At 73.9% G+C, this 112,881-nt stretch carries 97 protein-coding genes, 2 pseudogenes and 1 riboswitch (2 of these 100 only partly in view); of the genes and pseudogenes, 43 read left to right on the top strand and 56 right to left on the bottom strand.

All coding sequences use genetic code 11. The annotated features are described in order from the left end of the window. Both NYF13_RS21250 and NYF13_RS21245 read right to left on the bottom strand, forming a co-directional pair. A protein-coding gene (locus NYF13_RS21250) for a DJ-1/PfpI family protein (RefSeq protein WP_315659085.1) crosses the window boundary here: on the bottom strand, window positions 1-545 show its 5' portion. The gene continues 94 nt to the left of window position 1, outside the view; only the first 545 of its 639 coding nucleotides appear in the window; it begins with the start codon at window positions 543-545; its stop codon lies beyond the left edge, outside the window. Window positions 546-557: 12 nt separating this feature from the next. Beyond that, entirely contained in the window at window positions 558-1,526 is a 969-nt protein-coding gene (locus tag NYF13_RS21245; protein ID WP_315659084.1) for a GlxA family transcriptional regulator, read from the bottom strand. Between the two features lie 128 nt (window positions 1,527-1,654). On the opposite strand from NYF13_RS21245, the gene NYF13_RS21240 reads away from it, so the two are divergent. Beyond that, complete coding sequence (locus tag NYF13_RS21240; protein ID WP_315659083.1) at window positions 1,655-2,620, top strand: hypothetical protein; 966 nt, start codon at window positions 1,655-1,657, stop codon at window positions 2,618-2,620. A 96-nt stretch (window positions 2,621-2,716) separates the two neighbouring features. Further along, window positions 2,717-3,457, top strand: coding sequence for an SDR family NAD(P)-dependent oxidoreductase (locus NYF13_RS21235; RefSeq protein ID WP_315659082.1), 741 nt, complete (start codon window positions 2,717-2,719; stop codon window positions 3,455-3,457). A 215-nt stretch (window positions 3,458-3,672) separates the two neighbouring features. Here the strand turns inward: NYF13_RS21235 and NYF13_RS21230 are convergent, their stop codons facing one another. Then, window positions 3,673-4,134, bottom strand: a complete 462-nt coding sequence (locus tag NYF13_RS21230) for a hypothetical protein (protein WP_315659081.1) — start codon at window positions 4,132-4,134, stop codon at window positions 3,673-3,675. A 115-nt stretch (window positions 4,135-4,249) separates the two neighbouring features. On the opposite strand from NYF13_RS21230, the gene NYF13_RS21225 reads away from it, so the two are divergent. Beyond that, a complete protein-coding gene (locus NYF13_RS21225; RefSeq protein WP_315659080.1) occupies window positions 4,250-5,059 on the top strand; it encodes a TetR family transcriptional regulator in 810 nt (269 codons plus the stop codon). A 194-nt stretch (window positions 5,060-5,253) separates the two neighbouring features. Here the strand turns inward: NYF13_RS21225 and NYF13_RS21220 are convergent, their stop codons facing one another. Further along, window positions 5,254-5,400 carry a beta-1,3-glucanase family protein gene (locus NYF13_RS21220; RefSeq protein ID WP_315660381.1) on the bottom strand — a complete coding sequence of 49 codons (147 nt, stop codon included), beginning with the start codon at window positions 5,398-5,400 and terminating at the stop codon, window positions 5,254-5,256. A 238-nt stretch (window positions 5,401-5,638) separates the two neighbouring features. Between NYF13_RS21220 and NYF13_RS21215 the strand changes: the two genes are divergently transcribed. The 6 genes from NYF13_RS21215 (at window position 5,639) to NYF13_RS21190 (ending at window position 13,116) form a co-directional block, all read left to right on the top strand. Next, window positions 5,639-6,643: a LacI family DNA-binding transcriptional regulator gene (locus tag NYF13_RS21215; RefSeq protein ID WP_315659078.1), complete on the top strand. Its 1,005-nt coding sequence runs from the start codon at window positions 5,639-5,641 to the stop codon at window positions 6,641-6,643. 90 nt (window positions 6,644-6,733) lie between these two features. Continuing rightward, window positions 6,734-8,356, top strand: coding sequence for an FAD-dependent oxidoreductase (locus NYF13_RS21210; RefSeq protein WP_315659077.1), 1,623 nt, complete (start codon window positions 6,734-6,736; stop codon window positions 8,354-8,356). A gap of 26 nt (window positions 8,357-8,382) precedes the next feature. Next, a complete protein-coding gene (locus NYF13_RS21205) occupies window positions 8,383-10,521 on the top strand; it encodes a hydantoinase/oxoprolinase family protein (RefSeq protein WP_315659075.1) in 2,139 nt (712 codons plus the stop codon). Further along, window positions 10,518-11,090, top strand: coding sequence for a hypothetical protein (locus NYF13_RS21200; RefSeq protein ID WP_315659073.1), 573 nt, complete (start codon window positions 10,518-10,520; stop codon window positions 11,088-11,090). Before NYF13_RS21205 ends, NYF13_RS21200 begins: the two co-directional genes overlap by 4 nt. Next, entirely contained in the window at window positions 11,090-12,364 is a 1,275-nt protein-coding gene (locus tag NYF13_RS21195; RefSeq protein WP_315659071.1) for a transporter, read from the top strand. Before NYF13_RS21200 ends, NYF13_RS21195 begins: the two co-directional genes overlap by 1 nt. Continuing rightward, a complete protein-coding gene (locus NYF13_RS21190) occupies window positions 12,361-13,116 on the top strand; it encodes an alpha/beta fold hydrolase (protein WP_315659069.1) in 756 nt (251 codons plus the stop codon). The genes NYF13_RS21195 and NYF13_RS21190 overlap by 4 nt, the downstream gene beginning before the upstream one ends. A 15-nt stretch (window positions 13,117-13,131) precedes the next feature. On the opposite strand, the gene NYF13_RS21185 is transcribed toward NYF13_RS21190, so the two are convergent. Then, window positions 13,132-13,650, bottom strand: a complete 519-nt coding sequence (locus tag NYF13_RS21185) for a lytic polysaccharide monooxygenase auxiliary activity family 9 protein (RefSeq protein ID WP_315659067.1) — start codon at window positions 13,648-13,650, stop codon at window positions 13,132-13,134. A 213-nt stretch (window positions 13,651-13,863) separates the two neighbouring features. Next, on the bottom strand, window positions 13,864-14,301 hold the full coding sequence (locus NYF13_RS21180) for a MarR family transcriptional regulator (RefSeq protein WP_315659066.1): 438 nt from the start codon (window positions 14,299-14,301) through the stop codon (window positions 13,864-13,866). A gap of 72 nt (window positions 14,302-14,373) precedes the next feature. Here NYF13_RS21180 and NYF13_RS21175 point away from each other — a divergent pair, with 72 nt between their 5' ends. Then, window positions 14,374-15,321, top strand: coding sequence for an NAD(P)-dependent oxidoreductase (locus tag NYF13_RS21175; protein ID WP_315659065.1), 948 nt, complete (start codon window positions 14,374-14,376; stop codon window positions 15,319-15,321). 4 nt (window positions 15,322-15,325) lie between these two features. Here the strand turns inward: NYF13_RS21175 and NYF13_RS21170 are convergent, their stop codons facing one another. Together NYF13_RS21170 and NYF13_RS21165 are read right to left on the bottom strand one after the other, a co-directional pair. Further along, the gene (locus NYF13_RS21170) at window positions 15,326-19,174 is read right to left on the bottom strand and encodes an ABC transporter ATP-binding protein (protein ID WP_315659064.1); all 3,849 of its coding nucleotides are present in this window, start codon (window positions 19,172-19,174) and stop codon (window positions 15,326-15,328) included. Next, complete coding sequence (locus NYF13_RS21165; protein WP_315659063.1) at window positions 19,171-19,638, bottom strand: MarR family winged helix-turn-helix transcriptional regulator; 468 nt, start codon at window positions 19,636-19,638, stop codon at window positions 19,171-19,173. Before NYF13_RS21165 ends, NYF13_RS21170 begins: the two co-directional genes overlap by 4 nt. Before the next feature lie 132 nt (window positions 19,639-19,770). On the opposite strand from NYF13_RS21165, the gene NYF13_RS21160 reads away from it, so the two are divergent. Both NYF13_RS21160 and NYF13_RS21155 read left to right on the top strand, forming a co-directional pair. After that, on the top strand, window positions 19,771-21,303 hold the full coding sequence (locus NYF13_RS21160) for a long-chain fatty acid--CoA ligase (RefSeq protein ID WP_315659061.1): 1,533 nt from the start codon (window positions 19,771-19,773) through the stop codon (window positions 21,301-21,303). 38 nt (window positions 21,304-21,341) lie between these two features. Then, the gene (locus NYF13_RS21155) at window positions 21,342-22,202 is read left to right on the top strand and encodes an alpha/beta hydrolase (RefSeq protein ID WP_315659060.1); all 861 of its coding nucleotides are present in this window, start codon (window positions 21,342-21,344) and stop codon (window positions 22,200-22,202) included. Window positions 22,203-22,280: 78 nt separating this feature from the next. Here NYF13_RS21155 and NYF13_RS21150 read toward each other — a convergent pair whose 3' ends face one another. The 4 genes from NYF13_RS21150 to NYF13_RS21135 all read right to left on the bottom strand — a co-directional run bounded on the left by NYF13_RS21150 (window position 22,281) and on the right by NYF13_RS21135 (window position 26,368). Then, complete coding sequence (locus tag NYF13_RS21150; protein ID WP_315659059.1) at window positions 22,281-23,747, bottom strand: SulP family inorganic anion transporter; 1,467 nt, start codon at window positions 23,745-23,747, stop codon at window positions 22,281-22,283. Window positions 23,748-23,923: 176 nt separating this feature from the next. After that, entirely contained in the window at window positions 23,924-24,691 is a 768-nt protein-coding gene (locus NYF13_RS21145; RefSeq protein WP_315659058.1) for a DUF427 domain-containing protein, read from the bottom strand. A 60-nt stretch (window positions 24,692-24,751) separates the two neighbouring features. Beyond that, window positions 24,752-25,258, bottom strand: a complete 507-nt coding sequence (msrA, locus tag NYF13_RS21140) for a peptide-methionine (S)-S-oxide reductase MsrA (protein ID WP_315659057.1) — start codon at window positions 25,256-25,258, stop codon at window positions 24,752-24,754. A gap of 159 nt (window positions 25,259-25,417) precedes the next feature. Next, window positions 25,418-26,368, bottom strand: coding sequence for a LysR family transcriptional regulator (locus tag NYF13_RS21135; RefSeq protein WP_315659056.1), 951 nt, complete (start codon window positions 26,366-26,368; stop codon window positions 25,418-25,420). Window positions 26,369-26,474: 106 nt separating this feature from the next. Here NYF13_RS21135 and NYF13_RS21130 point away from each other — a divergent pair, with 106 nt between their 5' ends. From NYF13_RS21130 to NYF13_RS21120, 3 genes are all read left to right on the top strand, one after another. After that, window positions 26,475-27,710, top strand: coding sequence for an MFS transporter (locus tag NYF13_RS21130; RefSeq protein ID WP_315659054.1), 1,236 nt, complete (start codon window positions 26,475-26,477; stop codon window positions 27,708-27,710). A 229-nt stretch (window positions 27,711-27,939) separates the two neighbouring features. Beyond that, window positions 27,940-29,313 carry a PLP-dependent aminotransferase family protein gene (locus tag NYF13_RS21125; protein ID WP_315659052.1) on the top strand — a complete coding sequence of 458 codons (1,374 nt, stop codon included), beginning with the start codon at window positions 27,940-27,942 and terminating at the stop codon, window positions 29,311-29,313. Window positions 29,314-29,677: 364 nt separating this feature from the next. After that, on the top strand, window positions 29,678-30,679 hold the full coding sequence (locus tag NYF13_RS21120; RefSeq protein WP_315659051.1) for an NAD-dependent epimerase/dehydratase family protein: 1,002 nt from the start codon (window positions 29,678-29,680) through the stop codon (window positions 30,677-30,679). Between the two features lie 342 nt (window positions 30,680-31,021). Here NYF13_RS21120 and NYF13_RS21115 read toward each other — a convergent pair whose 3' ends face one another. The 5 genes from NYF13_RS21115 to NYF13_RS21095 form a co-directional block, all read right to left on the bottom strand. Further along, complete coding sequence (locus tag NYF13_RS21115; protein ID WP_315659050.1) at window positions 31,022-31,390, bottom strand: hypothetical protein; 369 nt, start codon at window positions 31,388-31,390, stop codon at window positions 31,022-31,024. A gap of 227 nt (window positions 31,391-31,617) precedes the next feature. Continuing rightward, window positions 31,618-33,459 carry a hypothetical protein gene (locus NYF13_RS21110; RefSeq protein WP_315659049.1) on the bottom strand — a complete coding sequence of 614 codons (1,842 nt, stop codon included), beginning with the start codon at window positions 33,457-33,459 and terminating at the stop codon, window positions 31,618-31,620. An 84-nt stretch (window positions 33,460-33,543) separates the two neighbouring features. After that, the gene (locus NYF13_RS21105; protein WP_315659047.1) at window positions 33,544-34,770 is read right to left on the bottom strand and encodes a hypothetical protein; all 1,227 of its coding nucleotides are present in this window, start codon (window positions 34,768-34,770) and stop codon (window positions 33,544-33,546) included. Continuing rightward, on the bottom strand, window positions 34,767-37,709 hold the full coding sequence (locus NYF13_RS21100; protein ID WP_315659046.1) for an AAA domain-containing protein: 2,943 nt from the start codon (window positions 37,707-37,709) through the stop codon (window positions 34,767-34,769). Before NYF13_RS21100 ends, NYF13_RS21105 begins: the two co-directional genes overlap by 4 nt. 11 nt (window positions 37,710-37,720) lie before the next feature. Beyond that, window positions 37,721-39,160, bottom strand: a complete 1,440-nt coding sequence (locus NYF13_RS21095; protein ID WP_315659045.1) for an SEFIR domain-containing protein — start codon at window positions 39,158-39,160, stop codon at window positions 37,721-37,723. On the opposite strand from NYF13_RS21095, the gene NYF13_RS21090 reads away from it, so the two are divergent. Then, a complete protein-coding gene (locus NYF13_RS21090; RefSeq protein WP_315659044.1) occupies window positions 39,159-40,577 on the top strand; it encodes a toll/interleukin-1 receptor domain-containing protein in 1,419 nt (472 codons plus the stop codon). The two genes, NYF13_RS21095 and NYF13_RS21090, sit on opposite strands and share 2 nt — an antisense overlap. Before the next feature lie 39 nt (window positions 40,578-40,616). Here NYF13_RS21090 and NYF13_RS21085 read toward each other — a convergent pair whose 3' ends face one another. Next, complete coding sequence (locus NYF13_RS21085) at window positions 40,617-41,549, bottom strand: amidohydrolase family protein (protein ID WP_315659043.1); 933 nt, start codon at window positions 41,547-41,549, stop codon at window positions 40,617-40,619. Window positions 41,550-41,605: 56 nt separating this feature from the next. Here NYF13_RS21085 and NYF13_RS21080 point away from each other — a divergent pair, with 56 nt between their 5' ends. Next, a complete protein-coding gene (locus NYF13_RS21080) occupies window positions 41,606-42,070 on the top strand; it encodes a MarR family winged helix-turn-helix transcriptional regulator (RefSeq protein ID WP_315659042.1) in 465 nt (154 codons plus the stop codon). 173 nt (window positions 42,071-42,243) lie between these two features. On the opposite strand, the gene NYF13_RS21075 is transcribed toward NYF13_RS21080, so the two are convergent. Together NYF13_RS21075 and NYF13_RS21070 are read right to left on the bottom strand one after the other, a co-directional pair. Further along, window positions 42,244-42,864, bottom strand: a complete 621-nt coding sequence (locus tag NYF13_RS21075; protein WP_315659041.1) for an NAD(P)H-binding protein — start codon at window positions 42,862-42,864, stop codon at window positions 42,244-42,246. Between the two features lie 5 nt (window positions 42,865-42,869). Beyond that, complete coding sequence (locus NYF13_RS21070; protein WP_315659039.1) at window positions 42,870-43,649, bottom strand: inositol monophosphatase family protein; 780 nt, start codon at window positions 43,647-43,649, stop codon at window positions 42,870-42,872. A gap of 95 nt (window positions 43,650-43,744) precedes the next feature. On the opposite strand from NYF13_RS21070, the gene NYF13_RS21065 reads away from it, so the two are divergent. The 3 genes from NYF13_RS21065 to NYF13_RS21055 all read left to right on the top strand — a co-directional run bounded on the left by NYF13_RS21065 (window position 43,745) and on the right by NYF13_RS21055 (window position 46,780). Next, the gene (locus NYF13_RS21065) at window positions 43,745-44,716 is read left to right on the top strand and encodes a LysR family transcriptional regulator (RefSeq protein ID WP_315659037.1); all 972 of its coding nucleotides are present in this window, start codon (window positions 43,745-43,747) and stop codon (window positions 44,714-44,716) included. A 236-nt stretch (window positions 44,717-44,952) separates the two neighbouring features. Next, on the top strand, window positions 44,953-45,762 hold the full coding sequence (locus tag NYF13_RS21060) for a glycoside hydrolase family protein (protein WP_315659036.1): 810 nt from the start codon (window positions 44,953-44,955) through the stop codon (window positions 45,760-45,762). Between the two features lie 211 nt (window positions 45,763-45,973). Further along, window positions 45,974-46,780: a thioesterase family protein gene (locus NYF13_RS21055; RefSeq protein WP_315659035.1), complete on the top strand. Its 807-nt coding sequence runs from the start codon at window positions 45,974-45,976 to the stop codon at window positions 46,778-46,780. 389 nt (window positions 46,781-47,169) lie between these two features. On the opposite strand, the gene NYF13_RS21050 is transcribed toward NYF13_RS21055, so the two are convergent. Continuing rightward, complete coding sequence (locus tag NYF13_RS21050; RefSeq protein ID WP_315659034.1) at window positions 47,170-48,552, bottom strand: pyridoxal-phosphate dependent enzyme; 1,383 nt, start codon at window positions 48,550-48,552, stop codon at window positions 47,170-47,172. Between the two features lie 210 nt (window positions 48,553-48,762). Here NYF13_RS21050 and NYF13_RS21045 point away from each other — a divergent pair, with 210 nt between their 5' ends. Together NYF13_RS21045 and phoU are read left to right on the top strand one after the other, a co-directional pair. Beyond that, entirely contained in the window at window positions 48,763-49,116 is a 354-nt protein-coding gene (locus tag NYF13_RS21045; protein WP_315659033.1) for a hypothetical protein, read from the top strand. 11 nt (window positions 49,117-49,127) lie between these two features. Next, window positions 49,128-49,772, top strand: a complete 645-nt coding sequence (gene phoU, locus NYF13_RS21040) for a phosphate signaling complex protein PhoU (RefSeq protein ID WP_315659032.1) — start codon at window positions 49,128-49,130, stop codon at window positions 49,770-49,772. A gap of 13 nt (window positions 49,773-49,785) precedes the next feature. Here phoU and NYF13_RS21035 read toward each other — a convergent pair whose 3' ends face one another. The 3 genes from NYF13_RS21035 to NYF13_RS21025 form a co-directional block, all read right to left on the bottom strand. Then, window positions 49,786-50,907 carry a phosphatase PAP2 family protein gene (locus NYF13_RS21035; protein WP_315659030.1) on the bottom strand — a complete coding sequence of 374 codons (1,122 nt, stop codon included), beginning with the start codon at window positions 50,905-50,907 and terminating at the stop codon, window positions 49,786-49,788. Window positions 50,908-51,105: 198 nt separating this feature from the next. Beyond that, window positions 51,106-51,531, bottom strand: a complete 426-nt coding sequence (locus tag NYF13_RS21030) for a DoxX family protein (RefSeq protein ID WP_315659029.1) — start codon at window positions 51,529-51,531, stop codon at window positions 51,106-51,108. A 230-nt stretch (window positions 51,532-51,761) separates the two neighbouring features. Then, entirely contained in the window at window positions 51,762-52,529 is a 768-nt protein-coding gene (locus NYF13_RS21025; RefSeq protein ID WP_315659028.1) for a GntR family transcriptional regulator, read from the bottom strand. Between the two features lie 153 nt (window positions 52,530-52,682). Here NYF13_RS21025 and NYF13_RS21020 point away from each other — a divergent pair, with 153 nt between their 5' ends. The 3 genes from NYF13_RS21020 (at window position 52,683) to NYF13_RS21010 (ending at window position 55,666) form a co-directional block, all read left to right on the top strand. Next, window positions 52,683-53,765 carry a putative sulfate exporter family transporter gene (locus NYF13_RS21020; protein ID WP_315659027.1) on the top strand — a complete coding sequence of 361 codons (1,083 nt, stop codon included), beginning with the start codon at window positions 52,683-52,685 and terminating at the stop codon, window positions 53,763-53,765. 96 nt (window positions 53,766-53,861) lie between these two features. Then, window positions 53,862-55,217 (top strand): MFS transporter, encoded by a 1,356-nt coding sequence (locus tag NYF13_RS21015; RefSeq protein ID WP_315659026.1) that lies wholly within the window; start codon window positions 53,862-53,864, stop codon window positions 55,215-55,217. After that, on the top strand, window positions 55,214-55,666 hold the full coding sequence (locus tag NYF13_RS21010) for a MarR family transcriptional regulator (protein ID WP_315659025.1): 453 nt from the start codon (window positions 55,214-55,216) through the stop codon (window positions 55,664-55,666). The genes NYF13_RS21015 and NYF13_RS21010 overlap by 4 nt, the downstream gene beginning before the upstream one ends. An 82-nt stretch (window positions 55,667-55,748) precedes the next feature. Here NYF13_RS21010 and NYF13_RS21005 read toward each other — a convergent pair whose 3' ends face one another. Genes NYF13_RS21005 through NYF13_RS20995 form a run of 3 tightly spaced genes read right to left on the bottom strand, consistent with a single transcriptional unit; the run spans window position 55,749 to window position 57,530 of the window. Further along, window positions 55,749-56,444: a (2Fe-2S)-binding protein gene (locus NYF13_RS21005; RefSeq protein ID WP_315659023.1), complete on the bottom strand. Its 696-nt coding sequence runs from the start codon at window positions 56,442-56,444 to the stop codon at window positions 55,749-55,751. Beyond that, on the bottom strand, window positions 56,441-57,286 hold the full coding sequence (locus tag NYF13_RS21000; RefSeq protein WP_315659021.1) for a CbtA family protein: 846 nt from the start codon (window positions 57,284-57,286) through the stop codon (window positions 56,441-56,443). The genes NYF13_RS21005 and NYF13_RS21000 overlap by 4 nt, the downstream gene beginning before the upstream one ends. Window positions 57,287-57,329: 43 nt before the next feature. Then, complete coding sequence (locus NYF13_RS20995) at window positions 57,330-57,530, bottom strand: CbtB-domain containing protein (RefSeq protein WP_396287694.1); 201 nt, start codon at window positions 57,528-57,530, stop codon at window positions 57,330-57,332. A gap of 72 nt (window positions 57,531-57,602) precedes the next feature. After that, a riboswitch (cobalamin riboswitch) is annotated at window positions 57,603-57,668 on the bottom strand. Window positions 57,669-57,823: 155 nt separating this feature from the next. On the opposite strand from NYF13_RS20995, the gene NYF13_RS20990 reads away from it, so the two are divergent. After that, a complete protein-coding gene (locus NYF13_RS20990) occupies window positions 57,824-58,600 on the top strand; it encodes an enoyl-CoA hydratase (RefSeq protein ID WP_315659017.1) in 777 nt (258 codons plus the stop codon). Between the two features lie 15 nt (window positions 58,601-58,615). Here the strand turns inward: NYF13_RS20990 and NYF13_RS20985 are convergent, their stop codons facing one another. From NYF13_RS20985 to NYF13_RS20960, 6 genes are all read right to left on the bottom strand, one after another. Then, complete coding sequence (locus NYF13_RS20985) at window positions 58,616-59,356, bottom strand: siderophore-interacting protein (protein WP_315659016.1); 741 nt, start codon at window positions 59,354-59,356, stop codon at window positions 58,616-58,618. 68 nt (window positions 59,357-59,424) lie between these two features. Then, window positions 59,425-61,212: an HtaA domain-containing protein gene (locus NYF13_RS20980; RefSeq protein ID WP_315659015.1), complete on the bottom strand. Its 1,788-nt coding sequence runs from the start codon at window positions 61,210-61,212 to the stop codon at window positions 59,425-59,427. Beyond that, complete coding sequence (locus NYF13_RS20975; protein WP_315659013.1) at window positions 61,209-62,123, bottom strand: hypothetical protein; 915 nt, start codon at window positions 62,121-62,123, stop codon at window positions 61,209-61,211. The genes NYF13_RS20980 and NYF13_RS20975 overlap by 4 nt, the downstream gene beginning before the upstream one ends. Beyond that, window positions 62,123-63,190, bottom strand: a complete 1,068-nt coding sequence (locus tag NYF13_RS20970; protein ID WP_315659012.1) for a heme ABC transporter ATP-binding protein — start codon at window positions 63,188-63,190, stop codon at window positions 62,123-62,125. The genes NYF13_RS20975 and NYF13_RS20970 overlap by 1 nt, the downstream gene beginning before the upstream one ends. Beyond that, window positions 63,187-64,221: an iron ABC transporter permease gene (locus NYF13_RS20965; protein WP_315659010.1), complete on the bottom strand. Its 1,035-nt coding sequence runs from the start codon at window positions 64,219-64,221 to the stop codon at window positions 63,187-63,189. Before NYF13_RS20965 ends, NYF13_RS20970 begins: the two co-directional genes overlap by 4 nt. Then, window positions 64,218-65,303, bottom strand: coding sequence for an ABC transporter substrate-binding protein (locus NYF13_RS20960; protein WP_315659008.1), 1,086 nt, complete (start codon window positions 65,301-65,303; stop codon window positions 64,218-64,220). The genes NYF13_RS20965 and NYF13_RS20960 overlap by 4 nt, the downstream gene beginning before the upstream one ends. Before the next feature lie 83 nt (window positions 65,304-65,386). Between NYF13_RS20960 and NYF13_RS20955 the strand changes: the two genes are divergently transcribed. Beyond that, window positions 65,387-65,899, top strand: coding sequence for a hypothetical protein (locus NYF13_RS20955; protein ID WP_315659007.1), 513 nt, complete (start codon window positions 65,387-65,389; stop codon window positions 65,897-65,899). Window positions 65,900-66,051: 152 nt separating this feature from the next. Next, window positions 66,052-67,038: an ABC transporter substrate-binding protein gene (locus NYF13_RS20950; protein WP_315659006.1), complete on the top strand. Its 987-nt coding sequence runs from the start codon at window positions 66,052-66,054 to the stop codon at window positions 67,036-67,038. Between the two features lie 256 nt (window positions 67,039-67,294). Here NYF13_RS20950 and NYF13_RS20945 read toward each other — a convergent pair whose 3' ends face one another. Then, a complete protein-coding gene (locus tag NYF13_RS20945; protein WP_315659005.1) occupies window positions 67,295-67,768 on the bottom strand; it encodes an Lrp/AsnC family transcriptional regulator in 474 nt (157 codons plus the stop codon). Between the two features lie 179 nt (window positions 67,769-67,947). On the opposite strand from NYF13_RS20945, the gene NYF13_RS20940 reads away from it, so the two are divergent. After that, on the top strand, window positions 67,948-68,877 hold the full coding sequence (locus NYF13_RS20940) for a PLP-dependent lyase/thiolase (RefSeq protein ID WP_315660380.1): 930 nt from the start codon (window positions 67,948-67,950) through the stop codon (window positions 68,875-68,877). Window positions 68,878-68,936: 59 nt separating this feature from the next. Here NYF13_RS20940 and NYF13_RS20935 read toward each other — a convergent pair whose 3' ends face one another. Together NYF13_RS20935 and NYF13_RS20930 are read right to left on the bottom strand one after the other, a co-directional pair. Further along, the gene (locus NYF13_RS20935) at window positions 68,937-70,277 is read right to left on the bottom strand and encodes an MFS transporter (RefSeq protein ID WP_315659003.1); all 1,341 of its coding nucleotides are present in this window, start codon (window positions 70,275-70,277) and stop codon (window positions 68,937-68,939) included. After that, window positions 70,243-71,067, bottom strand: a complete 825-nt coding sequence (locus NYF13_RS20930; protein WP_315659002.1) for a MurR/RpiR family transcriptional regulator — start codon at window positions 71,065-71,067, stop codon at window positions 70,243-70,245. Before NYF13_RS20930 ends, NYF13_RS20935 begins: the two co-directional genes overlap by 35 nt. Before the next feature lie 98 nt (window positions 71,068-71,165). Between NYF13_RS20930 and NYF13_RS20925 the strand changes: the two genes are divergently transcribed. Then, entirely contained in the window at window positions 71,166-72,617 is a 1,452-nt protein-coding gene (locus tag NYF13_RS20925; protein WP_315659001.1) for an aromatic amino acid ammonia-lyase, read from the top strand. A gap of 130 nt (window positions 72,618-72,747) precedes the next feature. Here the strand turns inward: NYF13_RS20925 and NYF13_RS20920 are convergent, their stop codons facing one another. Next, the gene (locus tag NYF13_RS20920) at window positions 72,748-73,617 is read right to left on the bottom strand and encodes an SAM-dependent methyltransferase (protein ID WP_315659000.1); all 870 of its coding nucleotides are present in this window, start codon (window positions 73,615-73,617) and stop codon (window positions 72,748-72,750) included. 183 nt (window positions 73,618-73,800) lie between these two features. Here NYF13_RS20920 and NYF13_RS20915 point away from each other — a divergent pair, with 183 nt between their 5' ends. From NYF13_RS20915 to NYF13_RS20905, 3 genes are all read left to right on the top strand, one after another. After that, window positions 73,801-74,916: a hypothetical protein gene (locus NYF13_RS20915; RefSeq protein ID WP_315658999.1), complete on the top strand. Its 1,116-nt coding sequence runs from the start codon at window positions 73,801-73,803 to the stop codon at window positions 74,914-74,916. Beyond that, window positions 74,913-75,824: an ABC transporter ATP-binding protein gene (locus NYF13_RS20910; RefSeq protein ID WP_315658998.1), complete on the top strand. Its 912-nt coding sequence runs from the start codon at window positions 74,913-74,915 to the stop codon at window positions 75,822-75,824. The genes NYF13_RS20915 and NYF13_RS20910 overlap by 4 nt, the downstream gene beginning before the upstream one ends. A gap of 821 nt (window positions 75,825-76,645) precedes the next feature. Further along, window positions 76,646-77,482 carry an ABC transporter permease gene (locus tag NYF13_RS20905; protein ID WP_315658996.1) on the top strand — a complete coding sequence of 279 codons (837 nt, stop codon included), beginning with the start codon at window positions 76,646-76,648 and terminating at the stop codon, window positions 77,480-77,482. Here the strand turns inward: NYF13_RS20905 and NYF13_RS20900 are convergent. Further along, window positions 77,472-78,266 carry a lipase gene (locus NYF13_RS20900; protein WP_315658995.1) on the bottom strand — a complete coding sequence of 265 codons (795 nt, stop codon included), beginning with the start codon at window positions 78,264-78,266 and terminating at the stop codon, window positions 77,472-77,474. The two genes, NYF13_RS20905 and NYF13_RS20900, sit on opposite strands and share 11 nt — an antisense overlap. 154 nt (window positions 78,267-78,420) lie before the next feature. Beyond that, window positions 78,421-78,813 carry a nuclear transport factor 2 family protein gene (locus NYF13_RS20895; RefSeq protein WP_315658993.1) on the bottom strand — a complete coding sequence of 131 codons (393 nt, stop codon included), beginning with the start codon at window positions 78,811-78,813 and terminating at the stop codon, window positions 78,421-78,423. Window positions 78,814-78,925: 112 nt separating this feature from the next. Here NYF13_RS20895 and NYF13_RS20890 point away from each other — a divergent pair, with 112 nt between their 5' ends. Beyond that, a complete protein-coding gene (locus NYF13_RS20890) occupies window positions 78,926-79,777 on the top strand; it encodes an LLM class flavin-dependent oxidoreductase (RefSeq protein ID WP_315658991.1) in 852 nt (283 codons plus the stop codon). A 294-nt stretch (window positions 79,778-80,071) separates the two neighbouring features. Here NYF13_RS20890 and NYF13_RS20885 read toward each other — a convergent pair whose 3' ends face one another. The 4 genes and pseudogenes from NYF13_RS20885 to NYF13_RS20870 all read right to left on the bottom strand — a co-directional run. Then, on the bottom strand, window positions 80,072-81,682 hold the full coding sequence (locus NYF13_RS20885; RefSeq protein WP_315658989.1) for a DUF885 domain-containing protein: 1,611 nt from the start codon (window positions 81,680-81,682) through the stop codon (window positions 80,072-80,074). Window positions 81,683-81,763: 81 nt separating this feature from the next. Then, entirely contained in the window at window positions 81,764-82,597 is an 834-nt protein-coding gene (locus tag NYF13_RS20880) for a M55 family metallopeptidase (protein WP_315658988.1), read from the bottom strand. A 50-nt stretch (window positions 82,598-82,647) separates the two neighbouring features. Continuing rightward, on the bottom strand, window positions 82,648-83,136 hold the full coding sequence (locus NYF13_RS20875; protein ID WP_315660379.1) for a carbonic anhydrase: 489 nt from the start codon (window positions 83,134-83,136) through the stop codon (window positions 82,648-82,650). A gap of 120 nt (window positions 83,137-83,256) precedes the next feature. Next, window positions 83,257-83,412 (bottom strand): annotated as a pseudogene (locus tag NYF13_RS20870) (cupin); the annotation flags it as partial. 172 nt (window positions 83,413-83,584) lie between these two features. Between NYF13_RS20870 and NYF13_RS20865 the strand changes: the two are divergent. Beyond that, the gene (locus NYF13_RS20865; protein WP_315658987.1) at window positions 83,585-84,424 is read left to right on the top strand and encodes an ESX secretion-associated protein EspG; all 840 of its coding nucleotides are present in this window, start codon (window positions 83,585-83,587) and stop codon (window positions 84,422-84,424) included. Window positions 84,425-85,307: 883 nt separating this feature from the next. Further along, window positions 85,308-86,210: a helix-turn-helix domain-containing protein gene (locus NYF13_RS20860; protein WP_315658986.1), complete on the top strand. Its 903-nt coding sequence runs from the start codon at window positions 85,308-85,310 to the stop codon at window positions 86,208-86,210. 419 nt (window positions 86,211-86,629) lie between these two features. On the opposite strand, the gene NYF13_RS20855 is transcribed toward NYF13_RS20860, so the two are convergent. Continuing rightward, window positions 86,630-87,580, bottom strand: a complete 951-nt coding sequence (locus NYF13_RS20855; protein ID WP_315658985.1) for an alpha/beta hydrolase — start codon at window positions 87,578-87,580, stop codon at window positions 86,630-86,632. Window positions 87,581-87,710: 130 nt separating this feature from the next. Between NYF13_RS20855 and NYF13_RS20850 the strand changes: the two genes are divergently transcribed. Beyond that, on the top strand, window positions 87,711-89,642 hold the full coding sequence (locus NYF13_RS20850; protein ID WP_315658983.1) for a prolyl oligopeptidase family serine peptidase: 1,932 nt from the start codon (window positions 87,711-87,713) through the stop codon (window positions 89,640-89,642). Between the two features lie 46 nt (window positions 89,643-89,688). Here NYF13_RS20850 and NYF13_RS20845 read toward each other — a convergent pair whose 3' ends face one another. Further along, a complete protein-coding gene (locus tag NYF13_RS20845; RefSeq protein ID WP_315658982.1) occupies window positions 89,689-90,168 on the bottom strand; it encodes an STAS domain-containing protein in 480 nt (159 codons plus the stop codon). A gap of 230 nt (window positions 90,169-90,398) precedes the next feature. Here NYF13_RS20845 and NYF13_RS20840 point away from each other — a divergent pair, with 230 nt between their 5' ends. Together NYF13_RS20840 and NYF13_RS20835 are read left to right on the top strand one after the other, a co-directional pair. Then, entirely contained in the window at window positions 90,399-90,626 is a 228-nt protein-coding gene (locus NYF13_RS20840) for a hypothetical protein (protein ID WP_315658980.1), read from the top strand. Window positions 90,627-90,642: 16 nt separating this feature from the next. Then, window positions 90,643-91,818, top strand: coding sequence for an SPFH domain-containing protein (locus NYF13_RS20835; RefSeq protein WP_315658978.1), 1,176 nt, complete (start codon window positions 90,643-90,645; stop codon window positions 91,816-91,818). A gap of 50 nt (window positions 91,819-91,868) precedes the next feature. On the opposite strand, the gene NYF13_RS20830 is transcribed toward NYF13_RS20835, so the two are convergent. The 3 genes from NYF13_RS20830 to NYF13_RS20820 form a co-directional block, all read right to left on the bottom strand. Continuing rightward, window positions 91,869-93,056, bottom strand: coding sequence for a Cmx/CmrA family chloramphenicol efflux MFS transporter (locus NYF13_RS20830; RefSeq protein WP_315658976.1), 1,188 nt, complete (start codon window positions 93,054-93,056; stop codon window positions 91,869-91,871). A gap of 287 nt (window positions 93,057-93,343) precedes the next feature. Then, window positions 93,344-93,700, bottom strand: a complete 357-nt coding sequence (locus NYF13_RS20825; RefSeq protein ID WP_315658975.1) for an anti-sigma factor antagonist — start codon at window positions 93,698-93,700, stop codon at window positions 93,344-93,346. Window positions 93,701-93,810: 110 nt separating this feature from the next. Then, window positions 93,811-95,394, bottom strand: a complete 1,584-nt coding sequence (locus NYF13_RS20820; protein WP_315658974.1) for a glycoside hydrolase family 76 protein — start codon at window positions 95,392-95,394, stop codon at window positions 93,811-93,813. Between the two features lie 381 nt (window positions 95,395-95,775). Here NYF13_RS20820 and NYF13_RS20815 point away from each other — a divergent pair, with 381 nt between their 5' ends. Continuing rightward, the gene (locus NYF13_RS20815; protein WP_315658973.1) at window positions 95,776-98,934 is read left to right on the top strand and encodes a GH92 family glycosyl hydrolase; all 3,159 of its coding nucleotides are present in this window, start codon (window positions 95,776-95,778) and stop codon (window positions 98,932-98,934) included. A gap of 28 nt (window positions 98,935-98,962) precedes the next feature. Here NYF13_RS20815 and NYF13_RS20810 read toward each other — a convergent pair whose 3' ends face one another. Genes NYF13_RS20810 through NYF13_RS20800 form a run of 3 tightly spaced genes read right to left on the bottom strand, consistent with a single transcriptional unit; the run spans window position 98,963 to window position 102,478 of the window. Next, entirely contained in the window at window positions 98,963-100,582 is a 1,620-nt protein-coding gene (locus NYF13_RS20810) for an ATP-binding cassette domain-containing protein (protein ID WP_315658972.1), read from the bottom strand. A gap of 43 nt (window positions 100,583-100,625) precedes the next feature. Then, a complete protein-coding gene (locus NYF13_RS20805; protein WP_315658970.1) occupies window positions 100,626-101,873 on the bottom strand; it encodes a GDSL-type esterase/lipase family protein in 1,248 nt (415 codons plus the stop codon). Window positions 101,874-101,884: 11 nt separating this feature from the next. After that, window positions 101,885-102,478, bottom strand: a complete 594-nt coding sequence (locus NYF13_RS20800) for a TetR/AcrR family transcriptional regulator (protein WP_315658969.1) — start codon at window positions 102,476-102,478, stop codon at window positions 101,885-101,887. Between the two features lie 97 nt (window positions 102,479-102,575). On the opposite strand from NYF13_RS20800, the gene NYF13_RS20795 reads away from it, so the two are divergent. After that, a complete protein-coding gene (locus NYF13_RS20795; protein ID WP_315658968.1) occupies window positions 102,576-103,688 on the top strand; it encodes an NAD(P)/FAD-dependent oxidoreductase in 1,113 nt (370 codons plus the stop codon). 5 nt (window positions 103,689-103,693) lie between these two features. On the opposite strand, the gene NYF13_RS20790 is transcribed toward NYF13_RS20795, so the two are convergent. The 3 genes from NYF13_RS20790 to NYF13_RS20780 all read right to left on the bottom strand — a co-directional run bounded on the left by NYF13_RS20790 (window position 103,694) and on the right by NYF13_RS20780 (window position 107,163). Further along, complete coding sequence (locus NYF13_RS20790) at window positions 103,694-105,313, bottom strand: MGH1-like glycoside hydrolase domain-containing protein (RefSeq protein WP_315658966.1); 1,620 nt, start codon at window positions 105,311-105,313, stop codon at window positions 103,694-103,696. A 147-nt stretch (window positions 105,314-105,460) separates the two neighbouring features. Beyond that, entirely contained in the window at window positions 105,461-106,279 is an 819-nt protein-coding gene (locus NYF13_RS20785; protein ID WP_315658964.1) for a GH25 family lysozyme, read from the bottom strand. Window positions 106,280-106,590: 311 nt separating this feature from the next. Then, window positions 106,591-107,163: a TetR/AcrR family transcriptional regulator gene (locus NYF13_RS20780; protein ID WP_315658963.1), complete on the bottom strand. Its 573-nt coding sequence runs from the start codon at window positions 107,161-107,163 to the stop codon at window positions 106,591-106,593. Window positions 107,164-107,240: 77 nt separating this feature from the next. Between NYF13_RS20780 and NYF13_RS20775 the strand changes: the two genes are divergently transcribed. Together NYF13_RS20775 and NYF13_RS20770 are read left to right on the top strand one after the other, a co-directional pair. Beyond that, the gene (locus NYF13_RS20775; RefSeq protein WP_315658962.1) at window positions 107,241-108,653 is read left to right on the top strand and encodes a cytochrome P450; all 1,413 of its coding nucleotides are present in this window, start codon (window positions 107,241-107,243) and stop codon (window positions 108,651-108,653) included. A gap of 182 nt (window positions 108,654-108,835) precedes the next feature. Next, window positions 108,836-109,846 (top strand): GNAT family N-acetyltransferase, encoded by a 1,011-nt coding sequence (locus NYF13_RS20770; protein WP_315658961.1) that lies wholly within the window; start codon window positions 108,836-108,838, stop codon window positions 109,844-109,846. A gap of 490 nt (window positions 109,847-110,336) precedes the next feature. Here NYF13_RS20770 and NYF13_RS20765 read toward each other — a convergent pair. Both NYF13_RS20765 and NYF13_RS20760 read right to left on the bottom strand, forming a co-directional pair. Beyond that, a pseudogene (locus NYF13_RS20765) lies at window positions 110,337-111,836 on the bottom strand (beta-N-acetylglucosaminidase domain-containing protein); the annotation flags it as partial. 17 nt (window positions 111,837-111,853) lie between these two features. Continuing rightward, window positions 111,854-112,881 carry the 3' portion of an alpha-L-fucosidase gene (locus NYF13_RS20760; protein ID WP_315658958.1) on the bottom strand. The gene runs 838 nt beyond the window's last position, so only the last 1,028 of its 1,866 coding nucleotides appear in the window; its start codon lies beyond the right edge, outside the window; its stop codon occupies window positions 111,854-111,856.

The following is a 112,881-nucleotide window of genomic DNA, read 5'->3' as shown; positions in this document are numbered from 1 at the left end:
TACTCGATCAGGGTCTGGGCGGCCTTCGCGGCGGTCGTGTCCACCAGCAGCTCGGCCAGGCGCAGGGCCATGTCGATGCCGGCGGAGACCCCGGCGGCGACGACCAGGCGCCGGCCGGGGTGCTCGACCACCCGCCGGGTCACGGGTTTCGCGCCCAGTTCGGCCAGGGTGTCCACGGCGCTCCAGTGGGTGGTGGCCTCCAGGCCGTCCAGCAGGCCCGCGGCGGCGAGGATCAGCGAGCCGGTGCAGACCGAGGTGGTGAAGCGGGTGCCGGCGTAGGTCTCGCGGGTCCAGTCCAGCAGCGCGCCGCCGTCCAGTTGCGCGCGGGTGCCGACGCCGCCCGGTACGACGACCACGTCGGGGGCGGGCACTTCGGCGTAGGTGGCGTCGACGGTGAGCCCGAGGAAGCCGTTCTCGGTGCGGACCTCGCCGCGCCGTTCGCCGACGAAGACCACTTCCAGCGCAGGGAGCCGCTGGAGCACCTCGTACGGGCCGACCGCGTCGAGCGCGGTCATCCGGGGGAACGCGGCGATCGCGACCAGCATGGTTGGGTCCTTTCAGGACGGATCGGCGGCGAAGTGCCGCCGGTAGTGGGCGGGAGGCACGCCGAGGCGCCGCAGGAACGCCCGGCGCATGGTCTCGGCGGTGCCGAAGCCGGTGCGGCCGGCGATCACGGTGACCGGCGCGGGCCCGGCCTCCAGCAGGCGGCGCGCGGCGTCGACGCGCACCTGCTCCACGTAGTCGCCCGGCGGGCAGCCCAGCGCCCGGGCGAACTCGCGGCTGAAGTGCCGCTCGCTCATGCCCGCGTGCGCGGCCAGCGCGGGCACCCGCAGGTCGGCCTCGGGGCTGCCGTGGATCAGGTCCTGGGCCGCGCGGATCGCGGGCTTGCGCGCGGGCTCCGTCCACACCGGACCGGCGTACTGGCTCTGCCCGCCCGGGCGGCGCAGGGACACCACCAGGGCCCGGGCCACGTGCTGCGCCAGGTCCACGCCGTGGTCGGCCTCGACCAGGGCCAGCGCGAGGTCGATGCCGGCGGTGACGCCCGCGGAGGTCCAGATCCGCCCGTCGCGCACGAAGAGCGGGTCGGCCCGCACCTCGACCTCGGGGTAGCCGGCCGCGAGCTGCCCGGCGTAGAGCCAGTGGGTGGCGGCGGACCGGCCGGCCAGCACCCCGGCCGCGGCCAGCGGGAACGCGCCGGTGCACACCGATACGACCCGCCGGGCCCGCCCGGCCGCCCCGCGCAGCCAGCCGACCAGCTCGTCGGCCGCGGTCATCGCCCGGGCGCCGGCGCCGCCGGGCACGAGCAGGGTGCCGATCTCGCCGTCCGGGGGCAGCGGGCCGTCCGGGACCAGCTTCATCCCGCTGTCGGTGGTCACCGGCTCCGGCGTGGCCGCGACCAGGCGCACGGTGTAACCCCGGGGGGCGCCGAGCCGGCTGGTGGCGTGGGCCAGCACCTCGTGCGGGCCGGTGACGTCGAGCACCTGCACTCCGTCGAAGACCGGGACCAGGACCAGGTGTTCTCGCACCCCACCAGCGTCGCACCGGAGCCGTCCGGCAGCAATGACGGGTATCCCACCGATTCGGCCATCGGCGTGTCCCCTGCGGGCGGCCCGGAGCGGGGCCGTACCGTCGGGGCCTCGGAGAGGAGGTGCCGGTGGTTCGGATCCCGGACCAGGCGTGGCCGTCGACGGTGGTGCCGGGCGACGGGCACGAGCGCGCCCAGGCCACCGGCGTGCTGTTCCGCCGCATGGGCTGGGTGACCGAGCGGCTCACCCGCGACGAGCGCGAGGCCGTCGAGCGCCAGCTGGAGTTCTGGTACGGCAACGGCTACTGCCCGGACGCGTTGCTGCTCGCGCTGAGCGCCCTCCCGGACGGCACGCGGCAGCGGCCCCGCGGGGCGCGGGAGCGGCCCGGGGACTTCCTGCGCTCGCGGCTGAACGGCTGGTTCAGCGACGAGGCCCAGGCCTCGATGACCGACGTGCGGGAGCCGCCGCGGCCGGGGCAGACGTTCGAGGCCTGGTTCGCCGCGAGCCGCCGCCGGGCGCGGGACGAGGGCGGCGACCGGCCCCGCCCGCAGCTGTCCGAGACCGGGGTGAAGGCCCGCGAGGAGGTCCGCGAGTTCGCCGCCTCGCGCCGGCGCGACCCGCTCGCCCGGCTGCGCGAGAGCGAGCGCCGCCGGGCGGAAGCGTTGGAGAGCCTGAAGGTCCGGGGCGGGGAGCCCGCGCGTGACGCCGTGGTCCCGGTCGCGCCGCGCGAGGCGCGGGCCACGCCGAGGATGGTCGCGGGGTTCGCCGGGCGCCAGTCCTTCGCCGCCCGCTCGCCCCAGGTCGTGCGGATCGTGGACCGGCTGCGCGCGGAGAAGCGCGGCCCGTCGAAAGCCGAGCTGGCCGTGCTCCGCAACGCGGTCCGCGACGCCCACCACACCGCCGGCCTCGGCACCCTGCAGGCGGCCAGCGCCGAGGTGAGCGACGAGGGCGGCGCGCTGACCCCCGAGGGCGCCCGGATCCGCGCCTTCCTGGACCGCGCCGACGGCTCTTCGCTGCCGCTGGACGCGATGGTCGCGATCCTCACCCTCGCCGTCGACTCGCCGCCCGAGGAGCCCTTCCCACCCCGTGACTGAGAACGGGGCCGAGCGGAGCCACGGATCGCCAGACCATGGTTGCGCCGCCCGGAACCCGTCAGGCTCGGGGGAGACCGGACGGGAAGGACCATGGAGATGAAGCAGAGCGGGAACACCGTTTTCCTGACCGGCGCGACCTCGGGCATCGGCCTGGGGCTGGCGCTGCGGCTGCACGAGGCCGGCAACCGGGTGATCGTCAGCGGCCGCCGCCGGGACCACCTCGACCGCATCGCCGCCGAGCACCCGGGCATCTCGGCCGTGCCGCTCGACGTGGCGGACCCGGCGCAGGTCGCCCGGGTGGCCGGGGAGGTGACCGGCGCCCACCCGGGCCTGAACGTGGTGGCCACCGTGGCCGGGATCATGCACCCGGAGGACCTGCTCGACCCGGCGCACCTGCCCACGGCCGAGGCCACCGTGACCACCAACCTGCTCGGCCCGATCCGGGTGCTGAGCGCGTTCCTGCCGTTCCTGGTGGAGCAGCCGGACGCCACGGTGCTGACGGTGAGCTCGGGCCTGGCCTTCGTGCCCCTGCCGCTGACGCCGACCTACGCCGCCACGAAGGCCGCGGTCCACTCGTACACGGAATCACTGCGCGTGCAGCTGGCCGAAACCCCGGTGCGGGTGCTGGAGCTGGTCCCGCCCGCGGTGCGGACCGCACTGATGGACCAGGAGCAGGACGAGCGCGCGATGCCCCTGGAACCGTTCCTCGACGAGGTGATGGCCCTGCTCCGGACCCGGGACCAGGGGGAGATCCTGGTCGAAACGGTGAAACCGCTGCGGTTCGCGGAGCGGGACGGGTCCTACGCCGGGGTGCTGGGGATGTTGAGCGGACTCTGAGCGGTGGGGCGGGCGGATGGGCCGGGAGCGGGGTGGTTCCGCGGGCCGGGCTGTCGGGCCGGTGGGTTTTCGGCGCATCGGGCTTCGTGGTGCGGGGTTGACCTCGGCCCCGGGTCGCCGAACCAACCCGGGGTGAGCTGAGTTGGGTCGGGGTGGAGTCGGGCCGGAGTGGGCAGACGGCGCTGGGCGGGGCGGGTCCGAAGCCGTGGGCCGGCTCAGCGGCGCGGGCGCAGGGCGGCCAGCACGGCGCCCAAGCTCGGCAGCCAGCGTTGGCGCGGGTCGGGAGCGGTGAGCCACTCCACCGGCAGCCCCGGGGAGGCCGCGCCGATCGGGAGGGGGAGCAGGGCGCCGCAGTCCAGGAGGTCCACGTCCTTCGGCAGGGTGCCGCGCGGGGGGACCAGTCCGTCGGTTTCGGCCAGCACGGCGGCTCGCGCGCCGTGCTGGGTGGGCAGGGTCAGGGCCGGGCCCGGGCCGCCGGTCGCGGCCAGGCGTTGCAGGACCGGGGTGGCCGTGAGCTTCGGCAGGGTGACCGCGCAGAGGCCGTTCTCCAGCACCAGGAACAGCCCCGGCCCCTGCCACCGGACCGACCAGCCGAACAGGCGCCCGTAGTAGGCGTCCCAGCGCTCGGACCCGGCGGCGCCGGGACCGGCCGGCTGGAGCTGCTGGTCGAGGGTCATCGTCGACGCCTTCCGTTCGGTGGGGCGGGCGGGGGCGCACGAAGGGCCCGGAACCCGTCGGCAGCATAACGGCACTCAGTGCCACGAGCAAGGCGGGCTGCTACCGTGACCGACCATGACGGAAACGCCGCGCCGCGCCCCGGCCACGCGGGCCGGGGCCACCGCCGCGGGACGCCGGGAGCTGCGCCGGGCGCTGGCCTCGGCCGCGATCGACCTGTTCGTGGCCCAGGGCTACGAGGCGACCACGGTGGACGAGATCGCGGCGGCGGCGGGGGTCGGGCGGCGCACGTTCTTCCGCTACTTCGACGCCAAGGACGACGTGATCTTCGCAAACCACGACGAGATCGTGGCGGAGATGGAGCGGGTGTTCGAGACCGCCGGCCCGGACGGCGATCCCGTCGGCACCGCCTGCGCGGCGGTCGGGCTGGTGCTCGACTACTACGCCGCCGACCTCGACGTCTCGGTCAAGCGGTTCGCGCTCACCCGCACCGTGCCCTCCTTGCGGGACAAGGAGGTCGCGACCGTCGACCGGTACCAGCGCGTGCTCGCGGGCTACCTCCGCCGCCGGTTCGCCGAGCAGGGCGACGACGCGCCGGGCCTGCGCGCGGCCGTCGCCGCCGCGGCGATCGCGGCGGCCAACAACCACGTGCTCCGCAGTTGGCTGCGCAGTGGCGGCGAGGACGACATCGCGGCCAGCGCCGCGCACGCGTTCGCCCTCGTCGCCGACGCCTTCCGCGACCGCCCCGGATCCAGCCACCCTGCGACCGGCCACCCTGAGCCCGGCCACCCCGAGCCCGGCCACTCTGCGCCCGGCGACCGCCCCGCGAACGAAGCCACCGTGGTCGCGGTGATGAGCACCGCGGCCCCGTTGCACGAGGTGGTCGCCCGGGTCGGCGCGGCCCTGCGCGCCGCCGGTCCCGCTTAACTGCACTCAGTGCCACGGCGAGGCTCGGGTCAGATGCCCGCCCGCCGGTGCAACGAGCGCTCCACCGGCTCCGACAGTGATGGCCGAAGCGGGCAGTTCCCCGAGCTGACCAGTGCGGTGGAGCACGGAGGGGTGGTGGCGTCCCCAAGGATCGTGAGTGTCCACAAGAGACACCGGTGACCCGGGGAATCGTTTCAGCGCAGAGTGTTCACCGTGACCGTCAACGGGTCCGGGTCGACGGCCTGAACTGCCCCGCTGAAGTCGGGGCCGGGGGAGACGTCGTCGTAGGGGAAGGCGTAGCCCGGTCGTCCGGCAGCCGGGCGTGCACGATGCGGGCGCAGTGGCTGGTCTCGGCCGCTTGGTAGAACTTCGCCGGGTCACGGCGGCGCCGGACCGGTCGTCGAAGGCCAGTTCGAAGGAGTTCCGGGCAGGTCACTGCGAACGCTTTGTCAACCTGCTAATGCGTATTAGTCCCGCGTCTCACCGGAATCGGACAGGATTGGCCGCCGAGGTTGACCAGGGCTCGCGGGGGGCAGAGCCTTCCCTGATCCGCATTGGCGACGAGGAGGTGCGGCGAAGGTGGCAGCGCGAGGCCGGACTCCGCGGCAGGCGGACATCGCCCGGATCGCCGGGGTTTCCCAGGCGACGGTGTCGGTGGTGCTGGCCGGCAACCGCGGGGTGCGGATGGCCGAGGCCACCCGGCACCGGGTGCTGGAGGTCGCCGAACGGCTCGGCTACGTGCCGCACCCGGTCGCCACGCGGCTGGCCTCGGCGCGGTCGAACCTGCTGGGGCTCTACACCTTCCGCACCACGTTCCCGACCGACGCGGCCGACTCCTACCACCCGATCCTGGCCGGGGTCGAGGAGGAGGCGGCGGCGCTCGGGCAGGACCTGATCCTGTTCACCGGCACCGCCGGGCCCGGCGCGCTGCGCGAGGCGGCCATCCGCCGCACCCGGATGGCCGACGGCTGCCTGTTCTTCGGCCGGCACGTGCCGGAGGAGCCGGTGGCGCGGCTGGTCGACTCGGGCTTCCCGTTCGTCTACATCGGACGGAGACCGGAGCTGGGCGGGCGGCTCCCGTACGTCGGGGCCGACTACGTCACCGCGTCGGCCGAGGTGCTGCGGCGGCTGACCGCGCTGGGGCACCGCCGGATCCGGTACGTCCGGGAGCTGGACGAGGCCCCCTCTTCCAGCGACCGGCAGCGCGGGGTGCTCGAAGCGGCGCCGCACACCGACATCGTGCGGGTCGCCGGGAGCGTGATGCACCCGGACACGGTGCGGGGCTGGGTCCGCGACGGGGTCACCGCCGTGGTGGTCGAGGGCACCGACACCGGCGCCGCGCACACCGCGGTGCGCACCGCCGTGGCCGCCGCCGGACTGTCCACTCCGGACGATCTTTCGCTGGCCGTGCTCGGCGGCCCGCCCGGGGTGAGCGGGTTCGAAGCGCCGATGCGGGAGATGGGCCGGCGCGCGGTGCGCCTGCTCGTCGGCCTGGTCACCGAGCAGGAGACGGCGCCGCAGCAACTGCTGTGGTGCCCCCCGGTGGCCGGCACCTCGGTCGGCCCGCCACGGTCCCGGTGCTGATCCGCCGGGACCGGCCGCCGACCGACAGCGACCGACACCGAACGACACCGAACGACGCCGACCGACAGCGAACGACAGCGAAGGACGGACATGGCAGAACTCGGCACCGAGATCCTCGTGACGGGCGGCGGGACCGGCGGCGTGGCCGCCGCGCTGGCCGCGGCCGGGGCAGGGCACCGGGTCGTGCTGACCGAGGAGACCGACTGGGTCGGCGGGCAGTTCACCGCCCAGGCGGTGCCCCCGGACGAGAACCCCTGGATCGAGCGCTTCGGCGGCACGGCCTCGTACCGGCAGTTCCGCGAAGGCATCCGCGACTACTACCGGCGGCACTACCCGCTGCGCGCCGAAGCCGCGGCGCTGGCCGACCTCAACCCGGGCGCGGGACGCGTCAGCAAGCTCTGCCACGAGCCGCGGGTCGCGCTCGCGGTGCTGGAAGCCCTGCTGGCCCCGCACCGCGCCGCCGGGCGGCTCACCGTGCTCACCGGGCACCGGCCGGTCTCGGCCGAGGTGACCGGCGACCGGGTCGAGGCCGTCACCTTCGAGGGACCGGACGGCGAGCCCACCACGGTGCGCGCCGGGTACGTGCTCGACGCGACCGAGCACGGCGACCTGCTGCCGATGGCGGGGGTCGAGTTCTCGGTCGGCGCCGAATCGCGCGACGAACACGGCGAACCGCACGCCCCGGAGCGGGCCGATCCGGGGAACCTGCAGGGCTTCACCTACTGCTTCGCGGTTTCGCACCACGCCGGGCAGAACCACGTGATCGACCGGCCGTCGATGTACGGCTTCTGGCGCGACTACCGGCCGGAGTTCTGGCCCGGACCGCTGCTGGGCTTCCTGGCGCCCGATCCGCGCTCGCTGGAACCGGTGCCGCGGACCTTCGACCCGAACCCGGACGCCGACCCGCTGGCCGTCAGCGCGGACCAGAGCGCCGACGCCGGGGACAAGGAGCTGTGGGGCTTCCGCCGCATCCTGGCCCGGGGCCTGCACCGGCCCGGCGCGTTCGACTCCGACCTGACCCTGGTCAACTGGCCGCTCAACGACTACTGGCTGCGGCCCGGTCTGGAGATCGACGGGGTCAGCACGGCCGAGGACGTCGAACGCGCCCACTTCGAGGCCAAGCAGCTTTCGCTTTCGGTGCTGTACTGGCTCCAGACCGAAGCCCCGCGGCTCGACGGCGGCACCGGCTTCCCCGGCCTCGAACTGCGGCCCGACGTCGTCGGCACGCGGGACGGGCTCGCGAAGTCCGCCTACGTCCGGGAGGGCCGGCGCATCCGCGCGGTCACCACCGTGGTCGAGCAGGACGTGTCGCTCGAACTGCTCGGCCCGTCCGGGCGGAAGTCGCACCCGGATCCGGTCGGTGTCGGCAGCTACCGGCTCGACCTGCACCCCTCGACCGCGGGCGACAACTACGTCGACGTGCCGAGCGTGCCGTTCGAAATCCCGCTCGGCGCGCTGCTGCCGCGGCGGGTGCGGAACCTGCTGCCCGCGGGCAAGAACATCGGCACCACCCACATCACCAACGGCTGCCACCGGCTGCACCCGGTGGAGTGGAACGTCGGCGAGGTCGCCGGCCACCTCGCGGGCTTCGCCCGGCGCAGCGGGGCCGAGCCCCACCAGGTCCGCGAGGACCCGAAGCGGTTCGACGAGTTCGCCCGCCTGCTCGACCGCGCCGGCGTCGAGCGGCGCTGGCCCGAAGTCCGCGGCTACTGAGCCCTGTTCCCCTGGAGGCCCCGACCATGACCGTCCATCCCGGTTCCGTGCGGATCGGCATCGACGTGGGTGGCACGTTCACCGACGCGGTGGCCGTGGACGCGCACTCGTTCGCCCTGCTCGGCCAGGTGAAGGTGGCGACCAGCCACGACCACGCCGACGGGGTCGCCCACGGCATCCTGGAGGCGCTGGAGAAACTGCGGGCCGAGGCCGGGATCGGCGCCGATGACGTGTCGTTCCTCGCGCACGGCACCACGCAGGCCACCAACGCGCTGCTGGAAGGCGACGTCGCCGTGGTGGGCGTCGCCGGGATCGGCGCGGGCTTCGACGGGTTCGCCACCCGCCGGCTCGAGGCGCTGGGCCGGATGGAGCTGGCCCCCGGCCGCCCGCTGCCGCTGCGGTACGCCGCGGTGCGCGAGCCGGCCGAGGCCGGCGCGGCCGTCACCGCCCTGCGGGAGCGGGGGGCCGAGGTGGTGGTGGCCGTGGAGCCGTTCAGCGTCGACGACCCCGAAGGCGAGCTCGCGGTGGTCGCCGAGGCCCGTGCGCGCGGACTGCTCGCGACCGCGACGCACGAGATCACCAGCCTGTACGGGCTCACCAAGCGGACCCGCACGGCGGTGCTGAACGCGGGCATCATGCCGCGCATGGTGTCCACGGCCGACCTGGTCGAGGCCAGTGTGCAGCGGGCGGGCATCACCGCCCCGCTGATGGTGGTGCGCGGGGACGGCGGCGTGATGTCGCTGCCGGAGATGCGCCGCCGGCCGCTGCTGACGGCGCTGTCCGGGCCGGCCGCGGGCGTGGCCGGCGCGTTGCTGGGCGAAAAGCTCAGCGAGGGGGTGTTCCTGGAGACCGGCGGGACCTCGACCGACATCAGCGTGGTCCGCCGCGGCCGGGTGCCGGTGCGGCACGCGCGGCTCGGTGGCCGGGAGACCTACCTGCCCGCGCTGGACGTCCGCACGGTCGGCGTCGGCGGCGGCTCGCTCGTGCGGTTCTCCGGCCGCGCGGTCACCGAGGTCGGGCCGCGCAGCGCGCACATCGCGGGACTGCCGTACGCCTGCTTCGCGCCCGCCTCGGTGCTCGCCGGCGCGAAGCTGGTGACGGTCTCGCCGCGTCCGGGCGACCCGGGCGACTACGTGGCCCTCGAAGCGGCGGACGGCCGTCGGTACGCGCTCACGCTCACCTGCGCGGCCAACGCGCTCGGGGTCGTCCCGGCCGGCTCCTACGCCCGCGCCGAGCCGGAAGCCTCGCGTCTCGCGGTGGCCCCGCTGGCGGAGGCTCTTGGCCGGTCGGTGGAGGAGGCCGCGCGCACGGTGGTGCGCCAGGCCGTGAAGCCGGTGCGAGCGGTGGTCGAAGCGCTGGTGCGCGAGTACCGCCTCGACCACCCCGCGCTGGTCGGCGGGGGTGGCGGCGCGGCGGCGGTGACGCCGTTCCTCGGCGAGGAGACCGGGCACGAGTGGCGGATCGCGGCGCACAGCGAGGTGATCAGCCCGCTCGGCGCGGCGCTGGCGCTGGTGCGCGAATCGGTCGAGCGGATCGTACCGAGCCCGTCCGAAGCCGACATCCTGGCCGCCCGCGCGCAGGCCGAGGCGGCGGTGGTCGCGCAGGGCGCGGACCCGGCCGGGGTCGAGGTGGACGTGACCGTGGACCCGACCCGCAACCTGATCCGCGCCGTCGCCACCGGGGCCACCGAACTGCGCACCCGGGACCGGGCGTCCACTGTGGACGAGACGGCGATGCGGCAGGAGGTGGCGCGCAGCCTCGGCGTGCCGGTCGCCGAGGTCGGCGAGCTGGCCGCGACGGCGCAGCACCGCGTGTTCGGCGCCCGCGCCCGGCGCCCGGGCCGGCTCGGCCGGTTCGCCGCCCCGGTCCAGCACGTGCGGGTGGTCGACGCCGAAGGGGTGGTGCGGCTGCACAGCGTCGGCGCGCTGGTCGAGAAGACCGACGTCGGCGCCGCTCCCGGCCGGCTCGCGGAACTGGTCGGCCGGGTCACGCGCTACGGCGACGGCGGCTCGCGCGCGCCCGCCGTGTGGCTGCTGGTCGGGCCCAGGATCGCCGATCTGTCCGGGGTGCTCGACCGCGATCAGCTGGTGGCCCTGATCGGCGCCGAGCTGAAGACCCGGGCGGCCGGCGAGCCGGTCGTCGCGATCCTGGAGGAACGGCGATGACAGCCACCGGCACCAGCACCAGCACCAGCACCGGCACCGACACCGACACCAGCACCGACACCGACCTGGCCGTCGCCCTGCTGCGGGCGACGCCGACCCACGAGAACCGGCCCGAGGCGCAGTTGCGCGGCTGGGCCGAGATCGCGCTGGCCTACGGCGACGAGCTGGCGGCCGGGCCCGACGAGCACTCCGGCGTGCGGGTGGTCGAGCGGGAAGGCGGGCTTCGCGACGGTGAGCTGCTGCTCGCCGAATACCGCCGCTCGACCGTGACGCTGTACCGGGATGCCCTGGCCCGCGCGGTGGAGCTCGCCGTCCGGCGCGGCTGGGACGTGACCCCCGGCGGCCTGCGCCGGGCCGCGGTGGCGCACGAACTGGTGCACCACCGGCTCGACCTGCGGGAGCTGAACCGGCGGCTGGGGCACACCGCCGCGCGGTTCGGCCCGTTCCGCGTCCGCGGGCACGTGGCCGGCGCGGACGAGATCGTCGCGCACCGCTTCGCCCACCTGCGCAGCGGCCTGGGTGTCAGCCCGCTGCGGCTCACCGCCGCGCTCGCCGAAGGGAACCGCTGATGGGTATCGCGATCCTGGCCCTGATGGCCGTCGGGGTGGTGCTGATGCTCACCCGGGTGCTGCCCACCGCGTTCGCGCTGGTGCTGCTGGCGCTCGGCATCGCCCTGCTCGCCGGGGCGCCGCTGTCCGGCGGCAAGAACGACATCCTCACCGGGGTGCTGCAGACCGGCTCGGCCGCGCTGGCCTCGACGATGATCGCCGTGCTGCTGGGCTCCTGGCTCGGCACGCTGATGGACGACACCGGCATCGCGGCCACGCTGGTGCGCAAGATCGTCGAGTTCGGCGGCGAGCGGCCTTCGGTGGTGGCGCTGGGGGTGTTCGCCGTTTCGATCCTGTGCGGCAGCATCACCGGCTCCGCCCCGGCCGCGATGCTGGCCGGGGTGGTCGGCATCCCGGCGATGATCGCCGTCGGCGTCACCCCCGTGGCCGCGGGCGGCACGGTGCTGATGGGCATCTCCGCCGGCTCGCCGCTGGAGCTGCCGGTGTGGCAGTTCCTCTCCGACGCGCTCGGCGCGCCGGTCGGCGACGTCAGGGCGATCATGATCAAGCTGTTCCCGATCGCGCTGGTCGTCGGCATCGCCTACGTGCTCATCGAGACCCGCCGCCGCGGCGCCCGGCACGCCTGGGCCGTGCGCCTGCAGCGGCCGAAGGCGCGGGTCCGCCGGGGCGACGCGCCGTGGTACGCGCTGCTCACCCCGCTGGTGCCGATCGTGCTGGCGCTGGGCTTCGCCGTGCCGATCGTGCCCTCGCTGCTCGTCGGGATCGTGTACGCACTGGTGACGACCACGAAGTGGGGCGAGCTGAACGGGCGCGCGCTGCGCTCGCTGTACCGAGCCTTCCCCGTGGCCGCTCCGCCGATCGTGCTGTTCCTGGCGATCGGGATGCTCCTGGCGGCGGTGAAGCTGCCCGGGGCCAAGAGCGCGCTGACGCCGATCGTGTCCGCGATCAGCCCGGCCTCGGCCGGGTGGTTCGTGGTGGTGTTCGCGGTGCTGGTGCCGCTGTGCCTGTTCCGCGGGCCGCTCAACGTGTTCGGCCTCGGGGCCGGGGTCGCGGGGGTGCTGGTGACCGGCGGGATCTACCCGCTGCCCGCGGTGGTCGGGCTGATGGCCTCCTACAACCAGGTCTTCGGCGTGTCCGACCCGACCAGCACGCAGACGGTGTGGGCCGCGCAGTACGCCGGCGTGCGCCCGGAGCGGGCGATGACCTCGACCCTGCCCTACACCTGGGTCGTGGCGCTGGGCGGGATGGTGCTCACGGCGGTGCTGTACCTGTGATCACCACCGAAGACGGGGTGCGGCTCGACTCCGTTTGGCACCGGGGCGGGCCGTCCGCGGTGGTGCTGGCGCACGGCATCACCGGCGACCGGCACGAGCAGGGCCTGTTCGGGGCCCTGGCGGAAAGCCTGGTCTCGTCGGGGTTTTCGGTGCTGCGGTTCTCGTTCCGCGGGCACGGCGAGAGCGAGGGGCAGCCCCGGGACCTGACCGTGGCGGGCCAGGTGCGGGACCTGCGCGCCGCGGTGCGGGCCGCCGGGGCGGCCGGGCCGGTTTCGGTGGTCGCTTCGAGCTTCGGCGCGGTCAGCACCACGCTGGCCCTGGCCGACCCGCCGTCCGCGACGCCGCCGGTGCGCTCGGTGGTGCTGTGGCAGCCGGTGCTGGACCTGCGGCGGACCTTCCTGGAACCGGAGCTGCCGCGCGGGATCGAGCTGTACTCGGACCGTTCTTCGTTGGCGGAGAAGGGTTTCCTCGACATCGAGGGCCGGTTCGAGCTGGGCGCGCCGCTGTTCGAGGAGTTCACCCGGCTGGACCCGCGGGCGGCGTTCCTGGCCGCGAAGGGGCCCGCGTTCGTGATCCACGGGGACGCCGACGAGCACGTTTCGCACGAGCTCGCCCGGGCCACCGCGGCCGCCCGGCCCGGGACCGACTGGTGGTCGGTCCCGGGGGACGGGCACGGGTTTCGCCGTCGCGGCCCGGAGGTGGTGGCGGCGACGGCCCGCTGGCTGGCCGCGAAAGCGGGTCAGCCGGGGTAGCCGGTTCGGCCGGGGTCAGCCGACCTGGAGGTCGATGCAGGAGTAGAACGCGTTCGCCGTGTCCGCGATGTTCCACACGGCCAGCACGGTCTGGCGCCCGGGGTGGCCGCTGAGGTCCACCTGGTGCGAGACGGTTTGCGGCGGCTGCTGGTTGTGCCCGTCGAAGCTGGCGACCAGGTCGTCGCCGATGTAGTACTGGTAGCTGGCGGTGCTGTGCCGGGCGGTGAACGTCCAGGCGAACGTGGCCGTCGAGCCCACCGGGGTGGCGTGCCAGCCCTTGCTGTCGTCGTTGAGGTCGGCGAACTGGGCCAGCCCGCCGTTGCAGCTGTGCAGGCCCTTCGGGCCTTCGACGCTCTGGGGCTCGTAGGTGATCTCGCCGCACGAGACCGTGTGCTGGGCGCACTGCGCCTGCCGGCTCGCGGGGGAGTTGACGTAACCGTGTGCGCTCGCGATGCCGGCCGGAGCGGCCAGGACGAGCACGGGCGCGAGTACCGCGCCCGCCAGTGCGGCGACGAGTTTCCGGTTCGCTTTCATACCAGCTCCTTCGGTGAAGGTGCTCGGGGGAAGGTGACCTTGTGGTCTAGACCATAAGGCGCGCCGCGCGAAAGGTCAACCGGTGGCGAAGTACCCCCTCCGGTGGTGAGAAGTCAACCGGGGTGGACCGGGCGGGCATAGTCGTGTCCACAAAGGACGGCGAGTTCTCCTGGCGGGGCCGCCCATCCGTTGCGCCGGGCGCAACGGGCCGGGTCAGCTCTCCAGCAGGGTGCGCAGGGTGCGGCGGAACCGGGCCGGACCACCGGGGCTGAGCGCGGCGAGGAACGCGTCCTCGGTCTTCCGGTAGGCGGCCTCGGCGGCGGCGTAGGTCTTCGCTCCCGTTTCGGTCAGTTCGACGACGTTCCGGCGCCGGTCGGCCGGGTCCGGCTGCCGCCGGACGACGCCCTTGCGCTCCAGCGCGTCCAGCAGCGCGACCATCGTCGTGCGGTCGATGCCGAGCGTCTGCGCCACCTGCAACTGCGACGAAGGCTCGCGGTGGGCCAGCACCCGCAGGGCGCCGAAGTCCTTGCTGTCGATCCCGAACGGGGCGAGCGCGGTGTCGGTCAGCGCCGTGAACTTCAGGTGGGCGTGCTTGAGGAGGTAGCCCAGCACGTCGTGCGGTTCGGCTCCGGGGCTCGCGGTGGTGGACACGGGTCCAGCTTAGCCGTAAACTGATCGTCAGTAATGCTGACGATCAGCGATAACACTCAAGAAGGGCATCGGATGATCCTCGTCACCGGAGGGCTCGGCTTCATCGGCTCCCACACTGTCCGCGCACTCGCCGAAGCCGGGCAGGAGTGCGTGCTGCTGCAACGCCGGAGCCCGCAGGTCCCACCGCACCTGGCCGACCTGCCGGTGCACGCCGTGCAGGGCGATGTCGCCGATCTCGGTGCCCTGCACGCCGCCGGGCGGCAGTACCCGATCACCGGGATCGTGCACCTGGCCGTCGCCCTGCCGTGGCGGACCGCGGAGCCGGACCCGATCACCGACACCGGCCGGTCGCTCGAAGCGTTCCTCAACATCGTCCGCGCGGCGCGGGACCTGGGGGTGCGCCGCGTGGTCACCGCGAGCACCATCGGCGTCTACGGCGGCGCCGCGGCCGAAGGGGCGCTCACCGAGGACCAGCCGCTCTCGCTGGAGCACACCCACGTCATCCCGACGTTCAAGAAGATCACCGAGCTGCTGGCCGGACACCTGTCGAACGTGACCGAGGTCGAGCTCGTGAACGCCCGGATCTCCGGCACCTGGGGTCCCGGGGGACACCTGCCCGACCCGTTCTTCGCCGCCCCGTCGCTGGCGCACGCCGCCGCCCGGCGCACCGAGCCCGACCTGTCCGGGCTCATGGCGCCACCGCACGCCGAAGACTCGCTCGACCTGCTCTACGTCACCGACACCGGCCGGGCGCTCGCGCTGCTCCAGCTCGCGGACGAGCTGCACCACCCGACGTACAACATCGCCTCCGGTAGGCCGACCAGCAACGCCGACGTCATCGAGGCGATCGAATCGGTCGAGCCCGGCTTCCGCTTCGAGCTGCCCTCGGCCGGACCTCGCCCGGTGAGCTGGCTCGACATCACCCGGCTGCGCGAGGACACCGGGTTCCGGCCGCGCTACGACACCGCCGCCGCGGCCGCGGAGTACATCGCCTGGCTCCGCGCCGGGAACGAGCGCTAGAACCTCAGGCCCGGCGCCCGGACAGCACGGCGAACGCCTGCCACATCCCGGCGTAGCGGCCTTCACGGGCCAGCAGCTCGTCGTGGGTGCCCACCTCGGCGACGCGGCCGCGGTCGAGCACCACGATCCGGTCGGCGGTGCGGGCGGTCTGCAGGCGGTGGGCGATGACGATCGTGGTGCGGCCGTGGGCCAGGCTCCGCATGGCGTCGGCCACCCGGGCCTCCGCAGCCAGGTCGAGGTTCGACGTGGCCTCGTCCAGCAGCAGGATCGCCGGGTCGACGAGCTGGGCCCGGGCCAGCGCGAGCAGCTGCCGCTGCCCGGCTGAGAGCGAGCGGCCGCGTTCGGCGATCTCGTGCCGGTAGCCCCCGGGCAGCGAGGCGACGAAGTCGTGCGCGCCGACCGACCGGGCGGCCGCCTCCACCTGCGCGTCGGTGGCTTCGGCCCGGCCGTAGGCGATGTTGTCGCGGACGGTACCGGTGAACAGGAACGCCTCCTGCGGCACGTAACCGAGCCGGCCGCGGTAGCCGGCCAGCTCGAGGGAGCGCAGATCGTGGCCGTCCACCCGCACGGAGCCGGAATCCGGGTCGTAGAACCGCGCGAGCAGCTTGATCACGGTGGACTTGCCCGCCCCGGTCTCACCCACCAGCGCCACCGTCTCGCCCGCGGCGACGGACAGGTCGATCTCGCGCAGCGCCTCGGGCGGCTTGGCCCCGGGCGCGAGCGAACCCGCCACCAGCCGCGGGTCGGCCGGGCCGCGGCGCTGCGCGGCCGGGTGCGCGGGCGCTGCGGGGTAGGAGAACCGGACGCCGCTGAAGGTGATCTCGCCGCGCAGCCGGCCCGGGTCGACCGGATCGGCGGCGGGCGGGGTGAGCGTCTCCAGCCGCATCAGCTCGGCGATCCGGCTGACCGAGATGCGCGTCTGCAGCCACGAGTCGAACACCTGCGAGAGCTGCTGGATCGGGGAGAAGAACAGGTCGATGTAGAGGATGAACGCGATCAGCGCGCCCGCGCTCAGGTGCCCGGAGCGGATCATCCCCGCGCCCACGCCGAGCACGATCGCGTCGGCGCCCGCGGAGAGGAACTGCACGAACGGGAAGTAGCTGGCCGCGAGGCGCTGGGCGGCGAACCTCGAATCCAGGTAGTCGCGGCCGAGCCGGCGGAACCGGCGCACCGTCTCGTCCTCGTGGGCGAAGGCCTGCGACTCGCGCACGCCGGAAAGGCTCTCCTGGAAGTCGGCGTTGACGATCGCGATCCGGTCGCGGGCCGCGTCGTACAGCTTGCCCGCGCGGCGGCGGAAGCCGGCCGTCGCCAGGGCCAGCGGCACCACCACGGCCAGCGTGCACAGGCCCAGCTCCGGGTTCACCACCACCAGCGTCACCCCGACCCCGGCGAAGGTGACCAGCGCGACCAGCGCCGAGAGCAGCCCGTTCTGGATCAGCGACTCGAACTGGTCGACGTCGGTGGTCATCCGGGTCATGATCCGGCCGGCCATCTCACGCTCGTAGTAGTCCAGCGAAAGGCGCTGCAGCTGGGCCCAGATCCGGATCCGCAGCGACAGCATCACCCGCTGCGCGGTCCGCCCGGTCACGAACGTCTCGGCCACCTCGTCCAGCAGCGAGGCCAGGGTGATCACCAGGAACAGCCCGGACGCGGTGAACAGCACCACCTGCGAGCCCCGCAGCACGCCGTGGTCGATGCCGGTCTTGACGAACACCGGGCCGATCACCGACGCGGCCGCGTCCAGGACCACCAGCAGCAGGCCCAGCAGCAGCGGCCGGCGGAACTCGCGCAGGACGGTGCCGAGGGAGAACCCGCGCTGCTGCCGGGCTTCGGCGGCCAGGTCGACCTCGGCGAAGTCGCGGACCGGTTTCAGCTCACCGACGCGGTCGAGCAGCTCCGGTGTCGGCGCCAGGGCGCTGCGCCAGCTACCGCCCGCCGAACCGCCGAGCCCGCTGCCGAGGCTCGGCGCGCGGGTGCCGGTGGTGGCGGGGCGCCGGTCTTTGCCTTGCGGCGCCGGAGTCTTCCACGCGGATTCGGTGATCGCACCGGGGGTTTCCACACCGAGGGCCTCGATGCGGTCGCCGGTCTGCTCCGCGGCGGCCTCGTCGAGCCCGCTGAGCAGGCCGCGGTAGCGGGCGCTGCGCGCCAGCAGCTCCTCGTGCGTGCCCTGGTCGGCGACCACGCCGCCGTCCAGCACCACCACGCGGTCGGCCAGGTGCAGCGTCGAGCGGCGGTGCGCGACGAGCAGGGTGGTGCGCCCGGCCAGCACGGTGCGCAGGGCGGCGTTGATCGACTCCTCGGTGTTCGCGTCGACCGCGCTGGTGGCGTCGTCGAGCACCAGGATCCGCGGATCGGTGAGGATGGCGCGGGCCAGCGCGATCCGTTGCCGCTGCCCGCCCGACAGCGACAGGCCGCGTTCGCCGACCACGGTGTGGTAACCCTGGGGCAGGGCGGTGATGAAGCCGTGGGCCTGGGCCACCTCCGCGGCGGCGGCCACCTCCTCGTCGGTGGCGCCGGGACGGCCGTAGGCGATGTTGGCGCGGATGCTTTCGGAGAACAGGAAACTCTCTTCGAACACCACGCCGACCTGCGAGCGCAGCGATTCCAGCCGCAGCGTGCGCACGTCGTGGCCGTCCACCAGCACCGCGCCGGAGTCCGGGTCGCGGAAGCGGGAGACGAGCATGGTGGCGGTGGTCTTGCCGCTGCCGCTCGGGCCGAGCAGCGCCACGCGCTCACCGGCGCCGATGTGGAGGTCGAAGCCGCGCAGCACCGGCGCGCCGCCGGAGTATCCGAAGTGGACGTCGTCGAAGCGGAGCTCACCGCGGGCCGGCGGCAGCTCCACCGCGTCCGGCGGGTCGGCGATGGCGGGCGGCAGGTCGAGGAGCTGGAAGATCCGCTCGACGCCGGCGCGGGCCTGCTGCCCGATCGAGAGCACCGCGGCGAGCTGCCGCGCGGGCGCCATCATCTGCCCCACGTAGGTGGAGAAGGCCAGGAACGTGCCGAGGCTCAGCTCGTGGCGCAGCGCCAGCCCGCCGCCGAGCACCAGGATCGCCACCTGCCCGAGCGTCGGGATCGCCTGCAGCAGCGGCTGGAACCGGGCCTGGAGCCGGACCGCGCGCAGTTGCGTGCCGTAGAGCTCGGCCGCGGTGCCGGCGACCCGCTTCAGCTCGCGGTCCTCCTGGCCGAACGCCTTGACCACGCGCACGCCGTTCACGTCCTCGTCGACGATCTGCAGCAGATCACCCTCACGCTGCTCCGCGGCCCAGGTCGCCGGGAAGATCCGCCGCCGCATCCGGTAGGACACCACCAGCAGCAGCGGCACCACGACCAGGCTGACCAGCGCCAGCAGCGGCGAGAGGACCAGCATCACCCCGAGGGAGAGCAGGAGCAGCAGGAGGTTCCCGCTCAGGATCGGCAGCAGCCCGAGCAGGCCCTGCACCAGGGTGGAGTCCGAGGTGGCACGGGCGATGAGCTGCCCGGTCGGCATCCGGTCCAGGGTGGTGAAGTCCATCCGCTGCAGGTGCGCGTGCATTTCGTTGCGCAGGTCGTACTGCACGGCCAGGGCCACCCGCCCGCCGCGGTAGCGCCGCTGGTAGGCGAATCCGAAGGCGGCCGCGGCGACCACGAGCAGCGAGACCAGCCACGGCCACAGCTCGGCCCGGCCGCCCAGGATCACCTCGTCGACGATCTGGCGCTCCAGCAGCGGCACCACGGTCTGGCAGGCGCTGCCGAGCACGGCGGCGCCGAGCGCGATCACCAGCTCACGGCGGTGGCGCAGCACGTAACCGCCGAGGCGGCGCAGCCAGCGCGACTTCTCCGCGGAGTCCTCGGCCGGTGGGGGCTCGGCGCTCACCGGGGCGGGGTCATCGTCTGGGACCGGGATTTTTCGCTCCCGGCCTTTTCGGCCATGGCCTCGTCGATCGCCGGGCCGAGCCAGGCCAGGGTCTCCAGCAGCCGTTCGCCGTCCGGGGTGCGCGCGGCCAGCCCGGTGAGGCGCCGGGCCATCTCGGCCTCGGTCCGGGCCAGCAGGGCCTCGCCCGCGCCGGTCAGCGAGAGCGCGGTGGCCCGCTGGTCGCCGTCGACCTCGCCGCGCACGAGCAGACCGCGTTTGCTCAGCGCGTCCACGGCCGAGCTGATCGCCGGGCGCCCGAGCGCGAGCCGTTGCGCCACACGGGAAGCGCGCTCGTCCCCGGAGGCGATGGCCGACAGCACGCGGTAGTGGGCCAGGTTCAGTTCCGCGGAGGAGCGCTCCAGCACCCGCGAGGCGCGGGCGAGGGCGCGGACGGCCCGCGCGGCCGGGTCCGGAGTACTCGACATGCCTCCGACCGTACTCCAGGATGGTTCGATCGTCGAACAAGTTCGCCGGGCGGCGGTCGGACCGAACCGGATTCGGTAGCCTGGCCCCGGCCCGGGTGCCGGGTGCCACGGGGTTTGCGGAAGGCGGGGACGATGAGCTTCAACCTGGCCACCATGCTGAGGGAGACCGCCTCGGCCGCACCGGACCAGGACTTCCTGCGGTTCCCGGACGGGGCGCTGACCTACGCCGAGGTGGACGAAGCGTCCGGCCGGGTCGCGTCGGCGCTGCGGGCGCGTGGCCTGCGCCCGGGTGAGAAGGTGGCGCTGCACCTGCCGAACGGGCCGGAGTTCGTCTCCGCCTACTTCGGCATCCTCAAGGCCGGGCTGGTCCTGGTCCCGCTGAACCCGCTGCTCAAGGCCGGGGAGATCGCCTACCACCTGGCCGACTCCGACGCCCGGCTGCTGATCACCAGCGCGTCCGGGGCCGAAGCCGCGACGGCCGCGCTCGCCGAGGTGCCGGGGGTGGCCGTGGTGCTGGTGGGCACAGACGGCACAGACGGCACAGACGGCCGGCCCGAGGGCGCCGGCGCGTTCACCGAACTGCTCACGGCCGAGCCGGACGACGAGATCCACCCGGGCGCGGCCGAGGACACCGCGGTGCTGCTCTACACCAGCGGCACCACCGGTCGCCCGAAAGGCGCCGAGCTGTCGCACTTCTCGTTGTACATGACCTGCACCATCGGCGGCCGGACGTTCGGCATCGAGTCCGGTGACGTGGTGCTCGCCGTGCTGCCGTTCTTCCACGTCTACGGCCTGTCCAGCATCCTCAACGGCGCGGTGCGCCACGGCCGGACCGTCTCGGTGGTGCCGCGGTTCGAGCCGGCGGCGGTGCTGGCCGCGATCGAGCGCGACCGGGTGACCATCATGGCCGGCGTGCCCACGATGTACCACGCGCTGGCCGCGGCCGACAGCTCCGGCTACGACACCTCCAGCCTGCGGATCGGCAGCTCCGGCGGGGCGGCGATCCCGGAGCGGGTGCTGCGCTCGTTCGAGGCGAAGTACGGCATCCCGGTGCTGGAGGGCTACGGGCTTTCGGAGTCCTCCTCGACCGCGACCGTCAACCCGGGGGCGGACCAGCGCAAGCTGCGCTCCATCGGCAAGCCGATCTGGGGCGTCGAACTGCGGATCGTCGACGACCAGGACCGGCCGCTGCCGGCGGGGGAGGAGCACGTCGGCGAGATCGTGCTGCGCGGCCACAACCTCACCAAGGGCTACTACAAGCGGCCCGAGGAGACGGCGAAGGCGTTCCGCGGCGGCTGGTTCCACACCGGCGACCTCGGCTACGTCGACTCCGACGGTTTCGCCTTCGTCGTCGACCGCAAGAAGGACCTGGTCATCCGCGGCGGTTACAACGTCTACCCGCGCGAGGTCGAGGAGCTGCTCTACACCCACCCGGCCGTCGCGGAGGCCGCGGTGCTCGGCGAGCCGGACGACCGGCTGGGCGAGGAGGTCGTCGCGGTGGTCTCGCTGAAGCCGGGCGCAGTGGCGGAACCGGAGGAGATCGTGGCCTGGGCTAAGGAGCGCATCGCGGCGTACAAGTACCCGCGCCGCGTGCGGATCATCGACGTGCTGCCGAAGGGGCCGACCGGGAAGATCGCGAAGCTGCTGCTGCGCCGGGACTCGTGAGGCGCCGAGCCCGGCTCGGATGCCGTTACGGTGGGCGGATGCGCCGTGAACCGGAAACCCGGTCCGTCCCGGTCCAGGGCGGTGCCCTCGCCGTCGAGGTGACGGAGTCCGAATCCGCGCCGGTGCTGGCGGTCCACGGTGTGACGAGCAACTGCCGGCTGTGGAACTGGCTGCGGGCCGCGGAGCCCGGTCTGTCGCTGGTGATGCCGGACCTGCGCGGCCGAGCGGGCAGCTTCGCCGTGCGCGGGCGCTCCTCGCTGCGGCAGCACGCCGAAGACCTGGTGCGGGTGCTCGACGCGCTGGGCTTGGACACGGTGGACGTCTGCGGGATGTCGATGGGCGGCTTCGTGGCGGTGGAGCTGGCGACGGGCCGGCCGGACCGGGTGCGGAGCGTGGTGCTGGTCGACGGCGGACTGCCGATGGCCCCGCCGCCGGGGTTGACGCCGGACCGGCTGCCGGGCGCCTTCGCCCCGCAGCTCAGCCGGCTGGCGCGGCCGTTCGACGGGGTCGAGGACTACCTCGCCCACTTCACGCGCGACAGCCCGTTGCTGGACGCGGCCGATCCGCTGCTGCGCGACACCCTGGCGCACGACCTCGGCGCGGACGGTCGCGTGCGGCTCAGCCCCGAGGTGGTCCTCGCGGACGCCGAGGACGTCTTCTTCGGCGAGTCCGGCTGGCTGCGGCTGACCGTTCCGGTGGAGCTGGTGTGCGCCGAGTGGAGCGTCGGGCCGGGCACCGCGCCGGCCTACCCGGACGAGGCGCTGGCCCGGTTCCGCGCGCGGCTGCCGACCCTGCGCGAACCCCGCCGGGTCCCGGGCGCGGACCACGCGGCGACGATCATGACCCACGCGGGGGCCGCGGTGGTCGCCGACGCCGTGCACGCCGTCCTGTCCGGCTGAGGACGTCCGACGACGGCCGTAGCGCCCGCGATGCGGCCTTCTCCGCGTCGCCCCCGAGGGGGCAGCATGCGGGCTCGCTCAGGAACTGCCCGCCAGCTCCCCGCTGAGCCGGCCGTGCATCTTCGCGCTCGGCTGGTTCAGCCCGGTGATCTCGACGGCCTTCCCCCGCGCCGCGTACTTCGCCGTCACCGCGTCCAGCGCGGCCACGGTCGAAGCGTCCCAGATGTGCGCCGCGGACAGGTCGATCACCACCCGGGCCGGGTCGCCCGCGTAGTCGAAGCGGGTCACCAGATCGTTGCTGGAGGCGAAGAAGAGCTGGCCGCTCACCGCGTACACCACCCGGCCTCGGTCCGGGCCGGCCACGACGGTGACCTCGGCGTTGCGGGCGACGCGGCGGGCGAAGACCACCATCGCGACCACGCTGCCGGTCACCACGCCGATCGCGAGGTTGCCGGTCGCGACCACCACGGCGACGGTCAGCACCATCACGCCGACCTCGCCGGGCGGCAGGCGCCGGAGGGTGGCGGGGGCGATCGAGTGCCAGTCGAAGGTGCCGAAGGCGACCAGCACCATCACCGCGACCAGGGCGGCCATCGGGATCTTCGACACCAGCGGGCCGAAGACCAGGCAGAGCACCAGGAGGAACGCCCCGGCCAGGAAGGTCGACAGGCGCGTGCGCCCGCCCGCGGTGCGCACGTTGATCATGGTCTGGCCGATCATCGCGCAGCCGCCCATGCCGCCGAAGAACCCGGTGACGACGTTGGCGAGGCCCTGGCCGATCGATTCGCGGGTCTTGTTCGACCGGGTGTCGGTGAGCTCGTCCACCAGCTTCGCCGTCATCAGCGATTCCATCAGCCCCACCAGGGCGAAGGCCAGCGCGTAGGGCGCGATGGTGGTCAGCGTGCCCAGGGTGAACGGCACGTCCGGCAGCCCCGGCACCGGCAGCGAGGACGGCAGCGCGCCCCGGTCGCCGACCGTGGGCACGGCGATGCCGGCGCCGAGGGTGAGCGCGGTCAGCACCACGATCGACACCAGCGGCGCCGGGACCACCTTGGTCAGCCGCGGGAAGCCGACCATGATCAGCAGCCCGCCGGCCAGCAGCGGGTAGACCGGCCACGGCACGCCGACCAGGTTCGGCAGCTGCGCCAGGAAGATCAAGATGGCCAGCGCGTTCACGAACGCGACGGTGACGCTGCGCGGCACGAAGCGCATCAGCCTCGCCACCCCCAGCGCGCCCAGCACGATCTGCAGCAGCCCGCCGAGGATCACCGTCGCGACCAGGAAACCGAGCCCGTGCTCCCGCGAAAGCGGCGCGACCACCAGCGCGATGGCGCCGGTCGCCGCGGAGATCATCGCCGGGCGGCCGCCGACCACCGAGATCACCACGGCCATGGTGAACGAGGCGAACAGCCCGACGCTCGGGTCCACCCCGGCGATGACCGAGAACGAGATGGCCTCGGGGATGAGCGCGAGCGCGACCACCAGGCCCGCGAGCACTTCGGTGCGCGCGACCTTCGGTGACAGCCACGCGGGGCGTCGTGACACGGATTCGGGCAAGGACCAGCCAACCTGTTCGGGACGCGCGGCGGCGCGCGGGGGATTCGGGGACACCGCCGCCTCAGGGGAGTGGGGTGGGCGTGCGGGCGCGGCCAGGTTAGCCGGGCGCCCCGGCCCGGTCGCGGCCGAGCGGCCCGGGGGAGGCCCAGATCACAAGCCCCGGATCACCCGAAGAAGTGCGTCGCAGGCCGCGGAACCTCTTCCCCGTCCACGAAGATGTCGAGCACCTCGTTGTAGAACGAGACCAGTCCGGCGATCGGGGCCGTCGCGGCGGCCGGGAAGTCGTAGGTCCAGGCCAGGTCCGCGTGCACCGTGTCGCCGGTGCGCACCGACCAGTAGCCCGTGGTGCGGCCCTTGTACGGGCAGGCCGTCACCGTGGCGCTCGGCACGAGGTGGGTGAAATCCACTTCGGTGCGGCTGAAGTAGTAGCGCGTCGGCAGGCCGGTTTCGAACAGCAGGACCGGCGAAGAGGACTCCGCGAGCGTCACGCCCTCCAGCGCGACACGGACGTGGCGCGTCGAGCGCAGCGCGTCCACTCGCGTGTACGGGTTGCGCGGGTGCACGAAGATCTCTTCGTCCTCTTCGAACCAAGCGTCGAGTGCGGACCATTCGAAGCGCACGTGACTGGCCAGACCGGAGACGGCGTCTTCGCCGTACAGGCGGGCCGCGGCGGGCTTCGTGATGTCGCCGCTACGCAGGGCGTGCCGCCGGGCCGTGCCGTGCTGGAGCCGTTGTGGATGGCCCTCGTCGACCAGCAGGCCGGGGATGACGTCCGCGAGCGGGATGGCGAACTGCGGGTAGTTCGGCCATTCCCAGACGTAGAGCGCGTTCGTGGTGTCGAGCACCACCCGGCCGCCGAGCCGGGCGCGCACGCGGCGGGGCACCGGCTCCACGTGGCCGGTCTCGGTGATCATCGCCGGGTAACCGGGCACGGCTCGCTCCTCGGGACGGACGGCGGCGCGCGGACACCGGGTCCGCGCGCCGCCGGGTGATCAGGCCGTGGCCCGCTTGGGCAGCTTCCAGCCCGGGCGGGGGAAGTGGCAGGTGTAGCCGTTCGGGTACTTCTGCAGGTAGTCCTGGTGCTCGGGCTCGGCCTCCCAGAAGTCACCGGCCGGGCTCACCTCGGTCACGACCCGGCCGGGCCACAGGCCGGAGGCCTCGACGTCGGCGATCGTGTCCGCCGCGACCCGCTTCTGCTCGTCGTCGGTGTAGTAGATCGCCGAGCGGTAGCTGGCGCCGAGGTCGTTGCCCTGGCGGTCCTTCGTGGTCGGGTCGTGGACCTGGAAGAAGAACTCCAGGAGGGCGCGGAAGTCGGTCACCGCCGGGTCGTAGCCGACCTCGATCGCCTCGGCGTGGTCGCCGTGGTTGCGGTAGGTGGCGTGGGGCACGTGGCCGCCGCTGTAGCCGACCCGGGTCGAGACGACACCGGGCTGGTGGCGGAACAGCTCTTCCATACCCCAGAAACAGCCGCCCGCGAGAATGGCCTTGTTCGTCGTCATGGGTATCTCCTTACCCGCTTTCGGCGGTGGTGAACAGCGCCCAGGCCGAAGTCCTTCTCCTGCGCTCGGTGCCGGGGCACAGCGGTCCGTTCACGGCCTCTCGGCGCGAACCGGGGAACCAGGCGGAACGCGCCTGGACGGTCAGTGGACAACGACAATCTACGGCCGTGCGCTATTCCTTCGCCGCTGCGCGCGCGGAGGTGTCCGGGTTTCGTAAGGTCCGGGCCCCAGCCCGCCTTCGTCGAGCAGGTCGAGCAGGGTGCGCAGGGCCCGGCTGGGCGGCCGTCCGGCGTGGGAGACGGCGGTGAGCGGCCAGGCGAAGCCCGCCTCGGTGAGCGGCACCACACTGGTGCCGGGCACGGCCAGCGGGACGACGTCGGGGACCACCGCGATCCCCAGGCCGGCGGCGACGAAGCCGGGCACCGCGCGCAGGTCGGCCACCTCGACCGTGACGCGGCGCGGCGAGCCGATCGTGGCGAACGCCCGGTCGACGGCGATCCGGTTGCCGAACCCGCGCGGGGTGTCGACGAAGCGCTCGCCCGCGAGGTCGGCCAGCCCCACCCCGGCCCGGCCGGCCAGCTCGTGGTCCTCGGGCACCAATGCGTGGTAGGGCACGTCGAGCAGCGACCGCGTGGCCAGCCCGGCCAGCTCGGCCTCGGGCAGGCCCAGCAGCGCCAGGTCGAGCCGGCCGTGGCGGACGTCCTCGGCCAGCCCGGTGGACCCGGTCATGGACACCGTGACGTGCAGGTCGACCAGCGGGTGCCGGCGGTGGAAGGCGCCCAGCAGCGCGGGCAGGTCGAGCGCGCCGATGCTGCTCATGGTGCCGATCCGCAGGCTGCCGCGCAGTCCGGCCGAGGTCTCCTGCACCACCGCGCGGGCCCGGTCGACGGCCTCCAGCGCGGCCTTGGCCTCCGGCAGGAACGCCAGCCCCGGAGCCGAAAGCGCGACCCGGCGCGTCGACCGGTCGAACAGGGCCGAGCCCAGTTCGGTCTCGAGCGCGCGGATGGTCGCGGACACGGTCGACTGCACGGTGAACAGCCGCTGGGCGGCGCGAGTGAAGCTGAGCTCCTCGGCGACCGCAACAAAATGCTCGAGCTGACGGGTTTCCACCGGTCGATTATCTCCGATCCCGATAGCTCTGACCATCATTTTTCGTTGGACCAGATGAGTCGGCCCGGGCACGCTGGAGGGCACCAGCTCCTCCCGGAAGGTCGTCATGCTCGCCATCACTGCCCGCACCCCGTCCTCGCCGCCGGTCGGGCGCGTCAGCCACGGCTGGGGGTTCCGCGTGATCGCCCTCGCCTTCACCGTGTCCCTCTCCTTCTCGACCTTGCCCACGCCGCTGTACTCGCTGTACCAGCAGCGAGACGGCTTCCCGACCTTCGTCATCACGGTCGTCTTCGCCGCGTACGCGGTGGGCGTGATGGTGAGCCTGTACCTCGCCGGGCACGTCAGCGACTGGCTCGGCCGCCGCCGCGTGATCCTCGCCGCGACCCTCACCCAGGCGCTGTCGGCGGTGATCTTCCTGGTCTGGCCGGAGGTGCCGGGCCTGGTCCTGGCCCGGCTGGTCTGCGGGGCCGGTATCGGCGCGCTGACCGCCACCGCCACCGCGCACCTTTCGGAGCTGCGCGCGGTCGCGAAGCCGCAGGAGGACCCGGGCCGGGCGGCGCTGGTCTCCACCGTGGTCAACATGGGCGGGCTCGCGCTCGGCCCGCTGGCCGGCGGCCTGTTCGCCCAGTTCGTCGCGGGCCCGCTGACCACGCCGTACCTGGTGTTCCTGGTCCTGCTGCTGCTCAGCGCCCTCGCGGTGAGCCTGGTGCCGGAGACGGTGGAGCGGCGCGAGGAGCGCCCGGCCTACCGGCCGCAGCGGGTCGCGCTGCCGGCCGGGGCCCGGCCCGCGTTCGTCGGCGCCGCCCTCGGCGTGTTCGCCGCGTTCGCCATCACCGGGCTGTTCAGTGCGCTCGCCCCGACGCTGCTGGCCCAGGGCCTGCACCAGCCGGGGCGGCTCCTGGCCGGGGTCGCGGCGTTCGTCATGGTCGGCTCGGCGGCGCTCGCGCAGTTGCTCTTCGCGCCGATCGCCACCCGCGCACAGCTGAAGATCGGCTACACGCTGATGGTGGCCGGGCTGGTCGTGCTGCCGATCTCCGTCCTGGTGCCCACGCTCTGGCTGTTCTTCGCCGGCAGCGTGCTGGCCGGAGCCGGGCTGGGACTGGGGTTCCGCGCCTCGGTCGGCACCGTGGCCGCGCTGGCCGACCCGCGCGCCCGCGGCGAGGTGCTGGCCGCGCTGTTCCTGGCCGCCTACGCCGGGCTCGTGGTGCCGGTGCTGGCCATCGGGCTCGCGCTGGTGTGGGTGCCGAGCCCGGTGGCGCTGCTGGGGTTCTCGGTGGCGGAGCTGGTTCTGCTGGGCTTCTCCGCCCGCCGGGCGTTCGGCGGGGCAGCCGCCCGGCCGTGAGCCGGACGGTGCACCCGTCCCCGTCCGAGCCCGCCGGTGACCATTCCGGCCCACCCCGGAAGAAAAGATTTCCGGTACCGGGAAATGTCCGGACAAAGCGCGCCGAACATTTCCCGGGAATTGTCCGAACCGACCAGGATGTGAAACCGGTTGGCGCACCTCGGTTTCCGGCTTAACTTCCCGGTGCGGCGGAGCTCGACCGCCGGACCGCGACGAGGGGAGCCGGGGCGTGGCGACGGGTGAGATCACGGCGATGGCGCCGGTGGGGCTCGGCTGGCTCACCGCGCGGATCGGTGAACGGACCGGGCGCGGTATCGCCGGCGCGGTTTCCGGGCTGATCCGCGACGGCGAGGTACTGCCCGGTGCCCGGCTGCCGACCGTCCGGGCGCTGGCCGCGGAGCTTTCGGTCAGCCCGACGACGATCGCCGAGGCCTGGGCCCAGCTGCGCGCGGCCGGGCTGATCGGCACCGGCCGCCGCCGCGGCACGACCGTGCTGGCGCCCCCGCCCGGGCCGGCGGCGGCGCGCTCGTTCGAAGGCTGGCGCACGATCGACCTCGAGCACGGAAGGCCCGACCCGGCGCTGCTGCCGCCGCTGGAAGAGGCCGTCGCCGCCGGGGTGCGCATGGAGCGGTCGAACAGCTCCGCCAAGGACTTCATCACCCCGAGGCTGCGCGCCGCGGTCGACCCGGCCTGGCCGTTCCCGGCCGAGGACTGGACGGTCGCGGCGGGCGGGCACGAAGGCGTCACGCTGGCCTGCCAGGCCCTCGCCCGCCCGGGCGACGTGATCGCGGTGGAGGAGCCGACCGCGCCCTGGCTGCTGGAGGTGCTGCGCCGGTCCCGGATCCACGTCGTGCCGGTGCGGTGCGACGAGCACGGCCCGCAGCCGGAATCGCTCACGGACGCGCTGACGCACCGGCCCGCCGCGTTCGTCTACCAGCCGCGGGCGCACGTGCCGCTGGGCCATTCCGTGCCGGCCGAACGGATCGCCGCGCTCGCCGCGGTGCTGGACTCGGCCCGGTCCGCTCCGGTGGTGATCGAGCACGACGACCTCGGGCCGCTGGCGTCGGGACCCGCGCTGAGCCTCGGCACGCACCGGCCCGACCGGGTGCTGCTGGTGCGCTCGTACTGCACGGCGTTCGGGCCGGAGCTGCGCAGTTGCGTGCTGGCGGGCGCGGCGCCGGTGGTGGCGCGGGTCCGCGAGCTGCGCGCGTCCGGCCCGATCTGGTCGAGCCGCATCCTGCAGGACGCCCAGGCGTTCCTGCTCACCGACGCGGCCACCGGCGTGCTGCTGCGCCGCGCGCGCGGGCGGTACGCCGAACGCCGGGCCGCACTCGCCGACGCGTTGGCCGGCCACGGGATCCGGGCGCGCACGGACGACGGGCTGGCCCTGTGGGTCCCGGTGCCGGACGAGACCCGGACCCTGGTCACCCTGGCCGCGAACGGCGTCTCGGCCGGGCCGGGCCGGCGCTGTCACGCGCGCCCGACGTCCGCGTCGCACATCCGGGTCGCGATCGGCCAGCTGCCGGACGACCCCGGACTGGTGACCGACCTCGCCACGATGATCGCCACCGCCGCCGGCCGGCGGCCGCAGCGGTCGGCCTGATCCCCTTCGCCGCACGGGAGGAAGCTGCGGATGAGCGGGCCCGCACGCGCGTTCCGCCGAACGGAGGGGCCAGGTGCAGCGCTACCCCGTGGACGTCACGCCCTTCCTCGCGGTGCCAGCCCGGCCCGGCGCCACCGCGCGGCTGGCCAGTCCGGGCGCGGTGGGGTCACCGGGCGGGCGGTAGCCACCTTCGCCCGAGCGTCCCCGGCCCTTCCCCAGGCCGAGCCGACGCCACTATCCACAGTGGACCACAGGTGCGGATCCTGTCCCGTTCGCACCATTCGGCGCGGTCCGGTGCGCCGGGTTTGTTCGCCCTCGGCGAGAGTGGTGGTGCCCGTGCCCCGGCGGCGTCAGGGTGGGGGACATGAGACTTCTGGTGCTGGGTGGAACGGTTTTCCTCGGCCGGGCGGTCGCCGCAGAGGCACTGCGGCGCGGCCACGAGGTGGTGTGCGCGGCGCGCGGGGAGTCCGGCGCGGTGCCGGACGGCGCGAAGCTGGTGCGCGTGGACCGTGATGCCGAAGCTGGGCTCGCGCCGCTCGAAGGTGAGCAGTTCGACGCGGTGGTGGACGTGGCGCGGCTCTCCCACCCGTGGGTGACGCGGGCGCTGGAAGCGCTCGGGGCCCGGGCCCGGCACTGGACGTTCGTCTCCACGGTGAGCGCCTACGCCGACCACGCCACCCCCGGGCAGACCCCGGCCACCGGCCGCGTGCGCGAGCCGCTGGAAGAGCACGCCACCGACGAGCAGCTGCGCGCCGAGGGCGGCCCCGAGCTGTACGGGGCGATCAAGGTGGCGTCGGAGAACGCGGTGCGCGCGGCGGTGGGGGACCGCGCGTTCGTGGTGCGCCCCGGCCTGATCACCGGCCCCGGCGACGGCAGCGACCGGTTCGGCTACTGGCCGGCCCGCCTCGCCCGCGGCGGCCGGGTGCTGGTGCCGGCGGCCGACCGGCCCGTGCAGCACCTCGACGTGCGCGATCTGGCCGGGTGGATCACCACCGCCGCGGAGACGGGCCTGACCGGCACCTTCGACGGGGTCGGCCCGGTCCAGGGGCTGCCCACCCTGCTCCGCGAGATCGCCGCGGCCTCCGGTGGCCGGGCCGAACTGGTGCCCGCCCCCGACGACCGGCTCACCGCGGCCGGGGTCACCCCGTGGAGCGGCCCGCGCTCGCTGCCCCTGTGGCTGCCGGAAGACCTCCAGGGCATGACCGCGCACGATCCGGCGCCGTCCCTCGCCGCGGGGCTGCGGATCCGGCCGCTGGCCGAGACCGTGGCCGCCGCCCTGGAGACGGAGCAGGAGCTCGGTGCCGACCGCGAGCGGCGCGCGGGTCTGTCGCCGGCGGATGAGGCGGAGGTACTGGCGGGACTGTGAACGGGACTGTCTTCAATGGACGGTCACTCCCGGCGGCCCAGCGGGGTCGGCGGCCCGGCGGCCCGGCGGCCCGGTGGGGTCGGCGGGGTCGGCGGGGCTGTCGGAGCGGGCGAGGCACCACCCGGCTGCCCGAATCCACTATGGACGCTTCAGCAGTCGGCGAGCCACTGTGGACACTTCGGCAGGAGGCAAGCACAGTGGACTTTTCAGCGCACGGCGAGCGCGGTAGACGTTTCAGCGGGCGCGAGCACCGTGAACGCTTCAGCAGACGCGAGCGCTGTGGAAGCTTCAGCGGACGCGAGCACCGTGAACGCTTCAGCGGACGCGGGCACTGTGGACGCTTCAGCAGGTGGCGAGCCACTTCGCCCGCCCACCGCGCCCCGGCACCCAGCAGCCACCGGACCGGGCGGCGGGACCGGCCGTTTCCTCGGGCAGGGCGAGCAGCGCGGGGAGCACCTCGGCGGCGGGACCGTCCAGGCGCCACCGCCAGGTCCGCGGCGCGAGCACCTGCTCCTCGGTCTCGGGCAGGCGCATCGCCACGACGTCGTCTTCGGCGTTGAGGCGGATCACGTCCACCCCGCAGCCGTGCGCGCGCACGCCGACCACCGCGAGTATCTCCCCGTGCTCGTCGGACGGGTGCACGAACTGGTAGCCCCGGGCGATCAGCGCCCGCAGCCCGGCTTCGACGTCGAACGGAGCTTGGCTGGTCATGGCCCCCGCCTCCCGGTCCGAGGTGGGCCGTCATGGCTACGACGTTCGGTTCCGGCCTCGATGGCCCGGACGCTAGCACGCTCGCCCATTCGAGTGAGGCACCCGCCGGAGGATCCGAGCCCAGCGGAGATCTTTCCGACGAAAGTCGCACCGGTTCCCCCCAAAGTGCACCGCACTCAGGGGTGACACCGCCCCTCGGAGTGGCACAGCCACGAAGATCAGCCGGGTCAGGCGCAGCCGATCACGGTCAGGTCGTTCCACAGCGCGGTCACCGTCCTTCGAGTGCTGTGCAGAAGCGTGTCCAGCAAGGCCAGCTTGAAGGTGTCGCCCGTGGTGGCGCCGGCCGCCGCGTCGGCCCTGGCCCGGTCGTAGCGGGCTTGCAGGAGGTGAGGCTGGACCACGACCACCTCGGTCGGCCCGGTGGCGGGCCGGGACCGCAGCCGGTCGGTGAAATCCGCGACGTCCACCCGCTCACCGTCGTGCCAGGCGGCGTGTCCGGCCGCGCGCGGCCTCGAAAGGTGGTCCAGCAGCACTTCCTGGTGCAGGGCGCGGATGTTTTTCTCGGCTTGGCTGACGACGACCTCGAACGGGGTGACGGCGATCCGCCGGGCCGATGTCGGGTGGTCGGCGGCCTTGACGTGGATGGCGGTGAGCGTGTCGCCTTCGAAGTGCAGGAAGTCGGCTACCTCCCCGGCGCCGTCGTCGCAGAGGAGCCAGCCGGAGGAGAACCGGTCGACCACCCAGGCGAACAGCGATCGGTCCCCTCGCCGTCCGATCGCCTGGTGGATCGTCTCGCCCTGGGCGGTGGCCGGCTTCTCCTCCGTGATGTCGTAACCGGTGAAGTCCTCGAACCGGTAGTGGGGGAACGGGGTGGCCGACAACCGGTGCCGGTAGATCCGGCCGCCGGAGAACGTGTGACCGGACAGGTAGTAGATGGTGAGCAGGTCGCCTTCCCCGATCGCCTCCCGGATCTGCCGGGCCGGGCCCTCGGCCGGGGGCGCCCCGGAATAACGCACCTTGAGGCCGAAGCCGTCCCCTTCTTCGGACGGATCGGCCACGAGGGTGCCCGCGATCGCTTCTTCGAATCCCACGTCCACGAACGCCCGGGCCGAGCCGGCCTCGCCCCGGACCTCGATCACGGCCGAGCGCAGGAGTTCGGCGCGCTCCACCAGGTCTTCGTCCGCGCCCGGCTCCCCCCGCACCTGGTCGGGGTCCGGTACGCGCAGGTCGAACGCACCCCGCACCCGGCTCAGATCGGTTTCCACGACCGAATACCGGGGGAACGGGGTCTCCGGGGCTTCCTCCGCCACCAGCGACTTCTCCAACCGGTCCAGCACCTCGTACGTCGCGCCCAGGAACATGGGGAAGTGCGAGGTCTGCTTCCAGGAGAGCCGCGACTTGACCGGGGAGACGGTCAGCATCTCCCGGAGCAGGGAGGTCTCGTCGTCCGGCAGGTATCGGACCTTCGCCGCGCTCAGGGCGTAGGTGCTGTCCTCGAGGTCGTCGCCGGCGTCCTGCAGCCGAAGGCCGGCCAGGGTCATGCTGTCCGCCTTGGTCGTCCGGGGCCGGTGAACCCCGCGGACCCAGAGCATCCGGCCGTCTCCGTGGAACGTGCCGACGAGGATCTCCGAGGGCAGGAACCGGAAGCCCGCCCCGCCGGTCCGCACCCATCTGGTGAGCTTCTCGTTGCTCGTGATCCCGGTGTGCACGGCCACCAGCCGGTTTCGCCGCAGGGTCAGGGTGAGCTGGTTGAGCACGTCGGCGACCGCCGATTCCTTGGCCGCCCACCCCGGCGGCCGGATCACCTCCCGCGAGATCCCGTAGACCTCGTCGAAGCCCAGATCCGTCAGAGCGGCCTGTTCTTCACCGGCGGCCGTTTCACCGGTTACCCGAACCGCGTCGGAGTGGCCTTTTTCCTGAGCCGATCGCTTCAGGAAATCGCACAACGAGCGGAAGGCTGCAGCGGGATCGTCTTCCGGGCACTCCAGGATGGTGATCGACAGGTAGGGGTTCAGTTCGTTCAAGCGCAAGGGCCGCAGCGGTTCGGCGGCCGGTGAGGGCGAGGTCATGCTGGGAAAGCTAGCCGCGCGAAGCGGCCCGGTCCCCTCGGCGGAGCCGGTTGGCGAGAGGCTGACTCGCAACTGTCCACTGTGTCATTCTTTTGTCCGCTGGTATTCGGCGAGCTGGGTGGCCAGCCGCTCCCTGCCCCGTTCCGACGCGAGGTTCTGCGTAGCCGGGACGGTGTCCTGCTTCACCTGGAGCTGGCGGGCGAGCCGGGAGATCCGTGATTCGATTTCGCCGCCCGGAAGACGGCCGCGATTGCCGAAGCAGCCACCCACTCGTTCGAGATGCGCCAGTTCGCGGGTGCTCTCGTCTTCGCACCAGATGTGCAGCAGGTCGGTCTTCAGCACCGTGAACGAGCCCAGCTTGTCCAAGGCCACCGGACCGTTCGGCGCGAAGGCTTCCGGGGGCAGCCGCACCCGCCAGGTGCCGTCGGCGAGCAGTTGCGCGCGGTGGCCTTCCAGGTCCTGCCGCCGAAGCCACTCCGACGCTCGTTCTGCCCGCCAGTCCGCGGAATCGTCCTGGATCTCGTTCTCGATCACGCCGGCGATCTCCGCCCGCCGCTGGCACAACGCGCTCAGCTCGGGGTCGTGCTCGTCCGAGGCCTGGCTGTAGGCCAGGTACCGGATCCGGTTTCCCCTCTCCGACGCGCGCACCACGTAGAGCGGCAGGTGCACGCATTCCTCGCCCAGGCTCTCCGGGTTGTCGATCCGGATGGGCAGGTTGAAGCGGTCCCGGTCGGTCCGGCGCACCAGCTCCGTCAAGGCCTCGCGCCGGAAGCCGTGCGTGCTGGAAAGAAGGACGAAGTTCTCGCCGGACCGTCCGGCCGGCCTCGCGCCGAGGTCGCCGTGCTTCAGGAAGGAGACGGTGCCGGCGTCGTAGTAGCCGCGGGTGAAAGGAGCCGACTCGAACGCGTCGAAGTACATCTTCCGGCGGTCCTGCCGGGGGCGGCGGTAGGACACTCGGTCCCGGTGGGATGCCCGGCCCAGTTCGGTGAGCGCCAGCCGGCCGTCCCGGCCCTCGACCACGTGGCCGATGGCGTACAGGAACCGGATCGCTCCCAGCACCAGCGGCTCGTCGAGGGCGAAGAACCGCGAGAGCTCGGCAGCCGTGCCGAGACCGGCTTCGGCGATACCACGCTCGAGGTAGCGGTCGATCAGCTCGTAGGGCTCACCGTCGGTGATCGTCGCCTGCACGTCCACCTGCCAGACGGGGAGCAGGAGCCGGAAGATCCGGTTCGGGGCCAGCCCTTCCCCGAACGCGGCGTCTTCCAGCGACCGGGCCGGGGGGTAGGGCATCAGCCATTTCCGGGAGGTCATGCGCGGTCCTCCTGTCCCACGGCCACGTCGATCCGGGCCAGTACCTCGTGGTAGCCACGAAGATCGCCCTCGGCGGCGACCCGGTCTCGCAGGGAGCGGGCCAATGTCCGGAAACCGGGTTCGCGGGTGTTGGTCAGGGTTTCCAGGTCGCCGACCAGGACCAATTGGTGCTTGGCCCGGGTGAAGGCGACGTTCGCCCGGCGCAGCTCATCGAGGAAGCCCACGCTGCCCTGGCCGTTGCTCCGGGTGAAGCCGTAGAGGATCACGTCGCGTTCTCCGCCTTGGAACGAGTCGACGGTGCCGACGTTCGTATCGATGATGTCGGTGTCCGTGATCTCTTCGCCCAGCAGTCGCGAGATCAGCGCGATCTGCGCCGTGTAGGGAACGATCAACGCCCATTCTTCGCCTCGGCGGTGGTAGAAGGTCGCGAGCCGGACCAGCAGGTGAGCTTCGGCGTCGTTGACGTATCCACCGCTGCCGCGGGGGCCTTTCGGCTGCGCGGCTGTCTCCCAGCGTTGCCGCTCCGGCAGCTCCGAGGTGTCGACGAACGCCAGCGGCTGGGCGAAGAGGACGTCGTGGTGCGCGCGTTCGACCATCGTCTTGAGGGCGCCGCCGTAGAAGGCGTCGGAGACGAAGTCCGCGATGATCCTCGGCATCCGCCGCTGCTGGGTCAGGCTCACGACGTTGCTCGGCGGGAGCCTGTCCACGAGCATTTCGAGGGTGCTCGTCGTGACCAGCTCGCGGACCGCCTCGTCCTGCGCCCGGATGTCCGAGTCGACCACCGGCGGCAGCTGGCGGTGGTCTCCCACGAGGACCGCGCGTTTCGCCCGGACGAGCGGCACCAGGAGCGTCGCGGTGTCGATCTGCCCCGACTCGTCGACGATCGCCAGGTCGAACTCGGTTCCGGCGATGTCGCGGCTCGTCGCGGCACCGATGCAGGTGGCGCCGATCACGTCGGCATACCTGATCAGCTCGGGGTAGAGCTGGTCCGAGTCACCGGCTGCTTCCTCGCGCCACTCCCGCAGGAGCCTGGCGCGGGCGTGCAGCACCGGGATGAGCCGGGCCAGCCCGGCGTGCCAACCGCTCAGCTCGCGGAGCACTTGAGTGGCGTCGTCCGGACCGGGCGCCGGGGGCAGCACGGCCGCCGGGCCGATGGCCCTCCTGACCGCGGTCGCGGCGTGCAGGGCCGCGCCCTGGAACCCGTGCCGGTGCCTCAGCGCCTCGGTGACCCGCGCCTGGGCCGCCTGGACCGCGGGGACCTGGCGGGTCACGGCATCCAGCGTCGCGGCCGCTTCGGCCGCCCGGGCGCGGAGACCGGTCGCGCTTTCGACCAGGCGGGCCAACTCGGCGCGGTAGCGATCGGCCTTGCGGGCGCGGGAGCGCGCCGGCCACCTGTCCCAGCCGATCAGGCGCCACCAAGGGGGCCGGGCGCGAGCGCGGGCCTCCCGCCGCTGCAGCTTCCCCAGCAGTTCGTGCCTCCGGGCCGCTTGGCCCTCCTGCTCCCTCAACCACGACACGATCTGGTCCAGTTCGGCCTGGGCGGCCCCACCGTGCACCCGGCGGATCGAGGTCAGGTCGGCCCAGGCCCGGTCGACGGCCGCACCGGCCTGGCCGAGCGCGGACAGGCAGCGCCCGAGCTCGGCGGCCCACTGCTCGGCGACGGGGAGCCCGGCGTAGCCGGACAGGACTGTCTGCGTCGTGGAGAGGATCTCTCCGCGCAACTCGGTCGCCAGGGTCTCGAGCAGGTAGGGGCGGCCCTCCGCGTCGACCCTGCTCTCGCTGCCGACCCGGATCACGACGAGAGTGGCCGGCAGTTTGCCGAGCACGTTGTCGACCGCGCGGTTGGTGTGCGAGGTCACCAGCACCGGACCGTGATCCGGACGCTGCGCGTGCGCGTGCGCGATCTGGCTGATGGTGCGGGTCTTGCCCGTCCCGGGCGGCCCCAGCACCAGCAGCACGTCCGGCACGGCCAGCGCCTTGCGGAAAGCTTCGAGCTGGTCCTCGTCGAGGGCCTCCGACGGGAGCGCGGTCACCGGGACGAGCGGTCCGGTCCGGTGGTCGACCAGCACGGGCAGCAGCATGGGGTTCGCGGCTCGACCGGTCCGAAGTCGGTCGACGGCCGCTCGTTGCCTGGCGGAGATCGCGTTGCCGGTGACCGCTTCCAGCTCGCCCTGCCGGCCGAGCCGATCCCAGGAGACCGGATTGTCGAACCTGATGGTGACCTGGTTCCCGTCCACCCTGATCACGTGCCCGCGCTGATCGGGCTCCCCGTGCAGCTGAACCGATTCCTTCCGGCGGGGAACGCGGTCGCCGACCACCTGGAAGAGGTAGACGGGCGCCCCGCTGTACCGCCGTTCCCCCGCCGGCTCGACCGAGCGGTACGGGTAGCCCGGCGCCGACGCCTCGCGCATCGCCTGCTGGTACTTCAGATCGATGACCTGGTCGACGAGATCGAGGAGCCGGTTGTGCGCGGGTGACAGCCCGGGTGCCTGGTTCCGGGCGCCGAGATCCGCGAGCAGCCTTCGCCAGTGAGCTTCGACCTGCTCCCACTGCGTGGAGCTGCCCGGCGGAACCGCGCGAAGTTCGTGCGCGCCCATCCACCGGGCGCGCAGGAGCAGGAAGCCCTGCCCGAGGCGACGGTGGTCCTGCAGCTTGAGCGGTCCGATCCAGACGACGGTGTACGCGTCGTCCCGTCCGGACCGCCGCAACCGCGCGACGTAGGTCGCGGTGACGAGAACCAGGCTGTCGCCGGTGTACCCGGGCCGGGGCGGTTCGACGACCGCCGGCACGCCGTCCGGCCGGGCCGCCAGGTCGGACAGCAGGTCGTTCAGTCCCGTGGGCAGCTGCGGATGGTCGCGGCGCAACCGGCGGAGGCGGTCGGCCAGGTTGCCCGAGGGCACCAGGACGACGGGCGAGACCAGGTTCACGGTGTAGCTCAAGGGTGACTCCCTCAGTTCCGCGCCGGCGGCCGGCCGCGGAAAGCCGCGGCCAGCGCATCGAGTGAGGGGCGCCGGCCCGGCTCGGGCCGCAGGGCTGCGTCGAGGTGTTCCGCCGCGAGGGGCGGGAGATCCGGCGCCAGCGCGTGGACGGGCAGCGGCCCCGTCGGCTGCGGCCGATGACCGGTCACGAGGTGGTAGGCCACAGCGGCGAGCTGGTGGACGTCGGTCCACGGCCCGGCCCGGCCGCCGCCGCGGGGCCGTTGCTCCGGGGCCCGATACTCGGCCGGCCCCTCTCCGGGACGGAAGGCCGTGGTGGCGAGCCCGAGGTCACGGAGCAGAAGCTCGCCTCCGTCCCGGCGGATGATGCCCTCCGGAGTCAGCGCCCGGTGGCTGAGCCCGCGCAGGTGCAGCGCGGCCAGCGGCCGGCACAGCCCGGCGATGGCGGCGAGCGACCGCCGTGCTTCCCAGGGGTCGGTTGCCTCGCCTTGTCCGGGAACGAAGGCGGCGAGCGCGGGGCAGGGGCCGCCGTGCTGCTCGGACGCCGGCCAGTCGGTGACCAGGGTGCTCACCGGCCCGTCGTGGAAGAGCCCGGGCGAACCCGGCAGCCCAGGGCACGCCCCGGCCGCGGACCTGAGCAGTTCGTACTCGTCCTTCAGCGCGGAAACAGCGGCCTTCGCGCCCGGCGTCTCGTGCCTCATCTCGACCTGGCGCAGCCAGACCTGGCGGTGTGGCGAGCCGATCCGGAGCGCCCGGCCGTGGCGTTGCAGGGCCGAGTGGTCGTCGATCGGCCGCTCCTGCAAGGTTTCCCGGTGCACCACGTACTGGGTCGACCCGATCACCACCTCGGCTTCGGCCGACAGGACGGCCGTCGCAGCCGGTGGCTTCGGGGCGGCGACGACGATCGCGCCGGGAAGCCGGGGCGGTACCAGTGGCCGGCCGAGTCTCGGTTCGGCGTGGCGGGGAACGCCGGTGAGCACCGCGAGCAAGCCGCGGACCCCTTCGAGGCTGAGCTCGGTGATCTCGTAGCTCGTGGTCGAAGAGCCGCACAGCAGGTCCGGGATGTCGTCGGCCGATCGGCCCGGAAGGATCACCGGAAGCACCCGCATGGTCTCCCCGGACAGGTCGCGACTCAGGCTGTTGCGCATCAGGGCGGCCCCCAGCCCGATCGACGGCCGGCCGGCGAAGCGCTCCCCGGAATCCACCACCCGCTTGTACTGGGGTGAAGCGATCGCGAGGACGAACTTCGCCTCCCGGAGCCTTTCCGCCACCCAGAGGGCCCAGTCCCGCCGGCTGTCGTCGGCCCAGGCGTCCAGTTGGACGTTCACCCCGGTGTATTCCCGGAGATACGCCGAAAACTCGCGCACCGAACTCGCATGCGCCGGCGAATCCTCGGCGTAGGAGACGAACACCTCGGGACGAGGCGCCGCCCCCGCGTCGTCGGGGCCCGACATGCCTGCCCTCCCGTGCTCGGCTTGCCGCATGATCAACTGCGCTGAGCATGGTCTCACGGGGCATCGGCCCGGCGCAGGAAAAGAAGAAATCTGTCCGCGATTTGTCGTCGTTCCGTCGTGGGCGGGACGCCGCCCGCCCGGCCGGTTTCACCCTGCTATGGTCTTCCGCCGGAACGGCCGCGTCGGCGGCGGTCGGGCAGGGAGAACAACGATGCGGCCACCAGGGCGCTCCGGGGTGGGAACGCCCACCGTCTTCATCTCCTACACCCACGATGACGACGATGCGCATCGCGAAAGCGTCCGGGAATTCGCAACGCTTTTGAGGAAATGCGGTGTCCGGGCCATTCTCGACCAGTGGGCCGTCTCGGGTCGACAGGATTGGCAAGCCTGGGCGACCAGGTGCATCACCGAGGCCGACTTCGTCCTGGTGGTGGCTTCCCGCGGCTACCGGCGCATGGGCGACGGCAACGGGCCGCACGAGGAGAACCTGGGCGGCCGCGCGGAAGCGGCACTGCTTCGTGATCTCCTGCAGGGCGATCGGCGGACGTGGACGAAGAAGATCCTGCCGGTGATCCTGCCCGGGCACCGGGTCGACGAGATCCCGCTGTTCCTCCAGCCCTACGCCGCCGATCACTACCGCGTCGAACTGACCGAGCCGGGGATCGAGGGGATCCTGCGGGTCCTGACGCAACAGCCGCGGCACGTCCCGCCGCCGCTCGGACCACCGCGGGCGCTGGCCCCGCTCTCCGGACCGGGCTCACCGAGCCCGCGCCGGGGTGGGCTTCGGTGGCGGGACCTGCCCGCGCCGGTACCCGTCATCGGCCGTTCGGAGTTGCCGGACTTCCACCGCGGCCAGGGGGCCGTGGTGGAAGTCCACCTCGTCCCGGCCGACCCACCCGCCCGGCTGGGCGTGCGCCACCTCAGGGACGCTCCGCACGAGGTCGCGCGCCTGGGCCGGGAGCGGGGCCTGTTCACCCCGGACGAGGCGCTGAAAACCGGCTCTTCGGCGGAGGCCGCGTGGGCGTGCCCGGCGGACGGGCGCCGGGGCGACGCCGGTCTCGCGATCCACCGGAACGGGCAGCGGAGCTGCTGGTTCGCCTTGCCGAGAGCGACCATCGGATCGGTCCTCGACGGGCCGGACCTGGTGACGAAGGTCGCCGACCGGCTGGGCCTGCTCGCCGACCTGCTCCGGCCGTTGCCGGCCTCGATCGTCCCGGCGATCGGGATGGACCCGGTCGCCATGGTCCGGCTGGCTCCGTCGAGTGAGCTGTCCGCTTCGAGCGCACGCTTCCCCCACCTGCCGCCCCGGATCCGCCCGGTGGCCGATGACGCGGTTTCGTCCGAGGACTTGGGCCGGTTCGCTCGCGAGGTCGCGGACGAACTCGTCGCGCGGCTCGTCGCCGTGTTTCCGCGCTAGGGTGCGAAGTTCGTGGTGCGTCGTCCCGCTGTGCCGCGGCTACCGAGCCAATCGGGGGAACAGTGCCTCGGCCGAAGTGCGGTGCACTGCGGCCAGGTCGGTCTCCGACAGGCCCTCGTAGGTGTCGAGCCAGCCGTCGAAGCGCAGGCGGGAGGGGGGTGGGTTGAAGGGGGAGTCGCTGCCGTACAGGATGTGGCCCGGGGCGGCGAAGGCGAGCAGCGAGGGCAGGGACGTCGGGGTGGAAGCCAGGGCCGTGTCGAAGTAGAAGCGGCGCAGGCCCGCGTAGATGCTTTCTTCGGTGGTGCCCGGGTTGAACATCGACGCGAACTCGAACCGGTGCGCGGCGTAGGGCAGGAACCCGCCGCCGTGCGAAAGGATCACGCGCAGGCGGGGGTGGCGGTCGAAGACTCCGTGCGCCACCAGGTCCAGGGCGGAGCGCGTGGTGTCGGCCGGGAAGTCCAGCACCGGGCTCGGCAGGCCGGCCAGGCGTGGCATCGGCGGCTCCGCGGGGTGCACGAACACCACGGCCGAACGCGCGTCCAGCTCCGTCCACAGCGGCTCGTAGGCCGGGTCGCCCAGGTAGCGTCCGTTCACATTGGACAGCAGCGCGATGCCGTCGGCGTGCAGTTCGTCCAAGGCGCGCACGGCTTCGGCGGTTGCGGCCTCGACGTCCGGCAGGGGCAGCACGGCGAACTGGCCGAAGCGTCCGGGCCGGTCCTTGACCAGTTCGGCGTGGTAATCGTTCGTCTCGCGGGCCAGCTCGCGGGCCGCGACGTCGTCGCCGAAGTGGACGCCCGGAGAGCTGATCGACAGCACTCCGGTGGCGATCCCGGCCTCGTCCATCATCGCGAGCGCGCCCTCGGGGGTCCAGTCCGGGACGGGCCAGCCGCCCGGCGTGCGGCTCCCCGTCTCCAGCGCGCGCCGGTACGCGGGCGGCACCAGGTGCTGGTGGACGTCGATCTTTCCGGTCATCATCACTAGCCTCCTAATAGATAGGTTGCTAACTATTGTGCTGCTAGGCTACACCCGTGCCGCACTCCGGGTTGTCCGAGGCCGAGGCCGAGGCCGGCGAACTCGCCCAGGCCGCCGACGAGTTGTTCTTCGCCATGCGCAAGGCGCGTTCGGCCGGCGCGGGGGAGGACGGCGGCCTCTCGTTGCCGCAGCTCACGCTGCTGGAGCCGCTGGCCGGAGGGGAGGATCGGCCGGTGGGCCAGCTCGCCGCCGCCGCGGACGTGACGATCCCCACCGCCACCCGGATGTTGCAGCAACTGGAGGCCGCCGGGGTCGTCACCCGGCGGCGGGCCCCGGACGACGAGCGGAAGGTGCTGGTCGGCCTGACCGCCGACGGGCTGGCCCGGCTGACCCGCCTGCTCGAACGCCGTCGCGAGCGTCAGGCCCTGGCGTTCGCCCGCTTCGACGCGGCGGAGCGCCGCCAGCTGATCTCACTGCTCGGACGGCTGACCGGGGTGATGAAGGAATTCCGGGACGGGTGAGCAGTCCGTCGTCGTGCTGGAAGGACTTGTTGCGAGGAAGGGATTCTGGGGTTTCTTCGGGCAAGGAGCGCGTGGCGGCCAAGAATGACGCCCGGGTCGCGCGGCGCCCCGGGGGTGCCGGCCGGGGGTGCCCGTCGACCGGCACCGCCCGGCCCGGGGACGACGGCCTCGGCCTAGCTTCCGAGCGGGACCGCCGTCGAGGCCGCGAACCGGGGCGACTCCGCCTCGTCGAGCATGGCGGCGGCGACGGTCGCGCGGCTGATCCGGGCCGGGAAGAGCCGTTTCGGGACGTCGTCCAGGCCCACGGTGCGGCGGCCGGCGCTCAGCGGCCCCGTGGACAGCGGACCGGCGTGGAACACCGTGCCGCCCGCCGCCAGCACCGCCGCGTCCGCGGCCACCTTGTCCGGAATCTCCTGGCGCAGCGCCAATCGGAGCAGTGTCCGGGTGAAGGCCCCCGCCGCCCCGGCCGACGGGCCGGTGCCGAACGCCCCGAGCCACAGCACCCGGCCGGGACCGGCGTCCAGCACCGCCCGCGCGCCCGCCACCAGCGTTCCCGGCGGGTCCCCGGCCTTGGCGCCGAGGCCGGACAGCACCACCGGGGCGTGGCGCACCGCCCGGGCGATGGAGGCGGGATCGTGCACGTCGGCCGCGACCCGGCGCAGCCGGGCACTGTCCTCCAGTTCGATCCGCCCGGGCCGCCGGGCCACGGCCGTCACGGTGTGGCCCCGGGCCAGTGCCTGGCGGGTCAGCTCCAGCCCGGTCGCGCCCGAAGCAGCGAGAATCGTCAGCTCCACGGCGATCAGCCCACGCTCGACAGGGCGGCCACCGCGGCCTCGTGCAGTGCGGGCACCGTGATCAGCACGTCCGGGCTGCCCGGACGCCACGGCGAGCCGTCGATCCGGGTCGCCGTGGCGCCCGCCTCGGTGGCCAGCAGCAGCCCCGCGGCGAGGCCGGACAGCACCGGTTCGTACTGCCAGAACCCGTCGTTCTGCCCGTTCGCCAGCAGCAGCAACGGAAAGGTCGAGGGCACCGAGACCCGCACCAGCAGCGCGCGGCCCAGCATCGCCGTCACCGAATCGCCGATCCGGCGGTAGGTGGCGGTCTGCCCGGACTCGGCCTGGCCGGTGGTGACGATGGCCGCGCCGAGGTCCCGTTTGGCCGACACCCGTAGCCGCGTCCCGTCGAGCCACGCGCCTTCGCCGGCCACGGCGGTGTAGGTGTGGTCGCCGATCGGCTGGTGCACCACGGCCAGCACGGGCACCCCGTCGCGCAGCAGCGTCACGGTCACCGCCCACTCGGCCAGCCCGTGCACGTGGTTGACGTTGCCCTCCACCGCGTCGACCGCCCACCATTCGCCGGGTGGCAGTTCGGTCGTCTCCTGCTCGTCTTCGAGCCAGCCGGCGCCGGGTCGGGCCACCGCCAGCTCGGCCCGCAAGCCATCGAGGGCCACGGCGTCGTTGCGGCTGACCGCGGCGAACAGGTCGGCGCGGTCGGACGGGCGGGCGCTGGGGGAGTGGACGGTCAACAGTCGGGCGCCGGCCTTCCGGGCGGCTTCGGTCACGGCGGTGAGCAGGGTCATGGCGTTCCTCCTGGGGTCTGGTGCCTCCGACGCTAGGCCGGTCCACCCATGACTTCCAGTGCAATCTTGGCAACTCAACAGTTACCCTGGTGCAGGTGGACCTCAACCTGCTCGTCGCCCTCGACGCCCTGCTCGAAGAAAACAGCGTCGCCGCGGCGGCCGACCGGCTCCGGCTCTCCGCCCCGGCGATGAGCCGCACCCTGGCCCGGATCCGGCGGGCGACCGGAGACGACATCCTGGTCCGGACCGGTCGCACGATGAGCCCGACACCGCGCGCCCTCGAACTGCGCGACGAGGCGCACGAGCTGGTCCGCCGCGCCGCCGCCGTGCTCACCCCCGCGCGGGAGCTGGACCTGGACGGGCTCGAGCGCGAGTTCACCGTCCGCGGGCACGACGCGCTGGTCGACGCCTTGGCCCCGCTGCTGGTCGGGGCCCTCGCCGACCAGGCGCCGCGGGCCGGGCTGCGGCTGCTGGCCGAAACCTCGGCCGACAGCACCGATCTCACGCGCGGTCACGTCGACCTGGAGGTGGGCGCGACCCGCCCGCAGCGGCCGGAGATCGCGGCCGAGGTGATCGGGGCGGACCGGGTGGTGGCCGTGGTGCGCCGGGGTCACCCGCTCGCCCGAGGCGAACTCACGCCGGAGCGGTTCGCCGCCGCCGTGCACGTTTCGGTCTCGCGCCGGGGCCGCCGCCACGGCGCGATCGACGAGGCGCTGGCCGCGCTCGGCCTGAGCCGCAAGGTGATCGCCTCCCTGCCCACCAGTGCGGCCGCGCTGGACCTCGCCACGGGCCGCGACGTGGTGACCGTGGTGGCGGACCGGGTCTGCCGTCCTCTGTGGACGAAGCGGGACCTGGTGGCGCGGGCGCTGCCGTTCGAGCTGCCGCCGGTGCCGGTGGTGCTGGCCTGGCACCACCGGCACGACAGCGATCCGGCCCACGCCTGGCTGCGCGGCCAGGTCCGGCGGGCGCTGGAGACCGTGGTCGGGGGCGAAGCCGCGATGAGCCCGTCCGCGCAACGCCGGTCGGACCGCGGTGCGGCCACCTCGATCACCGACGGGATCGGGTGAGCCGGACGCTCCGCTGAAGCCCAGTGCCGCCGATGCGCGACACCGCGTTGCACGAGCGCTGGAGGAAGCGAACTGCCGAAGCTCAACCGCTGGTCAAGGCCGTGACCTGGCGGATCGTCATCCGGCGAGGCGGTGAATCCGGCGACTGGCGCTCCGGTGAAACTTTTCGGGCCGACTACGGGTACATCGGACCGTCGAGCGGTCAAACTGGTAGGCCCGGCGAAAGGACATCGCTCATGCGCTCGGCGAAGAAGCTCCTCGTGGTGGTCGCGGCTGTGCTCGTGGCCTTCGGTTCGGCGACCGGTCCGGCTGGCGCCGCGAGTGTGAAGAAGGGTGTCAGCGCGGCTGATTTCAGCGGCGTGACGGCGGCGCTCTCGGACGTGCGCGCGGGCTGGTTCTACACCTGGGCCTCGGACCCGCAGGGCATCAAGGCGCCGCCGGGGGCGGAGTTCGTCCCGATGATCTGGGGCCAGGGCTCGGTGACCGCGGCCCAGCTCGCCGCGGCCAAGGCGAACGGCAAGACCCTGCTCGGCTTCAACGAGCCGGACCTCGACGGGCAGGCTCAGATGTCCGTGGACACCGCCCTCGGCCTGTGGCCGCGACTGCAGGACACCGGGCTGCGGCTGGGCGCGCCCGCCGTGGCGTTCGGCGGCGACGTCGCGGGCGGCTGGCTCGACCGGTTCATGAGCGGGGCCAGGGCGCGCGGCTACCGCGTCGACTTCATCCCCCTGCACTGGTACGGCGGGGACTTCTCCAGCTCGGCGACGGGGGAACTGCGGTCGTACCTCGAGGCCGTGCACAACCGTTACCAGCTCCCGATCTGGGTCACCGAATACGCGCTGACCGACTTCTCCACCGCACCCCCGCGGTACCCCTCCTCGGCCCAGCAGGCCGATTTCGCCGGCCGGTCCGCGGCCATGCTGCAGAGCCTGTCCTATGTGGAGCGATACGCCTGGTTCTCCCTGTCCACCGCCACCACCCCGACCGGGCTGTACTCCGGCAGCACGCCGAACGCCACCGGGGTGGCCTACCGCGCCGCGGGGTAGCCGCGAGTCCGCGGGTGCGGTAGGTGAGGCGGCTGACCCGGGGATGGCTGTGTGGGGGAGGGTGAAGCAGCCTCCCGTGGGTCGCCGCCTGGCCGGAGCGCTGCGGTCGAATCTGAAACGCGGTGTTGTCAGTCTCAGTTCTCGGGACAGACCGGGTGCCGGCGGCTAAGTTGCGTGGTGCAACCCACTCAGGGAGAAGCCGGGAGGTTTCGTGAGCACCACCACGTTCGCCGCGGTGTCCGCCGTGAAGCAGCGGGCCGAGCGCGCCTTCGACGTTGATCTGAGCCCGTCGTGGACGATCGGCGGCCGTCCGAACGGCGGTTACCTGCTGGCCGCGATCGGGCGCGCCGCGGGGGTGGCCGGCCCGCATCCCGACGTGCTGGCGGCCAGCGCCCACTACCTGCGTTCGCCCGAGCCGGGACCGGCGGAGGTGGAGATCGAGCCGCTGCGGGCCGGTCGCGGCGCGAGCCAGGTGCGCGGGCGGCTGCTGAAGGACGGGGTGGTGTGCGTCGAGGCATTGCTGACCCTTGGGACCCTGCCGGACGAGGGCTCGGTGCGCTGGGACGGCGGCCTGCCCGATCCGCGGCTGACCGACCCGGCCGGGGGCGTCCGCATCCCGTCCGGCGCCTCGGACGGCTTCACCGCCGCGATCTTCGGCGAAATCGACGCCCGGCTCGACCCGGACAGCGCCCGCGCGTTCACCCAAGGCCCCCGCGGCCTCGGCGAACTGCGCGGCTGGCTGGCCCTGCCGGGTGACGAGCCGTTCGACCCGGTCTCGCTGCTGTTCGCCGTGGACAGCTTCCCGCCGGCCACCTTCGACATCGCCCCCAGCGGCTGGGTCCCGACCCTGGAGCTGACCGCCTACCTCCGCGCCCGCCCGGCCCCCGGCCCGGTCCGCGTGCTGCACCGCGCCCACCTCATCGCGGACGACCGGGTGGACGAATCGTGCTTCATCTGGGACCGGACCGGACGGCTGGTGGCGCAGTCGACGCAGCTGGCGGGCATCCGGATGAGGTGAGAGGGGCGACCGGAGCCGGTGGGGTGACAGCAGGCGGGCACCGCGGCCGGTCGGGGATGCACGGTCGTCGGCATCGTTCCGGCCCGACGGTGCCGAGCATCGCCGATCCGCGCACCGAAGTCAGCCCTCGTCAGATCCGCACCCTGAAATCGGCCCGCCCGCCGAGGTTGGTTCGGCTTGCCCAGCTCGGCCCCGCACACTGAGGTCAACCTGCCCACTGTGCCCGGCCTGCCCACTGCGCCCGGCCATGCCTGCCGGGGTCGGCCTGCCCACTGAGGTCGGCCCTGCCTATCGGGGTCAACCTGGCCACTGCGCCCAGCCATGCCTACCGGGGTCGGCCTGCCCATTGCGCCTAGCCACGCCTGCCGAAGGCGGCCCGCTTGCCGAGGTCAGCTCGGTGCAGCCGGATCCGCGGCCTCGAACACGCCGGTCACCCGCCCGTCGGTCAGCACCCATGCGGCCGGGGCCTGGCCCAGCTTCGCCGTGGCCGCCCGGCGGGTCTCGCCGAGGCCGGTCGTCGGCAGGGCCGGCCCGACGTAGTCGGTGATCGGGTCCGACCGGCGGGCCCGGTGCTGCGCCGCGGCCGCGCGGAGGCGGGGGACGTCGAGCGTGCCCGTCACCTCCGCGGCGGCCGGGGGACCCGCGGCGCCCGGGCGCGGCACCGTCACCGCCCAGCGGTCGCCCGGTCCGTCGTGGTCCAGGGCGTCGCCGATCGAAGCCGTCGAGGGCAGCCAGGAGCAGGCCCGCGCGGTTGCGGCGACGGTCGGCTCGTCGTGCTCGTCCTCCAGGAAACCGAAGCCGCGCAGCCATTCGTCGTCGTAGTACTTCGACAGGTACGAGCGGCCGGAGTCCGGTACGACGACCACCACCAGGTCGTCCGGCGGGAGGGTGGCGGCCAGCCGCAGCGCGCCGGCCACGGCGGTGCCCGCGGAAGCGCCGAGCAGCAGGCCCTCCTCGCGGGCCAGCCGGCGGGCGGTGAGGATCGATTCGCGATCGCCGATCGGCTCGACCACGTCGACCACGTCGCGGTGGTACGACTGCGGCCACAGATCTTCGGCGGTGCCCGGGTGCCGGTAGTGCCCGATGCTTTCGACGAAGTACGGGCTGCCGTCGCCGCCGGAGTACACGGAGTGGTCCGGGTCGGTGCCGATCACCCGGATCCGCCCTTCGCTCACTTCCTTCAGGTAAGCGCCGGTCCCGCTGATCGTGCCGCCGGTGCCGATGCCGGCCACGAAGTGGGTGACGCGGCCGCGGGTCTGCCGCCAGATCTCCGGGCCGGTTCCCCCGTGGTGGGCCGCGGGATTGGCCGGGTTGTCGTACTGGTTGGCCAGCCAGCCGCCGCTCTCCTCGGCGATGCGCCGCGCCAGCTGCGAGACGTGGGCGGGATCTTCACGCGGCACGGCGCCGGGCGTGACCACCACTTCGGCCCCGTAGGCCTGGAGGATCAACGTCTTCTCGCGGCTGCTCTTGTCCGGCACCACCACGGTCAGCCGGTAACCGCGCTGCGCGGCGACGATCGCGAGGCCGATGCCGGTGTTGCCGGACGTCCCCTCGACGATGTGCCCGCCCGGCTTCAGCTCCCCGCTGCGCTCCGCCGCGAGCACCATCGACAGCGCGGCGCGGTCCTTCACGCTGCCGCCCGGGTTCAGGAACTCGGCCTTCACGTACACCGGCGGCCCCGCCGCGGGCGCGACCCGCGCGAGGCGGATCAGCGGCGTGCCCCCGATCGCTTCGAGCACCGAATCGAAGGCCTCCACGTTGGTCCCGTCCACCGCGCCAGCCTAGCCGGTTCCGCCGCCCGCGCCCGGCGAGTCCATTGTGGTCACCGGCGGACCGGCCGCGTGAACACGACGTGGCGATCCGTGACGAAATCGCCGCTGCCGGGAGAGCAAAGGCGCTCTCCCAGGGGTCTCGGCCCGGTGCTCCCCGGAAAACCCGGGTCCGGGACGCGACCCTCGGTGGCGGCGCCTAGGGTGGCGGCCATGGCCGATCGTGCGCTGTGCCTGGAGCCGGTGGAGCTTTCCGGGCGGGAGCGGTCCGTGCTGCGGGGCTTCGCCGCCCGCGGCCCGGGATCGTCGCTGACCTGCGAGCTGGAGGCCGGGCACGGCCACGAGCACGTGGTGTCCGTCGAGGACGGGTGGTGGTTGCGCTGGTGGCCGGGCCGCCGCGTGCTGGAGAGCCGGGCCGCCTGCGCGTTCGCCGGCGACGGGGGTGAGCGCTGCCGGGTGCCGGACGGGCACGAGGGCGGGCACACGTTCGACCTCCCGGTCCGCCCGGACGGCGACGGGGCCGGCCGGTTCGTGGCCGACGCCGGGTGGCTCGGGGGCCGCCGGTAAAGTCGCCCTCCATGCGCGAAGGCTTCCAGGACGACCTCGGCCGGCTCCACGAGCGGCTGGCCGCGATGGCCGAAGGCGCGGCGGAGGCGATGCGACGCTCCACCCGGGCCCTGCTCACGGCGGACCTGCAGCTCGCCGAAGCGGTGATCGGCGCCGACCGCGAGCTCGACGAGATGCGCTCCCGCTGCGAGGAGGAGTCGTACTCGCTGCTCGCCCTGCAGTCCCCGGTCGCGGGTGACCTGCGGATGGTGCTCGCGGTGGTCTACTGCGCCGAGAAGATCGAGCGGATGGGCGACCTCGCCGCGCACGTGGCGAGCACGGCCCGCCGCACCCACCCGGAGGCGGCGGTGCCGCCCGAGCTCGAACCGGTCTTCCGCGAACTGGGCGAGGCCACCTCGCGCATGGCCGACCGCGTCGCCGAGCTGGTCCGCACCGGGGCCCGGGGCGGCCACGCCGAGCTGAGCCACGCGGACGAGACCGTCGACGCCCTGCACGCGCGGGTCCTCGCCACGATCACCGCCGAAGGCTGGGCGCACGACCAGCGCACGGCCGTCGCGCTGACCCTGGTGACGCGGTTCTACGAGCGGTTCGCCGACCAGACCGTCTCGGTCGCCAAGCGCCTGGACTTCGCCGCCACCGGCGACCTACCCGGCTGAGCTCCGCCGCGGTTCAGCGGGGCCGCTCCGGGCGTTGCCGGGGTCGCTGCGGCGGGCCCGCCGGCGGCTCGGTCCCCGGACGGACCGGCCGGTGCACCGGCGGCGGCTGCTGCCGGACCGGCGCCGGGCGAGGGGAGTAGCTGCCCGGCGGGGGAGACTGGCCCGGCGGCGCGGTCCGGCGAGGATCCGGGGTTTCGCGCGGCGAAGCCGGTCGCGGAGCCGAGGTCTGCCTGGGCGGCGCCGGAGCCTCCGGACGCACTCCCGGGCGGGGCGCCGGAGCCTGCGGCGGCACGGCCTGGCGCGGAGCCGGTCCCTGGGGCCTCGCCGGTCGCGGACCCGGGGGCAGCCGCCGTGCGGGCGGTTGCGGGGCCGGTTCCGGCAGGGGGCGCGTCCGGCCGGGGTGGCGGACGGCCGGCGGGCGCTCACCGGCGCGGCCCGGCTCGGCCGGTACGCGGCCGATCAGCTCGGTGCGGTCTTCGTCGGGAGAATGCGGTTCGTCGAGGGGATACGGTTCGTCCGCTTCGGCGGGGGTGCCCAGCAGCCGCCACGGCACCCGGCCGGCGAAGCGGTCGACCAGGGCGTCCACCCGGTCCAGGGCGAAGCGGTGCGCCAGCCACGCGACGGCCGCGCCGAGCAGGAGGCCGATCAGCACGTCGTGCGGGTAGTGCGCCCCGACGAACACCCGGGAGAACGCCATCAGGGCGGCCAGCGAGACCAGCCACGGCAAGGCCTTCCGCCAGGCGTACACGGCGCCGAGGGCCGCGGAGGCGGCGATCACCGAGTGGTTGCTGGGGAACGACCAGTCGCCGGGCGCCGGGCACTCGCCGATGATCGAGGTCACGGGCAGTCCCCGGCAGGGCCGCTCCTCGTGGACCATGGTCTTGAGGATTTCGCTGACCAGGTACGCGACCAGCGTCCCGGCCGGGGCGAGCAGGGCCAGCGCCATCGGCCGGGAGGACCCGTCCGCCCGCGCCCGCCACCAGATCCAGGCGAACAGCGGGACCACCAGCACCAGCCCGTACCGGGTGTAGGCCAGCACCAGCTCCTGCAGGAAGCCGGGGCTGTGCACGCCGAGACTGGTGATAGCGTCGTACACCCCGCTGCCGGAACTCGACGCGTGGTTCAACGCAGTCACCGTTCAGCTCTCCTTCGCCGTCTGTTCGCCTGCCGGTCATCCTGTGTTCAGCTCCGGCTCACGAGATTACGACGTCGGGGGAAAGTCCCGTCCAGCGCCTCCTGGTACCGCCCCGGGCCCAGCGGAAACGGCCGGGACCCCGGACGGTCCACTGTGGATGGTGCGGAGCGGGGGCGGGTGCAGCGGCGGGGTGGCGGCTCAGGAGCCGATCGCGGACGGGGCCGTCCGGGTGCCGGCCGGGCGGCCGGCCAGGGCCCGGCCGAGGGCGAACCGGCCGGGCCCGGTGAAGACCAGGACCAGCAGCGCCCAGCAGAACAGCGCGGCCGGCTCACCGCCGTTCTGGATCGGCAGCGGGCCGTGGGCCAGGTGCACGGTGAAGTAGGCGAAGGCCATCGAGCCGGAGCCGATCAGCGCGGCCGCCCGGGTGCCGAGGCCGAGGGCGACCAGGGTGCCGCCGGCCAGCTGGATCACCGCCGCCCACCAGCCGGGCCAGGCGCCGACCGGGGCGGCGTGCGCGCCGAGCACGCCGAAGATGGTCTTCACCCCGTGGCAGGCGAACAGGAAGCCGACGACGATGCGGAAGAGCCCGATCGCGTGCTCGCGGGTGGCGTCCAGCCGGTGCATTCGTTCCTCCACAAAGGACGGAAAAGCGGGTGTACCGGTCGCCGGGAACCCGGCGGCCGGTGGTGGCCAAATGGTCCAGACCAGTGGTCCGGTCAGCGCTGAACAGGCTCGGTTGTGGTGGGGACATCCAGGTATACGGCCGGGTGGAGCGGATCGATACCTGCGAAAGTCCTGTATCGGCGGGAAACGGCCCGCGGGCCCGGTGTCCCGCTCGGACGGAAGGGCCGGCCTCAGGCCGGGGTGGCCGGGCCGAGCAGCCGGTAGCCGGTGTTCGCGGAGAATTCGGCGGTGAGCGCGTACCGGTCGCCGCGGACCAGGGTGTGCCGCCACTCGGCCGGGCGGCCCTTGGTGTGGCTGAGCCGGTTGATGGAGAACGCGGCGACGTCGTGGGCGCAGTGCAGCTGGTTGCGCTCGGCCGCGGCCGGGATGACCGCGCGGACCTCTTCCCGGCCGTGGTCCAGCCGGACGCCGGTGCGCCGCGACAGCTCGGCGTACAGGCCGGTGTGGGTGAAGTCGGCCTCGAGCAGCGGGGCGGCCAGGTCGGCGGGCAGCCAGACCCGGTCCAGCGCCAGCGGCTCGTCGCCGGCCAGCCGCAGCCGCTCCAGGTAGACGAGCGGGGTGGACGCCTCCAGTTCGAGGCGCTCGGCGACCAGGGCGTCGGCGCGGGTGTCGAAGGCGCGCACGACGCTGTGCTGGGTGAGCCCGGCGGCCTCGACCGACGCGAACAGGCTGTACAGCGCGCCCATCGGCACGGTGATCTCCGGCGGGGGCGCGACGCGGGGCTGACGGCCGCGCTCGGCCACCACCGTGCCGTCGGCCCGCAGTTGCCTCAGGGCCTGGCGCACGGTGTGCCGGCTCACGCCGTATTCGTCGACCAGGGCCAGTTCCCCGGGGAAGCCACCGCTGAACTCGCCGGCTTCGAGCCGGGTCATCAGCTCGTGCTGGAGCTGGCGCCACAACGGCTCCGGGCCGACGCGGTCGAGCGAGCGTGCCGCCATGTCGCCTCCCCGTCGCCGTGTGCTGTGCCGGAGGGAACTCTACCGGTGGCCTTATGTCCGGACATGCGATAACGTAAATGTCCGGACATTTAATCGGTCAGGGTCCGGTAGATGAGGTCCGGCAGACGAGAATCAGCAGACGAGGAGCGTGCGATGACGGCGACCCGGGACGCGCGGCCGGCGGCGGTCGCGGAGCGGCCGGTCCGAGGGGTCGCCGGGCTCGCCGGGCTCGTGGTCGCTCTGCTCGTCGCCGGAATCGCGACGGGGCTGGGCACGCTGGTGCCGATCGTCGGCGGCCCGGTGTTCGGGATCCTGCTGGGCACGCTCGCCGCGGCCGTCGGGCCGGGCCTGCGCGCGCCGCGGTTCGCCCCGGGGTACGCGGTGGCGGCGAAACCGGTGCTGCAACTGTCCATTGTGGTCCTGGGCACGGGTCTTTCGCTGCCGCAGGTGGTCCGGGTGGGCGGCCAGTCGCTGCCGGTCATGCTGGGCACGCTCGCCGTGGCGCTCGGCGGGGCCTGGCTGCTCGGCCGGTGGCTCGGCGTGCGCGGCGACGCGCAGATCCTGATCGGGGTGGGCACGGGCATCTGCGGCGCCTCGGCCATCGCCGCCACCACCGCCGTGATCAAGGCGAAGCAGGCCCAGGTCGCGTACGCCATCGGCACGATCTTCACCTTCAACATCGCGGCGGTGCTGCTGTTCCCGCCGATCGGGCACCTGCTGGGGCTGGGCCCGCGCGCGTTCGGGCTGTGGGCGGGCACCGCCATCAACGACACCTCGTCGGTGGTGGCCGCGTCCTTCGCCTACGGCGGCGAGGCCGGCTCGTACGGGCTGGTCGTGAAGCTCACCCGGACGCTGATGCTGATCCCGATCGTGGTCTTCCTGGCGATCCGCACGGCGCGGCGCGACGCGCGGCGGTCGGCGGCGGAGCGCGGTGAGCCCGTGGCCGGGTTCAGCCTGCGCGCCATGCCGTGGCGCAAGATCGTGCCGCTGTTCCTGGTCGGTTTCCTCGCCGCCGCGACGCTGGAGAGCCTCGGCTTGATCCCCGGGTCCTGGCACCCCGCGCTGTCGGCGCTGGGCGCGTTCCTGATCACCACGGCGCTGGCCGGTATCGGCCTGTCGCTGCGCCTGGCCGACTTGCGCCGCGCCGGGAGCCGCCCGCTGCTGCTCGGCGCGCTGCTGTGGGCCGCGGTCGCGCTGAGCAGCCTCGGATTGCAGGCGCTCACCGGCACGCTTTGAGGTTGTTCACTCGGTCACCGAGTTACTTCGCCGGATTGATGTGGAGTTATGGTGGCCAAGTAGTTCTGTTGGAGAACGATTTGGAGGTGTTCCGGCGTGCTGCTGGTGGAGTGGCCCCGGCCGCGCGGGGTGCGGGAGCACCGGAACGCGGGCTGGTTCGCGGTGGGCGCGGTCTGCTTCGGCGCGTTCATGGGTCAGCTCGACGCCAGCATCGTCACGCTGACCTTCCCGGCGCTCCAGGCGGAGTTCGCCGAGCCGCTGGCCGCGGTGCAGTGGGTGTCGCTGTCCTACCTGCTGAGCCTGGTCGGGCTGCTCGCGGCGGTCGGGCGAATCGCCGACGCGGCCGGGCGCAAGCTCACCTACGTCTACGGCTTCGGGGTGTTCACCGCGGCGTCGATCGCCTGCGGGCTGGCCCCCGGGCTGGGCTGGCTGATCGCGTTCCGGGTGCTGCAGGCGGTCGGCGCGGCGATGCTGCAGGCCAACAGCGTCGCGCTGGTCGTCACGAGCGTCCCGGCGGCGCGGCGGCGCGCGGCGCTCGGGGTGCAGGCGGCGGCGCAGGCGCTCGGGCTGGCGCTGGGGCCCGCGGCCGGCGGGCTGCTGGTGGACACGGCCGGGTGGCGCTGGGTCTTCCTGGTCAACGTGCCGGTCGGGGTGCTCGGCCTGATCGCCGGGCGGCTGCTGCTGCCGCGCACCCGGGAGCGGACGCCGCTGGGCCGGTTCGACGGGGCCGGGGTCGCGCTGCTGGCGACCGCGACGACGGCGACGCTGCTCGCCCTGTCCGGGCTTTCGGGACTGGACTTGCCGGTGCCGCTGCTGGTGGCCGTCGCGCTGCTCGCCGCGGGCGGCTTCGCCTGGCGGGAAGCGCGCGCGAGCAGCCCGGTGGTGCGGCTTTCGGTGCTGCGGCCGCGCGCGGTCTCCCTCGGCCTGGTGGGGGCGATGTGCGGGTACCTGGTGCTGTTCGGGCCGTTGACGCTGCTGCCGCAGCTCGGCGGGGCGCAGGGCTCGGCCGGGCTGGTGCTGACCGCGCTGCCCGCCGGGTTCGCCGTCGCCGCGCTGGCCGCCGACCGGGTGCTGCCGCCGGCGGTGGGCACCCGGGCGCGCTCGGTGCTCGGCGCGGCCGTCGCCGTCGCCGGCTGTCTCGCGCTGCTCGGCGCGACCGGGCCGTGGACCGGGGTGTCGCTGGCAATCGCGGGCCTGGGTCTGGGACTGTTCATCCCGGCCAACAACGCGTCCATCATGGGCGCGGTCCCGGAACGGATGTCGGCGACCGGAGGGGGACTGGTGAACATGGCCCGGGGACTGGGTACGGCGCTGGGCGTCGCGCTCGTGACGCTGTGCCTGCACTGGAGCCCGTCGGCCGGCGGCGGGGCGGCGCTCGCGCTGGGCGTGCTGGCGGCGGCGGGGGTGCTCGCCGGCGTGACCGGCGCGCTGGTGCGGGGAACGGCCCGGTGACCGGCGAAGCGGCGCTGGCCGAGGTCATCGCCCGGCTGCGGCGGGCCATGCGCCGCGCGGCCCGCAGCGCGGACCCGGGCAACCCGCTTTCGGTCGCGCAGCTCGAGCTGCTCTCGGGCATCGGGGAGAACCCGGGCGCGCGGCCGAGCCGGCTGGCGCACCTGCTGAAGCTCGCGCCCAATTCCGTGACCACCATGGCGAACGGGCTGCGCGCCCGCGAGCTGGTGACCCGCACCGGCGGCGGCGAGGACCGGCGCACGGTCGCGCTCGCGCTGACGCCCGCGGGCGAGGAAGCCGTGCGGCAGTGGCAGGCGCACAACGCGGAGATCCTGCGGGCGGCGATCGGCCGTCTCCACCCGGCCTGGCAGCACCTGCTCACGGCTTCGCTGCCGGCCCTGGGCGAACTGGTGGCGGCGATCGACGACCTCGTGGACGAGCCGGAGGATTAGCGGAGGAGGGGAGACCGCGAAGGCCGGTGCGCCGCCCCGCGCCTCGCCGTGCCGGTAACCGCGGCCCGAGCCGCCGAGCGGTTCAGGATCCGGTCAGCACGCAGTCGCCGCAGACCCCGCCGCGGCCCGAGGGCGCCGCGCGGTAGATGAGGCAGCAACTGCGCCGCCGGAACCGGCCGTCGACGCGGGTGCTGGTGCTCCGCAGGGGGGTGCGGCCGAGCAGGGCGGCGGCGAGGCCCTGGGCCCGGTCCGTCCATTCCGGACGATCGGTGCCCAGCATGGTCGCCGCCCCGTTCACCGCGGAGGCGACGTTGCCCCACCCCACGGTGCCGGGCACCGGGAACAGCCCGGTGAGCAGCCGGATCGGCCCGTCGAGCACCTGTTCGGCCAGGGCGTCCACGAGCGCGCCGTCCGGCTCCGGCGGACCGGGCGGCGGCCGGACCGACAGCGGGACCGCCCCGCCGGGCACCGGCTCCCACCAGGTCGTGGCCGGGTCGAGGCCGAGCACGGTCGCGTCGCGGACGGCGAACGCGAGCGCGGGGGAGAGCAGCCGGGCCACCAGGCCGAGGTGGGTCACCGACGCCGCGACCCGCCACTCGACGGCGTCGTCCGGGCGGCCGCCGGCCAGCGCCGTGCGGACCGAGGCGATGCGCGAGCCGAGCACGTCCTCGTCGGACACGAGTTCGTCGAGCGGATGCCAGGGCGGCGTCGGACCGGCGTCCGAAGCGTGGGTGTGGACCGCGAAGAACGGCCCGAGTCCGGTCAGGTCCCCGGTCACACGGCCGTCGCGTCGGCGGTCCGGCGTTCGCGGGTGAGCAGCCGTTCGGCGAGCGGGCCGAAGCTCAGCCCGAGCGCACCCCAGAGGATCACCTGCGCGAGCACGGAGTGGAAGCGGAAGTCGAACAGCGTGTCGGCCGGGAAGCCGGGGTAGACGATCGCGCCGGCCGGGTTCTTCAGCGGCAGCGGGGTTTCGGTGGACTGGACGCCGTACTCCGCGACGTTCGCCGACAGGTGCCCGAGCGGCGGCAGCACGGCCATCAGGATCCCGATCACCACTACGAAGGCGGCGCCGGCGATCAGCGAGGCGTTCCAGTTCCCCAGGCGCGGGGCGAGCCGGCGGCCGAGCCAGGCCGCGGCGGCGAGGAACACCAGGGAGCCCACGACCATGACCAGGTACAGCCCGCCGCGGTCGCCGATGGTGTCCGGGTGCCCGATGGACGGCGGGTTGGCCGGGTACTTCAGGAACGGCACCAGGTACAGGCCCAGGAACCCGGCCCCGGCCACCAGCAGCGCCAGGGTGCGCGGCCGCACCCGGCCGACCCGGCCGAGGCACACCGTGTAGACGACGGTGAACAGCAGCCCCATGGCCAGTCCGAAGAGGATCATCCCGGCGCCGATGCCCAGGTTGGCCTGCACCGCGCGGCTGAACAACTCGGGGCCCTCGGACTCGGCGGGCATCCCGGCCGCTTGGTCCAGCGTGGCCTGCGCGGCGTCGCGGCCGCTCTCGTAGTCGATCGCCGCCTGGATCTGCGGCTCGGCGAAGATCCGCGCGAAGACGAACGCCAGCAGCCCGGCGAAGGCGCCGGCCAGCGCGCCGCGCAGGAGGAGTTTCTTCTCCATGTCCGGTGTGTTCCCGATTCCTCGTTCAGCGGTGTCAGGTGAATCAGTGACAGGGGAAACCGAGGAAGTGGCGCGAGTCGTGCACGAACTCGTGGACGTGCATGTCGCTGCCGAACACCGAGGTGGCGCCCTGGTCGATACCGATGAAGTAGTACAGCGCCAGCGCCAGCAGGGTCGCGCCGGCGAGCCAGAGGACGGCCTGGGCGACGGGCAGGACGACCGGCGTCGAGGATTCGGCGGGCATGGTGGTCAAGGGGGCCTCCTTCTGGGGATAACGCGTCCCACTTCGGCTGGAGCACACCCGGCGGTTCCTCGACCTGACTCGCCCACGGCTTCCGGCCGCGGGCACACAGTGGCGCGACCGTGCCGGATTCTCACCGGCTTCGGGAAACCGCCGCGCCGGACGACAGTACGTCGCGGCGCGCGAGGGCGTCAATCGCCATCCCGGGCCCGGCGGTGTGCGGGCGGTCACCGTCGCGGGATCGGCGGCCTCGATATAGTCGGACGTCCTAGTGTTCGGTCGAAGGGTTGTCCCAGATGAGCTACGAGACCATCACCGTCGAGCGCCCGGAGCCGCGCGTCGCGCTGATCACGCTCAACCGGCCCAAGGCGCTCAACGCGCTCAACCTCCAGGTCATGGGCGAGGTCACGAGCGCGGCGGGCGAGCTGGACCGGGACCCGGAGATCGGCGCGATCGTGCTCACCGGCTCGGAGCGGGCGTTCGCGGCCGGCGCCGACATCAAGGAGATGGCCCCGCGGTCGTTCGCCGAGGTCTACGCGGCCGACTGGTTCGCGGGCTGGGACGCGCTCACCCGCCTCCGCAAGCCCCTGGTCGCCGCGGTCGCCGGGTACGCGCTGGGCGGCGGCTGCGAGCTGGCGATGATGTGCGACCTGCTCATCGCGGCCGACACGGCGAAGTTCGGCCAGCCCGAGATCACCCTGGGCGTCATCCCGGGCATGGGCGGCTCCCAGCGGCTGACCCGCGCGGTCGGCAAGGCCAAGGCGATGGACCTGTGCCTGACCGGACGCACGATGGGCGCCGAGGAGGCCGAACGCTCCGGGCTGGTCTCGCGGATCGTGCCGGCGGCCGATCTGCTGACCGAGGCGGTGGCCGTCGCCGCGAAGATCGCCGGCATGTCCGCGCCCGCGACGATGATGGCCAAGGAGGCGGTCAACCGCGCGTTCGAGACCGGGCTGTCCGACGGGCTGCTGTTCGAGCGCCGGGTCTTCCACTCGACGTTCGCCACGCACGACCAGAAGGAGGGAATGGCCGCCTTCACCGGGAAGCGCCCGCCCGAGTTCCGCCACGCCTGAGCCGCCTGGGCCGGCTCAGCCCGCCGCCCGGCCCGCGATCCAGTACGACTGGGTGAAGCGGTGCGCCCGGTCCAGCCCGAGGTGCTCGCGCAGCACTGGGCGCAGCGCCTTGACCAGTGACCGCTCCCCGGCCGCCCACGCGTAGCGGCCGGGGCCGGGGCTCTCGGCGGCGATGACGGCGGCGGCGAGCGCGGCCCCCGGCCCGCCTTCGGGCGGGACCCAGGTGAACTCGGTGCCGGCGCGCGAGCCCAGCGGCAGCGCGTGGTGGTCTTCGTGGCCGTCCTCCAGGTACACGCGGACGGTGAGCTCGTCCGGCACCTGCGCCAGCCAGCCGGTGATCGCGGGCAGGGCGGTGGCGTCGCCGGCCAGGAGCAGGGTGGTGGTGCCGGCGGGCACCGAGATCTTCGCCGGGGTGAGCGCGGCCTCCGGCCGTTCGCCGGGTTCCGCGCGGCGGGCCCAGTCACCGGCCGGGCCCGCGGTGTCGTGGAGGACGAATTCGAGCGCGAAGGTGCCTTCGGCGGGCCGGACGTCGACGAAGGTGTAGCCCCGCTGGCTCACCCCGCCTTCGCCGCGCGCCGGGTTCGGCACCCACAGGCGCAGCCACAGCGTGGGGACCACCTCCAGCGCGCGCACGAACTCCGGCGAGCTGAACACGATCCGCCGGTACCACGGCGTGAAGTCCTCGACCGACACCACTTCGACCGGGTGGTTGCGCACCCCCATGAGGCGCAGCACGCCGCGTTGCCAGTTGGCCATCTTCGGTTTCCTCCTGCCGAGCGGGCGCCTGGTGCCCCCGGCGGTCGCGGGGGGCACCAGGCGCGGGGTCACGAAGCCCTGCGGCCGCGGCGGGCGGACAGCACCAGCGCGCCGCCGGCCAGCAGCAGGGCCGCTCCCCACCACAGCGGGCCGAGGGCGGTGCCGGTGTTGGCCAGCTCGCCGGGCCGGAACGCGACGTCGGGGACCAGGTCGGCGGCCCCGCCGGGGCCGGTGCCGGTGCCTGCGGGACCGTTCCCGCCCGCGGCGGGCAGCCGCGCGCAGTCCGCGGCCAGCGTCACCGAGGGTTCGTCCAGGACCTCACCACCCTGGTAGAACTCGGCGAACACGTCGGTCCGGTTGAGCACGGCGCCGATCCCGGAGACGGTGAGCAGCCCGGTGCCGGTCTCGCGGTGGGCGGCCGACAGGTCGAGGGTCGCCAGTGCCGCACCGGGCCGGCTGACCGGCAGGGACGGCGCGCCCGCGGTGGTGGCCAGCTCGGCGTCCGCGTACAGCGTGCCTTTCCCTTGAGCCACCTGGATTTTCGGGTTGGCCAGGGAGAGGGTGAAGAAGTGCGCCGGGTAGGCGAAGGTGACCTTGCCGGCGAACTGCGCGGTGAACTCGGTCGCCGAGGTGTACTGCCCCGACTTCAGCGTGAACCGGTAGGCACCGGACGGGACGGCCGAGTTCGCCACCGCGTCGGCCGTGGTGATCTCCGCGCCGTCGGAGGCGGTGATCCGGTTGCCGCGGCCGGCGCTGACGTACTGGCGGAAGCTCTTCTTGAAGCCCCACACCAGATCCCCTTGCGCGAGCGCTCCGGGCGGCAGCACGCAGGACTGCGGCGGGGTGCTCGTGGACGGCGTCCCGGCCTGTCCGGGGAAGACGAGCTGCCCGGTGTCGAGCGGATCACCGGCCCGGTGGAAGCCCGCGAACGCCGCGGCGCCCGAGCCGGTCAGCGTGGCCGAGGCGAGGTCGGCGACCACGGTGTCCCCCTGCTGCCGCGGTGCCCCGGCGAACTTCAGCTCCGCGAACACCACCGGCGCGGCTTCGCGGACCTGCTCCGGCGCGTCCTGCGTGCCGTGGAGGGAGTAGTTGACGGTGCCGCTGAGCGTGCCGGTGCCGTCGCCGCGGAAGGTGACCTCCGGCTCGGCGAAGCCGAAGTCCCAGATCTGATGCGATCGGAGCGCGAACGCGACCCGGCCGCCGAAGGAGACGGTGCCCTTCCCGCTCGCCGGGTCGTAACCGGACTTCACGAACGGCCAGGTGTAGGACCCGGGCTCGGCGGCGAGCACGCCGTTCGAGGGGGTGGTGGTCCCGGCGGACCGGCTGAGGTAGCCGCGCCAGGACTGGTCCAGGCCCCAGCGCAGGCCGGGCGTGCCGGGGGCGGGGGCGGCACCGCCGGTGAAGCTCAGCGGGGTCACGCTGTCCCAGGTCAGGTCCGGGGTGTCCCAGCCGAAGACGTGGACGTCGAACGGCTGGGCCTTCGCGTTGTAGGTGGTCTTGCCGCTGGTGTACTCGGCTTTGACCGTGACCTGCAGGGTCCAGCTCCCGTCCGCGCCCAGGGGCAGCTGGGTGCCGACCGGGGTCCTGGTGATCAGCTTCGCCACCTGGAACCCGGTGCCGAGCCGGTCGCGCACGTCGGCCTTGGGCGGGCCGATGCGCACACCGTAACCCTTGCCGCCGTTGGCATCCGGGTCGAAGCCGGTGCCCTTGACGGTGATCGACGTGCCCGCCGGGTCGAGACCGGTGGCCGGGGCGACGGTCACCTTCGGGCCTTCGGCGGCCACCGCGGGGGCGGTGGACAGCCCGCCGAGCAGGGCGGCGGCGAGCAGGACGCCCGCCCATCTGCGTACGGTCACGGGATATCGTTGCCTTCCTGATCGGCTCCGGGCCGGCGGCGGCGCCGCAGCAGGAGCGGGGTGAGGACCGCGGCCAGCACGACCACGGCCCCGATGCCGGCGTAGATCCACCAGGTGCGGTCCGAGGACCCGGCCGCGGCCGGTCGCACGGCGGGCGGTGTGGTGTCCACAGTGGACGAGACCGGCGCGGCCGACGGGCTCGGCGGCGCACTGGAGGCGGGCGGCGGCGCGGTACTGCTGCTCGGCGGCGTCGGCGTGGGCGCGCTGCTCGTGACGGGTTTCCGGGCTTGCGGCGCCGCGAAGGAAACGGGGGTGAACGTCTCGTTGTTCGCGTTCGCCACCCCGTGCGCGCCGACCGTGATCAGCCCGCAGCGGGTCTCGAGGCAGTCGACGTCCACGACGTGGCCGTCGCGGTCGGTCGCCTTGAACCGCGCCCCGGGCACGACGAGCCGAGTGCTCCACGAGCCGTCGGCGGTCATCTCACCGCCGTTGGCCGAGGCCGCGGTCTCCCCGCCGGGGAAGGAGATGAACCGCTGGAAGCCGCGGTTGTCCTTGGCCTCCTCGTCCGGCACGTACCGGTAGGTGGCGCCCGACGCCCCGCCCTGGCTGGGCGGCCACGCGCCACCGGCCACCCAGCCGAACAGCAGGTAGACGCCACCGAACCCCCGGGGCACGGACTGGAACCCGGAACCGCGGACCTCGAGCACGGTCGCGTAGTCGGGATCGGCCGTGGCGGGCGTGACCCGGACCGCGGCGGCCGGGGGCGCAGCAGCCGGGACCGCAGCAGCCGGGACCGCGGCGGGCTGGACCGCAGCCGCCGGAGCCGCGACGGCCACCGCGGCGAGGGGGCCACCGGCGAGCAGCGCCGCCAGGGACACGGCCGCCAGCGCGGTGAAGGGGGGTTTGCGCATCAGCTCTCCTCGGCTGGTTGACGGGATTCGGAAGGTGGGACCGGCCGGTCCGGCCGGTGGACCGGGTCCGGCTGGGCGGACTGGTGGGGCCGGGCTGGTTGGTGAGGCTGGGCTGGCTGGTGGGGTTGGGCTGGCTGGTAGGGCTGGGTCGGTTGGTGGGACTGAATCGGTTGCCCAGGCTGGGCTGGCCGGTGGACCCCGACGGCCCGGTGCGGCATCCCCGGCGGATGGGCTGCCGGGGGTGCCGCACCGGACGGCCGGTAGGGCAGGACCACCGGACGACCGGTGCGCGGGTGGGGGAAGACCTCCACCGGGTGGCGGTAGACCTCGCTCAGCCGGTCTTCGGTCAGCACCTGCGCGGGCGGGCCGAGGGCGGCCAGCCGTCCGGCGGAGAGCAGGGCCACGCGGTCGGCGTGGGCGGCGGCCAGGCCGAGGTCGTGCAGGACCACCAGTACGGCGTCGCCGGCGGCTGCGCGGGTGGTGGCGATCGCGAGCACCTGTTCGGTGTGGCGGAGGTCCAGGGCGGCGGTCGGCTCGTCGAGCAGCAGCACGCCGGTGTCCTGGGCCAGCACCCGCGAAAGGGCCGCTCGCGCCTGCTCGCCGCCGGAGAGCGTGGTGAACCGGCGGCCGGCGAACCCGGTCAGGTCGGTGGCGGCCAGCGCGCGGGCGACGGCCTGGTCGTCGCCCGCCTCGGCCGGCGTGCCCGCCCACGGCGTGCGGCCCATCCGCACGACTTCCGCCACGGTGAAGGGAAAAGTCACCGCGTGCTGCTGCGGCAGCACCGAACGGCGGCGAGCCAGGTCCATTGTGGACCACGAGTCCACGGCGGCACCCTGCACGCGCACCGTGCCCCGGTCCGGGGTCAGGTCGCCGGACAGCAGGGCCAGCGCGGTGGACTTGCCCGCGCCGTTCGGGCCGGCCAGGGCCAGCACCTCGCCCGCCCACAGATCCAGGGAAACGTCCTGCAGCAAGGATTTCCCGTCCACCGCATAGGAGACCCCGGACAGCTCGGCGGCTGTCGCGCCCGGTTCGGGGCGCTCGGGCAGCGCGGCGGTGCGGCGGCTCATGCCCACCCGCCCGCCCGGCGCCGCGTGCGCAGCAGCAGCCAGAAGAAGAACGGGCCGCCCACCAGCGCGGTGAGGATGCCCAGGGGCAGGTCGGCGTAGTCGAACAGGGTGCGCGCGGCCAGGTCCGCCCCGCTCAGCAGCAGCGCGCCCGCCAGCAGCGAAGCCGGGATCAGCACCCGGTGCCCGGGGCCGGTCAGCATCCGGACCGCGTGCGGCACGATCAGCCCGACGAACCCGATGACGCCCGAGTACGAAACCGCCGCCGACACCATCAGCGCCACGGCCACGATCGCGGTCAGCCGCAGGGCTTCGACGTTCACGCCGAGGTGCCGCGCGGGCCGTTCCCCGAGGGCGAGCAGGTCGAGCCGCCGCGAAAGCGTGGTGGCCACGGCGGTGCCGGCGACCGCGAACGGCAGCAGCGTCACCACGTACGGCCAGCGCGCCGAGGACAGCGAACCGAGCTGCCAGAACACGATCTGCTCCCGCGCGGCCTGGTCCCCGGCGAACAGGGTGAACGAGATGACCGCGCTCGCCACCGCGTTCACCGCCACTCCGGTGAGGATCAGCGTGACCACTTCGGACCGTCCGCGGGAACGAGCCAGGGCGTAGACGCCGAGCGTGGTCACCAGCCCGCCGGTGAAACCGAGCGCGGGCGTGGTGAACGCGCCGAGGAAGGTCGCCCCGGACACGATGGACACGCTCGCCCCGACCGCGGCGCCCGAGGACACGCCGACCACCGCGGGCTCGGCCAGCGGGTTGCCGAACACCCCCTGCATCACCGCGCCGGACACCCCGAGCACCGCGCCGACCAGCAGCGCGAGCACCACCCGCGGGAACCGGACCTGCCACAGCGTGCCTTCGGCGAACGGGTCGGCCAGGCCCGGTCCGAGGCCGGCGCGGTGGGCGAGCGAGGCGGCGACATCGCCCAGCGGCACCGCGAACTGGCCGGAGCCCGCGGAGACCAGGGAAACCGCCACGGTGGCGGCGGCGAGCACCACGAACAGCGTTGTGACCCGGACCTTCCGGCTCATCCGGCGGCACCGGGGGAGTAGAGGGTGCGGGCGAGGGCGTCCAGTACGTCGGCGGTGTGCGGGCCGAAGCTCAGGATCTGCGCGTCGTCCATGTCCACGAACCGGTGGTGCAGCCCGGCCGGGGTCTGCGCGACTCCGGGCACGCGCAACGCGCCGCCGACCCCGCCGACGCTCTGGAGGCCCTTGGTCATCACCAGGATCACGTCGGGCCCGGCCTTCACCAGCGCCTCGGGGTTGACCGGCCGCATGCCCTCCACCCCGGCCTCGGTGGCCACGTCCCGGCCGCCGAGCGCGTCGATCAGCGAATCGGCCCCCGAGCCGCCGCCGAACAGGTAGTAGACGCCGGCCTGCCCGCGCAGGTAGAGGAAGACGATCCGCAGCCGGCGCGCCGGGTCGGCCGGGACGAGCTTCGCGATCTCGGCCTTTTTCGCGGTGATCTCGCCGTTCAGCCGGTTCGCGAGCTGGTCCCCGGCGGCCGGGGCGCCGAGCGCGTCCGCGACTTCGCGCACGAGGCGGCCGACGGTGTCGATCGTCCTCTTCGGATCCAGCACGACCACCGGCACGTGCGCGTCGCGTAGCTGCAACACCGCGTCCCACGGGCCGATCGTCGTGTCGGTCAGCACCACCGTCGGGCGCAGCGCGAGGATCGCCTCCGCGTTGAGCTGGTGCCCGTTGTGCGTGACCAGCGGGAGGTTCCGCGCGGACGGGAACGCGGTCGAAACGTCGCGGCCCACCACCCGGCCGCCGAGGCCGAGGCCGAACACCGTCGCCGCCAGCGTGCCGGCCAGGTCGAAGGCGAGGATCCGGCTGGTGTCGGTGACCGTGACGCGGGTGCCCTGGTGGTCGGTGACCGTGACCGGCAGGTGCTGGACCGGTGCCGGCGGCGCGACGATGTCCGGCTGCCCGAGCGCGGCCGTGGCCGGTCCGGTGAACGACCTCGGGTCCGGCGGCGGTCGCAGGTCCGTGAGCGGTGGGCGCGGTCCGGCGGCCGGTCCGGCCGGGCTCGCGGCCGGCGCCGCGCATCCGGACAGCAGCACCGACGTGAGCAGGACCGCAGCGGGCAGCAACCCCCTTGACAACATTAGGCAAGCCTAACCATATTGCTAATGCGTAGGTAAGCCTTACCTAATGCTGTTACTTCGTTGTGATGGAAGGACTTCCTGACATGTCGAAGAGATCCGTGCTGCTGCGTGCTGCCCTGGTTACCGCGGTCGCGGCAACGGCGGCGGGACTGGCCGTCTCGCCCGCGTCCGCTGCCTCCGGCAACGCCACGCACAACGGTCTGACCCTCTCGGCCTCCAACGCCACCGGCCTCGCCGCCGCGGGTGAGACGATCACCGTCACCGGCAGCGCTTACGACGCGGCGAAGGGCTACTACGTCGCGCTGTGCGCGGTGCCCGCGGACTACAGCTACGGCGCCAAGCCGGGCCCGTGCGCCGGGGGCGACGGGCAGGGCGGTACCGGGGTCGGGCCGTCGGCCTGGGTGAGCAACTCGCCCGGCGCCACCTCACCGATCGCCGCGAACGGCTCGTTCACCACCAAGATCCGCATCGCCCGGGCGAACAGCGGGCTCGACTGCGGTGACGAGGCCGTCACCTGCGCGATCGTCACGCGCCGGGACCACGTGGCGGCGAACGACCGCACCGCCGACGTGTTCATCCCGGTCAGCTTCGGCTGATTCCTCGCTCTCGCAATCCGGCCGGGCCTCCTTGCTCGCGGTCGTCGCGGGTAAGGGGGGCCCGGCCGGGCTGGGATGGGCCGAGGCCGGTCGGTGATTGGTTAGGCTAAGTTAACTTCGGCGTTCGCCGATCCACCCGGAGGAGGGTCCCCATGAGCCTGTCCCGTCGCGGTCTTCTGCTCGGCTCCGCCGGAGCGGCGCTGGTGCTGGCGGGCTGCGGCTCCGGGACGCGCGACTCCGCGGTCCCCGCCGAGGCGGCCGGGTTCCCGGTCACCCTGCCCGGACGGCTCGGCCCGACGACGCTGAAGGCGCCGCCGAAGCGGGTCGTCGCCTGCGGCTACCTGCGCGACACCGATCTCGCCCTCGCCCTCGGCGCGGGCCCGGTGCTGTCGGTGCGCAACCCCGTCTTCGCCAAGGGCCTGGCGTCCTGGGCGAAACCCGGCGCGGGGGTCGAAGACGTCTTCGCCCAGACCGGGCTTCCGTTGGAGAAGATCGCCGCCGCGCGGCCGGACCTGATCCTGGCCGCCGACGACTACGACCTCACCGGCGACTACCCGAAGCTGACCGAGATCGCGCCGACGCTGGGGTACCTCAACGGCCCCGGCAAGGACGGCTGGCAGGAAATGGCGCAGCGCACCGGCGACGCGCTCGGCCGGCGCCCGCGGGCCGACGAGCTGGTCCGGCAGGTCGCGGCGAAAATCGCGGCGGCCCAGGCGGGGCACCCGGAGTTCGCCGGGAAGACCTTCACCTTCGGGCCGGCGTCCTCGGGCGGGATCTACACGATCAGCAGCGAGGCCGACGCCGGGGCGAGGTTCTTTTCGCAGCTTGGGCTCGAGCTTTCGCCGAAGGTGCGGAACCTGCCGGCCTCGGCCACCCCCGGCCGTTCGCAGATCTCCCCCGAGCGGCTCGACCTGCTCGACGCCGACGTGCTGATCCTCAGCTTCAGCAGTGCGAAGGGCCGCGCGGACCTCGAGGCCAACCCGCTCTTCCAGGCCCTGCCCGCGGTCAAACGCGGTTCGTACGTGGGGCTGGATCAGGGCACCGCGATCGCGATGGCCTTCCCGTCGGTGCTGAGCATCCCGTTCGCGCTCGACGCGGTGGTGCCCGAGCTGGCCGCGGCGGTCGAGCGCGGGGCCTGATCGCCGGTGGGCGAAGCCTGGGCGGGATCCGCCGCCAGGGTCGCCGCGGCGGCGGGTGAGCTCACCGTCTTCGCCCGAGGGCATGCGCTGGGGTCGGCATCGGCGGGTGCCTGTTCCGGTGACCCGGCCTCGACGGCCCGTCAGCGCGGGCCCAATCCGACCTGGTCGCGCTGGGCGAAGAGGTTGCCGGCTTCAGGCGGGAGCGGCGAGAAACCGTTACCTCTGCTGGCGGCACCGGGCCTCGGCCGCCTCGCCGCTACGGCTTGGGCAGCGGGACGGCCAGGCTGGTCTTGATGGGGTCGAGCACCGGCAGGGTGTCGTAGCGGCGCACGTTCCGGTCGTCCATGAACAGCCGGTCCGACAGCGTGCGGCATTCGGCGAGGTTTCCGGTGACCAGCACGACGAGGTAGTCCCATGGACCGGCCAGGTCGTAGCACTGCTGGACCTGGGGCTCGGCCAGCATGCGCGCGCGGAACCCGGCGTGGTGCTCCGCGGACTCGCGGTCGAGCGTCACCAGGACGACGGCGAGGGTGGCGGGGCCGAGGGCGGCCGGGTCGAGCACGGCGACCTCGCGGGCGATGACGCCGGCCGCGCGGTAGCCGCGGATTCGCCGGTGGACCGCGCTGGGTGACAGGCCGACCTGGTCGCCGAACTCGCGCAGCGTGCGTCCGGAGTCCTCCTGCATGAGCCGCAGCAGGTGGTGATCGAGGGAATCCGGCCGAAAGGTCATGCAACAATTTTGCGCAGCAGCGGTAAAACTTTCAATCGCGGTCACTGCCCGTCACTCTACTGTCGGCTTGGCCGGCGGTCGTCGTCAACGCGGCTCGCGGAACGTCCAGCGTTCCCACCGTGGTCATGGGGACTCCGGCCCGAAGATCCATCGACCCGGAAGGCCCGCACATGCACGGTATGGACCTCGACCTCACCCGGATCGCGGAAGCCCCGAGCCTGATCGATCCGGTGTTCCTCACCACGCCGCAGTTCGTCGACGAGCAGCTCTGTGCCGCGCTCGGCAGGCGGGTGCTGGTCAAGATCGAAACCCTGAACCCGTTACGCAGCTTCAAGGGCCGGGGGGCCGACCTGCTGGCCCGCGAGTTCGAGCCGGGCACCCGCCTGGTGTGCGGGTCGACCGGGAACTTCGGCCAGGCCATCGGCTACGCGGCGGCCAGGCACGGGCTGAGCGCGGAGGTGTTCGTTCCCGCGGGCATCAGTCCGGTGAAGCTGACCAGGATGGCCTCCTACGGCGTGCGCGTGCACGAGGCCGGCGACGGCCGGGCCAAGGAAGCCGCTCGTGAGTACGCCGCCGCGCATGAGGGCAGCGTCTTCGTCGAGGACGGCCGGCACCCGCGCATCTCGGAGGGCGCGGGCACCATCGGGGTGGAGCTTCTCGCCGCCGGCGAGATCGACACGGTCGTGCTGCCGGTCGGTGACGGCGCTCTGATCACCGGCGTCGCCCGGTGGATCAAGGAGCACGCCCCGCGCACCCGCATCGTCGGGGTGTGCGCGAAGGGCGCGGTGAGCATGATCAACAGCTGGCGAGCCGGCCGAGTGATGCCGACCGGACGTGCGGACACCTTCGCGGAGGGCATCGCGGTCAGTTCACCGGTCCCGGAATCGGTGAACCGCATGCGCCCGCTGGTCGACGACATGGTGGTCGTGGACGACGCGGCCATGCTCGCAGCGATGCGCACCGCGCTGGCCACCCTCGGCGTGCTGCCGGAACCCGCGGGCGCGGCCGGGCTCGCCGCCATCGCCGTGCACGACCTGCCGGGCGAGGTGCTGGCCACCGTCGTCACCGGGGCGAACACGACACCGGCCGCGATGGCCGCGGCCTCGTAGGCGGGGAGGTCGCCGGGGTCGATCCGACCTACCGCGGCTGTTTCCGCCGCCCGACCCGCTCAGTCCAGTGCGGAGTTCTTCGTCTCCGGCGCCCACTTCACCGACACCACCAGCCCGATTCCCAGTACCACGGTGAGGATCAGCATGGTGGGGGAGAAGCCGATCCCGTCCAGGCTGAGCGGCAGCAGGAACGTGCCGATGGCCGAGCCGATCCGGCTCAGGCCGTTGAGCAGGCCGACGCCGGAGCTGCGCAGGTCGGTCGGGAACAGCTCCGGCGGGTAGACCTGGTCGAGGTTCACCGCCGCCGACATGGTGAAGGTGAAGACCAGGAACAGCGGGAACAGCAGCGCGGTCGGGGCGTCCGGCCAGACCGCCATCGGTGCCATGGACGCGATCAGCACCACGAACGACCAGATGGTCAGCCCGCGCCGGCTCGACTTGGCCACCAGCCACAGTCCGCCGAGGCTGCCCGCGAGCAGGAACAGGTTCAGCAGCCCGTCGCTGGTGGTGTCCTCCTCGCCGATGCCGATCTTCAGCAGCACCAGCGGCAGGAAGGTGTAGATGGCGAAGTACGGCACCACCTGCGCGTTGTAGAAGATCGCGCCGAACGCGGTGGCGCGGCGGTACTTCGGGCCGAACAGCTCCCGGTAGGACACCCGCCGCACCGCGCGGTGACCACGGACCAGCGATTCGAACGCGCCGGTGTCGCCGCCGAGGCGGCGCACCACGGCCCGCGCCTGCTCGACCCGGCCCTGGGTGAGCAGCCACCGCGGCGACTCCGGCACGCCGATGCGCAGCAGCACCACGGCGATCGCGGGCACGCTGCTCGAGGCCAGCAGCCAGCGCCACGAGTCGCCGCCGAAGGAGATCAGGTAGTTGCCGAAGAAGAACGCCGCCACGTAGCCCACGGTCCACAGCACGGTGAGCGAGGCCAGCAGCCCGCCCCGGTACCGGCGCGGCACGAACTCGGCCACCAGGGTGGGGCCGAGCGCGTAGTCCGCGCCGATCCCGATGCCGATCAGCAGCCTCAGCACGAACAGCTCCGCCGGGCTGTGCACGAAGAACTCCGCGGCCGAGGCCAGGGCGATCAGCAGGAAGTCCACTGTGTACAGCCGCTGCCGGCCGACCTTGTCGGCGGCCCAGCCCACCACGATGCTGCCGAGGAAGATCCCGATCAGCGCGGACGCGCCGAGCAGCCCCTCCCACACCGGGCCGAAGCCGAGCTGGGCCGCGATCACCGGCAGGGCGATGCTGATGATGCCCAGCTCGTAGCCGTCGGAGTAGTTCGCGCAGAAGGTCAGGGCCGTGATGCGGAGGTGGAAGCGGTTGAGCGGGACGTCGTCGAACGCCGTCGCCTCGTCCCCCTCACTCGGGGAGGAAGAGGTCTTGCTCTGCGGCATAGTCTTCGAAACCTTCCAGTCGTTGCCGGGCCAGGGCGCCGGCCGCGTCGGCCATCGCCTCGACCAGCGCCACGGTGAGGGAGACGACCGCGGCGTGGGAGTCGAACACGAACTCGGAGGCGACCGCCGCGCTCAGCACGTCGTCGGCCCGCGGGGTGAGGGCCGAGACGGGCCGGTCCGTGATCAACAGGGTGTGCAGGCCCAGCGCGCGGGCCTGTTCGAGAGCGGCGGCGCTCTCCCGCGGGTACCGGGGGAGCGCGACCACGACCAGGGTCCGCGCGCCACACCGGTCGGCGTGGCGCAGGGAGTCGCCGAAGACGCTGCCGGAGTCGGTGAGCAGCCGGACGTCCGGGTGGATCTTGGTGGCCAGGTAGGCGAAGGACGCGGCCAGCGCGGCCGAGACCCGGTAGCCCGCCACGACCAGCGGGCGGGATTCCATCAGGGCGGCGGCGATCCCGCGCAGCCGGGTGTCGTCGGCCAGCTGCGCCCGCAGCGCGGTGAGGTTGCGCAAGTCGGCGTCGATGGCGTCCTGGAACTTGGTGCCGCCCGCCGCGGGCCCGGGCGCGGCCGAGGCGTCGCGGAGGTAGCGGCGGAACCCGGCGTAGCCGTCGAACCCGAGCAGCGCGACGAACCGGGTCACCGACGGCTGGCTGACCTGGGCGTATTCCGCCAGCTCGCCGCTGGTGAGCGCGGCGGCGTCGGCCGCGTGGTCGGCCAGGTAGCTGGCGATGCGCCGCTGCGCCGGGGTCAGCCGGTGGGCGGTGAGCAGTTCGTGCAGCGACCGGGACACCCCGACCTCCGTCCTGGACCTCGTGCCTTGCCATCGAGGAGAATGAATAGTTTCATGTCACAATAAGAATGAATGAAAACTTGTCAAGAGGGATGGCCATGACCGACACCAGCCGGATCGAGATCAGCGGGGCCGGGCTCCGGTGCGCCGATGTGGTCCGTGTGGCGCGGCGCAGCGCGTGGATCGAGCTGGCGCCGGAGGCCCTGGCGCGGGCCGGGCAGGGGTACGAGCTGGCGGTCGAGCTCGGGGCCAAGCGCGCCGTGTACGGCCGCACCACCGGCGTCGGCGCGAACCGGCACACCGTGGTCGACCCGGAGTCGGCCGACCACCACGGCCTGCGCCTGCTGCGCAGCCACGCCAGCGGCACCGGCGAGCCGCTGCCCGACGACGCGGTGCGCGCGGTGATGGCGATCCGCCTCAACCAGCTCGCGGCCGGTGGCAGCGGGGTGCACCCGCGGCTGCTGGAGGCGCTGGCCACGGCCTTGCGGGTCGGTGCGCTGCCGCTGGTGCACTCCCGCGGCGCGATCGGCACCGGCGACCTCACCGCGCTGGCCGAGATCGCGCTGACCCTGGCCGGCGAGCTGCCGTGGGCGGCGGGCGAGCTCGACCCGCTCGCGATCAGCCCCGGCGACGCGCTCGCGTTCATCTCCAGCAACGCCGCCACCCTGGCCGAGGCCGTGCTCGCCTGGCACGACCTGACCCGCCTGCTCGCCGCGAGCCACGTGGTCACCGCCCTGACCTTCTGCGCCCTCGGCGGTTCGGCCGAGGCGTACTCCGAACGCGTGCACGCCGCCCGCCCGCACCCCGGCGCCGTCCGCTGCGCCGCCGAACTGCGCCGCCTGATCACCGCCGCCGGCGACCCGCCCGAGGGCCGTCGGCTGCAGGACCCCTTCGGACTGCGGGCCTTCCCGCAGGTCCAGGGCCCGGCGCTGGACGCCGCGGCCGCCGTGGAGCGGGTGCTCGGCATCGACCTCAACGCCGCCGCGGAGAACCCGCTGATCGACATCGAGACCCAGCAGGCCTACCACCACGGCCAGTTCTCCACCGCCCACGTCGCCCTCGCGTTCGACCACCTCCGCGCGGCGCTGCACCACGTCGCCGAGCTGTCCACCGCCCGCCTCGGCGACCTGGTGGAGCCGGACCTCAGCGGACTGCCGCCGTTCCTCAGCGAAGGCCCTCCGGGCAGCTCGGGCATCATGATCCTCGAGTACGTCGCCCACGACGCCCTGGGCACGCTGCGCCACGCGGCCTCCCCGGTCACCCTCGGCACCGCGGTCATCTCCCGTGGGCTGGAGGACCACGCGAGCTTCTCGACCCACGCCGTGCGCAGCACCGTGGCCGCCACCGCCGCCTACCGCACGGTGCTGGCGTGCGAGCTGCTCGCCGCGGTCCGCGCCCTGCGCCTGGCCGGAACCGACCTCCCGGACACCCCGCTGCGCGAAGCCTTCCGCCTGGCCGTGGGCAGCCTGCCCCACATCGCCGAGGACCACCCGCTGAGCCCGGAGATCGGCCAGGCCGAACGACTGCTGGACCGGCTCGCCGTGCTCTGAGCCGCTCCCGCGGCCGGACCGTTCGGGCCCGGCCATCGGCTGACCGGCGCTGCCTGACACAGACCGGCGCTGGCACCGACCGGCGCTGAGCGCGGGCGGCCACGGCGACCGCTCGTCGTGCAGCGGACCGCTACCGGGGCAGGTCGGCGGTGGTCAGGCCGGGGCGGGGGATGATGTGGCCGAGGCCGGCGGGCAGGGTCCGGCCGTGGCCGGCGGCCGCCTCGTCGACGGACATCGAGTGCACCGTCCAGCCCTGTCCGCGCAGCCAGGTCGCGGGGTCGCGGCGCGGGGCGGTGTCGAGCAGCCCGTCCAGGTCGATGCCGACCAGGTCCGCGGCCTTCATCTGGCGCATCACCTGGGCCAGCTCTTCGGCGCCGCCGTCGAGGATCTGCTCGATGCCGATCCGGCTGCCGGGCGCGGAGCGGGCGTGCACGATCTCGAACAGCTGTTCCTCGGCGTCGGGGGGCAGGTAGGGCAGCAGCCCTTCGACCAGCCACACGGTGGGCCGGGACCGGTCGAAACCGGCCTCGGCCAGCGCGGCGGGCCAGTCCTCGCGCAGGTCGGTGGCCACCGGGTGCCGGTGGCAGCGCGGGCGGGCGCCCAGGCCGTCGAGCACGTCCTGCTTGAACGCGAGCACGCGCGGCTGGTCCACCTCGTAGACGTCGCGGCCGGTCAGGTCCAGCCGGTAGGCGCGCGCGTCGAGCCCGGCCGCCAGGATGACCACCTGCGGCGCAGCGGAGCCGGCGAGGAGGTCGTCGAAGAAGCGCGAGCGCAAGTCCATGTACGTGGCCATCGCGGTCCACACCTCGTCGCCCCCGGCCCCCTCCGGACCGGTCGGCATCGGCTTCGGCGGGTTCGCCGCGCGCACGAACGCGGCCGCGAACGGGTCTTCGACCAGCCCGTCCGGGCGGCCGGTCGCGATCGCCCGCGCCGAGGCGACCGCCAGCGCGGTCAGGCCCACGCCGCTGACGATGTCCCACTGCTCGTGCGTTTCGGTCATCGGTGCCCCTCTCCTCCGGGTTTCCGGGCCCCAGCTTGGCACTGCGCGATCAGCCGAGTGCGCACGGTGAGCGAAATGCCCGACTCGATCTTTGTGGTCCGCGTCACTCCCGCCGGCGGGGATCCGTAAGGAGTTGGCAACCGATCACCGGCTTGGCGTGGCGTACAAAGGGACCCAGAGGTGATGCCCGTGTCGGTCGTGCGGCGTGAGCGGTGGTGGCGATGGGCGGGGGTGGCCGGGGTGGCGCTGCTGCTCGTCGCCGCGCCGCTGGTCGCCGGGGCCGTCGGGCCGTCCGGGAACTCGATCGACGCCGGGCGGCTGCGGGACCTGGTGCAGCGTTCGGACACGGTCGCGTACTCCGGCGAAGCGCGGAGCACCGGCTCGCTGGCGCTGCCCGAGCTGCCGGACCTCGCCGACGTCTCGGCCCTGTTCGCCGGCACCACCACGGTGCGCGCCTGGTACGCGGGGCCGGACCGGTACCGCGTGGCCACCCTGACCACCGCGGGCGAGCACGACCTCTACCGGCTGCCCGAGGGAGAGTACACCTGGGACTACGGCACGAACATGCTCACCGAACTGGCCGGGCGCCCCACCGTGCGGCTCCCGCGCGCGAGCGATCTGCTGCCGCCGCAGCTCGCCCGGTGGATCCTGCGCTCGGCGCCGGGCGAGGCCGTGCGCACGCTGCCCGCACGCCGGATCGCGGGCGTCGACGCGTCCGGGCTGCGGCTCGTGCCCGCCGACCCGGACACCACGATCGGGCAGGTCGACGTCTGGGCCGATCCGGTCAGCGGGCTGCCCGTGCGGGTCGAGGTGACCGCGCGCGGGCAGCGCAACCCCGTGCTGGTAACCGGTTTCGAAGATCTCGACCAGGGCCCGCAGGCGGTCACCACGCCGCGTCCGGCCCCCGGCAGCGGCTTCACCGTGACCGACGCGCCGGACATCTCCCGGGCCCTCGGCGCGTTCGGGCGGACCCGGCTGCCCGGCACCCTCGCGGGGAAGCCGGTGAGCCAGGCGGAACTCGGCGGGGTCTCGGGCGCGGCGCTGTACGGCTCGGGACTGTCCGCTTTCGCCGCCGTCGGCGTGCCCCGCAACGTCGCGGACGCCGCCGCCGACGCCGCGTCGAAAGCCGGCGGAACCGCGTCGGGCGACGCTGTGCTGCTGTCGATCACCCCGCTTTCGCTGGCCGTCGTCCGCCCGCCCGGCACGCGCCGGGCGTACCTGCTGGCGGGCCCGGTGGCGACCTCGGTCCTGGCCTCGGCCGGTGGCGACCTGGCCCGGCTCCGCCGGAGCGGCCGGTGATCGTCACGCACGCGCTGACCAAGCGATACGGCCGCACGCTGGCGGTCGACGCCGTCGACCTGGAGGTGCGCGAGGGCGACCGCTACGGCTTCCTCGGCCCGAACGGCTCCGGCAAGACCACGCTGGTGCGGATGCTGCTGGGACTGGTCTACGCCACCAGCGGCGAGATCGAGCTGCTCGGCCGTCCCATGCCGAAGCGGGCCTCGGAGGTGCTGCCGGAGGTCGGCGCGCTGGTCGAAGGCCCCGGCGCCTACCCCCACCTGTCCGGACGCCGCAACCTGGCCCTGCTCGACGCCACCGGCCGCGGCGGAGCCCGGCGCACGCGCCGCCGCCGGGTCGAGGAGTCGCTGGAGCGCGTCGGGCTCTCCGGGGTCGACGGGCGTCCGGTGAAGGCGTACTCGCTCGGCATGCGCCAGCGGCTCGGCCTCGCGGGCGCGCTGCTCAACCGGCCCCGGCTGCTGGTGCTCGACGAGCCCACCAACGGACTGGACCCGCAGGGCATCCGGGAGATCCGCGAACTGCTGGTCGAGTTGAACGACCACGGCACCACGGTGTTCCTGTCCAGCCACCTGCTGGCCGAGATCGAGCAGCTGTGCACCCGCGTCGGCGTCGTGGACCGCGGCCGGCTGGTGCTGGAGGACGACCTGACCGCCCTGCGCGCGGAGACCGGACGGGTGCTGCTCGGCACCCCGGACGCCGCGGCGGCCGTCGCGGTCCTGGACGGCCGCGTGGAACACCGCGACGGCGACCGCCTCCTGGTCCGCCACGACGACCCGGCGGAGCTGAACGCCCTGCTGGTCGCCGGCGGAGTGCCGGTGACCTCGCTGCAGGCCGAGCGCCGGACGCTGGAACAGGTGGTCCTCAACGTGACCGGCGCCGGGTCCGACCGCTTCGGGGACCACCGGTGACCGGGGCCGCCTCACCGGATCCGGGCCTGCGGCCGGTGCAGCAGGCGGTCGGCCGGGCTGCCCCGGAAGTGGCCGGTGGTGGGGGCTCGAATGGCCCCGGCGGGTGTGGTGTCCGTGGATCCGGGTGGCCGGGTGATCGGGCTGCCCCGGAGGCGGCCGGCGGTGGGGGCTCGAATGGCCCCGGCGGGTGTGGTGTCCGTGGATCCGGGTGGCCGGGTGATCGGGCTGCCCCGGAGGCGACTGGCGGTGGGGGCTCGAATGGCGCTGGCGGGTGTGGTGTCCGTGGATCCGGGTGGCCGGGTGATCGGGCTGCCCCGGAGGCGACTGGCGGTGGGGGCTCGAATGGCGCTGGCGGGTGTGGTGTCCGTGGATCCGGGTGGCCGGGTGATCGGGCTGCCCCGGAGGCGGCCGGTGGTGGGGGCTCGAATGGCGCTGGCGGGTGTGGTGCCCGTGAATCCGGGTGGCCGGGTGATCGGGCTGCCCCGGAGGCGGCCGGTGGTGGGGGCTCGAACGGCGCTGGCGGGTGTGGTGCCCGTGAATCCGAGCGGCCGGGTGGCCGGGTCCGTCCGGGCGGCGGCCGGTGGCAGGGGCCGAGGAATGGGGCGCGGCCGGGTGGTCCGCGGGTGGGGTGGTCGGGTGGGGTGGTCTTGGGGTCGGACCGCCGGTGTTCGGGGCCGGGTGGGGCTCGGCCGGTGGGGGAGTGGTCGTGGGGCCGGTCGGCTGGGGAGGTGGCCGGTGATCGAGGCTGAGCGGGGGAGCTCGCCGTGGTGGGATTCGCTGCGGTGGTCGCGGGTCCGCGCGGCCGGTCGGGAGGACCACCGGTGATCGGCGTCGAACTGCGGAAGCTGGTGCTGCGGCCGCGGGTCTGGGTGAGCGTCCTGCTGCTCTGCCTGCTGCCCGCGATCGTCGGCGTTTTCCTGGCCACGGCGGACTTCGCGCCGCCGCCGGGGCAGGGCGGGGCCTTCCTGTCCGCGGTGGTCAGCGACGGTTCGCTGTTCCCGGCCGCCGCGCTCGCCCTGGTGCTGCCGCTGTTCCTGCCCATCGCCGTGGCCGTGGTGGCCGGTGACGCGGTGGCGGGCGAGGCGGCCGGCGGGACGTTGCGGTACCTGCTGGTCCGGCCGTCGGGGCGGATCCGGCTGCTCGCGGCGAAGCTGGTGGCGCTGGCGGTGTACGTGACCGGCGCGATCGTCATCGTGGTGCTGACCTCGCTGGTGATCGGCGTGGTCCTGTTCGGCACCGGTGGGCCGGTGGCGGGCCCGGGTGGGCCGGCGGCTCCCGCGGTTTCGCTGTCCGGCACCTCGCTCAGCTCCTCGGGGCTCGCGTTGCGGTTGCTCGGCGCGGTCACCTACGTCGTGCTGTCGATGCTCGGCTTCGCCGCGATCACCCTGTTCCTGTCCACGCTGACCGATTCCGCGCTGGGCGCCGCGCTCGGCGGTCTGGCCGTGCTGATCACCAGTTCGGTGCTGGAGACGCTCGACGCGGCCGGTCCGGTGAAGCCGTACCTGCCCACGCACTACTGGCTGTCGTGGATCGACTTCTTCCGGGATCCCGTGGTGTGGCGCACCATCGACCACGGTCTGCTGCTGCAGGCGGGCTACATCGTGGTCTTCTTCGCCGCCTCCTGGGCGAACTTCGCGACGAAGGACGTCACGAGCTGAGGCAGGTCTCCGGCGCCCGCAGCGGGGCCGGGCCGATGGCCCGCAGCACCAGCGCCGTGATCGCCGGGTCGGTGGGCAGATCACCGTGCGCGGCGGTGTCGGCGGGGCAGATCCCTTGCAGCGCAACGTTCACCGCGCCTTCGAGCCGGGCCGATTCGGGCGGGGTGACCGTCTCGTCGCGCTGCGTCCACACCGAAAGCCACGGCAGCCCGGCCGGCAACGGCGGCAGCCGCCGGAGCAGCGGGCTGCCGGGGACGAGCTGCTGACAGGCCGTGGGGCACGCCCCCGGCACCAAGGCGCCCCCGGCCGCGGCGAGATCGGTCCCGTGCATCGGCGCGCCGAGCGTGACGACGCGGCGCGCCGGGTGCTCCCCGCCGTCCCGCGCCACCCACAACCGCGCCACGACCCCACCGGCCGAGTACCCGATGACATCGACGGACGGCGCGCCATCCGCATACGCGCGCTCCACTGCGTCGGCGAGCACGCCCGCCTGCTGTTCCAGATCGCCGGTGCCGTCACCGAGGAGGGTGAGCACCTGCGCGTCCCGCCCGGTGGCCCGGTGGATGCGGTCGGCGAGGTGCAGCAGCCCGTCGCGCCCGCCGCCGTAACCGGGCACCAGCAGCACCGGACCGGGCCGGTCCGGCGCCGGCGGCCCGCCCCGCGGCCCGGTCCCGGACCCGGCGGCGGTGAGCACCGCGGCGACCAGCCCGGCCACCACCACGACCCCGGCCCCGCCGACCAGCAGACGGCGGCGGGGGCTCAGACCGGACCAGGGGTTCCGCATGGCTCCATGGTGCCTGCCGGGAGGCTTGATCCTGGTGTGGCTTTCCCCGGGTGGTGGAGTGGACGGGCTCGGTGGGGCGGTTGCGCGTCGCTTGATTCCGGGAGCGGCCCCTGACCGGGACAGTGGTAGTGGTGGGCTCCCCAGGGGCCCGGGGTCAGGCGCCGGCGGCTTCGCGCTGGATCCGGTCGAACTGGGCGGCCATCGCGGCGGACAGGGCCTGGGCGGCCGAAAGCGGGCGGACCATCACGGTCAGCTCGTCGACCAGGCCGTCGGCGTCGAGGTGGAGGAAGTCGGCGCCCTCGACGCGGGTGTCGCCGATGCGGGCTTCGAAGACCAGGGCGTGGGCGCGGCCGTCCTCGCCGCTGAGCTCGCGGACGTAGCGAAAGTCCTCGAACACCCGCAGCACCCCGCGCAGGATCGCGGAGGTGATCGCCTTCCCCGGGTACGGCCGGAACGCGACCGGGCTGGTGAACACCACGTCCTCCGCCAGGGACGCGGCGATCGCGTCGGCGTCACGGGCCTCGACCGCCTCGCGGAAGCTCTTCACGGCCTACCTCGTTTTCCCGGTGCGACTGGATTCCCCCGACAGCTTAGGGACTTCCGGCCCGGTCCGGTCGGTAGGCTGGGAACACCAGCCGGCACGGCGAAGGGGAATGCGGATGAAGATCGGAATCGGCCTGCCGAACCAGGTGCGGGACATGGCCCCCCGGGTCCTGCCCGGGTGGGCGCGGCGGGCCGAGGCGGCGGGGTTCTCCACGCTGGCCACGGTGGGCCGCACGGCCTACCCCGGGGTGCTGGACACCGTCGCGCTGGCCGCGGCCGCGGGCGCGACCGAGCGGATCGGGCTGCTGAGCGGCGTCCTGCTCGGCCCGGTGTGGCCGCCGGTGCTGCTGGCCAAGGAACTCGCCGGCATCGACGGCGTCTCCGGCAACCGGCTGACGATCGGCCTCGGCATCGGCGCCCGCGAGGACGACTTCGTCGTGGACGGCCGGGGCCCCCGGGGACTCGGCCAGCGGATCGACGCCGACCTCGAGACCTACCGCGAAGTGTGGGACGGCGAGCCCGTCGGCGGCGGCACCAACCCGGCGGTGCCGCCGGGCACGCGCCGGGTGCCGTTGCTGCTGGGTGGTTCGGCGCCGGCCTCCTACGCGCGGATGGCCAAGTGGGGCGAGGGCTACGTCGGCGGTTCGGTGCCGCCGGAGCTGGTGGCGCCGTCGTTCGACCAGGCCCGGGCCGCCTGGGCGGAAGCGGGCCGGGAAGGGTCGCCCCGGCTGGTGGCCCTCGCGTACTTCGCCCTCGGAGACCCGGAACAGGGCCGCGGCAAGGTCCACGACTACTACAGCAACTTCGGCGCACTGGCGGACCTGATCGCCGGCGGCGTCCGGACCACCCCCGGCGAACTGCGGCAGGCGGTCTCGGACTTCGCGGCCCTCGGCGCCGACGAGCTGATCTTCAACCCGGGCACGGACAACCCGGCCGACATCGAGGCGCTGGCCGAGGTCGTGCTGTAGCCGGGCAGGAGGAGAGACCCGCGCAGGCCGGGCTCGCGCGGGTTCGGTTCGCCCCGGTATGAGCCGGAATCGGGGCGGAGGCGGGGTTCTGCTCGATCCGCGTGGGGTCGCGGTTCGGAATGGCGGGACGGTCCGTGGCCGGGGCGACGACCCGGGATCGGGGCGGGCCGGGCGACTCCGGGACCGCGCCGCCGAACTGCCGAGCTGCCGTAGCCCCGGTTGCAGGGCGCCCGTGCCCGGTTTTGGCCGCCCGAGGCCGGGTGGCCAGGACCGGGTGCGGAGGCTCGGCCCGGTTCAGGCGGTCGGGCGCAGTGCCTCCTGCAGGGCGGCCAGGCCGACCGGCCCGACCTCCAGTGCTTCGCGGTGCCAGGAGCGCAAGGTGAAGCCCGGCCGTCGCGAAGCTTCCTCGCGGGCCTGGAGCCAGGCGCGTTCACCGAGCTTGTACGAGATGGCCTGGCCCGGCCAGCCGTAGTAGCGGACCACCTCGGCGTGCACCTGGTGGCGGCCGGCCAGTCCGCGTTCGTGCAGAACCCGGCAGGCGGTCTCGAAGCTCCAGCGGGAGCCGTCCGGGAGGGGGAGGTCCAGGTGCGCGCCGAGGTCGATGACCACCCGGGCGGCGCGCAGCGCGGAGCCCGACAACATGCCCAGCCGGGTGCCCGGTTCGGTGTACCAGCCGAGTTCGTCGGACAGGCGCTCGGCGTAGAGCGCCCAGCCCTCGGCGTGGCCGCTGACCGAGTGGGACCGGGCGAAGCGGCTGACGCGGTCGGCGGCCAGCTTCGCCGTGCCGATCTGCAGGTGGTGGCCCGGCACGCCCTCGTGGAGCACCGTGGTCAGCTCCCGCCACACGGCGAACCGCTCCCGTCCGCCCAGCGGCCACCAGGTGCGGCCCGGGCGGGTGCCGTCCTCGCTGGGGCCGGTGTAGTACGGCGCGCCGGAGGCCGAGCCGTGCGCGATCGTCACGTCCAGGGTCCGCAGCGGCTCCGGGATGTCGAAGTGCTCGGCCGCCGCTTCCAGCGCGCGGTCGTGCCGGGCGCGCAGCCAGTCCAAATAGGACGCTTCGCCGTCGACGCTGTACGCGGCGTCCAGCAGTTCCTGGGCCTGCGCGACGGTCGCGCCCGGGCGCACGCTCGCGGCTTCCTCGGCCAGCTCGCTTTCGATCCGCTCCAGCTCGGCCCAGCCCCATTCGTACGCCTCGGCCAGGTCGACGTCCGCGCCCAGGCTCAGCCGCGCGCCCACCGCGTAACGCTCGGCGCCGACGCCGTCGACCTCCGTCGCGCGCGGCGCGTACTCCTCGCGCAGGTACGCGGCCAGGCCCGAGTACCCGCGGTAGGCGGCGTCGGCCGCGGCGCGCAGTTCGCCGGAGAGCGCGCCTTCGCCGTAGCCGTCCAGCAGGGCTTCGTGCTTGCCCACGTACTGCTCGGCCTGCGCGGCCGTCTCCAGGGCTTGGCGCCGAGCCGCGGGCAGGCCCCGGTCCAGTCCTTCGCCCAGCGCCGAACGCCAGCCGTCCAGCATGGTCTCGACGCCGGCCAGCCGCCGGGCGATCACGCGCCAGTCTTCGTCGCCGGTGCGCGGCAGCATGTCCACGGTGTCGTGCACCGAGTTCAGGATCCCGAAGTGCGCTTGGACCGTGCGCAGCGGCTCGCCCAGATCGTGCCAGGCGAGCTGCGCCTCCAGCCGCTCCCGCAGGTGCGCGCCGGCGATCCGGTCCGACGCCGACTCCGGGGTCAGTGCGGCCAGCGCCGCCAGCGTGCGGCGAGTCAGCTCGGCCCGGGCTTCGGCGCCGTCGGGGCTGTAATCGGTCAACGCGGACGGATCGGTCACGACGCCGCCGATGGTCGCCGCCACCGGGTCCAGGGCGGCTTCGGCGGTCACGTGGTCGTCGCTGAGCTGGAAGATCGGTGTCACCCGGCCACGTTATACCCCGCGGGCCGTGCCGGTGGCCTTCATGGCCGAGGGGGTTTCGCGGGACCGCGCAACGGCCGCGGTTCAGCGGTGGGGGTAGTGCGCCGCGAGCGCGGCCCAGACCTCCAGCACGTCGAGCGCCTGCCGCGGGCCGGCGGCGGTGAACCGGACGGTGCGTCCGCCGACCCGCTCGGTACCGGGGACGCGGGCGGCCAGGTCGGCGGCGCCGTTCGGGCGAAGCTCGGCCTCGATCAGCAGTTCGTCCGGAATGGACAGTGGGGACAGGAGACCGGCGGCGGCGTTGCGGACGGCCCGCGCGGCACCCGCGGTGATGGCCTCGCGGGCGACCGCCGGGTGGCGGCTGCGGGCGGCGGTGCGCCCGAGCGCGGTCTTGACCGCGACGGTCACCACGCCGGGGAAGGTGCGCTCCGCGTGGGCGCAGATTACGTCGTCGCCGGTGACCAGGCCGACCGGCACGCCGTGCTCGGCGGCGATCAGCGCGTTCAGCTCGGCCTCGCCGATCGGTGCGCCGCCGAGCCGGACCTCGGTGAAACCGCCGCCGCTGAAGGTGTGCGCGAGCACGCCGGCCGGGTCCGCCGCCGCGGCGTGGTAGCCCACGAACAGCACGACCCCGCGGCCCGTGGGCAGTTCCTGCACCATGCCGAGCGGCGTGGGCTCGCCGACCACGTACTCGACCCGGCGGTCGAGGCGCTCGCCCAGCAGGTTGTCCGACGGTCCGTGGCTGTCGTTGACCACCACCGACGTCGCGCCGCCCTCGAACGCGCCCGCCACCGCGGCGTTGGCCTCCGCGGTCATCAGCTCCCGCGCCGCCGGGTAGTCCCGGCCGCCCGGCCCGATCTGCTGCCGCGTGGCGATGCCCGCGACCCCTTCCAGGTCCACCGAAACCAGCACGTCCACGGTTTCCGCCCTTTCGCCCCGACCGGCTGGAGCCTACCCCGGCGGAGGCGTCAGACGACCTCGTCGAGCTTCCCGGTGGCCACGTCGAAGACGAACCCGCGCACGGACTCCTTGCGCGGGACGAACGGGCTGCTGCGGATCCGGGCCAGCGACTGCCGCACGTCGGTTTCGAGGTCGGCGAAGGCCTCGGCGGCCCAGGCGGGCTTGAGGCCGACGTCCTGGCGGATGGACTCCTTGAACTCGTCGTCGGTGAAGGTGAGCATGCCGCAGTCGGTGTGGTGGATGAGGATGATCTCCTCGGTGCCGAGCAACCGCTGGCTGATGGCCAGCGAGCGGATCTCGTCCTCGGTGACCACGCCGCCCGCGTTGCGGATCACGTGGGCCTCGCCCTCGTTCAGCCCGAGCACGCCGTAGACGTTGATCCGCGCGTCCATGCAGGCCAGCACGGCCACGTGCTTGGCGGGCGGCAGCGGCAGCGGGCCGGTGAAGCCCGCGGCGTACTCGGCGTTGTTGGCCAGCAGTTCGTCGGTGACGCTCACAGGTGGGTCCTCTCGGTCGGTTTCCCCCGGGGGGACCGAGCAGACCCGCCGTATGCGGTCATGCGCAACCGTGACCACGGGGTGGAAGGCACCGGCCCTTTGTCCGGACGGCGCCGGGCGCGGGACGCAGGGCGGCACGAACACGTAGTCGCCAGGACCGGTCTCCGGCTGCACTTCCTGGTCACCGTCGGCGAAGACGAACGCGGGGTGGCCGGACTTGACGTGGATCGCGGTCTCGGCCTCACCGTGGTGGTGGTCGCCGGTGGTCGGTCCCGGGCCGTCCTCCTCTGGTTCGGTGCGCCCGCCGTCATCCCCGGCCCGGGCGGGTGGACGCGCGGGAAACGCGGGCGGGTCTTTCGGACACGAAACGGCGCGGCGCCCCCTGCGGACCCCCGCCGATGGCATCGTTCGTGCCGCAGGACTCGGCTCGGGAAGGACCAAGGCGGCTATGGCGGACAGGTTCGAGTTCACCCTCGACGTGGTCGAGGCCCGGGTGGCCGGGCTGGCGACCGGCGGTGACATCCGGCTGTTCCCGCTGCGGATCGGGGCGGTGCCCACGGATCCGGCGCGGTTCGCGCGGGTCGCGGCCGCGGTGTACCGGGCGGTGGAGGAACGGCGGCTGTCCGTGCGGGGCGAGCTGCACCCGTCGGTGCGCACCGCGTTCGGGCTGGTCGCCGCGCCTCGGGTGTCGGTGGCGGTGAGCGGACTCGACGGCCTCGGTTCGGACCTGGCGGTGCTCGCGCTCACCGACGGCCGGCAGGCGCTCGGCATCACGCAGGACCCGCGGTCGGACGACCTGGCCTTCTCGCTGTTCCCCGACGAGGACCTGGTGGAATTCGTCACCGGCGTGCTGCCCGCGGCGCGCGCGGCGACCACGCCCGTGCAGACCGTGCACCGCGGGGCCCCGCAGGCGGTGTCGGCCATGACCGCGCGGCGCCGCGCGGAGGCCGCGGAGGACGAGGACGAGACCGACGCGTTCGGCAGCCTCCGCATCGTCAAGCCCCGCTCCGGCCGCTCCCGCCCGGCCGCCGAGGACGAGCCCGGCGACGTCCTGCAGCGGGTGCTGGCCGCCCCGCGCCTGGGCGGCGGCCACATCCACACCACCGGCCGGGGCCGGCTCGGCGAGCTCCGCAGCGCCGACCCGATGAGCTGGCTGGACACCGAAGACGGCCGTTACCTGGTCCACACCAGCATGGGCCCGGCGGGCGAACTGAGCGCGCGTTACGTGCCGGCCGGGCGGGCCGAGGTCGCGCGGGCGGTGCGGGCGGCTGTTTCCGCGGTCTACTGACTGTCGTTTGTGGACGAACGCCGGGCCGGGCGCCGCTCGGTGGCTGCTCGGTGGGCCGGGGCCGGTTACCCTGGGGGACATGAAGGGGCTGCTCCTGCGACTGTCCGCCGTCGACTCCGACGCGGAGGCCGCGGTGCGGGTGATCGCGTACTTCGACGAACTGGTGGCCCACCGCGCGAGCCTCCCGGACCTGGTCCGCTCGGCCGCCGCGCTGGCGGAGTGCCCGGCCGGGCTGCACCGGCCGGGCGAACCGATGCTGCGATTCCGGCCGGACGGCTCCGCGCCCGGGGACGCGGTGCCCGGGCCCGTGCATCGGGCCGGGGAGGACGGCAAGACCGGTCCGGCGGGCCGGGACGATGCCGCGGAGGTCCGGACCGCCGGCGCGGACCGGTCTGCGGCCGCGGATGGTGCTGGTGCGGTGGTTGTGGCTGCGGATGGTGCCACGGCAGTGAAACGGGCTGGCGGCGCTGGTGCAGCGGGCCTGGGTGCGGTTGCGGATGGTGCTGGTGCGGTGGTTGGGGGTGCGGCTGCGGATGGTGCTGCGGCAGTGGACCGGGCTGGCGGTGCCGACGGCGCTGGCGCAGTAGGTCGGAGTGCGGCTGCGGATGGCGGTGGTGCAGTAGGTCGGGCTGCGGTTGCGGATGGTGCTACCGCAGTGGACCGGGCTGGCGGTGCCGACGGAGGTGGTGCAGTAGGTCTGGCTGCGGCTGCGGACGGTGCTGTCCCTGCCGATCTGGCGGTCGCGGCCGGTCGGGCTGCGGCCGGGGCCGGGGTTGGCACCGCGAGCCGTACCGCCGGAGCAGGGCGGACTGCTGCCCCGCCCCGCACCGCTGCTGCCGCGCAGGACGTCGCCGACGCGGCGCGGGCGGCGGGGCCGGGGGCGGTGGAACCCGGGCCCCTGGTACTGGTTTCCGCGGTCGAGCCCGGGGGCCGGGTCTGGCTGGAGCGAGCGGCTCCCGAGCCGCTGGACGACCTCGTGCTGGAGCGGTTCGCGATCGCGGCCCGGCTGCTGGCGCGGCCGGGGGCGGTGGCCGCGCCGCACCTGGCCGACCCCGCGCTGGTCGAGCTGGTGCTGGGGGAGCGGGCGGCGGCCGAGGACCGGGCGCGGGCGCTGGTGCTGCTCGGGCTGGCGGCGGGCAAGCCGGTGCGGGTGGTCGCGGTCGGCACCGGCGACGGGCGGGATCCGGGGGCCGCGGCGGTCGCGCTGATGGCCCGGGGCGGGGCCTTCCCGGCCGCGCGGGTGGCGGTGGTCGGTGAGGTCGCGGCGGTTGTGGTGCAGCCCCGCGAAGGGACGGACGCCGTGGTCTCCGCGCTCCGGTCCGCGCTGGCCGACCGGGCGCGGGAGCGCAGCGCGACGGGCACGGTCCGCGTCGGCGTCGGTGACCCCGTGGACGGGCTGGAGGCTCGTCGTTCCTGGCTGCAGGCGCGGCTGGCCGAGCGCTTCGCCGGGCCCGGGGCGGAACCGGTGATCGTGCACGAGGAACTCGGCTCGCGCACGCTGCTGGCCGAGATCCCGCCGGAGCGGCTGCGGGCCCAGCCCGACGTCCGCGCCCTCGACGAGCTCGCCGCCACCCCGGCCGGCGCCGCCGACGTCGCGACGCTGGAAGCGTTCTGCCGCACGGGATCGCTGCGCCAGGCGGCCGTCCTCCTGCACCGGCACCACAGCTCGGTCGCCGGGCGGCTGGCCCACGTCGAGGACGCGCTGGGCTGGCGCCTCGACGATCCGGGCGACCGGTTCCGCGCCCACCTGGCGCTGCTCGCCCGCCGGCTGGCCGCCCGCGGTTGAGCCGGCAGCGCACCCCGTCGCCGCGAACCCGCCGCGGGCCGGTGCGGAAGGAGCCGCGGTGCCGGTTTTGCCAGGAGGACCAGTCTTTCCGGCGTCCTGATCGATGCGCTGAGGGTCCGATCGCCCGGAGAGGGAAGCGAGTCGAGCCGCGTGCCACCGGGGCGCGGGTCCGGCCGCCGCTCGGCCTGAGGCCCATTCACACCGACCCACGGTCCTGGCCGCACCCGCCTGAGCCGTTCGAGCCGCGTGCCACCGGGGCGCGGGTCCGGCCGCCGCTCGGCCGGAGGCCCGTTCACACCGACCCACGGTCCTGGCCGCACCCGTCTAAGCCGTTCGAGCCGCGTGCCACCGGGGTCCGGGTCCGGCCGCTGCTCGGCCGGAGGCCCGTTCACACCACCCACGGTCCTGGCCGCACCCGCCTAAGCCGTCTCGACCCCCAGCGCGCGGGCCAGCACCGCCCGCGCCTCGGCCTTTTCCCGGCGGGAGATCACCGCGTGCTTCACCACCCCGGAGCCGTGGAAGGTGCCCGGGAACAGGTGCAGTTCCGTGGTGACCCCGGCCGCCAGCAGGGCCTGCGCGTAACGGATCCCCTCGTCGCGCAGCGGGTCGAACTCCATCACCGAGACGTACGCGGGCGGCAGGCCGGTCAGGTCGGTCGCGCGGGCCGGGGCGGCGTGGACCGGGACGCCCTCGGTGCCGCGGACGCCCTCGCCGAGGTAGCAGTCCCAGCTCAGCTCCGCGCGGGGCCGGTTCCACAGCGGGGTGTCGACGAACGCGCGCATGCTCGGCGTCTCCAGGCGGTCGTCGATCTCCGGCACGCCGAGGAACTGGAACGCGATGGCCGGGCCGCCGCGGTCGCGGGCCAGCAGGGCCAGCGCGGCGGCCAGGCCCCCGCCCGCGCTGATGCCGTGGATGACGGTGCGGGCCGGGTCGATGCCGAGCTCGGCGGCGTTCTCGGCCGTCCAGGCCAGCACCGCGTAGCAGTCCTCCAGCCCGGCCGGGTACGGCGCCTCGGGGGCGAGGCGGTAGTCCACCGACACCACGACCGCGCCGAGTTCGCGGGCCACGCCGACGTTGTCCTCGTGGTCCATGTCCGCGCCACCGAGGATGAAGCCGCCGCCGTGGATGTCGAGGAGCAGGGCGGTGGTGGCGATCCGGTCCGGGGTGTAGACCAGCACCCGCACGTCGGGCGCGCCTTCGGGCCCGGGCACCAGCTCCTCGCGCACGGTGACGCCGGTGGTGTCGGGCTCCCCGGCCAGCTCCGCGAACATCTCCGCCGTCCGCAGCCGGGCGGCCGGCAGATCGGTGAGGTCGGTCTCGGGCAGCATCGAGACCGTGGCGGCGATCTCGGGGTCGAAGGCGTAGCTCATCGGGTTTCCTCCTCGCAAGGCGTTCTGCCGGCCATTCTGCCGGGGCGGGGCGCCCCGGGCGGCCGACGCGCGTCGCCGGTCCGGGCCGCCGGGCCCGCCAACCGCGCGCCCGGGGCGATAGCGTGGGCCGGTGCAGACCTCTGAGTTCGGATCCTGGACCACGCCGATCACGGCTGAGCTGATCACCCGGTCCGCGGCGCGCGTGACCGACGTCCGCGTCGACGGCGACGCGGTCGTCTGGTCGGAGGCACGGCCCGAGGAGGGCGGCCGCGTGCAGCTCATCCGCCGCGAGGCCGACGGCACCACCACGGAGCTGCTGCCCGAGGGCTTCGACGCGCGCACGTCGGTGCACGAGTACGGCGGCGGCGACTGGTGGGTCCGCGACGGCGCCGTCTGGTTCGCGAACTGGCGCGACCAGCGCCTGTACCGCCTCGACGGCGGCGAACCCGAACCGCTGACGCCCGAGCCCGAGGTGCCGCGCGGGGACCGGTACGCCGACGGCGGGTTCAGCCCGGACGGCACCCGCCTGGTCGTGGTGCGCGAACACCACCCGGCCGGTGGCGGGGGCGCGGGGGCGGTCCGCAACGAGCTGGTCGAGCTGCACCCCGGCGGGACGCAGGAAGTGCTGGTGAGCGGCCCGGACTTCGTGGCCTCGCCGCGCTTCTCGCCGGACGCGCGGCGGCTCGCCTGGGTTTCGTGGAACCACCCGGACCTGCCGTGGGACGACACCGTGCTGACCGTGCGCGAGCTGGCCACCGGCGAGGACACGGTGGTGGCGGGCGGCCCCGGCGAGAGCGTCGGAGAGCCGCGCTGGCACTCCGACGGCACCCTGTGCTTCGTCTCCGACCGCACCGGCTGGTGGAACCTGTACCGCTGGACGCCCGGCGGCGGGGTGGAGCCGGCCGTGGTGCTCGACGCCGAGATCGGCGTCCCGGGCTGGCAGCTGGGCACCGGGCGGTACGCGCTGCTGCCGGAGGGCCGCACGCTCTTCGCGCGCTGGAGCGGCGGCTTGGACGGCCTCGCGATCGCGGACGCCGACGGCACGGTGACCGAACTCGACCTGCCGTTCACCGCGATCCGAGCGGTGCGGGCCACCGGGGCCGGTGAGGTGGTGGTGCTCGCCGGTTCGCCGGTCGCGGAGCCGGGCGTCTACGCGGTCACGGCCGGGGGTGCGGTCCGGCCGCTGCGCGAGCCCCGTGACCCGAGATGCGGCGCCGAGTACCTGTCCGGGCCCGAGGCGATCGATTTCCCCTCGGGGGACAGGGTTTCGCACGCGCTGTTCTACCCGCCGGCCAACCCGGGCCACACCGGGCCCGAGGACAGCAGGCCGCCGCTGATCGTGATGGTCCACGGTGGACCGACATCGACCGCCTCACCGGTGCTGTCGCTGGGAATCCAGTACTGGACCAGCCGGGGGTTCGCCGTGGTGGACGTCAACTACGGCGGCTCGACCGGCTTCGGCCGCGCGTACCGGGAGCAGTTGCGCGGCGCCTGGGGCCGGCTCGACGTGGCCGACTGCCTCGCGGCCGCCCGCTGGCTCGCGGCCGAAGGGCGCGTCGACGGCGGGAAGCTGCTGATCCGCGGCGGCTCGGCCGGCGGGTTCACCGTGCTGGCCGCGCTCGCGCGCGAGGACACCCCGTTCGCCGCCGGCACCGACCTGTACGGCGTCGCCGATCTCGAGGTGCTGGCCGCCGACACGCACAAGTTCGAAAGCCGTTACCTGGACCGGCTGATCGGCCCGTACCCCGAAGCCCGCGAAGTGTACGTGGACCGTTCGCCGATCCACCGGGTCGACGCGTTCTCCCGCCCGCTGCTGGTGCTGCAGGGTGCCGACGACCCGGTGGTGCCGCCGAACCAGTCCGAGCTGATCGTCGATGCGCTGCGCGCGCGGAAGGTGCCGGTCGCGTATCTGGTGTTCGAGGGCGAGCAGCACGGTTTCCGGCGGGCGGAGAGCATCCGCCGCTCGCTCGACGCGGAGTTGAGCTTCTACAGCCAGATCCTCGGCTTCCCGCTGCCCGCGGGGGAGGCCATCGAGCCGGTCGAGGTGGAGAACCTGCCCTGAGCCGCCTCATTTCCCGGGCGGTGCGGGCCGGGGGAGCGCGCTCGGGTCAGGGCCGCTCGCCCCGGCCGGCCCGGTTGTGACTCACCCAGTTACGGCTCACGCAGACGCGCAGTGCCACGACCGGTGTCAGCGCGACCGCCGGAGCCGGGGAGTGCGGGAGGGCCAGCGCGTCGAGCGCCGCGCGGATTCCGGGGCTGCCCGCCACCACGGACAACCGGAACCCCTCGGTCCCGGCGTGCTCGACGGTCTTGCGCACCGCGGCCAGGGCCGCCTCGCCGAGACCGTCGCAGGCGGTCAGGTCGACCACCAGCCGGCCCCGCCACCGCCGCCGGGCCTCGGCCAGGTGGGCGGCCACGGCCCGGTCGCCGGCCTGGTCGAGCCGGCCCGACACCGAGACGGTGACCGTGCCGGGGCTGATCCGGGTGGCCACGCGCGCGACCAGCTCGGCGTGCCCGGGTCCGGGCGGCGGGGCGACCTTCCGCCCGGCCGAGCCGTCGTGGACGCAGTGGTGGTTTTCGATGGTCATCGGACCCCTCCCGGCCGGTATCGGTCACGGCCGGGGACCGGGGGCAGGCGTGCGATCACCCAGTGTAACCCCGGGCCGGTGGAGGCGCTTTCGTGACTTGCCCCGGCGCGGCGCACGGACGATGCTGGGCGGGGTGGTCGCCGTCGGCGGCCAGGCCGAGGGGTGGTCATGAGGGAGACGTCGGCCGGGAGGGCCGATCCGGGCAGGTTTCCCGGGACGCCGGTGCGCCGGTGAGCCCGGAGGGGGCGTCGCCGGAGGGGCGGACCGGCGTGCTGCTCGTGGGGACCCGCGGCGGTGACGGCCCCGGCGAGGTGCTGATCCGGATCCGCGGCGGCACCGAGACCTTCCGCGCCTATTCCGAAGTGCCCCTTCCGAAGGGGACGGCCGTGCTGGTCGTCGAGCAGCGTCCGCACCGCGCCGTCGGCGTCGTGGCCTGGACGGAACCCTTCACCCCGTAGCTAGGAGAGAGCGAAGATGTTCGGATACCGAGTGCCCGCGCCCGACGAGGCGATGCTGATCTCCGGCGGCAAGCGCGGGAGTTCGGGCGATGGCCCGTTCCGCGTGGTCACCGGGCACGGCGCGTTCATCATGCCGTTCTTCCGCAAGGTCCGGTTCCTGACGCTGAGCATGGCCGAGGCGGAGGTGTCGGAGACCTGCGTGACCAAGCAGGCCATCACGCTCAACGTCCGCGCGGTGATCGCGTTCAAGGTCGGCAACGACACCGAGAGCATCGTCAACGCCGGGCAGCGGTTCCTGTCCGACCAGGGCCAGATGTCGGTGCTGACCGGGCGGATCTTCGCAGGGCACCTGCGCTCGATCGTCGGCTCGATGACGGTGGAGGAGATCGTCACCGAACGGCAGAAGCTGGCCACCGAGGTGCTGGACGGCTCGGCCGAGGAGATGGCGAAGATCGGGCTGACCATCGATTCGCTGCAGATCCAGTCGATCGACGACATGAAGCTCGGGTACATCGCCGCGATGGCCGCGCCGCACAACGCCGCGATCCAGCGGGAGGCGCAGATCGCCCAGGCCCGCGCCGACCAGGCCGCGGCCGAGGCGGCGCAGGAGTCGCACCGGCGGCAGGCGGAGTACGCGCGGCAGACCGCCGTGGTGCAGGCGCAGTACAAGGCGGAGGTCGACAAGGCCCAGGCCGAGGCCGCGCAGGCCGGTCCGCTGGCGGAGGCCACGGCGCAGCGCGAGGTGATCCACGCCCGGACCGAGCTGGCCCAGCGCGAGGCCCTGCTGCGCCAGCAACAGCTCGTGACCGAGGTGGTCCGCCCGGCCGAGGCCCAGGCCGAGCAGGTGCGCGTGATGGCCCGCGCGGACGCCGAGGCGATGGAGATCAAGGCCGCCGCGGCCGCGTCGCACAACCGCGTCGCCCTCGACCGCCTGGTGATCGAGCAGCTGCCGGAGATCGTCAAGGAGGCCGCGCGCGGCCTCAGCGGCGCGCAGGTGACTGTCCTCAATGGAGCGGACGGGCTGGGCGAGATCGCCGCTGGACTGGTCGGGCAGGGCCTGGCCATCCTCGACTCGGTCAAGGCGAGCCTCGGCCGCCCGGCCGCGGCCGAGCCGGCCCCGCAGGACCAGCCGGCGGCCACGAGGACCGAGCCCGCCGGCCCCGGCCGGCCGGCCGGGGCGATCGAGCGCTGAGGGCCGGTCTCGGTCGAGCGGGGCCGTCTTCGGGGGGCGGCCCCGTCGCCTCACACCGGCCGGAGCGCGGCGATGAGCAGCAGCGCGATCGCGACCAGCAACGCGCTGATCCAGACCGGGCCGAGGTCGCCGGGTCCCGGCCCGAGGGTGAGGGCGGCGAGGGCCGGGCCGCCGGCTGCGCCGAGGTTGAGGGCCGCGGTCGCGTACGAGCCGGCCAGGGTGGGGGCGGCCGCGGACTCGTGGAGCACGCGGGCGATCAGCGTGCTGCCCAGCGCGAAGGACAGCGCGCCCTGCGCGAAAACCAGCACCGGCAGGGCGAACGGCCAGGCGGCCAGCGTCGCCAGCGCGAGCCAGCCCGCCAGCAGCAGCGGTCCGCCGATCGCGAGCACCCGGCCGGGCCACCGGTCGGCGAGCCGTCCCGCCGCGGTGACCCCGGTGAACGCCCCGAGCCCGAACAGCACCAGCACCACCGGCACCCACCAGGCGGCCAGCCCGGCGGTGCCGGTGACGATCGGGGCCAGGAAGGTGAAGGTCGCGAAAGTGGCGGCGTTGACCAGCGCGCCCAGCGCCATCACCAGGACCAGCCGGGGCCGCTTCAGCCGGCCGAACTCGGCGGCCAGCGGCGGGACGGCCGACGGCGGGGCGGCCGACGGCGGGACGGCCAACGGCGGGGCGGCCGGCCCGGCGCTTTCCTTTCGCCGCGCGGGAAAACCCCGCACCACGCCCCAAGCCGCGGGCAGGCACAGGAGCGCGAGTGCCCAGAACGTGGCCCGCCAGCCGAGCAGGCTCCCGAGGACCGAGCCGGCCGGGACACCGGCGATGGTGGCCACCGTCGTCCCGGCGAGCAGGACCGCGAGCGCGCGGCCCTCCCGGCCGGGGGCGAGCCGGGCGGCTGCGGTCAGGGCCGCAGCCAGGAAACCGGCGTTCGCCAGCGCGGCGGCCACGCGCGTGACCAGCAGCGCCGGGAAGCTCGTCGCGGCCGCGGCCGCGACGTGTGCCGCGGCGAACACCAGGACGAAGCCGAGCAAGGCGGTCCGGGTGGTCCAGCGCCGGGCGAACACGGCCGTCACCGGCGCGCCGACGGCCATCCCGACCGCGAAGGCCGAAGTCAGCAGCCCGATCGAGCCGATCGGCACGCCGAGCCTGGCGGCCAGGTCCGGGGCCAGCCCGGCCACCATGAACTCCGAGGTCCCCATCGCGAAAACGGCGACGGCCAGCAGGTACAGCGCAAAAGGCATGAAGAGCTCCGAGGTGAGGGAGAACGACCAGGCGTCTCGTCACCGCGGCCAGCGCCCCAGGCGCACACCGGTCCCCGGACAGGGGGGACGGTCAGGGGTTCAGGGGGCTGACGGCGTGACCGAAAGCCCCCACCGTGTCCGCCTCAGGGCTCGACATGGGGCCCACCGTACCCACTCCCACCGGTGGCCGGGCCAGCGGATTTCCCGCCGACGGCGGACCGGCGTCCCCGCGGCCTCCCCCGAAGGCCGAGCGCGGCCCGGCCGGAGGCGGGTCCACATCGGACCGATCAGGCCGGCCGCGCGTCGTCGAGGGTGGCGGCGATGGTCAGGACCCGGTCGAGGCCGGTGATCTGGAGCGCGCGCAGCACGGCGCGGGTGCGCGTGATGATCCTGAGCTCCGCCGCGCGCTCGCGGCACCACTGGTCCACCTGGACCAGCACGGTCAGTCCGGCCGAGTCGAGGAAGGTCACGCCGGTGCAGTCGAGGATCAGCACCTGCAGGGCGTCCTCGTCGAGGGTCGCTTCGCGGCGCAGCAGCGGTGAAGTGGCCACATCCACCTCGCCGGTGACGCGCAGGACGCACGTGCTGCCGGACCGCTCGCGGGAAACGCGCAGCGCGGCATCCATGGGGTCGACGCTGTCCATCGTGGGGCCTCCCGCACCGGTACGGCTGACCGGCCCAGCTTACGTCCTCACCGCCTGGCCCCGGGCGCGCCATTCGCTTCGCCCGGAAGCCGATCGTGGCCCGGCGGCGGTCAGTACGCCGCGTCGACGAGATCGAGCGCGCTCTGCTGGCGGGCCGCGTCGACCCGGTCCAGCGGTCCGGACCAGCGCAGCCCGTACTGGTCGAGGGAGTTGCGGTCCGCGGCGTGCGCCCGGTCGGCCTGGCGTTTCAGGTAAGCGGTGTACGGGTGGTCCGGCAGCGCCGCGTTCAGCGCGCCGAGCCCCCGGACGTCGGCGCCCTTGAACGAGGGGCCGTCCGCGCCGCAGTCGCCGGTCTCGCAGGGGTCGCGCAGGATCCCGTCGGCGGTGTTGAGCGAGCCGGAAGTGGTGTTGGCGTCGCCGATCCGGCGCGCGGTGGCCAGCAGCGAGGAGTCGCCGGCGGCGCGGCTCAGCTCGGTCAGCGCGTGGATCAGCACCCCCTGGTTGTACGACCAGACGGTGCCCCCGTTGTTCTTGCAGGTGCCCAGGTCCGTGCCGTCGTTGACCAGGTTCGAGCCGGTGACCATGCCGGTGCCCTGGAACCAGCTCCAGCCGCTGCGGGCGCGCCCGAGGTAGGTGCTGTCCCCGGGGACCCGGTTGTGCAGCGCGGCGTTCAGCTCGATGTAGAGCGAGTTGGCGATGGCGTTCTTGTACGTCTTGGCCGTGCTCCACCAGATGCCGCCGCCGCAGGTGCCGTCCCAATAGGACGCCAGGTAGTCCGCGTCCGAGCGGGCGGTGGCCAGGTAGCGGCTGTCGCCGGTCAGGTCGTAGGCCGCGACCCAGGCCAGGCCCCACCAGCCGGTGTCGTCGAGGTAGTCGTTGCGGAACTGGCCCAGCCCGCTGCCGACGTTGAGGTCGTAGGTGCGCCCGATGGCGTAGCGGTAGCTGTCCATGCCGGTCACCCGGATGTTGCCGATCAGCGCGGTCAGCGCGTTCGCGGAGTTCCACCAGCCGGTGGTCGCGAACAAGCCGGTCCGCAGGTCGTAGGACATCATCTGCGCGGTGGCCGCCGCGGTGCGCGGTTCGCCGGCGTTCCAGGGCGTGCGCGCCCAGGAGGTGCACGCGACGTCCGGGCGGTCGGCGACCTTGCCGCAGGCGCGCAGGGCGCCGACGCCGAGGTTGTTCCAGTCGTCGACGTTGTACATCAGCGTGCGCCACCCGCGCTGCCCGGCCGGGATGGCGGTGGCGCCCAGCCGGCTGCCCGAGGACCAGCTGGAACCACCGTCGAACGAACGGTCCAGCCAGACCTCGTCGCCGGGGTTCCCGGTGCCGATCGAGGCCCAGCCCATCGCGTCGGTGTCGTCGAAGTGCAGCGCGATCGCCCGGGAGAACAGCGTGACCGACAACGGCGTCCGGTCGCCGGGGGAGAGCGAGGGATCGGCGGCGTCGCAGCGCTTGTTGCAGATCGCGGCCGCCCCGGCGGCGGTCGCCGAGGGCGGCGGGGTGGCCCGGGCCGGCTGGTGCGGCCCGGGTGCGTGGGCCGTTCCCGGGGCGACGGCCGGCGGCGTGGGCGGTGTGGGTGGCGGGGTCGAGATCGGCGGGTGCGCGGCCACGAGCAGCCCGGCGGCCAGCGTGGTGGCGGTCAGGAGGGCCCGCGTCGTCCGGGCGGAGGCGGGTCGGGACCGGGCAGCGGGCATGGCTGTCCTCCTCGTCGGGGCCCGGGACCGGCCGGCGGGCGGACCGCACGGGCCCGGCGGTGGGCTCACCCAGCGTGAACCGCGGATTGTCGGCGTGTCAACGAAAACCGTGGAAATTGGTTCGGACAACTTTCTGTCCGGGCCACCCGCCGATCCTTCGCGACGACCGGGGGACAACCGGCGCGGAACGTGGGAGAATGCCGGGTCGGCGTATTCGTCCACTGTGGACGAAAAACCCCGGGCCGGTCGTGCGGACGCGCCGTGGACCGGTGGTCGCCGGGCCCCGGGGACGAGCCAGGTCTTTGTCAAAGTGTTGACCACCGCCCGGGCGCGCGGAAAGGTCGGAGGCCGAGGTCCGGTCGACGCCGTGGGAGGCACCCGGTGCGGTACAGGTTCATGGCGGCGCTGCTCACCGCGGCGGTGCTCGGCGCACCGGGCGTCGCCGCGGCGGCCGAGCCCGCGGCTTCGGGCGCACCGCTGGTCGGCGACCCGTCGGCCTACGTCGACCCGCTGATCGGCACCGGCCGCGGCGACGGCTCGGTCGGTGAGATCAACAACTTCCCCGGCCCGGCCACGCCGTTCGGGATGATGCAGTTCTCCCCGGACACCCAGGGCTCCTACGCCGGCTACCAGTACCACAGCGATCAGATCCGCGGGTTCAGCCTCGACCACGCCTCGGTCGGCTGCACCGCGTTCGGTGACGTGCCGATCCTGCCGGTGACCGGCGACCTCGGCGCGGCCCCGTGGGACCGGGTCGAGCACTTCACCCACGAAGGCGAGCAGGCCGCGCCCGGCTACTACGCCGTGACGCTCGCCGATTCGAAGGTCCGCGCCGAGCTGACCGCGGCCACGCGGACCGGGCTGGCCGCGTTCTCCTTCCCGGCCGGCGCCACCGCGCAGGTGCTGGTCAAGGGCGGCGCCAGCCTGGCCGGCGACACCCACGCCGACCTGAAGGTGACCGGCGACCGCGAGGTCAGCGGCTCGGCCACCACCGGCAACTTCTGCGGCAAGGGCAACAAGTACACCGTCTACTACGACCTCGTCTTCGACCGGCCGTTCACCGCGCACGGCACCTGGGACGGCTCCTCGGTGAAGCCGGGCACGGACGCCGTCGACGCGCCGAAGGCCGGTGCCTACCTGACCTTCGGCGCGCAGAAGACCTTGCAGGCCAAGGTTTCCCTGTCCTACGTCAGCGTCGACGGGGCGAAAGCCAACATGGCCGCGGAGGTACCGGGCTGGGACTTCGGCGCCGTCCGCCAGTCCACGAGGAACGCCTGGTCGTCCGTGCTGGGCAAGGTGCGAGTCGCCGGTGAGGACCCCGCGCAGCTCAAGACCTTCTACACCTCGCTGTACCACTCCCTGATGCACCCCAACACGTTCAACGACGTCGACGGGCGCTACACCGGTTTCGACGACCAGGTGCGGAAGCTGCCCGCCGGGCATTCGCAGTACGCCAACTTCTCCGACTGGGACACCTACCGCACCCTCGCGCCGCTGCAGGCCATGCTGTTCCCCCGGCAGGCCGGTGACATGGCGCAGTCGCTGACCAACGACGCGGTGCAGGGCGGCTGGTGGCCGCGCTGGCCGATGGCGAACGGCTACACCGGCCAGATGACCGGGGACAGCTCGGTGGCGCTGATTTCGAGCCTGTACGCCTTCGGCGCGCGGGACTTCGACGTCAAGACCGCGCTGAAGTACCTGGTCAAGGGCGCGACCTCGGTGGACCAGACGCCCGGCGCGTACCAGGAGCGCCGCGGCGTCGCGGACTACGTGGCCCGCGGCTACCTGCCGAACGACGACGCCGCGCGCGGCGACCACGCGCGCGTCGGCGCGTCGATCACCCTGGAATGGGCGATCGACGACTTCGCGATCGCCCGGCTCGCGCAGGGCGTCGGCGACCGCGACGTCGCCCGCGAGTTCTCCCGGCGCGCCCAGAACTGGCAGAACATCTTCAACCCGGCCACCGGCTACCTGCAGCCGCGCGGGGAGGACGGGCGCTTCCCGGACGGCCCGGCTTACCGGCCCCCGCCGCCGGGCCAGTTCGGCCAGGACGGGTTCGACGAGGGCAACGCCGCGCAGTACGCCTGGCTCGTGCCGCAGGACCCGGCCGGGCTGGTCACCGCGATGGGCGGGCCGGCGAAGACCGCGGCGCGGCTGGACTCGTTCTTCCAGAAGCTCAACGCCGGCCCGAACGAGCCGTACATGTGGGCCGGCAACGAGCCGGACTTCGGCGTGCCCTGGCTCTACGACCACGTCGGGCAGCCGTGGAAGGCGCAGCAGGTGGTGCGGCAGATCGCGACCACGCAGTTCAGCGCCACCCCGGACGGCGAGCCCGGCAACGACGACCTCGGCGCGCAGTCGTCCTGGTACGTCTGGGCCGCGCTCGGGATCTACCCGGGCACGCCCGGCACCGCGGACCTGGTGCTGCACAGCCCGTTGTTCGAGCGGGCCGTGCTCAGCCTGCCGAACGGTCGGACCATCGACATCCGCGCGCCGAAGGCCGCGGCGGCCACGCCGTACGTGCACGAACTGCGGCTGAACGGCGAGGACTGGGACCGCACGTGGCTGCCCGCGGGCACCGCGCGGGACGGAGGGAGGCTGGACTTCACGCTGTCCGCGCAGCCGGACCGGAGCTGGGCCGCGGACAGCCGGCCACCGTCCTATCGGGACAGTGAGCAGCCGTTCCTGGCCTCGGCCGGCAACCAGGTGGCGATCGCGCCCGGCGGCACCGGCCAGGCGACGGTCACCGGGCAGCGGCTCGGCGGCCACGACCAGGCCCTCGACGTCACCGCGAAGGCGCCGCCCGGGCTGACCGCCACGGTGCCGCGCCGGCTCCGGCTCGACGGCCGGACGGGCGGCGGGAGCGTGCAGCTGACCGTCGCGGTGCCGGCCGGGACGCCCGAGGGGTACTACCCGGTGCCGGTGACCGTCCGGGGCAGCGGCCGCACCGTGTCCACGTCGGTGCTCGTGCTGGTGGCGCCCCGGGGCGGGCTCGCCGCGAGCTACGGCAACGTCGGCATCTCCGACGACGGCGACGCCGGCTCGGCGGACCTCGACCAGGCGGGCAACAGCCTTTCGCGGGCGGCGCTCGCGGCCGCCGGCCTGGTGGGCGGCACCGTGGCCCACGCCGTGGGCACGTCGTTCACCTGGCCCGCGGCCCCTGCGGGCCGACCGGACAACGTCGTGCCCTCGGGCCAGGTGATCACCCTCGCGGCCCCTTCGGCGACCCGCCTGTCCTTCATCGGCACCGCGACCAACGGCGACCACCGCGCCACCGCCACGGTCACCTTCACCGACGGCACCACCGCCCCGGCCGACCTGTCCTTCGGCGACTGGGTCCGGCCCGGGGGCGGCTCGGACCCGGTGTTCGGCAACACGCTGGTGGCGCGGGCCGCCTACCGCAACCAGCCGGGCGGCCGGAGCGGACCGGCGTCGGTCTACGCGACGGCGCCGCTGGTGGTGCCGGCGGGCAAGCAGCCGGCCTCGGTGACCTTGCCCGCGGACCCGGACCTGCACGTCTTCGCGGTGGGACTGGGCTGACGCCCGGCCCCCGGAGCCCGCCCGGGGTTCAGCGGCTGCGCACGACCCGCCGTTCGTCCCAGACCGGTTCCGGGGTTTCGCGCACCACGCCGTCGGAGCCGAAGACCAGGTAGCGGTCGAACGACCTGGCGAACCACCGGTCGTGCGTCACCGCCAGGACGGTGCCCTCGTAGGCCTCCAGCCCGTCCTGCAGGGCCTCGGCCGACTCCAGGTCGAGGTTGTCCGTCGGCTCGTCCAGCAGCAGGGCCGTGGCGCCGTCCAGCTCCAGCCGCAGGATCTGGAACCGCGCCTGCTGGCCGCCGGAGAGCTGGTCGAACGGCTGGTCGCCCTGGCCCTCCAATTCGTAGCGGCGGAGCACGGCCATCGCGGCGCCGCGGTCCTTCGCGTGGCCGGTCCAGAGGATGTCGACCAGGGGACGGCCGGTCAGCTCCGGGTGCGCGTGGGTCTGGGCGAAGTGGCCGGGCACCACGCGGGCGCCGGTCTTCCACCCGCCGGTGTGCGCGACGTCCCCGCCCGCCAGCAGGCGCAGGAAGTGCGACTTGCCCGAGCCGTTCGACCCGAGCACCGCGACCCGCTCGCCGAAGAAGACCTCCAGCGAGAACGGTTTCATCAGCCCGGTCAGCTCCAGGTTCTCGCAGGTGACCGCGCGGACGCCGGTGCGGCCGCCGCGCAGGCGCATGCGGATGTCCTGGCGCCGCGGCGGTTCCGGGGGCGGGCCGGCCTCCTCGTACTTGCGCAGCCGGGTCTTGGCCGCCTTGTACCGCGAAGCCATCTCGTCGCTGCGGGAGGCGTACTGCTGCATGTCCAGCACCAGCTTGCGCAGCTGGGCGTGCTTTTCCTCCCAGCGCCGCTTGAGCTCGTCGTAGCGGGCGAACCGCTCCTGCCGCGCCTGGTGGTAGGTGGCGAAACCGCCGCCGTGCACCCACGCGTCGGAGCCGGCCGGTCCGGGCTCGATGCTGACGATCTTCTCCGCCGCGCGCGCGAGCAGCTCCCGGTCGTGCGAGACGAACAGGACGGTCTTGCGGGTCTCGCGCAGCCGGTCCTCCAGCCAGCGCTTGCCGGGCACGTCGAGGTAGTTGTCCGGCTCGTCCAGGAGCAGCACCTCGTCCGGTCCGCGCAGCAGCGCCTCCAGCACCAGCCGCTTCTGCTCCCCGCCGCTGAGCGTGCGCACCGGGCGCCACTGCGCCTTTTCGTAGGGCACGCCGAGCGCGGCGACCGTGCAGACGTCCCAGATCGTCTCGGACTCGTAGCCCCGGGCCTCGGCCCAGTCGCTCAGCGCCTGCGCGTACTTCAGCTGCGCGGGTTCGTCGTCGACGGTCATGATCAGCTCTTCGGCCGCGTCCACCGCCGCCGCGGCTTCGCGGATGCGCAGGGGCGCGACCGAGACCAGCAGATCGCGCACCGTCCGCTCGTCGCGCACCGAGCCGACGAACTGCCCCATCACGCCCAGCCCGCCCGAGGCGGCCACACTGCCCTGATGCGGCTGCAGGTCGCCGGAGAGCAGGCGCAGCAGCGTCGTCTTGCCCGCGCCGTTCGGGCCGGCCAGCGCGACCACGGCCCCGTCCCCGACCCGGAACGACACCTCGGCCAGCAGCGGCCGGCCGTCGGGCAGGTAGTAGCCGACGTGCGCCGCCTCGAGGTGCCCCATGGGCGCGGAGTCTACGCACCGGGCCGGGGCCCGGGCGCCGCATTTACCGCCCGGCGAGCATCCGCAGGTCGATGACCCGGGCCAGCGCCTGCTGCCCGGCCATGTTCGCGTGCAGTCCATCGCCGTTGTCGAAGGCCGGGTTGATCCGGTCCGGCGCGACCGGGTCCGCGAGCACCCGGGTGAAGTCCACGACCCCGTCGCAGGTGCCGGAGCAGTTGTGCCCGCGCCGGACGAACAGGCCGATCGTGCGCCGGTCCCGGTTGTTCTGCGCGGTGTAGCTGCGCCGCGGCGTGGACGGGACCACGTAGACCTTGATCCCGACGTCGTGCAGCCGCTGGAACGCCTGGCGGTAGCTGGTGAGCACGGGCGTGGCCCGGCAGCCGTAGCCGAGGTCGTTGGTGCCGTCGTAGAAGATCACCGCGGTGACGCCGTGCAGCGCGAGCACGTCGCGGTCGAGCCGGCTCATCGCGTCCAGGCCCCGGGCCCACCGGGGCAGCTTCGGGCAGGAGGCGGCGCTGGTGGTGCCGCCGATGCCCGCGTTGGCCACGGCGAGCTGCTCGTCGCGGGGCAGCTCGGCCACGAGGCGCCGGGCCAGGTCGTCGGTCCAGCGGCGGTCGGCGCCGGGCCGGGTGCAGCCGTGCCCGCAGTTGGTGCTGCCGATCCCGTCGACCACCGAGCTGCCGAACGCCGCGACGGTTCCCTTCAGCGCGGGGTTGTGCACGTCCACGGCGCTGACCAGGTAGGTGGCGGTGACCTTGCGCGTGTACGCGGTGCCCCGCGGGTCCGCGACGTGCGAGCCGGAGCCGGGCGGGGTGAGGTAGTTGTCCCGCAGCGCGGCGCTGTGCTGCCCCGGCACGGCGCGCCCGGCGACGTACATGCTGATCGTCACGTCCTGGTCCGGGGCGGTGGTCAGGGGGGTGTCGTCGCTCCACACGTCGCCGCCCGCGGGCACGGTCACGGCCGCGCTCCCGCCGAAGGTCACCGGCCTGGGCTCGAGGACCGCCGCCCGGCCCGCGCTGAGCCCCGCCGTGACCTCGTCGACGGTCACCGGGCCGGGGCCGAAGGTGTTCTGCAGCCGCACCCGGATCGCGTCGCCGCCCTGGCTCAGGTGCGTGACCATGCGCAGTGACTGGTGGTGCAGCGTGACCCGGGCCGGGCCCTGCTGGGACTCGGCCCAGGAGGTGAACCAGGTCCGCGCGGTGCCCTCGGCCCCGGTGGAGGAGCCGAGCAGCGCGGTGAAGGCCAGCGTGGCCGCCACGGCCGGCACGGTGATGACCCGGCGGATTCCCATGAGCGCCGAGTCTACGGACCGGCCGGGTGAGCTCGCTGTGTCTTCACCGGATCGACCAGCACCAGCAGCACCTGGTCCACCAGCCGGGTGGCGAACGCCTCATCGAGCCGGTGGCCGAGCTGAAGCCGGTGGACGACCATCGCCTCGGCGACGTCGTGGACCAGCCGGTGGTCGACGTCACCGCGCGCCTCGCCTCGGGCGACCGCCCGGGCGAGCGGCTCGCGGAAGGGCGAGAGCTCGTCGTCGTCGAGGTGGCGCCGCAGCGCGTCGGCGAGCTCGGAGTCCTCCTCCATCAGCTGGACGAACTCGGCGTACAGCGTGATCGGGAACACGAGGGTCTTGCGGCGCAAACCGTCCACAACGGACAGCAGGTCGCCGCGCAGCGAGCCGGTGTCGGCGACTGCGGTGGTGAAAGCGACGTCGTGGGCGTCGAGGGCCGATTTCACCAGCGCGGGCTTGCCCGGCCATCGGCGGTAGATGGTCGCCTTGCTCGCGTGGGCTTCCGCCGCGACGGCGTCCAGCGTCAATGCCCGGTATCCGCCACGGGCGAGCAGCCGCAGGGTGGCGTCGAGGATCGCGTCCGCACGTTCTTCGCCCCGGGTCATGGCCAGAAGTGTACGGTACGCGTACCGTACACTTCAACCGACTGGCCGGTCTTCACCCGGCGCATCCGGATCTGGCCCGCGAATCAGGGAGAACCCCATGTCCATCACGATCATCGGCGCGGGCCTCGGCGGCCTCGTGCTCGCCCGCGTCCTGCACCGCCACGGCATCGCGGCGGCGGTGTACGAGGCGGAGCCCTCGCCGGAAACCCGCGCCCAGGGCGGATTGCTCGACATCCACGACCACAACGGCCGGCTCGCCCTCGCCGCGGCCGGGCTGACCGAGCAGTTCCGCGCGCTCATCCTGGCCGGCGGGCAGCAGTACCGCGTCCTCGGCCCCGACGGGACCGTCCGGCTCGACCACACCGGGGCCGAGACCGACGGGCGGCCCGAGGTCGAGCGCGGCGCGCTGAGGGCCATGCTGCTCGACGCGCTGCCCGAGGGAACCGTCCATTGGGGACACAAGGCCACCGCGGTCACCGCCCTCGGCGACGGGCGGTACGAGGTCCGGTTCGCCGGCGGCACCACCGTGACCGCGGACCTGCTGATCGGGGCGGACGGGGCGTGGTCGCGGGTCCGCCCGCTGCTCTCCCCGGCCACCCCCGCCTACGTGGGCCGGTCGATCGTCGAAACCTGCCTGCTCGACGCCGACACCCGGCACCCGGCCGCGGCGGCGGCCGTCGGCGGTGGGTCGCTGTTCGCGCCCGCGCCGGGCAAGCGCATCGGCGCGCACCGCGAGCGCGGCGGGACCCTGCACACCTACGTGACGCTGGCCAAGCCGCTGGACTGGTTCGATGCCATCGACTTCACCGACCGGGCCGCGGCCGCCGCGCGCCTGGTCCAGGAGTTCGACGGCTGGGCCCCGGAGCTCACCGCGCTGATCACCGACGGCGACACCCCGCTGGTCCTGCGCCCGCTCCACCGCCTGCCGATCGGGCACCGCTGGGACCGCCGGCCCGGGGTGAGCCTGCTCGGCGACGCCGCGCACCTCGCGCCGTCCAACGGCGAGGGTGCGAACCTGGCCATGCTCGACGGTGCCGGACTCGCCCAGGCCCTCGCCGCCCACCCCGGCGACTCCGAGGCCGCGCTCACGGCCTACGAGCGAGAGTTGTTCCCCCGCGCGGCGGCCGTCGCCGAGGACGACGCGGGCGACGCCTCGGCCGAGGAGCTGATCGACTTCTTCACCCGGCCCGCGCCGGGCTCGCGGCGCTGAACCGCTCAGGCGAGCGTGAGGTGCACGGTGTGGTGACCGGTGCTGTGCGCGGGCAGCAGCGGCCGCGCGGGCCGTCCGTCCACAGTGCACCGGGTCACCCGGGTCCCGGCCCCGTCCAGCACGAGGTCCACAGTGGATTCCCGATACCGCACCCCGAGCAGGCTGATCCGGTCCCAGCCCTCCGGCAGGCAGGGCGCGAACCGCAGGCCGTCCTCGGTGAAGTCCAGTCCGCACAGCCCGGAGTAGAGCAGGCGCAGGAACCCGCTGGCCGACCAGGCCTGGTCCGGCTGGGAGGTGAAGTGCTCCAGCTCGCCGCTGCCGCCGGTCTGCCAGCCGCCCTGCACGGCGCCGGTGCGGGCGTCGTAGATCTCGGAGAAGCCGCCGCCGGCGCCCGAGACCAGGGCGGCCAGGTCCGTCACGGCCCGGCCGAACAGGTCGGCCCGCCCGGCCGCGGCGGCGGCGTGGCCGAAGAACGAGTGGATCATCGGCCAGACCACCGTGTTGTGCCGCCCCGGCCGCTCGTCGCTGAACAGCGGGAAGTGCGGGCGGCTGGTGGCGATGCCGCGGGGTTCCCACACCGCGTTCGCCAGCACCTGCTGCGTCCGGGCGGGATCGGTGACGCCCAGCAGCACGGCGAACGCGAGCCCGGCGCTCTCCTGCGAGGGGTCCAGCTGCCCGGCCAGCGGGCCGGCCCCGTGGATGAAGTACCCGAACGCGTCGCCGTGCCACAGCCGGGAGTTGATCGCCGTGCGCAGCTTCGCGGCGTCGGCCCGGTGCGCGGCGCCGGGGCGGCCCAGCGCGGCCGCCATCCCCGCCAGGGCCAGGAAGGCGCCGTGGTAGAGGCAGTTGGTGGACAGGCACCGGAGCTTGGCCGTGTCCGGGTAGTCGAGCACGAACGAGGAACGGATGCCCGGCCGCCACGGCGGCGCCGGGTAGCCCGCGATGCCGTCGTTCATGAAGGCGGGGCCCTCGAACAGTCCGGCGTCGGTGGCGAAGCCGGCCGCCCGGCGCGCTTCGACGGTGTTCACCCCGGCCTGGTAGGCGTCGGCCAGGAAGGCCCGGTCCCCGGTGACCAGGTAGTGGTTCCACGCGCCGAGGATCCACACGACCTGGTCCCACCACTGGTTGTCCTGCTGGACGATCAGGCTGCCGTCCTCGCGCCGGTCCACCACCGACAGCAGCGTGTTCCGGCCGGCGGCCGGGCCGAGCAGGCTGCCGGCGTTCCACGCGTTCACCGCCGCGTCCCGCGTCCAGCGCTGCGGGGCCGGGTACCCGCCGCCGGCGCGGATGAACGTGCCGGGCGGGTAGGCGAGCCGGCCCGAGTGGTCGTAGGTCGCGGGATCGGCGTACGCGGTGTTGATGCCGACCAGGTCGGTGAGCGCGGCTTCGTGCAGCGCGGCCAGCCGGTCGTGGGTCCCGGACCCGGCGAAGACCATCGTCGGCAGGGTGTAGTCCACCCGCGGTGCCGGTGCCCGGTCGTCCGGCCGGGCTGCTCCGCCCGGGGCGGCGGTGGTGGCCGCGGAGGCGGGCGGTGCGCCCAGCCCGGCGGCGCCGGCCCCCGCAGCTCCGGCCAGGGCGAGGAAACCCCGCCGGCCGACCTTGTTCCTGTCGCTCTCGCCGGGCATGGCCCTCCCCGCTGATCCGACCTCGACGTCCGCTGCGGTCCCACCGATCGTAGGGCCGGCCGGGCCGGGCCGGGCGCGAAACCGGCCGTTCTGTCCGGTCCTGTCCGGCGGGCGCCCGGGTGGGCGGCCCGCCGGACCAGGGGGTGCTCAGCCGGTCGCGAGGACCTTCAGGCGGGAGATGTCCGCGCTGAAGCTGTCCTGGTCGATCGGGGTGGAGCTGTACTGCCAGAAGGTGTAGAAGCCCCACCGGTACGGCAGCGGGCCGGCCGAGGAGGCGTAGCGCGCGACCCAGAGCGGGTTGGTCGAGCTGAAGTCGCCGGTGTTGCCGGTGCACTCGCTCCACCAGCTGGTCGCGGTGTAGATGACCGGCCAGCGGGTGGTCTTGCGGTGGTACTCGTCGCTGAACGCCTTGATCCAGGCCACCATCGCCGAGGCGCCCAGGCCGTAGCAGTCGGAGTTCGGGCCCCACTCGATGTCGAGGGTGCCGGGCAGGGTCTTGCCGTCCTTGGACCAGCCGCCGCCGTGCGTGGCGAAGTAGTCCGCCTGCGCGGCGCCGCCGCTGAGGTCCGGGCGCCCGTAGTGGTAGGCGCCGCGGATCATGCCCACGTGGTACGAGCCGTTGTACTGCTGGGTGAAGTCCGGGTTGGTGTACCCCGTGCCCTCGGTCGCCTTGACGTAGGCGAACTTCTTGCCCGCGCTCCAGTACGAGGCCCAGTTGACGCTGCCCTGGTAGGAGCTGACGTCGATACCGGGCACGCTGGCGTCGACGCTCGACGGCACGGCGCCGGGCTGCGGCACGCCGTCGTGGGCCCGGATCGAGGCGCCCATCTGGTGGTTGTCGGAAGTGTCGGTGGTGGTGGTCTCACCGGCGGCCTGGGCGCCGCCCGCGGTCACGACCGTGAGTGCGGCCGAAACCGCGAGCGCGGCGCCGAACCGGCGGCGCCACCCCCATCTGGCTGATGACATGGATGTTCCCTTCGGATGCCCTCGCGAAGCGCGGCTTTGCAGGTCCGCGCGGCCTTGATTCTGTTACGTCGATATGTGGAATGTCACTGCTCCAGGTGAACCAATTTTCCGATGCGGGTGGAGTAGGTCAATCGCTGACCGGCCGGCCCGGTGGCCGCCCGCCAAGGACCTCCGCGGGCGCTGCTTCGGCCCCGACGGGCGCGGCCGCCGGTCGGCGATCGAAACGGGCTACGCGCTCCGGCGCACGGAAAGTCCTGAATCGAAAAGGTTTTCGGTCTGGATTTCAGTCCACAATGGCCGGTCGAAGGGCTTCAGGGCTGCACGTCCGCCGCGGCGAACAGGGTGCGGGCGCACAGGTCGCGCAGCTCCTGCTGGGTCACCGTCTGGTGGTCGAGCCAGTGCAGGATGGCCTCGCTGACGAACATCAGCCAGCCGCGCACGGCCAGCCGGGTGGCCTCGGTGACGGTGGTCAGCTCGGCCAGCGCGGCCAGGATCCGCTCGGCGTTGGTGGCGGTGGCGACCTCGCGGATCTCCTGGATCTCGCGGTCGGTGCCGCCGGCGGCGCGGTGCACGATCCGGTAGCCGTCCGGGTGGGTGCGGGCGAACTCCAGGTAGACGTCGAGGCCCGCGCGCAACTGCTCGGCGACCGGCAGCGCCGGGTCCGGCTCGCTCATGGCCAGCAACTGGTCGCGCTGGGTGCGCACGATCTCCGCGAAGAAGTCCTTCTTGGTCGGGAAGTAGTGGTACAGCAGGCCGCGGGAGACCTCCGCGATCTCCGCCACTTCTTCGATCCAGACCTCGTCGTACTGCCGCTGCGCGAACAGCCCGGCCCCGATGGCCAGCAGCTGTTCGCGCCGCTGCCCGGTGCTCAGCCTGGTCCGCATCCGCCCAGCTTACTTGACACCGGTTCAGTACGGCGGGATCGTGACCCTATTGGATTTGGGTTCAATAGGAGGCGTTCGTGGACACCACCGGCATCCCGCACCGCCCGGGCCGGCTGCCCGGGCTCGGCGACCTGATCGGCTCGAACCCGCGCACGCCGCTGCAGGACACCGTGCGGCTGGGCCGGCGGCTGGGCCGGCGGCTGGGCCCGATCTTCACCCGCCGGCTGATCGGGCTGGAGCTGGTCTTCGCCTCCGGGATCGACCTGGTCACGGAGCTGAACGACGAGAAGCGATTCACCAAGCACGTCGGCCTCGGCGTCCGGAACCTGCGCGCGGTGGCCGGCGACGGGCTGTTCACCGCCTACGGCACCGAGCCCAACTGGCGGTTCGCGCACGACATCCTGATGCCCGCCTTCACCGGCGAGGCCATGCGCGGCTACCACCCGATCATGCTGGACGTCGCACGTGAGCTGATCGCCGCCTGGGACGCGAAGGACTCGGCCGACGTCTCCGCGGACATGACGCGGCTGACGCTGGAAACCATCGGCCGCGCCGGGTTCGGGTACCGCTTCGGGTCCTTCGAACGCGCGGAGCCGCACCCGTTCGTCACGTCGATGACGCGCGCGCTGCGCTTCGCCCAGATGCAGGGCATCAAACTGCCGTTCGTCCGCCGCGCGCTGGCGGGCACGGCGAAGCAGAACCGGGCCGACATCGCGCTGATGAACGGCGTGGTCGACGAGGTGATCGAGGCCCGCCGCCACGAGGCGGACCCGGGCCACGACCTGCTGGGCCTGATGCTGAGCCGGAGCCACCCGGAGACCGGCGCGAAGCTGGACCCGGTGAACGTCCGCAACCAGGCCATCACCTTCGTCGTGGCGGGCCACGAGACGACCTCCGGCGCGCTGTCGTTCGCGCTGTACTACCTGACCCGGCACCCGGAGCTGCTGGCCCGGGCCCAGTCCGAAGTGGACACCGTCTGGGGCGACCGCGAACCGGCGTTCGCCGACGTGATGAAGCTCCGCTACGTCCGCCGCGTCCTCGACGAGGCGATGCGCCTGTGGCCGACCGCGCCGGGATACGCCCGCGAAGCGCGCGAGGACGTGCTGCTGGGCGGGCGCCACCAGATGCGCAAGGGGGACTGGGTGCTCGTCCCGTTGCCGCTGCTGCACCGCGACCCGGCCGCGTGGGGCCCGGACGCGGAGACCTTCGACCCGGACCGCTTCGAGCCGGCCGCGGTGAAGAAGCGCCCGGCGCAGGCGTACAAACCGTTCGGCACGGGCGAACGGGCCTGCATCGGCCGCCAGTTCGCGCTGCACGAGGCGGTGCTGGCGCTGGGCCTGGTGCTGCAGCGGTACGAGTTCACCCCGGACCCGGGCTACCGGCTGAAGATCGCGGAATCGCTGACCCTCAAGCCGGAGGGGTTCCGGCTGGCCCTGCGGCGCCGCGCGAACGCCGGGTCCCGGCCGGCCGGGGCGGTGCGGGTGGGGTGAACGGGTCCGGGGGTGCTCCGGACCGGTGCGGCCGTCGGGCCCGGCGCCCGCGCGAGGAGCGCGAGCCCGGTCGCGCACCGCCGGGTCTCGGCGTCGCGCTCCTCGGGGCTGCGCGACCGGCGCCGGGCGTGACCGGGAAAACGGTTGGACGGCCGGGCCGGGCCCTGCCACAGTGACCGGTCATGACCACCACCGATCCGGTGACCGCCGCGGACGTGCGGCTGATGCAGGCCCTGGCCCAGCGCGTCGTCGCCGTCCGGCCCGAACTGGTGAACGCCGACGCCTCGTTCGGCGGGCTGGCCTGGAACTGGGGCCGGGCACGCGCGGCCGAGGGGGCGGCTTGGCGGCGCCGGCTGTGGTTCTCCGGCGGGGAACTGGTGGCCTGGGGCTGGGCCTGGCTCCCGCGCCGGGTGCGGCGCCGGGACGGCACGGTCCAGGACGTCACCGGCGGCTACCTGGCCCACCAGGTCCACCCCGGTCACGCCGCCCTGGTCGACGAGGTGATCGACTGGTTCGACGCCACCACCCCCGGCCTCACGCGCACGGTGCTGCCGAGCGCCGCCGACGAGTCCGGCCTCGCGCGCTGGGCCGCGCACGGCTATGAGCCCGATCTGGCCGAACTCGCCGACGACGGCGGCTGGACCCAGCTCAACCACCGTGACCTCGGCGATCCCAGCGACCACAGCGCCCACAGCGACCGCGGCGACCGCGGTGACCACAGCGACCGCGGCGAACTGGAACGGCCGGTGCTGCCGCCGGGCTTCCGCTTCCGCACCGCGGCCGAGGCCGGTCCGGAGGCCGCGGTCCAGGCCCACGTGGACGCCTGGCCCCGCGGGACCTACTCGCTGCCGGGCTACCTGGGCGTCCGCGAGGCCCCGGGCTACCGCGGCGATCTGCACCTGCTGATCGAAGCCCCGGACGGCACGATGGCCGGTTCGGCCATCATGTGGCTCGACGAGGTCAACCGGACCGCCGAGTTCGAACCGGTGGGCACCCACGTGGCCCACCGCCGGCGGGGGCTGGGCCGGGCGCTGCTGCTGCAGGGCATGCACTCGGCGCGCGCGGCCGGGGCCACCCACATGACGGTCGCGTCCGCCGGCGCGGCCGGGGACCCGGGGGCCCGGGAGCTGTACTACAGCGTCGGGTTCCGGGAGCTGTCGCGCGACGCGCCGATGATCAAGCCCGCGGGGTGACCGCCCGGCGCGGACCTCACCCGGTGGTCATCGCCCGGGCCCGGGCGATGAACGCATCCAGCACCCCGTCGCCCACCAGGGCCTGGTGCACGCCCCAGCGGTTGGCGTTGCCGGTCATGACCGCTTTCGCCCGCGCGGTCCGGGAATCGGCCGAGGCGGTCAGCCGCCGGGCCCTCGCCGCGTCGCCGTGGACCGAGGCCACCAGCGCGTCGAGCTGGTCGCCCATGGCGCCGCCCCACAGCGCGGTGGCGTCCAGCCAGGGCCCGGCCTCCTCGACGAACGCGGGGGTGACCCGGCCGCCGCGGATGACCGGTGCGGAGTCCTCGATCCGCGAAGCGTAGGACCGCAGCGCCCAGGCCGCCCCGTCGCGGTCGCCGGCGTTCCAGCGTGACCAGAACGACGCCACCTTCGCCGCCAGCGCCGGGGCCTGCGGCTGCCACGGGGTGGGGCCGAACGTCGGCGCCAGGTGCTCCAGGTCGGCGAAGACCTCCAGGGCCGCGGTCGCTCGCGGGTCGCCCCCCGCGAGGCGGCCCAGGGCCAGCGGCCACGAGCGGTCCGGCGAGTAGCCCGCGTCGTTCCAGGCGAAGTCCGCGACGCCGAACTCCGCGACCTCGCTGGCCGCCTCCTGGTTCATCGGGTTCGACACGATTCCGTCGAGGTAGCGGGAAAGCCCGGCCTCACGGTGCGCGTACGGGGCGAGCAGCAGCCGCCCGGCGGACTGGCCGTAGTCGTTCACCGGGTAGTTGTCCCAGAGGAACACCTTGCGCCCGTACACAGTGGACACCTGCCGGGCCTGCTCGACGGTGATGCTCGCCGGCACCACGTCGGTCCCGGTCCACTGCACCACCACCGACGGGTCCAGGTGCTCGCGCAGTTCGGTCTTGTACGGCGAGTCCGCGAGATCGCTGTACTCGGTCGGCACGGTCTGCAACGGCCGCGCCCCGGCGTGGGTCCGGACGAACTGCCCGGTCACCGCGTTGAGCAGCGAGACCTGCGCTTTCCCCGCGGCGGCCTGGCCGGGCGCCCCGTAGGCCGCCGCGTCGGCGTCGCAGTTCCACTTCGTGTACGAGATGTCGTCGAAGGGCATCGAGAACGACCGGACGCCGAGGTCGTAGGCGGACTGCAGCTTCGCGATCACCGCGGCCAGGTCTCCGGGCGCGGAGAAGCAGATCGACACCCCGGGCGAGAGCGCGTAGGTGAACTGGACGTGCTGGTCCTGCGCGGCCCGCACCAGCCGGCCGAGCGTGGCCAGCTCGTCGGCCGGGTACGGGTCGCGCCAGCGGTCGCGCAGGTACGCGTCGTCCTTGGCGCTGTAGATGTAGGAGTTCGCCTTGGCTTCACCGAGGAAGCCGATCTGGCGCAGCCGGTCCGCGGTGGTCCACGGCGGTCCGTAGAACCCTTCGATCGCACCGCGCAGCGCCATGCCCGGCCAGTCCCGCACGGCCACGCCGCCGACCGCCCAGCCCCGGCCGGACCGCACGAAGAGCTGGCGCACGGTCTGCACCCCGTAGAACTGCCCGGCCGCGTCCCGGCCGCCGATCACCAGCTCGCCGGGCTTCGGCGAGCGCAGCGCGTACCCCTCGGCCTGGTCCGGCACGCTCAGCGAGCCCAGCGCCGCACCGATGTCCGCGCGGTCCGCGCCACCGAGCCGGACCACCAGCCGGGCCCGCCCGGCCGGCTGCCCGGGGGCGGCGGTGGTGACCGAGCGGACGCCGTGCTGCCGCAGCAGCGTGGTGAGCAGGTCTTGCGCCGAGGGGTCGGTCGCGCGGTCGGTGACCAGCACGGCCGAATCGGGCACCCGCACGTCCGCGGAGGCGCGCGCGAGGTACTGCGGCGTCGGCGCGACCCGGGGCAGCGGGGCCGCGGTTCCAGTGATTTGGGCGGCTTCGGTGATCTGGGCGGCTTCGGCGGTTTCGGGCACGCTGGCGGCCAGCGCCGCGACGGTGGCGCCGGCCAGGACTGCGGCGGCGAGCCGGTGGAGAGCGGACATGAGGGGATCCCTTGCTTTCAGCCCGGCGGGGCGACGGTGCGGTAGAGGGCGAAGGTCGCCAGGTACGGGGTGGCGCGCGACTGGGTGACCAGCACCCGGACCCGGTCGGCGGTCACCGGCGCCGGCAGCGTGACCAGCCGGGTGGAGCCGACGGTGGTCACGGTCGTGACCGTCCGCCAGACCCCGCCGGCCTCGGCCTCGACGGTGGCGCCTTCGATGTGCTGCCCGCGGCCGAGGTCTTCGCCGAGGCGGATCTGGTCGAACGTGACGGGCCGGGACAACGGCAGGTCGAGCGTGCCTTCGCGGGCCCCGTGCGGCGGCGACCACGAGGTGCGCAGCGCGTCGTCGGTCACCGCGTCGACCGCCGGGGACCGCGGGACGCCCGGGCCGGGTTTCGCGAGGTTCACCGCCTGGGTGGCCGCCACCGACGCGCCGAAGGCGGCCAGCGCGGCGCGATCGCCGGGCGGCACGGTCCCGTCCGGTGCGGGCGGCACGTTCAGCAGGAGCGAAGAGTTGCGCCCGACCGTCTGCCGGTAGAGGCTGACCAGCCGCGCGGCGGTTTTCGGCTGTTCGCCCGCGTGGAAGAACCAGCCCGGCCGCAGGGAGACGTCGGACTCCGCGGGCGCCCACTGCAGGTACCGCACGGACGGGTCGGCGAGCACCGCCCGTGAGCCGAGGTCTTCGGCGCTCGCCCCGCCGGGGAACAGCTCCTCGTTGTGGGCGGTGGCCGGGTCCGCGGTGACCGGCAGCGGGCTCCACTCGGTTTCCCGCGCCCGGCCCGACTCGTTGCCGACCCAGCGGACCCCGGCGGGGCCGGCGAAGGTGACCGTGTCCGGGGAGAAAGCGTGGATCATCCGGAACCAGGTGGTGAAGTCGTAGTCCTCGCCGATCCCGTGGTCCCGCCAGGGGTTCGCGCCGTCGAGCCACAGCTCGTCGATCGGCCCGTACTGGGTGAACAACTCGTAGAGCTGGTTGAGGTAGTAGCTGTTGTAGTCGTCTTCGCGGACGCTGAAGCGGGGCAGCCGGCCGGCCGCGAGCGCGGCCG

It is taken from the genome of Amycolatopsis sp. PS_44_ISF1, assembly GCF_032335455.1.
Taxonomy (GTDB): domain Bacteria; phylum Actinomycetota; class Actinomycetes; order Mycobacteriales; family Pseudonocardiaceae; genus Amycolatopsis.
This window is presented reverse-complemented; position numbering and strand designations above follow the sequence as displayed.

What these genes read in the sequence shown, in the direction of transcription:
- NYF13_RS21235 (WP_315659082.1), top strand. Translation starts at nt 2,717, where the DNA reads ATGAAGCAGAGCGGGAACACCGTTTTCCTGACCGGCGCGACCTCGGGC.
- NYF13_RS21230 (WP_315659081.1), bottom strand. Translation starts at nt 4,134, where the DNA reads ATGACCCTCGACCAGCAGCTCCAGCCGGCCGGTCCCGGCGCCGCCGGG.
- NYF13_RS21225 (WP_315659080.1), top strand. Translation starts at nt 4,250, where the DNA reads ATGACGGAAACGCCGCGCCGCGCCCCGGCCACGCGGGCCGGGGCCACC.
- NYF13_RS21210 (WP_315659077.1), top strand. Translation starts at nt 6,734, where the DNA reads ATGGCAGAACTCGGCACCGAGATCCTCGTGACGGGCGGCGGGACCGGC.
- NYF13_RS21205 (WP_315659075.1), top strand. Translation starts at nt 8,383, where the DNA reads ATGACCGTCCATCCCGGTTCCGTGCGGATCGGCATCGACGTGGGTGGC.
- NYF13_RS21200 (WP_315659073.1), top strand. Translation starts at nt 10,518, where the DNA reads ATGACAGCCACCGGCACCAGCACCAGCACCAGCACCGGCACCGACACC.
- NYF13_RS21195 (WP_315659071.1), top strand. Translation starts at nt 11,090, where the DNA reads ATGGGTATCGCGATCCTGGCCCTGATGGCCGTCGGGGTGGTGCTGATG.
- NYF13_RS21185 (WP_315659067.1), bottom strand. Translation starts at nt 13,650, where the DNA reads ATGAAAGCGAACCGGAAACTCGTCGCCGCACTGGCGGGCGCGGTACTC.
- NYF13_RS21175 (WP_315659065.1), top strand. Translation starts at nt 14,374, where the DNA reads ATGATCCTCGTCACCGGAGGGCTCGGCTTCATCGGCTCCCACACTGTC.
- NYF13_RS21165 (WP_315659063.1), bottom strand. Translation starts at nt 19,638, where the DNA reads ATGTCGAGTACTCCGGACCCGGCCGCGCGGGCCGTCCGCGCCCTCGCC.
- NYF13_RS21160 (WP_315659061.1), top strand. Translation starts at nt 19,771, where the DNA reads ATGAGCTTCAACCTGGCCACCATGCTGAGGGAGACCGCCTCGGCCGCA.
- NYF13_RS21155 (WP_315659060.1), top strand. Translation starts at nt 21,342, where the DNA reads ATGCGCCGTGAACCGGAAACCCGGTCCGTCCCGGTCCAGGGCGGTGCC.
- msrA (WP_315659057.1), bottom strand. Translation starts at nt 25,258, where the DNA reads ATGACGACGAACAAGGCCATTCTCGCGGGCGGCTGTTTCTGGGGTATG.
- NYF13_RS21130 (WP_315659054.1), top strand. Translation starts at nt 26,475, where the DNA reads ATGCTCGCCATCACTGCCCGCACCCCGTCCTCGCCGCCGGTCGGGCGC.
- NYF13_RS21120 (WP_315659051.1), top strand. Translation starts at nt 29,678, where the DNA reads ATGAGACTTCTGGTGCTGGGTGGAACGGTTTTCCTCGGCCGGGCGGTC.
- NYF13_RS21115 (WP_315659050.1), bottom strand. Translation starts at nt 31,390, where the DNA reads ATGACCAGCCAAGCTCCGTTCGACGTCGAAGCCGGGCTGCGGGCGCTG.
- NYF13_RS21110 (WP_315659049.1), bottom strand. Translation starts at nt 33,459, where the DNA reads ATGACCTCGCCCTCACCGGCCGCCGAACCGCTGCGGCCCTTGCGCTTG.
- NYF13_RS21105 (WP_315659047.1), bottom strand. Translation starts at nt 34,770, where the DNA reads ATGACCTCCCGGAAATGGCTGATGCCCTACCCCCCGGCCCGGTCGCTG.
- NYF13_RS21090 (WP_315659044.1), top strand. Translation starts at nt 39,159, where the DNA reads ATGCCTGCCCTCCCGTGCTCGGCTTGCCGCATGATCAACTGCGCTGAG.
- NYF13_RS21095 (WP_315659045.1), bottom strand. Translation starts at nt 39,160, where the DNA reads ATGTCGGGCCCCGACGACGCGGGGGCGGCGCCTCGTCCCGAGGTGTTC.
- NYF13_RS21085 (WP_315659043.1), bottom strand. Translation starts at nt 41,549, where the DNA reads ATGACCGGAAAGATCGACGTCCACCAGCACCTGGTGCCGCCCGCGTAC.
- NYF13_RS21070 (WP_315659039.1), bottom strand. Translation starts at nt 43,649, where the DNA reads ATGACCCTGCTCACCGCCGTGACCGAAGCCGCCCGGAAGGCCGGCGCC.
- NYF13_RS21060 (WP_315659036.1), top strand. Translation starts at nt 44,953, where the DNA reads ATGCGCTCGGCGAAGAAGCTCCTCGTGGTGGTCGCGGCTGTGCTCGTG.
- NYF13_RS21045 (WP_315659033.1), top strand. Translation starts at nt 48,763, where the DNA reads ATGGCCGATCGTGCGCTGTGCCTGGAGCCGGTGGAGCTTTCCGGGCGG.
- phoU (WP_315659032.1), top strand. Translation starts at nt 49,128, where the DNA reads ATGCGCGAAGGCTTCCAGGACGACCTCGGCCGGCTCCACGAGCGGCTG.
- NYF13_RS21030 (WP_315659029.1), bottom strand. Translation starts at nt 51,531, where the DNA reads ATGCACCGGCTGGACGCCACCCGCGAGCACGCGATCGGGCTCTTCCGC.
- NYF13_RS21025 (WP_315659028.1), bottom strand. Translation starts at nt 52,529, where the DNA reads ATGGCGGCACGCTCGCTCGACCGCGTCGGCCCGGAGCCGTTGTGGCGC.
- NYF13_RS21020 (WP_315659027.1), top strand. Translation starts at nt 52,683, where the DNA reads ATGACGGCGACCCGGGACGCGCGGCCGGCGGCGGTCGCGGAGCGGCCG.
- NYF13_RS21000 (WP_315659021.1), bottom strand. Translation starts at nt 57,286, where the DNA reads ATGGAGAAGAAACTCCTCCTGCGCGGCGCGCTGGCCGGCGCCTTCGCC.
- NYF13_RS20995 (WP_396287694.1), bottom strand. Translation starts at nt 57,530, where the DNA reads ATGCCCGCCGAATCCTCGACGCCGGTCGTCCTGCCCGTCGCCCAGGCC.
- NYF13_RS20990 (WP_315659017.1), top strand. Translation starts at nt 57,824, where the DNA reads ATGAGCTACGAGACCATCACCGTCGAGCGCCCGGAGCCGCGCGTCGCG.
- NYF13_RS20985 (WP_315659016.1), bottom strand. Translation starts at nt 59,356, where the DNA reads ATGGCCAACTGGCAACGCGGCGTGCTGCGCCTCATGGGGGTGCGCAAC.
- NYF13_RS20975 (WP_315659013.1), bottom strand. Translation starts at nt 62,123, where the DNA reads ATGCGCAAACCCCCCTTCACCGCGCTGGCGGCCGTGTCCCTGGCGGCG.
- NYF13_RS20970 (WP_315659012.1), bottom strand. Translation starts at nt 63,190, where the DNA reads ATGAGCCGCCGCACCGCCGCGCTGCCCGAGCGCCCCGAACCGGGCGCG.
- NYF13_RS20965 (WP_315659010.1), bottom strand. Translation starts at nt 64,221, where the DNA reads ATGAGCCGGAAGGTCCGGGTCACAACGCTGTTCGTGGTGCTCGCCGCC.
- NYF13_RS20960 (WP_315659008.1), bottom strand. Translation starts at nt 65,303, where the DNA reads ATGTTGTCAAGGGGGTTGCTGCCCGCTGCGGTCCTGCTCACGTCGGTG.
- NYF13_RS20955 (WP_315659007.1), top strand. Translation starts at nt 65,387, where the DNA reads ATGTCGAAGAGATCCGTGCTGCTGCGTGCTGCCCTGGTTACCGCGGTC.
- NYF13_RS20950 (WP_315659006.1), top strand. Translation starts at nt 66,052, where the DNA reads ATGAGCCTGTCCCGTCGCGGTCTTCTGCTCGGCTCCGCCGGAGCGGCG.
- NYF13_RS20945 (WP_315659005.1), bottom strand. Translation starts at nt 67,768, where the DNA reads ATGACCTTTCGGCCGGATTCCCTCGATCACCACCTGCTGCGGCTCATG.
- NYF13_RS20940 (WP_315660380.1), top strand. Translation starts at nt 67,948, where the DNA reads ATGGACCTCGACCTCACCCGGATCGCGGAAGCCCCGAGCCTGATCGAT.
- NYF13_RS20935 (WP_315659003.1), bottom strand. Translation starts at nt 70,277, where the DNA reads ATGCCGCAGAGCAAGACCTCTTCCTCCCCGAGTGAGGGGGACGAGGCG.
- NYF13_RS20925 (WP_315659001.1), top strand. Translation starts at nt 71,166, where the DNA reads ATGACCGACACCAGCCGGATCGAGATCAGCGGGGCCGGGCTCCGGTGC.
- NYF13_RS20920 (WP_315659000.1), bottom strand. Translation starts at nt 73,617, where the DNA reads ATGACCGAAACGCACGAGCAGTGGGACATCGTCAGCGGCGTGGGCCTG.
- NYF13_RS20915 (WP_315658999.1), top strand. Translation starts at nt 73,801, where the DNA reads ATGCCCGTGTCGGTCGTGCGGCGTGAGCGGTGGTGGCGATGGGCGGGG.
- NYF13_RS20900 (WP_315658995.1), bottom strand. Translation starts at nt 78,266, where the DNA reads ATGCGGAACCCCTGGTCCGGTCTGAGCCCCCGCCGCCGTCTGCTGGTC.
- NYF13_RS20890 (WP_315658991.1), top strand. Translation starts at nt 78,926, where the DNA reads ATGAAGATCGGAATCGGCCTGCCGAACCAGGTGCGGGACATGGCCCCC.
- NYF13_RS20865 (WP_315658987.1), top strand. Translation starts at nt 83,585, where the DNA reads ATGGCGGACAGGTTCGAGTTCACCCTCGACGTGGTCGAGGCCCGGGTG.
- NYF13_RS20855 (WP_315658985.1), bottom strand. Translation starts at nt 87,580, where the DNA reads ATGAGCTACGCCTTCGACCCCGAGATCGCCGCCACGGTCTCGATGCTG.
- NYF13_RS20845 (WP_315658982.1), bottom strand. Translation starts at nt 90,168, where the DNA reads ATGACCATCGAAAACCACCACTGCGTCCACGACGGCTCGGCCGGGCGG.
- NYF13_RS20835 (WP_315658978.1), top strand. Translation starts at nt 90,643, where the DNA reads ATGTTCGGATACCGAGTGCCCGCGCCCGACGAGGCGATGCTGATCTCC.
- NYF13_RS20830 (WP_315658976.1), bottom strand. Translation starts at nt 93,056, where the DNA reads ATGCCTTTTGCGCTGTACCTGCTGGCCGTCGCCGTTTTCGCGATGGGG.
- NYF13_RS20825 (WP_315658975.1), bottom strand. Translation starts at nt 93,700, where the DNA reads ATGGACAGCGTCGACCCCATGGATGCCGCGCTGCGCGTTTCCCGCGAG.
- NYF13_RS20820 (WP_315658974.1), bottom strand. Translation starts at nt 95,394, where the DNA reads ATGCCCGCTGCCCGGTCCCGACCCGCCTCCGCCCGGACGACGCGGGCC.
- NYF13_RS20810 (WP_315658972.1), bottom strand. Translation starts at nt 100,582, where the DNA reads ATGGGGCACCTCGAGGCGGCGCACGTCGGCTACTACCTGCCCGACGGC.
- NYF13_RS20805 (WP_315658970.1), bottom strand. Translation starts at nt 101,873, where the DNA reads ATGGGAATCCGCCGGGTCATCACCGTGCCGGCCGTGGCGGCCACGCTG.
- NYF13_RS20800 (WP_315658969.1), bottom strand. Translation starts at nt 102,478, where the DNA reads ATGACCCGGGGCGAAGAACGTGCGGACGCGATCCTCGACGCCACCCTG.
- NYF13_RS20795 (WP_315658968.1), top strand. Translation starts at nt 102,576, where the DNA reads ATGTCCATCACGATCATCGGCGCGGGCCTCGGCGGCCTCGTGCTCGCC.
- NYF13_RS20790 (WP_315658966.1), bottom strand. Translation starts at nt 105,313, where the DNA reads ATGCCCGGCGAGAGCGACAGGAACAAGGTCGGCCGGCGGGGTTTCCTC.
- NYF13_RS20785 (WP_315658964.1), bottom strand. Translation starts at nt 106,279, where the DNA reads ATGTCATCAGCCAGATGGGGGTGGCGCCGCCGGTTCGGCGCCGCGCTC.
- NYF13_RS20780 (WP_315658963.1), bottom strand. Translation starts at nt 107,163, where the DNA reads ATGCGGACCAGGCTGAGCACCGGGCAGCGGCGCGAACAGCTGCTGGCC.
- NYF13_RS20770 (WP_315658961.1), top strand. Translation starts at nt 108,836, where the DNA reads ATGACCACCACCGATCCGGTGACCGCCGCGGACGTGCGGCTGATGCAG.